Below are 115,343 nucleotides of genomic sequence, written 5' to 3'. Positions count from 1 at the left end.
TGCCGGACCGCCCGGAGGAAGTCGCTCGCGTCGTCGTGCCGCTGGAAGCCGATCACGTCCGCCCCGAGCAGGCCGTCGAGGATCTGTGCGCGCCACGGGAGCTGGGCGTAGATGCCGACGGGCGGGAACGGGATGTGGTTGAAGAAGCCGATCGTCAGGTCCGGGCGGAGCTCGCGGAGGAGCGCGGGGACGAGCTGCAGCTGGTAGTCCTGCACCCAGACGATGCCGTCCTGCTCGACGATCTCGGCGATCTGCTCGGCGAAGCGCTGGTTCACGCGCTTGTACGCGTTCCACCAGTCGCGGTGGTAGCTCGGGTGCTCGATGACGTCGTGGTAGAGCGGCCAGAGGGTGTCGTTGCTGAACCCCTCGTAGTACTCCTCCACGTCATCGTTGCTCAGCGGGACGGGCACGATGTGGATGCCCTCGTTGTCGAACGGGGCGACCTCGACGTCGGGCTGGCCGACCCAGCCGACCCAGGCACCGTCGTTCGCGCGCATCACCGGCTCGAGTGCGGTGACGAGGCCGCCGGGCGAGTGCCGCCAGCCCTCGTTGCCGTCCTCGTCGACGATGCGGTCGACCGGCAGGCGGTTCGAGGCGACGACGAAGGCGTAGCGGGTCTGTTCGGTGCGGGGTGCTGCCATGGGGTGCTGGGGTCTCCGTTCCGCCCGGCACGAACGCCGGGTTCGGTGCCGAAGTTACCAGCGTGCCGACAGCGGATTCACGGCGGATCGACGGCTTCCGGTACGCTGCGTCCATCGTGTCGGGGGGACACGCAGGTGACGCACGGGGTCGTCACCGCCCTCTCGACGAGAGAGGACCCAACCGTCGTGAGCGATCAGTCGCCCGTCCCGCCCGTTCCGCCCGGGCCCCCGTCAGCCGCGCCGGCAGCGTCGGACCCGCTCGGTCGCCTGCTCCGCGCCGTCCCCGGTCGCGACTGGGTCGCCGCCGTCGTCGCGGGTGTCGGCGGGTGGGTCGCCGCGTACGTCGTCGCGGCGATCTCGCTGTTCCTGACGGTCGCCGTGGCCGCCGCCGGTTCCGGTCCGGTGTCCACGGGCTCGTCCTCGGGCCTCGGCACCGGCGGCTCCGACCTCGGGTCGGCCGGGGCACCCGACGTCCAGTCGCTCCTGTCGGGGGTGAGCGTGCTGCTGGGGTCCCCGGCGCAGCTCGTCGCCCTCGCGGACCTCGGGCGGCTGCACGGCTCCGGTTCGATCCTGCTGCTCGGTTCCGGGTCGGGGTCGGTCGGCGTCGTGCCCGTGCTGGTGCTCGCGGCGCAGGTCGTGCTCGCGGTCGTGCTCACTCGCCGCATCCGGAGCCGGGTCCTCGCGCTCCCGCAGCTCGTCGTCACGGCGGTCGTCGCCGGGCTCGTGACCACCGCGGTCACCACACTCGCCGGCCTCGTGCTCGCCATCCGTTTCCCCGCCGTCTCCGGGGTGCAGATCGACCCTGTGCACGCCGTGGGGATCGGCAGTGTGCTCGGGTCGTTCGTGATCGGCACCCTCGCGGTGCTGCTCGCGCGTCCGTCGCTGCTCGTCGGCGGGAACACCTCCGTCGCCCGGGCACTCGGTGCCCTGCGGGTCGCCGCGTGGCAGTTCGGCGGGCTCCTCGTCCTGCTCGCCCTCGTGCTCGTCGTCGTGGCGCTCGTCGCGCAGCCGTCGTGGGGCGCCGCCCTACCGCTGCTGCTCGGCAACGCGGCCGTCGCCCTGACCGCGCTCGGCTTCCTCGGTGGGGTCGGCAGGTCCGGACTCGGTGCCGCCGGGAGCAACGCCTCGGTCTTCGCGGGCGCCGGTGGCTGGACCTGGCTCGTCGTCCTGCTCGTCGTCGTGAGCTCGTTCGCGGCCGGTCTGGCGCTCGCGGTGCGCCGGAACGACCGGGTCCGCACGACGCTCGACTGGGTCGCGACGCCCGTGGTCTGGTTCGTCGCCGGACTCGTGCTGTTCGTGCTCGGCACCGGCGTGGTGTCCTACCAGGTGACGGGTTCGAGTGCGGTCGGCGGGTCCGGCTCGGTCGGTGTGACGCCGTGGACGCCCGTCGTCTTCGCGCTCTGGGGCGGGGCCATCGAGGTCGTCGCCCGGTACGTGGCACCCGTGCTGCTCCCCCGCCTCGGCGGCGGCGTGCTGCTGCGGACGGCGCGCGTGGTCGGGACCGACCCGGTGCCGGCCCGGCCGACCGCTCCGCTCGACGGGTCCGCCGGCGCTAGCGTGCCCGGGGCACCCGTCGCTCCCGCCACGGGGGCGACCGGCTCGACGGCCGACGGTGCGGCTCCGGTGTGGGCGGTGCCCGCGGATGCGGCGGCCCCGGCAGGCCCGACGCAGCCGGACCAGCCCGTCCAGCCCGGTGCCCCGGTCGGCCAGCCGCACCCGAGCCAGCCGTTCGTCGGCCAGGGCGCCCCCGCCCCCGCGCCGATGTCCCCGCGCGCGAAGAAGGTCCTCGTGCGCTCCCTCGTCGCGGGCGGCGCGGTCGTCGTGGTCGTCGTCGCAGGAGCGATCACCACGAGCGTGCTCCGCACCACCGTCTGGGGTCCCGGACCCACGGCCCGGTCGTACGTCGACGCGATCGCCCAGGGCGACGCGGACACCGCGGCGAGCCTGAGCGAGGTGACCGGCGACGCCTCGATGCTCGACTCCGCCGTGCTGCAGAGCGCCAAGGACCGTCCCACCGACGTCCGCGTCGGCCGGGTGTCGACCAGCGGGGACACCGCGTACGCGAACGTCACCTTCCGGCAGGGCGACGCGCAGCGCTCGGGTCAGATCGTCCTCGAGCGGACCGGCACGTCGTTCCTCGTGAAGGACGAGTGGCGCGTCACGGAGCCGCTCACGGACCGTGTGACGGTCTCGGCCGCGCAGGTCCTCGAGGGCGCCGACGTGACCGTCGGCGGCAAGAAGGTGGGCGTCATCGAGAACGGCTCGTTCCAGTCGCTCGCGTACCCGGGCAGCTACCAGGTCGAGGTCGGCGGCACGGAGTACTTCACCGGCGGCACCGAGACGCTCCGCGTGGGGTCGTCGAGCTCGCCGTACGCCGACTTCGAGGCGAAGCCCACGAAGCAGCTCGAGACCGACGCCGAGCAGTACGTGTCGGACCTCATCGACGACTGCGCGGCGAAGACCGACATCAGCTACGCGGACGGCTGCCCCTGGTACGGCCCGTACGACGCGGACGGCGCGGTCCAGTACGACGTCCGGTCGAAGCCGGACCTGGAGGTGCAGTCGTCCGGTGGCGGACTCGTCGAGGTGACGAGCACCGCAGACGGCAGGATCGGGTACTCGTACACGGACTACTTCGGGGACGCGCAGAAGGGCGAGGACACGTTCGACGTGGACGTCTACCTGAAGGTCGAGGACGGGAAGCTCGTCTCGGCGTACTGAGAGCCCGCACCGCGTGCACGGCCGACCCTGGAGTCCCGGGGTCGGCCGTCTCACTAGGCTCGACCCCATGGTCATGACACGGGCGTGGCGGAACGGCACCGCGGCGGAACGGGACTTCCCGGTCGACCGGATCTCCGAGCTCATCGCCGAGGACGGCACCTTCGTGTGGGTCGACTACACGGACCCCGATCCGTCCGACCTCGAACACGTCGAGGCCGAGCTCGGCATCCACGCGCTCGCGGTCGAGGACGCCGTCGAGCGCGGCCAGCGCCCGAAGCTCGATCGGTACCGCGACAGCCTCTTCCTGGTCGTCTACGACGTGGGCGGCCTCGACCACGCCGGGGACCTCACCACGCACGAGGTGAAGGCCTTCGTGACCGAGCACGCCCTCGTCACGATCCACGGCGGCGACGTCGACACCGGGGCGATGGAGCGCCGGCTCGACGCGACCACGGACATCGCCGACCACGGCGTCCCGTGGTTGATGTGGGGCCTGCTCGACGCGGTCACGGACCACGCCACGAACACGGTCGAGGACATCGAGCGCCGGATCGACGCGCTCGAGGAGGACCTCTTCGAACACGGCACCCCGCGTGAGAAGCAGATCCAGCGGCGATCGTTCCGCCTCCGCAAGGCCCTGGGCGTCCTGCGCCGTCAGGTGGTCCCCACACGGGACAGCGTCGCCTCGTTGCTGCACGGGGACGCCGAGACGATCTCGGACGGCATCCGCCCCTACTTCCGCGACGTCGAGGACCACCTCGTGTCGATCACCGACTCCGTCGACCAGCTCCGCGACGCGGTGTCGAGCGTCCTCGACACGAACCTCAACCTGGCGTCGAACCGGCAGAACACGGTCATGAAGAAGGTGACGAGCTGGGCGGCGATCATCGCGATCCCGACGGCGATCACGGGGGCGTTCGGCATGAACGTGACGTTCCCCGGCGAGAGCCACTGGAGCGGGTTGTTCTACGCGCTCGGACTGGTGGTCGTCTCGTCCCTGTCGCTCTACGGGGTGTTCAAGAAGAAGGACTGGCTCTAGAGCCGCAGCGCGAGGACCCCGGCGACGACGGTGAGCGGTGCCACGATGCACCCGAGCGCCATGTACCGCCCCCACGACAGGTGGACGCCCTCGGACGACAGTCGTGCGTGCCACAGCAGCGTCGCGAGCGAGGCCCACGGCGTGATGAGGCAGCCGGCGTTCACCCCGACGAGGAGCGCCGCGTAGCGCAGGGCCTCGTGCCCGGCGGCCGGCTCGAGCACCAGGTAGGCGGGCAGGTTGTCGATCGCGTTCGCCGCCAGCGCGCCGGCACCGCCGAGCACCAGGAGCGACCCCGTCCCGGTGCCACCGGAGAGCGCAGCCACGATCGGGTCGGTGATGCCGGTCGTGTGCAGTGTCTCGACGACCACGAACAACCCGGCCGCGAAGACGAGCGTCGACCACGGCACGCGCGACGGCTTGAGCTCCGACGGCGCCCGGAAGGCCGCGACGACCACGAGCACGACCGCCGCGGCGATCGCGGCGATCCACACCGTGACGCCGGCGGTCAGGGCGATCACCAGCGCGACGAGCACCGCCGACGCCGACCAGAAGAACACCGGGTCGGTCGCCGCCCGGACCGAGACCGGCGTGTACCGACCGAAGAGCTTGCCGCGGAACACCACGAGGAGCACGGCGCACGGGATCACGACACCGGCGAGGGCCGCCCACACCATGAGCCCGGCGAACGGGATCGGCCCGTCGAGCCCGATGCGGTCGACGGCGAGCAGGTTCGTCAGGTTCGACACCGGCAGCAGCAGCGACGCCGTGTTCGCGAGCCACACGGTCGTCAGCGCGAACGGCATCGGCGGCAGTCCGACCCGCCGGGCGAGCGTGATGACGATCGGGGTGAGGAGCACCGCCGTGGTGTCGATCGACAGGAACACGGTGCACAGGACGGCGAGCACGACCACGGCGCCCCAGAGCCCGATCGTCCGCCCGCCCCCGACCCGTGCGGCGACGTCGGCGAGCCGGTCGAAGACCCCGGCGTCCGCCGCGAGCTCGGCGACGACGGTGAGTCCGAGCACGAAGGCCAGCACCGGGACGACCCGGTCGGCGAGCTCGGCGAGGTCGGACAGTGGGAGCAACCCGAGGGCGACGCACACCGCGCCCACCACGAGCAGGACTCCCCCGATGACGGCCTGGCGCACGACGACTCCTCCACGAGTGCGCCGGGCAGGGCGTCCGGCGGCGCTCCAATGTAGCGGCCGGTAGCGTTGACGGGACGACGACAGGAGGAACCCGTGCGGAAGTTCATGTTCAGCGGTGCGGTGTGGAGTTCGATCATCAGCGGCTACAGCGTGCTGCAGACCACGCGGCAGGGCCCGCGTGACTGGCGCCTCGCGCTGACGTGGGTGGCGTGGATCGCGACGACGCTCGTAGCGATCGGCACGGTCGTCGAGGACGACCGCGCCGTCAAGGCCAAGCAGCCGTAGACCGCGACGCGACCCGGTGACGGACGGGAGGGACGGTGCCAGCTGGCACCGTCCCTCCCGTCCGTCTGTTCCGGGGCCGGCCGGTCAGCGCTCCGACCGCGGGATGTCCGAGGTCTGGATCGGTCCCGTGAAGAGCGCCGCACGGTCGTCCTGGTCCGGCGTGAACAGCGCGGACTCCGAGGCGGTCGACGCCGCGCGCCGTCGCGGCGCCGCGACCTCGTCCACCATGAGTACCCGCTGGACCGGCAGCGCGTCGGGGTGGGTCCGTTGGATCCAGTCGACGAGCTCCTCGCGGATGTAGCAGCGCAGGTCGAACAGGGACGGCGCGTCGTGCGAGGTCGCGAGGACCCGGACACGCACGGACCCCTGCACGGCGTCGGTGACCTGCAGGACCTTCACCCGGCGGTCCCAGAGCTCGGTGCGGTCGAGGATCCGGTCGAGCTCGGCCCGCATCTCCCCCGGCCGGACCCGCCAGGCGAGGTCGAGCTCGACGGCCCCGAGCAGCTCGCTGTTGGTCCGGGTCCAGTTCTCGAACGGCGTGCTCGTGAAGTACGTCGACGGCAGCACGAACCGCCGGTCGTCCCACAGGTGCACGACGACGTAGGTGAGGGTGATCTCCTCGATCCGACCCCACTGCTGCTCGACCACGACGACGTCGTCGACACGGATCGCCCCGGAGAACGCGAGCTGCATGCCAGCGAAGACGTTGCCCAGCGTCGACTGCGCCGCGAGGCCCGCGATGACGGAGATGAGCCCCGCCGACGCGAGCACGCTCGCCCCGGCTGCCTCGACCCCCGGGAAGGTCAGCAGGATCGCGCCGATGCCGATGATCACGAGCACCGCGACGGTCAGCCGGCGGATCACGAGGACCTGCGTGCGGATGCGGCGGGCGTGCCGGTTGTCCGGGACGTCGATGCGGAAGCGGTGCAGGCCGAGGTCCTCGAGGAAGATCGCGATCTGGCACGCCAGCCAGGTGCCCGCTGCGATCGTGGCGATGAGGAAGCCGTGCGACACCGGCGCGCGCCACGGGAAGGCGTCCGGCCGGTTCGGGACGCTCGTGACGAAGGCGACCCAGAGGAGCACGACGAGCAGTTCGGTGCGGAACGGGTGCTTCATGCGTCGGGAGAGCACGGCCGCCCAGCGTTCCCGCCGCGCGAGTGCGCGGAAGACGAGGTGCAGGACGAGCGCGGCGGCGGCGGTGACGAGCAGCGCGACGCCGATCGCGACGAGGAGCCGGAGGAGGATGTCCATCCCTCCATCGAAGCGGTGGACGACGGACGTCGTTCAGGAACGCGACCACCCGCATGCCAGGAGGCGCGGCGCCGGACCGGCACCGCGCCTCCTGGCAGGGGCTGCTGCTACTTCGTCGAGGTGAGCGAGTCCACGTAGTCCTGGTGCTCGGACGCCCACTTCGCGGTGATCGCCGGGTACTCGCTCGTCTTCGCACCGCTGTTCACGAGCGCGTTCTCGAGTGAGTAGAGCGTGTCGGAGTCCATCGCGAAGTCCTCCATCCACTTCGACGCCTGCGGGAACTCGTCGGCGAAGTCCTTCTTGGCGATGGTGTGGATCTCCTCGTTCTTGCCGAGGGCGCCCTTCGGGTCCTCCAGGTCCTTGATCGGGAAGGCGTCGTACGCCCAGTGCGGACGCCACAGCGTCACGACGACGTCCTCCTTCTTCGCGATCGCGGCCTTGAGGTCGGCGAGCATCGCCGGCGTCGAGCTCGTGATGAAGTCCATCCCGTCGAGGCCGTACTGCGGGATCACCTGGTCCTGCACGACCTTCGTCTCGCCGGCTGCGGGCTCGATGCCGACGATCTTGTTGCCGAAGTCCGAGGCCTTCGCCGTGAGTTCGTCGATCGAGTCGATGTCCGAGTACTCCGGCACGGCGAGCTCGAGCGACGCCTGCTCGTTCCACGCGCCGAGGTCCGTGAGGTCCTTGCCGTACGTGTCCATGTACTCCTTGTGCGTGTTCGGCAGCCAGGTGTCGAAGACGACGTCGTAGTCGCCGGATGCGAGGCCCGTGTAGGCGGGTGCGACGTCGGAGTTCGTGAGCTGGACGTCGTAGCCCTTCTGCTCGAGGACGTGCTTCCAGAGGTAGCTCGCGGCGGTGTCCTCGTCCCAGCCGTTGAAGACGACGACGTGCATCGACTTCTGGTCGCCGTTGTCGAGCGTGCCGGAGGCGCCGTAGTACCCGGGCGGCATGCACGCGGACAGGCCGAGTGCGGTGGCGGCGGCGAGGGCGGCGGCCGCGAGGGTGCGCTTGGTTCGCTTCATGATCTGTTCCTTCCTCACGCGTCGACGGTCTGGCGGTCGGTGGCCGCTTCGGTGGTGGCGGCGGTCTGGGCGGTCGCCGCGTTCGGCGTCGCGGTCACGGTGGGCTTCCGCTTCGCACGTCCGAAGAGCCTGGAGGCGCGGCCCGAGTCACCGCCGAGCGCTGCGGTCAGGCGGTCCAGCAGGATCGCCAGGACCACCACCGACAGGCCGGCTTCCGCACCGAGACCGACGTCGATGCGGTTCAGCGAGGCGACGATCTGCTCGCCGAGTCCCCCGGCGCCGACCATGCCAGCGATGACGACCATCGACAGCGACAGCATGATGACCTGGTTGACGCCCGCCATGATGCTGGCCTTCGCGAGCGGCAGCTGGATCTGGCGGAGGATGCGCCACGGGCTCGACCCGAACGCGGCGCCGGCCTCGACGACCTCGCTCGGGACCCCACGGATGCCGAGCTCGGTGAGCCGGACGCCCGGAGCCATCGCGAACACGATCGTCGCGACGATGCCGGGGACGACGCCGACGCGGAAGAGCAGCAGCGCCGGGATCAGGTAGACGAAGGCCGGGGTGGTCTGCATGAAGTCGAGCACCGGGCGGATGATCCGGCTGGCGGTGTCCGAGCGGGCGGCCCAGATGCCGAGCGGGATGCTGAACACGACAGCGAGCCCCGCGGCGACGATCACGAGGGCGAGGGTGTCCATCGCGTTCGTCCACTGGCCGACGCTCACGATGAAGAGCAGACCGACGGCGGCGCCGAGTGCGAGCTTCCAGCCCTTCGCGACGAACGCCAGGACCACGAGGATCGCGACGACCACCCAGAACGGCGGCGTGGAGAGGAAGTACTCCATCCACGCGTCCATCCACGTGAACACGTAGCGGACGACGTCGAAGAAGCCGGAGAGGTAGGTGGTGATCCAGTCGACGATCGCTGCGACCCAGGTGCCGAGGGGCAGGTGGAAGTCGCCGAAGGAGTTGGTTCCGGGGGTGATCATGCGTGGTCTCCTTCGGCGAGGGTCGAGTCCATGTCGGAGTCGGAGATGCGGGTGACCGGCTCGAGCACCGGGATGGGCATCGTCGCCGTCGGCACGTTGCCGAGGGCGGCGAGCAGCGTGACGCGCGGGACGACCCCGAGCAGGCGCCCCTCGTCGTCGACGACCGCGATGGGCAGCGGCGACTCCACCGCGAGCTCGAACAGGTCGGTCAGCGCGGTCTCCGGCGCGACCCGGGCGTACTCGGTGTTGACGATGGCGTCGAGGTTCGTGTCGCCGGCCTTGACCTGGCGCATGACGTGCCGGTCGCGGACCCAGCCCTCGAGCTTCCGGCCGCGTCCGGTCACGAAGACCGCGGCCGTCTGCAGGTCACGCATGGTCCGGAGCGCGCCACGCGGGCCGACGGTCAGCGGGACCGCGGCACGTGCGGGCTCCATGACGCTCGACGCGGTGAGCACGCGGGCGCGGTCGACGTCCTGCACGAACTGGGCGACGTAGTCGTTCGCGGGGTCCGTGAGGATGTCCTCCGGCGAACCGATCTGCACGATCCGGCCGTCGCGCATCACGGCGATCCGGTCGCCGAGGAACATGGCCTCGTTGAGGTCGTGCGTGATGAAGACGATCGTCTTGCCGAGGCGCTGCTGCAGGTCGACGAGCTGCTCCTGCATCTCGCGGCGGATGAGCGGGTCGAGGGCGCTGAAGGCCTCGTCCATCAGCAGGACGTCGGTCTCGGCGGCGAGGGCGCGGGCGATGCCGACGCGCTGCTGCATGCCGCCGGAGAGCTCGTCGGGCTTGGCGTCCGCCCAGACGTCGAGTCCGACCAGGCCGATGACCTCGCGGGCCTTGGCGAGCCGGGTGGCCTTGTCGACGCCGTTGACCTCGAGGCCGTACGCGACGTTCTCGAGCACCGTGCGGTGCGGCAGCAGCGCGAAGTGCTGGAAGACCATCGACACGCTGGTTCGGCGGATCTCGCGGATCTCCTTCGGCGTCGCCTTGGTGACCGTCCGGCCGCCGATCTCGACGCTGCCCGCGGTCGGCTCCAGTAGGCCGTTCAGCATGCGGATGAGCGTCGACTTGCCCGAGCCGGACAGGCCCATGACGACGAAGATCTCGCCGGGACGCACGTCGAAGGACGCGTCGATGACGGCTGCCGAGCCGAGGTCACGGACCTCGTCACGGGTGGCGCCGTCGGCCAGGCGGCGGACCGCTTCACCGGGTCGACGGCCGAAGACCTTGTAGGCGCCGTGCACGCGCACGGCCGGGATGTCGGTGGGGTGGTCCGGCGTGACGGCACGCCGGTCCTGGGGTGGTGCGATGGTCAACGGTGCTCCTCGCGGGACCGCGGCGCGGAACGGCGCACGGCGGTACCGGTGGTTGCGGACGGGTCGCCCGGCACCGTGTTCGGCGACATCGCATCGAGCCCGCGCAACGGCGCAGGGCGAGCGATCACGCACGCGGGGGTCGTACTCGGGACGACCCCGGTCCAGCCGACCGTACGGCCCCCGCTGTGCTGCTGCGGCGGACGCGTCCTGATCGTCGGTGTCCCCTGAAGGGACGTTCAAGGCTATCGGCGCTTGTCCCCCGTCGCGAATCCGGGTCCGCCGGAATCCCGGCACCGGTGTACCCCGTTCACGGCGTGTCGCCCATCGGTGCGGGGATCGCGATCGTGACCGGCTCGTTACTTTTCAGGAGACTCGCATGGTTGTGTGCCACCCCTGTTCGACGCACCTGTAGCGTGTCGCGCATGACAGCGCAGAACGACACCGGGGTGGACCGCGCGCCCGCGAACGACTTCTCGCACGAGCAGGAGGGCTACCAGCACGGGCTGAAGCCCCGGCAACTGCAGATGATCGCCATCGGCGGCGCGATCGGCACAGGGCTCTTCCTCGGTGCGGGCGGTCGCCTGCACACCGCGGGGCCGGCCCTGGCGGTCGTGTACCTCATCGCGGGCATCTTCGCGTTCTTCATCCTCCGGGCACTCGGTGAGCTCGTGCTGCACCGTCCGTCGTCCGGGTCGTTCATCTCGTACGCCCGCGAGTTCTTCGGTGAGAAGTTCGCCTACGCCGCCGGGTGGATGTACTTCCTCAACTGGGCGATGACCTCGATCGTGGACACCACCGCGGTCGCGCTCTACCTGCACTACTGGGCCGGACCGCGCGCGATCCCGCAGTGGGCGCTGGCCCTCGCGGCGCTCGTCGTCGTGCTGGCCGCGAACCTCGTCGCCGTGAAGGTCTTCGGCGAGCTGGAGTTCTGGTTCGCGATCATCAAGGTCGCCGCCCTGGTGGCCTTCCTCATCGTCGCGCTCGTGTGGCTCGTGTTCGCGTTCCCCGTCGAGACGGGCGGCGAGACGGTCCGGACCGGGTTCAAGATCTGGGCTGACAACGGCGGCCTCTTCCCGACCGGTCTGCTCCCGGCGGTCCTCGTCGTGCAGGGCGTCGTGTTCGCCTACGCCGCGATCGAGCTCGTCGGCACCGCGTCCGGCGAGACGCAGGACACCGAGAAGGTCATCCCCCGCGCGATCAACTCGGTCGTCTTCCGCATCGCGGTGTTCTACGTCGGGTCGGTCGTCCTGCTCTCGCTGCTCCTGCCGTACACCTCGTACAAGGACGGCGTCAGCCCCTTCGTGACCTTCTTCTCGTCGATCGGCAACCCGCAGGTCGGCCAGGTCGTCGGCTCGATCATGAACTTCGTCGTCCTCACCGCGGCGCTGTCGTCGCTGAACGCCGGGCTCTACTCGACCGGACGCGCACTCCACTCGATGGGCATGAACGGCTCCGCGCCGAAGTGGACCACGAAGATGACGAAGGGCGGCGTGCCGTTCGCCGGCATCCTGCTGACCTCGGCGTTCACGCTGGTCGGCGTCATCCTCAACCTGTTCGTCCCCGGGCAGGCGTTCGAGATCGCCCTGAACATCGCGAGCCTCGGCATCATCACCGCCTGGGGCACGATCATCCTCTGCCAGATGAAGCTGCGGTCGTGGGCGAAGCAGGGACTCGCGAAGGAGCCGTCGTTCAAGCTGCCGGGGGCGCCGTACACGTCCTGGCTGACGCTGGTGTTCCTCGCGACCGTCATCGTGCTCATGGCGATCGACTACCCGATCGGCACGTACACGATCGCGTCGCTCATCATCGTGATCCCGCTGCTCATCCTCGGCTGGTTCCTGCAGCGCGACCGCATCCTCCGGATCGCCTCGCTCCGCTCGGGCATCACGGGTCCGTACCCGGTGACCGGTCGGGACCCGGCGAACCAGGTGCGTCGGAGCGGCGCCGGCACGGACGGGTCCCCGGCTGCGGGCTCGGACGCGTCCTCGGGTCCGGATGCCGGTTCGGACGACCACCGGGCCTGATCACCGGCCGCTCCCCCGTCCGTCGGCTCGACCGGCGACGGGCGGAGTGTCCGGATAGCGAAACAGCGCGCCTTGGGCGTGCAGGAGGGTCCGGCACCCGTCGGTACGATCGGCGGGTGCCGGACCAATCTGTCTCCCCCACGCTCGACCTCCAGCTCACCTGGCGCGGTACCTTCGGCCGCGTCCGGGTGTTCGACGACCGCGTCGCCGCCGAGACCAGCTACGAGCGGGACGCCCTGACGCCGGTGCCGATGGAGTCCGTGCGCGGGTGGCGGATCGAACCGTGCGACTTCGACGCGGTGTGCGTCGAGTTCGTCACGCCCGGGGAGACCTACCGGGTGCTGCTCGACACGACGGACGAGCAGGTCGCCGGGCTGGCGTTGCGTCGAGCCCTCGGCGCGCCGTTGCCGTCCGCGTCCTGAGCCGGGCAGACTCAGCCGTCCTGCGGCGCGAACTGCGTGACGCGGAACGTCGCGCCCTGCGGGTCCTGCAGCTCCGCGGCCCGGGTCCAGAAGCCGTCCCACGAGTCCAGTACCCGACCACCGAGCCGTTCGGCGAGCGCTGCGGCACCGTCGCGGTCCGCCACGCTGAACGACACGTGCCAGTCGTCGGCACCGGCGTCGAGCTTGTCGAGCGCGCCGATGACGTCGGCGAACCCCTCGGGCGCGCCGACCTGGCGTTCGCGGATGTCCGGGTCCGAGGTCGCCGCGAGGTGGTCGCCGTACCCGGGCAGCCGGACCATCGCGCTCGGGCCTTCCTCGATGCCGGAGACCTGCCAGCCGAAGAGCTGCTCGTAGAACCCGATCGCCTGCTCCGGATCGGTCGAGCGGAGGTCGCTGAACACCCACCCACCAGGGGCGTTGATGTGCTGGGCGCCGAGTCGGGCACGCGCCTGCCAGAGCCCGAACGCGGCACCACGGGGATCGACGCAGTCGACACTGCGGCCGGCCGCTCCCCCAGGTCCGGCGTCCTCGGCGGGACCAGCGGTGCCGCCGAGCTCCGTGACGCGACGGGCCACGGCGTCGGCGTCGTCGACCGCGATGTACGTGAGCCACGTGGCCGGCTCGTCACTCGACGCGACGGCACCGACCTCGTGCCCGTCGATCGACACGATGCGGTAGGAGCCCGGCACCCCCGGCGGGAGTCGCTCCTCGAAGTCCCAGCCGAACAGCCCGCCGTAGAAGGCCTGGGCCGCATCCGGGTCCGGCTGTCGGGCGTCGATCCAGCTGGGGACGCCCTGGGGGTACGTGCGCGGGGTCTGGTCGGTCATCGTCGTTCCCGGGTCCGCCGGCGCGTGGCCGGATGCCCCAGGTCTACCGCGGACCACCGACGCCCTCGCGCCCGAGCCCTCCACGGCTCAGTCGTCGGTGTCGACCTCGTCCGTGACGACCTTGCCGGTGCCCGCGTCGAGGCGGACGCTGTGCTTCGTGCCCGAGGCGTCGCGGACGTCGCCCTCCCAGACGACCTTCCCGAGGTGGTCGTCGAGCCCGAGCTCGGTGATCGTGCCGGCGTGCAGGTCCTCGAACCGGCCGACCGCGTCGTCCACGGTCAGGTCGGCCGCGGCCGTGAAGCGCTCGTTCTCGGCCCGGTCGTCGGCGTCCGAGGTCTCGGTCCGCGGCGATCCGGACACCGCCGTGCCGGCCTCGTTCGTGTGCACCTCGTGCTCGGTGCCGTCGTCGGTGACGACCAGCACTTCGTACGCGGTGCCGTTCTGCTCCTGCTCGACCGAGATCACAGTGCCAGACCCCACGGCGTCACGGGCGGTGGCGACGGCGGCACGCAGGGCGTCGTTCGACGTGGCGGACGCAGCGGTCGCGCCGCCGGACGCCGATCCGGACGAGGACGACGACGACGACGTGGACGATCCCCCGTCGGACTGCGCGGTGGAGCACCCGACGAGGGCGAGGGACGCCACGAGCGGCAGGGCGGCGATGCCGGCGACGCGACGGGTGGAGCGGGCTGTGGTGGTGCGGAGTGCGTTCATGCGACCAGGGTTCCGGGCGGGTGCTGAAGCACGGCTGAAGCCCCCTGGTCAGCCGCCGAGTGCGATGCGGACCGCGAACCGGGCACCGCCGAGCGGCGAGTCCGTCACGACGACGTCCCCGCCGTGCGCCCGGACCGCGTCCTGGACGATCGCGAGGCCGAGCCCCGCGCCGCCCACGTCCCGGCTGCGCGCCTCGTCGAGCCGGACGAGGCGTTCGAACACGCGCTCGCGGTCCGCCGGGACGATGCCCGCGCCGTCGTCGTCCACCGTCAGGACCGCGCGTCCGTCCTGCTCGGCGAGCGCGACGACGACCCGACCCTCGGCGTGCCGGACGGCGTTGTCGACGAGGTTGCGGACCACGGCGGCGAGGAGCCGTTCGTCCCCGAGGACACGGGCCGGCCCGATCCCGGACCCCTCGACCCGGATCGACCCGTCGGTGCTCCCGCCGAGCCGTCCACGCGCCCGGGCCACGGCGGCGAGCGCCAGGTCGTCGAGGTCCACCGGACGCCGGACGCCCACGTCGCCCTCGTCGAGCCGTGAGAGCTCGAGGAGGCCCGTCACGAGGTCCTGCAGCCGGAGCGCCTCCGAGCGCACCACCTCGGACAGCTCGACGACGTCGGCGCGGTCGGGGTGCGCCGCGGCGACCTCGGCGTGCTGGCGGATGGTCGCGATCGGCGACCGCAGCTCGTGGGAGGCGTCGGAGACGAACCGCCGCTGCCCCGCGGCGGAACGGTCGAGCCGGTCGAGCATGGTGTTCATGGTCGCGGCGAGCCGGGCGATCTCGTCGCCGGTGTCCGGGACGGCGACCCGGGCGTCCGGTCGTGCCGCGCGGATCGTCTCGACCTCGGTGCGCATGCGTTCGACCGGGCGGAGCGACCGGCCGGTGACCACCCACGTGACGGCCCCCATCACGAGCACGAGCACCGGGACGCCCGCGGCCAGCAGCGCGACCGCGGCACCGACGGCGGCGTCGGTCTGGTCGAGGGAGACCCCGTAGACCAGCGTCGCATCCCCGCCGCCGGGCAGGTCGACGTCATCGGCGACGAGCAGCCACCGCTCGCCGTCGTGGGTCCAGCGGGACTCGTCGGTCGTCGGGAGCGCCGGCGGATCGGCGTCGTCCCCGTGGGCGAGGACCGACCCGTCGTCCCCGACGACCTGTACGAGGACGTCCTCGTACCCGCTCACGACCCCGGCGCCGTCGGCCTCGACCCGCGCCGAGGCCTGCTCGAGCCCCGACTCCGCCGTGGTCCGCACCCCGTCGAGGAGGACGAGGCGGAGCACGACGACGAACGCCGCCGCACCGAGGAGCAGCGCCGCGAGCACGACGACGACCGCCCCGAGGGTGGTCCGCGCCCGGACGGACCGGAAGCGCCGACGGCCGCCGTCAGCCACCGTCCGCCGCCAACCGGTAGCCGGCGCCGCGCACGGTCTCGATCGCGGTGCGACCGAACGGCCGGTCGACCTTCCGACGCAGGTGTCCGACGTACACCTCGACGATGTTCGGGTCGCCGTCGAAGTCGACGTCCCACACGTTCTCGATGACGTCGCGCTTCGAGCAGACCTCGCCCGCGCGGCGCGCCAGGAACTCGAGGACGGCGAACTCGCGACTCGTCAGCTCGACGGGCGTCGACGCCCGGGACACCCTCCGGGCGGCCGGGTCGACGACGAGGTCGCCGAGCGTCAGGACCGCCGGGCGCTCGCGCGCACCTCGGCGCACCAGGGCACGCAGCCTCGCCACGAGGACCGGGTGCGAGAACGGCTTCGTCACGTAGTCGTCGGCCCCGGCGTCGAGCGCCTCGACCTGGTCCCACTCGCCGTCCTTCGCCGTCAGCATGAGGACGGGCGTCCAGTCGCCGTCGGCACGGAGCTGCGCGCACACGGCCCAGCCGCTGAGGCCGGGCATCATCAGGTCGAGCACGATCGCGTCGTAGCCGAACTCGCGGGCGTGCCACAGTCCGTCGACGCCGTCGTGAGCGACGTCGACCGCCCACCCCTCGGCTTCCAGCCCGCGACGGACGCCGTCGGCGAGCCGCACCTCGTCGTCGACCACCAGGACACGCATGTCCCGATCCTGCCGTGCGCCGCTGAAGCAGGCCTGAAGCGTCCTGGACGCGACCGGTCGCGGGCCAGGAGGCGCGGTGCGGGCCCGCACCGCGCCTCCTGGCCGGCACCGGGTCGCGTCCACAGCCCCGTCGTCGCCGGGTCCCGGGACGGATTCGGGTTCTGGCCCGGCCTCCGGCGGCGACGGTACCAGCGCCGATCCTGCTCCCTCGGCGACGGACACGCTCGCAGCCGGCCGGGTCCGGCGAGGCCGGTCGGGACCGGCTCAGACGAGCAGCAGGATCCCCGCGACGACGGCCGCGACGGCGATCGCCAGCGCGATGAGCAGCAGCACGAGGTGCACCGTGTAGAACGTCGTCGGCTTGCCGGCGGCGTCACGCGCCCGGGAGTCCTTCGCGACCCGCTGGAAGAAGCGCGGCCAGGTGACGACGTTGAAGACGGCACCGATGAACAGGACGAGGGCTGCGAAGACGGTCACCCGACGATCCTAGACACCGCGGGCACGGGCCGGTGGTGCTCGGCCGCCCCCAACGCGGCCGAGTCCCACCCCGTGCTGCCACATCGCGTGTAGCACCTGCTACAGACCCTACACGGCGGCCCGGACGACGTCGACCCATCCAGTGGGATCGATGTCCCGTTCTGGTAACGACTGGCGCTACGCCGCGTCGAGGGCCGCTTCGGCGTCGGCCAGGGCCCGCTGCTCCGACTCGCTCAGCGGCTGCCGGGCGCGACGGGCGCCGTCGTTGATCTCGACGATGAGCCGACTGAGCCGCGTCGCCGGATCGCCGGAGTCGGGGTAGGCGTTGTCGGTGCCGATCCGCGCGTGCAACGGCGTGAGGGCGCGCAGGGCGGTCTCCACCCGACGGGAGCGCCGACGACGGGAGACCTGGTGGCCGATGACGAGCAGGAGCATCCCGGACGACACGCAGATCACCGCACCCGGGGTCGTGACGTCGTAGGGCAGCGCGAGGGCCCGGGTGAGGCCGAGGTCGCCCAGGACGTGCGCGAGGTCCATCACCACGACGACGACCATCCGCACGACACCGAGGACCCCACCGAGCACGAGGACCCACAGGCCGACGAGGTCGGTGGTGGTGCGGGCCTCACGCAGGTGCAGGACGCAGATGAGTCCGGTCGCGCCGAGCGCCACCCCGAGGTAGACCGTCTGCGCGATCGAGTAGACCGTCGCCGCCGGGTGCGATCCGGCGTCGAGCATGAAGGTCGTCGTCGTCGCGGGCTTGTCGAGGACGGTGAACGCCACGATGACCACCACGACGACGACCGCGCACGTCACGACGATCGCGTTCCGGAGCCACGGCCGCGCGGCACCGACGGCCTTCGCCACACCCCAGAGCAGGGTGCTCGTCCCCGCGACCATCAGGCAGTCGCTGACGACCGTGACCACGTTGAACCCGCCGAACAGCGGATCGAGCCACCGGTACAGCGGGTCGACGTTCGTGACGATCGTCGCGGCGAACAGCAGGAAGGTGACCGCGAGCGTGCGGTCCTGCCCGCGCTGCAGGACGAACAGCGTGACCGTGCCCGCGATCAGGAGCAGCGCCTGGACGAGGGAGACGATCACCCGAACACCCCGCGGAACGCGCTCGGACGGTCGCGGTGGCCGCGGATGAGCCCGGCGAGCCGGTCGGCGAAGACCTCGGCCTCGTGCTCGTACTCGTTCGAGAACAGCCCGCGGGCGAGTGCCCGCTCGACCTTGTACTCGGGCAGGTCCGGGATGACGTCGCGGATGTAGGCCGCCTGCGGTGCGTGGTCCTGGTGGCGGTGCAGGATGTGGCCGAGTTCGTGGCCGATGACGAACGACCGGAACGTCCGCGAGGCCGTCGGGGAGATCATCACCAGGTGCTGCCGCTCGAGCGTCGCCACGAAGCCGCACACGGGCTCGGCGGCGAGGAACGCCTCTTCACGGACGACGATCGGCTTGCCGACCACCTCGGCCGCGGCGGCGACGGCCTGGTCGACGTCGGACCACCCCTCGGCCGCACCGCGCGCCCAGAACGCCTCGACGAGGTCGGTCGGAGCGCTCATGCGACGCTCCCCCGGGCGGACTCCTCCTCGAGCACCTCGGCGATGCGACGGAGCGCCTCGGGCGAGAGCTCACCGGGGAAGGTCCGGGCGGCGAACCCGCTGACACGTGCCGATCGGAGGGAGCGGACGAGGGCGAGCTGGGCGCCGATGCGCTCGGGGACGTCGCTGTCCTCGAGCAGGAAGCGCTCGTCGACCTCGAAGAAGCCCGCGAGCAGGCGGAGCAGCCCGGTGTCACGGTTGCGACGGCCGTCGCCGGAGAGCATGTACGTCCACTTCGCCCGGGACAGCGAGCCACCCTGGGCCGCCACGTACTCCTCGATCGCCGCGAACGGGACGGGGGCGCCGCGCTGCGCTTCCTCGAAGTCGAGGAGGAGGTTCAGCCGGCGCGCGAGTTCCGCGGCGTCGAGCACGCCACCCCTCGGATCTGCTGTCGCCATGTCGATCGGACTCCTCCCCAGCCGCACGTCGTGCAGGACATGGTAGCGCGAGCCGCCGACGAGGACCTCGCTAGCCTCGACGGTGTGAGCACCCCGTACCCGTCCACGGTCGCCGCCCCGGTCGAGCACGAGATCGTCATCACGAAGTCGCGCTTCATCACGACCGTGGCGCCGGTGTCCGGGGTCGCGGACGCGGACCGGGTGATCGCCGAGGTCCGCCACCGGCGGTGGGACGCCCGGCACAACTGCACCGCGATGGTCACCGGCGTGCTCGGGGACCAGGCGCGGTCGAGCGACGACGGTGAACCCTCCGGGACCGCCGGCGTCCCGATGCTCGAGGTGCTCCGGCGCCGCGGGCTGACCGACGTCGTCGCGGTCGTCACGCGGTACTTCGGGGGCGTGAAGCTCGGTGCCGGCGGCCTCGTCCGCGCCTACTCGACCTCGGTGTCCGAGGCACTCGACCGCGCGACGCTCGTGCACCGGCGCGCACTGACCCGGGTGACGGTGGACGTCCCGCACGCCGACGCCGGCCGGATCGACAACGTGCTGCGCGACTGGGTCCGGCACCACGGAGCCACGCTCGGCGACCCCGCGTACGGCGCCGCCGCGACGTTCGAGCTCTGGGTGCCGGGCGACGGCATCGAACCGCTGCGTGCCGACCTCGCCGCGACCTCGGCGGGAGCGCTCGACCCCGTGATCGGCGAGGAGCGCGTGGTCGACGTCCCCGCCGACTGATCCGCACGCGGAGTCGCGGCCGAATCGCACTCCGGGCGTGTCTCACCGTGCGGCACCGCGCGCCGGGAACGACGAAGGCCCCGACTCGATGAGTCGGGGCCTTGCTGGTGCACCCCCTCGGACTTGAACCGAGAACCCACTGATTAAGAGTCAGTTGCTCTGCCAATTGAGCTAGAGGTGCATGTTGCGCTTCCGTGCTGCAACGGGAAACAACAATAGCATGGGTTTCGCGTGCTCTTGACCACTCGGGGCACGGACCACGAACAGGAGCCCCATGACCGACCGTCTCGCCGCCGGCGACACCGCCCCCGACTTCACCCTGCCGGACCAGGACGGCACCGAGCACTCCCTCTCGGGCCTGCGTGGGAAGAAGGTCATCGTGTACTTCTACCCGGCAGCGTCGACGCCGGGGTGCACCACCGAGGCGTGCGACTTCCGCGACAACATGTCCTCGCTGCAGGCCGCCGGGTACGAGGTGCTCGGCGTCTCGAAGGACGACCTGCCGGCGCTCAAGACCTTCCAGCACGAGCAGGCCCTGACCTTCCCGCTGCTGAGCGACCCGGACCTCGCCGTGCACAAGGCGTACGGCGCCTGGGGCGAGAAGAACAACTACGGGAAGATCGTCACCGGCACGATCCGCTCCACGATCGTGGTCGACGAGGACGGCACCGTGCAGCTGCCGCTCTACAACGTCAAGGCGACGGGGCACGTGGCGAGCCTGCGGAAGAAGCTCGGCCTGGTCTGAGAGCCGACTGATCGACGGACGGGAGGCGCGGTGCCAGCTGGCACTGCGCCTCCCGTCCGTGGATCGGGACCGTCTACTCGACCGGACGGGCGAGCGCGTCCGTCACCGGTCGCGACAGCACCAGCGTGATGCCCAGCAGCGCGGGGATGAGCAGGAACCAGCCGACGGCGGGCACGCGGAACACGCCCTGGAACGCCCCGATCGCGAGCGCACCCTGCAGGACCTGCCAGACGATGATCCCGGACCGCACCCACGGACGACGGTTGCGGAGGCCGATGAACAGGGAGCCGAGCCAGAGCGCCGCGATGGCCGCGAGGACCGTCAGCGCGATCCCGGACGCGATGCTCGTGGCCGGCGCGACGATGAGTTCGACGATGAGGACGATCGTCACGACGACGAGGGCGACGAACTCGAGTCCGACGACGACGAGGAGCGCCAGGAGGGCAGGCGACCGCCGCTCGACGTGGTCGGGCTCGGTCGGGGTGGTGTCGGGCACAGCATTCCTCCAGCGTCGGAACCCTTGATTTGGCCCTACCAGTATGGAACGATATTCGAGGTCGTTTGGACGGCACGATGTGGTGTGCGTCTCCCGTGGTTCGACGCTCCTCCCCCGAGCGTTCTGCGGGCGTCAGACTCGCTTCCAGCGGACTCCTCCCCCACGGGTGTCCCCTCGTGCCTCGCGCATGCTCAGCGTTCCGATCCCCGAACCACGGCCCCGGCCTGCCGTTCGAGCATCGATTTCAAGGAGCACCACACATGGACTGGCGTGACCAGGCAGCCTGCCTCACCGCGGACCCCGAGCTCTTCTTCCCCGTCGGGAACACCGGACCGGCCGTCGATCAGATCGAGAAGGCCAAGTCGGTCTGCGCTCGCTGCACGGTCACCGAGATGTGCCTGCAGTACGCCCTCGAGAACAACCAGGACTCCGGTGTCTGGGGTGGCCTGAGCGAGGACGAGCGCCGCGCGCTGAAGCGTCGCGCCGCCCGCGCTCGCCGCGCTTCCTGACCCGGCGCCTGCTGCGCGCCTGACGCCCGCCGTCCCTCCGGGGCCGGCGGGCGTCGTCGTGCGCGGGGCGCGGCTGCAGGCGGTTGCGCATGCCTGCGCACAACGGAAAGCACGCGACGCCGCACCATCGCGCGGTTCGGACGCACTTCCGTTGTGCGGCCGCCCGCTGCGCCGCGCGGCGAACCACGGAACCGACGTCGAACCAGGGCCGGACGGCGGTTCGACGTCGGGAACGTGGTTCGACGCGGGCCTGGCGGGCGCACGCCGCGCCTCCAGGCCGCTGCACGTGCCTCCGCACCACGGAAAGCACGCGACGCCGCGGCACCGCGCGGTTCGGACGTGCTTTCGTTGTGCGGCCGCGCGACGAACCACGGGACCGACGTCGAACTAGGGCCGGACGGCGGTTCGACGACGGGAACGTGGTTCGACGCGGCCCTGGCGGGCGCGCCCCACGCATCCAGGCAGCGCGCGGCGCGGGCGCGGAGCGCGCTACGCGGCGCCCGGCGTCGCCGTCAGCCAGCGGAACGGGATCGTGATGGTGACCTCGGTGCCGCTGCCGGTCAGGGTGTGCCAGTCGATGGTGCCGCCGAGCTCGCCCTGGATCAGCGTGCGGACGATCTGCGTCCCGAGGCCCGACCCGACCTTGCCCTCGGGCAGGCCCCGCCCGTTGTCGCGGACCTGGATGTCGAGGTGGTCGTCGAAGCGCTCCGCCACGATCTCGACCTCGCCGTCGCGGCCGTCCAGCCCGTGCTCGACGGCGTTCGTGACGAGCTCGGTGAGCCCGAGCGCGAGCGGGGTCGCCGCTTCGGAAGGCAGCACCCCGAACTCCCCGGTCTTCTTCGGGCGGACGGTCGTGTTGTGCGACGCCGCGACCTCGGTCACGAGCTTCAGCACGGAGTCGAAGACCTCGTCGAAGTCGACGTTCTGGCTGAGGCCGGTCGACAGGGTGTCGTGCACGACGGCGATCGCGGCCACGCGGCGCATCGCGTTCTGCAGCGACGTCCGGGCCTCGTCCGAGTGGGTGCGGCGCGCCTGGATGCGCAGGAGCGAGGCCACGGTCTGCAGGTTGTTCTTCACGCGGTGGTGGATCTCGCGGATCGTCGCGTCCTTGGTGATGAGCTCGCGCTCCTGGTGCCGCAGCTCGGTGACGTCGCGGCAGAGGACGATCGCACCGATCCGCTCGCCGTGGTCGCGCAGCGGGATCGACCGCAGCGAGACCGTGACGCCCTTCGACTCGACGTCGGCACGCCACGGGGCACGGCCGGTGACGACCAGGGGCAGCGACTCGTCGACGTCGAGCTGCGCACCGATGAGCTCGGTCGTGACCTCGGCGAGGGACTTCCGCTCGAGCTCGCCCTCGAAGCCCATCCGGTTGAAGGCGCTGAGGCCGTTCGGGCTGGCGAACGTGACGATCCCGTTCGTGTCGAGGCGGAGCAGGCCGTCGCTGGCGCGCGGTGCACCGCGTCGGGGTCCGGCCGGCGCACCGATGTCAGGGAAGTCACCCGTGGCGATCATGCCGAACAGGTCGTTCGCGCTCGCGGTGAAGTTGAGCTCCTGGCGGCTCGGGGTGCGCATCTCGTCCTGGTTCGAGTGCCGCGTCACGACCGCGATCGGGCGCTCGGTCGTCTCAGCGCTGTTCGCGCTCAGCCGCCGGAGCACCGGGATCGCCCGGACGCGCGTCGGGGTGTCCTCGTACCAGTCCGGCTCGGCGGAGTCGACGACCTTCGCGCCGACGAAGCTCTCGGTGACCTGTTCGCGCCACTCCTCGCGGATCTCCTGCCCGACGATGTCGCGGTAGAAGAGCGTCGCCGCGGAACTCGGGCGAGCGTGCGCCACCGCCACGAACGAGCCGTCCTCGGCGGTCGGGACCCAGAGGACCATGTCCGCGAAGGACAGGTCGGCGAGCAGCTGCCAGTCCCCGACGAGCAGGTGGAGCCACTCCACGTCGGCTTCGGAGGAACGGCCTTGCGCGAGGACGAGGTCACTGAGGGTCGACACCCGCCCAGTCTAGGTGCGCACCACTGTGGACAACTCCGCTCTCTCCACAGGCTGGAGGGCAGTCATATTTCTCATGTTGTACTCGCTCTACGCTCAGCCCCGACGAAAGGGGCAGGGGTGGCCGAGGAAGCACGCCGGATCGATGACGCAGAGCCGATGGGGGACGTCCCGCGACTCAGCGCGGTACCGCCACCGACCGACGTCGAGGACACCGCTCGCGCGCTCGGCCTCTGCGTCGCCGAGATCCTGACGGGGTCACGCGAGGTCGACAGCATCGCCCGGTGGATCACCGACGAGGTGCACCGGCACCTGCAACAGCGGGCGGCGGTGGCGGCGCGGGCCCGGCAGCTCGGCAGCCGGTCGCGCGGACGAGCGCTGCTCCGGGTCGGCAGCGTGATCGTGTGCCGCCCCGCCGACGGGGTCGCCGAGGCGACGGTCGTCGTGCACACGCGCAGTCACGCCCGTGCGGTCGCGATGCGCCTGGAGGAACGGCAGGGTCGCTGGCGCGCGACGGCGGTCGGGGTCCTGTGACGCCCGAGACGTGACGGGGAACGGACGGGAGGCGCGGTGCCAGCCGGCACCGCGCCTCCTGTCCGGACGTGGTCGCGTCAGCCCTTCTTGGCGGCCTGACGACGCTCGGCGCGGTTGCCCGCGGCAGCCTGGCCGGACGCGGTCGCGGCATTGCCGAACGCGGAGCCCTGCTCCGGCCCGGCGGCCGCCTCGGCCTCGGCCTGCGCCTTCTGCGCCCGCGCGGTCGCGGCCTGCTCGAGGCGACCGCGCTCGTCGCGGACCTCGACCTCGCCGTCGATCGACGGAGCGGAGTACTCGAGACCGGAGACCTCGTCCTCGCCGAGGCCCTTGGCCTCGATCACGGCGTTCTCGCCGTCGGACTGGACCTGCACCTCGAGGTTGAAGAGGTAGCCGACCGACTCTTCGCGGATCTGGCCCATCATGCTCTGGAAGAGCGCGTAGCCCTCGCGCTGGTACTCGACCAGCGGGTCGCGCTGTGCCATCGCACGGAGGCCGATGCCGTCCTTGAGGTAGTCCATCTCGTAGAGGTGGTCGCGCCAGCGGCGGTCGATCACGGAGAGGACGACACGGCGCTCGAGCTCACGCATGGCTTCGTCACCGAGGAGTTCCTCGCGCTGCTGGTAGGCGAGCTTGGCGTCGGAGAGGATCTCGCGGCCGAGGAACTCGCGCGAGGCCTTGCCCTTCGAGCCGGCCTCGGTGATGACCTCGTCGATGGAGATCGAGATCGGGTACAGGGTCCCGAGCTCGGTCCACATGGCGTCGAGGTCCCAGTCGTCCGCGTTGCCCTCGGCGGTGTGGGAGTCGATCACGTCGTCGACGACGCTCTTGAGGAACGACTGCGCACGGTCGTGGATGTCGTCGCCCTCGAGGATGTGGCGGCGGTCGCTGTAGATCGCTTCGCGCTGGCGGTTGAGGACGTCGTCGTACTTCAGGACGTTCTTGCGGATCTCGGCGTTGCGGCCCTCGACCTGCGCCTGGGCCGACCGGATCGCACGGCCGACGAGCTTGTTCTCGATCGCGAGGTCGTCCGGGACGTTCGAGCGGCCCATCAGGCTCTCTGCGGCACCGGAGTTGAACAAGCGCATGAGGTCGTCGGTGAGCGACAGGTAGAACCGGCTCTCGCCGGGGTCGCCCTGACGGCCGGATCGACCGCGCAGCTGGTTGTCGATGCGACGGGACTCGTGGCGCTCGGTGCCGAGGACGTAGAGGCCGCCGACCTCGCGCACCTTGTCGGCCTCGTCCTTGATCTCGGCCTTGACGCGGTCGAACACGTCGTCCCACGCGGCCTCGTACTCTTCCGGCGTCTCCGTCGGGGACAGCCCCTTGGCGTGCATCTCCTGCACGGCGAGGAACTCCGAGTTGCCGCCGAGCATGATGTCGGTACCGCGACCGGCCATGTTCGTCGCGACCGTCACGGCGCCGAGTCGACCGGCCTGGGCGACGATCGCGGCCTCACGCGCGTGGTTCTTCGCGTTGAGGACCTCGTGCTTGACGCCCTTCTTCGCGAGGAGCTTCGACAGGTACTCGGACTTCTCGACGCTCGTGGTGCCGACGAGGACCGGCTGGCCCTTCTCGTGGCGCTCGGCGATGTCCTCGGCGACCTGCTCGAACTTCGCCTTCTCGTTCTTGTAGACGAGGTCGGTCTGGTCGATGCGCTGCATCGGCTTGTTCGTCGGGATGGGGACCACGCCGAGCTTGTACGTCGACATGAACTCGGCCGCTTCGGTCTCGGCCGTACCGGTCATGCCGGACAGCTTCTGGTAGAGGCGGAAGTAGTTCTGCAGCGTGACCGTGGCGAGGGTCTGGTTCTCGGCCTTGACCTCGACCTTCTCCTTCGCCTCGATCGCCTGGTGGATGCCCTCGTTGTAGCGGCGGCCCATCAGGATGCGGCCGGTGTGCTCGTCGACGATGAGCACCTCGCCGTTCATCACGACGTAGTCCTTGTCACGCTTGAAGAGGGCGACGGCCTTGATCGAGTTGTTCAGGAACGAGATGAGCGGGGTGTTCGCCGACTCGTACAGGTTGTCGATGCCGAGGTAGTCCTCGACCTTCTCGATGCCGGGCTCGAGCACGCCGACGGTGCGCTTCTTCTCGTCGACCTCGTAGTCCTCGCCCGGGGTGAGGCGGGTCGCGATCGACGCGAACTCGGTGAACCAGCGGTTCGCCTCGCCCGAGGAGGGACCGGAGATGATGAGCGGCGTGCGGGCCTCGTCGATGAGGATCGAGTCGACCTCGTCCACGATCGCGAAGAAGTGGCCGCGCTGCACCATGTCGGATGCCTGCCACGCCATGTTGTCGCGGAGGTAGTCGAAGCCGAACTCGTTGTTCGTGCCGTAGGTGATGTCGGCGGCGTACTGCTCGCGACGCTCGGCCGGGGACTGGTTCGCGATGATGCAGCCGGTCGTCATGCCGAGCGCACGGAACACGCGGCCCATGAGCTCGGACTGGTACGACGCGAGGAAGTCGTTGACGGTGATGACGTGCACGCCGCGCGACGGGATGGCGTTGAGGTACGCGGCCGTCGTGGCGACGAGGGTCTTGCCTTCACCGGTCTTCATCTCGGCGATGTTGCCGAGGTGCAGCGCGGCACCGCCCATGAGCTGCACGTCGAAGTGCCGCATGCCGAGGGTGCGCTTCGCTGCTTCCCGCACGGCGGCGAACGCCTCGGGCAGCAGGTCGTCGAGGGTCTCGCCGTTCGCGTAGCGCTCGCGGAGCTCCTTGGTCTCGTCCTGGAGTTCCTCGTCGGTGAGGCTCGCGAAGTCGTCCTCGAGGTCGTTGATGGCCGAGGCGTACGCCTTCAGCCGTCGGAGGGTGCGTCCTTCGCCGATGCGGAGGACCTTCTCCAGCACGTTTGCCACGTGAGCTCCTTACGAGATCGTCACGCGCGACCTGCGCGATGCGAACAGCCAGTCATGCTAGCAACCCGTCGACTCCGGCCGCTGTGAACAGCGCGGGTGTGCGCGGCCCGCGAACGGTCCGCGCACACCCGGGTTCGGTCTGCCGTACTGAGCGATCGTCAGGCGATCGCGACCGCCGGCTCGGACTCCGACGCCGCTGCCGGAGCGTGCTCGGCGGACGGGTCGTCGATGCCGATCACGCCGTAGTCCCAGCCCTTGCGGCGGTAGACCACGCTCGGCCGGTGCGTCTCCGCGTCGACGAACAGGTAGAAGTCGTGCCCGACGAGCTCCATGAAGTACAGGGCGTCGTCGACCGTCATGGGACCGGCTTCGAAGACCTTGTGCCGGATCACGACGGGGCTGTAGACCTCGTTCTCGTCGTCCTCGGCGTTCGCGTCGACCACCGGGACGGCACCCGTCGCGACGTCCTCGATGAGCTTGCCGTCGGCAGGGACGACACCCATGCGCTCGAACGCGGTGCCGGACGCCTCGGACACGGAGGTCGGACGGTGGCGGCCGCGGTGCACCTTGCGGCGGTCGCGTGCTCGGCGGAGTCGTTCCATGATCCGGGCGAAGGCCAGATCGAAGGCGGCGTACTTGTCCGACGCGGCGGACTCCGCCCGCACGAGGGGGCCGGGGCCGATCAATGTCAGCTCGACGCGGTCCTCGCCCTGGGAACCGCCCGATTTCTCGTTGTGGCGGCTGATGCGCACCTCGAAGGCGAGGGCGCGGTCGGCGAGCACGTCGATCTTCTCGGACTTCTGTTCGACGTAGGTGCGGAATCGGTCGGTGACCCCGATGTTCCGGCCCGTGATCGTCACGTCCATGTGGCGGCTCCCATCCAGACTCAGCGCGTCGCCTCCATCCGGCGATCCTGAACGCCTTGCCGCGAGGCTAGACCCGGTGGCGCTCCGGCGTCACGCGATGTCGGTGAGTCGCCAGGACACCCACCGGACACACAGTGGCCACCGAGCGTTCACCGATGCGCGAAGGGCTCCGGGCGGGCGCTCCTCAGTCGTCGACGCTCGCGACGGCGACGCACCGCACGACCCGACCACCGGCGGCACGCACGGCGCGGACGGCCTCGGCCATCGTGACGCCGGTGGTCACGACGTCGTCCACCACGACGACGGCTCGACCGGTGACGCCGGTGACGCCGGTGACCGAGAGGGTGCCGACCGTCGCGGCCACCCGTTCCACCGCGCTGCGTTCCTTCTGCCCGCCGTGCACTGCGCCCTGCCCGCCGTGCACTGCGCCGACGCCGACGCCGGCACCGGCACCTGCACCGACGCCGGCGCCGGCGCGGCGCCGCGCCAGCCCTCCTGTCCGCAACCTCGACATCGCCCGCGACCGCCGCACTCCCCCGCGCGCCGCCAGCAGCACGACGGGGTCGAACCCCCGCCGCCGAGCACCCTGCCGCGAGGGCGGCACCCGCAGCAGCACGGCCCCGGGACCGGCGTCGGCGAGCGCCGCCCGCACGAGCCCACCGAACCGGGCGCCGAGGGGCCGAGCGAGGTCCACGCGCCCGCGCAGCTTGAGCTCGAGGAGCATCGTCCGCACGAGTCCCGTGTACTCGAACGCCGCGTCCAGCCGGACCCCGGCGACGAGACGCACCCGGCGGGGCATCGCATCGAGCGCGTGTCGGCACGCGGCGCAGAGTGCCCGGTCGGGCCGGCCGCACCCGACGCAGTCCACCGGCAGGAAGAGCCCGAGCACCGCGACGGCCGCGTCGAGCCACGGCCGCAGGCTGTCCCGTGTCGTCATGCCGACGATCCTGACCGCCACCCACCACCGGGCGCACGCCGATCCGTGGGGCTGGGGACGCGCCTCCTGGACCGCCGCTCTGTGGAGGAGCGACCTCAGCGCTGAACGCCGAGCACGTCCGCGCTGATCCCGGTCGTGACCCAGCCACCGCCGGTCGACTGCAGGACCGACCCGTCGGACATCCGCAGGAGCATCGAACCGCCGCTCCCGCCGACGATCTCGGTCGCCCGCCCGTCGGGCTTCGGCAGGGTGCTCGACTGCCCACCGATCGTGGAGCGGACGACGTCCGGGCCGGAGGACGTCTGCCCGACCGAGGCGACGTCGGAGTCGCTGATCCACGCGGCGCCGACGGCGTTGCCCGTGGCGGCCTGCACGCGCACCGGGGAGCCGAGTGCGGTCGGTGTGCGGTCGGCGCCGCGGACGATGGCCATCACGTACAGGCTCGGTCCGTCGTTCGTCTGGATGAGCGCGAGCGCCCTGGTCGAGTCGCGCGAGACCTGGAACGACACGAGGTCGCCGGCCGGGAGGGTCGTGTTCACCGCGTGCGGATCGCCGCCGAGGCCGTAGGCCGTGACCCGGCGGGTGTTCTTCTCGGACGCGACCCAGACGAAGCCGAGGTCGTCGATCGACGGCGGGACCAGGCCGTCGGTCGCGTCGATGCGCAGGTGCGAGCGTCCGCGCACGACCGTCACGCCGTCGCCGTTCCCGACCACCGCAGCGGTCCCGGACGCGGACAACGCGAACGAGGACGGCCCGAGGTCGCCGATCTCCGCGCCCATGCCGTTGCCGAGCGGTGCGATCTTCCCGCCGCCGAGGGCCGAGTAGCCCACGGTGCCGTCCTGGTCGACGAGCGGGCGGGCATCGACGTCGGGGTTCTGCTGCGCGTCGGACCCGCTGCCGTCGGGGACGGCGAAGGTCGTGCCCTCGGCCGTGATGTCGACGGAGGACACCGTGGCGACCGAGGCGAGCGACTTGCTCAGCTGCTCGCGCATCCGGATCCGGTCCTGACTGCTGGCGCGCAGGGCGTCGCTGGACAGGTCGACGAGGGCGGTCCCGCTCTGGATCGTGACCGCGTTCAGGGAGAGCTGCGTGCCCTCGGGGAAGGCGGTGACCACGGCCCCCTTGAGCCAGCTCGCGGGTCCGGCGAGCAGCGCGCTCGCGATGCGGGTGCTCGTCGACGACCTGGCGAGGAACCAGCGCTCGTCGGGCACGAGGAACTTGTACGTCGGGTCGTAGAAGTAGAGCGCGTGCTGCTGGAACACCGACTCGAAGTTCACCGGCGACAGGATGATGCCGTCGGGGGCGTAGGCGATGCGCCACTCGCCGTCCTCGCGGGTGAACTGGAACGTCAGCGTGGACGAGGTCGGTCGGACCGCCTGCGTGTACTCGCCGTCGGCGTCCACCGAGGCGCTGGCGGTGAGGGTGTAGGTCAGCTCGCGTTCGCCGACCCGCTCGATCGCCGGGTTGCCGGGCTGGATCGTCACCGAGCGCCGGGGGTTCCACTTCGTCGAGAAGTTCGAGGCGAGGAACTCCCGGGCCACGGCGTAGTCGTCCGCCGCACCGGTGCCGGCCGCGATGAAGCCGCGGAGGATCGTCGTCTGGTCGGCGCCGGGCACGGGCTTGCCGGGCCGGTAGTCGACGCCGGACACCGACTGGTCCTTGATCACGCCGCCGGAGCGCACCGCGCCGTCGGTGGGGATCGCGGCGCAGGCGGACACGGCGACGATCGTCACCGCGGCGAGCGCCGTGGCGACCAGGGTGCGGAAGCGGGTGCGCATCAGTCGTCCTCCCTGACGGCGCGGGGGCCGTCGTACGACTCGTCGAGGTCCGGCAGCGGGATCGCCGAGGTCGTCACGGTGACGCGGTCGTTGCGCGGCAGCGTGAGCACGAAGGTGGAGCCCTCGCCGGGGCGGGACCACACGTCGATGCGGCCGCCGTGCAGGTTCGCGTCGCCGAGCGAGATCGCGAGTCCGAGGCCGGTCCCGCCGATCGTCCGCTTGCGGCTCGGGTCGGCGCGCCAGAACCGGTCGAACACGCGGGCGGCGTCCTCCGGCGGCATGCCGACGCCCTGGTCGCGCACGGCGATCGCGACCGAGCGGGCGTCGCTGTCGACGACGACCTGCACGGGCTTCGCGTCGCCGTGCTCGATCGCGTTGCCGACGAGGTTGCGGAGCACGCGGCGGATGCGCTTCGCGTCGAGCTGCACGGTGGTGTGCCCGCCGGGTGTGGCGAGCTGCAGGTCGATGCCGGCGCGTTCGGCGAGCGGCCGGAACTCGTCGACGATGTCGGTCGCCAGGGCCGCGGGGATGACGGGCTCGGGATCGAGGTGCACCGCCTGCGCGTCGAACCGCGAGATCTCGAGGAGGTCGGCGAGCAGGAGCTCGAACCGCTCCACCTGGGCGTGCAGGAGCTCGGCGGACCGACCGACCGACGGCTCGAAGGCGTGACGGGAGTCGAACAGCATGTCGCCGGCGAGCCGGATGGTCGTGAGCGGGGTCCGGAGCTCGTGGGAGACGTCGGAGACGAACCGCTGCTGCACGCGGGAGAGCTCGGCGAGCTGGGTGATCTGCCGGCTCACCGCGTCGGCCATGCCGTTGAAGCTGCGGGCGAGGGTGGCGATGTCGTCGTTGCCCCGCACGGGGATGCGTTCGTCGAGCCGGCCGGCGGCGATCTTCCGGCTCGTCTCGGCCGCGCCCCGGATCGGCACGACCACGAGACGGACGACGAGCGAGGTCACGAGGGCGATGAGCACCATGAGCGCGACACCGCCGATCGAGAGCGTCTGCGAGACGAAGTCGAGGGTCTGCTGGGCGTCCGACAGGTCGTAGACGAGGTACAGCTCGTACTGACCGGCACTCGGGATCTGCAGGGTCGACCCGACGGCGAGGCCGGGCTGGTGGCGGCCGTCGTCGTCGAGGCGCACGGGCTGCAGGCTGAGCGTGCCGGTGTTCTTACCGACCTGCTTGCGGAGGGCGTCGGTGATCACGGCGTCCGGGAAGCCCTGGCTCGCGACGTTCTGCACCGTCTGCGGCCCGGGCTGGTCGGGACTCCGCTCGATGGCGATGCTCGTGCCGCCGGGGCTCGTGGTGTTCGACAGGATCGCCTGCTGCGCCTCGCTCTGCAGGGTCTCGAGCTCGCTCTGGTTGTTGTCCTCGCCCGCGGTGGCCGCGTCGAAGATGCCCTGCGCGACGATCGTCGCGCGCGCCGACTCGGACTCGATCTGGTCGCGGCGCTGCGAGTAGACGTTGTTCGAGATGCTGATCATGACGGCCGTGCCGATGATCGCGACCGCGAGGCCGGTGGTCATCACCGTGATCGCGACCGACCGGAACATCAGGGAACGACGCCACAGGTACGCCGCGGCGCGCCAGCCGCGCCGGACCCACCGTCGAAGGCGACGGCCGGCGCGGGCGAGCCTGCCCTGCACGGCGACGCCGCCGGTCGACGCTGCGGACGGCACGGTGCTCAGGCTCCTCCGGCCCGGTACCCGACGCCGCGCACCGTGGTGACGATCTTCGGGTTGTCGGGGTCGTGCTCGATCTTCGCGCGGAGGCGCTGCACGTGGACGTTCACCAGGCGGGTGTCCGCCTTGTAGTGGTAGCCCCAGACCTGTTCGAGCAGCATCTCGCGGGTGAACACCTGGTTCGGCTTCTCGGACAGCGCCCGCAGGAGGTCGAACTCGAGCGGGGTCAGCGCGATGACGGCGTCGCCGCGACGGACCTCGTGCCCGGCGACGTCGACGGTGAGGTCGCCGACGTGCAGCACCGTCGCATCGGCGGCCGTCGGGCGGAGCCGGGTGCGGATGCGGGCGACGAGCTCCTTCGGGTTGAAGGGCTTCACGACGTAGTCGTCGGCGCCGTTCTCGAGCCCGGCGACGACGTCGGACGTGTCGCCCTTGGCGGTGAGCATGATGATCGGCGTGCCGCTCTCGGCGCGGATGCGCTTGCAGACCTCGATGCCGTCGATGCCCGGGAGCATCACGTCGAGCAGCACCAGGTCGGGCTTCGTCCCGTGGAACGCGTCGATGGCGTCGTTGCCGTCGGCGCTGAACTCGGGTTCGTAGCCCTCGGAGCGGAGGACGATGCCGATCATCTCGGCGAGGGCCTGGTCGTCGTCGACGACGAGGATGCGCGGTGTCATGTGATGGGGACTCCGTGTGACGTGCAGCGGTACCCGGTCGGCACCTGACCACTCACGATAGCCGAGGCCCCGTGCGACGGCGTTTTCCGACAGGATGGGTGTCGACCGCGCCTTCCGCGTGCTCGGTCGGGACCACGAGGGGGCGGCGATGTCCGATTGGCAGGTACCGGGGGCGCCCGGCGGTCCGCAGGACGGTCGGGGGAACGGCCCAGGAGGCGCGGCTCAGCCCCCGGGGCAGCAGCCGTCCGCCCCGTGGCCGGGCCAGTCCGGTGGTCCGTCCGCCGGTGGACCGTACGGCAGCGGGCCGTCCGCCGGTGGGCCGGGTCGGCCACCGGGGCCGCCGCCGGCCGGGTCGCGGCCGGTCATCCCGCTGCGACCGCTCGGGCTCGGTGACGTCCTGAGCGGCGCCTTCACCGTGTTCCGCCGCAACGCGCGGGTGCTCCTGCTCTGGAGTGTGCTCCTCAGCGGGGTCCTCGGGCTGCTCTCCACCATCGCGAGTGCGTTCGGCCAGCGTGCGATCCAGTCCCGCATGCTCTCGGCGGTCGACGGCGACGTGGACGGCCAGACGTCGATCCTCGCCGGCTCGGTGACGCTCTGGCTGGTGCTGTCGATCGGGCTCCCGTTCCTGGCCTACCTCGGGCGCGGCTTCCTCGTCGCCCCGGTCGCCGCGGACACCGGACAACGCATCCTCGGACGGCGCGCCACCTTCCGCGGGCTCTGGGCGCTCCTCGCCGGACGACGCTGGTCGGTGGTCGCCTGGATCCTCCTGCAGCTCGCAGCCGGTGCCGTCATCGGGATCGTCTTCGTGCTCGTGCTGGTCGGCGCCGCCGCCGGGCTCTCCGGCAACGGGTCGGGCATCGGCGGCTTCCTGCTCACCTTCTTCGTGCTCGGCCTCGGTTTCACCGTCGTGCTCGTCTGGCTCGGGACGAAGTTCGCGTTCACCGTCCCGACCATCGCGCTCGAGGGACGCCCCGTGTTCCAGGCCGCGGCGCAGTCGTGGCGGCTCACCCGCGGAGCCTTCTGGCGCACCTTCGGCATCATCCTGCTCGTGCAGGTCATGTTCGCCTTCGCGGTGTCGATCGCCTCGGTCCCGCTCACGATCGGTGCGACGCTCGTCGGCGGCACGTTCGACCCGCTCGGGCAGACCGATGCGGGGTCGGGAGCCGGGGTCGGCGGGCTCGTGGCGATCGTCGTGGGGAGCCTGCTCGGGATCGCGGTGCAGTGCATCACCGACGTGCTCTCCGCGTCCGTCGTGACCTTCCTGGCGATCGACCGCCGCATCCGGACCGAGGCGCTCGACCAGCGGATCGCGTCGCACCTCGAGACCGGACAGCCGGGAGACCCGTTCGCACCGTCGCCGCGGGTGGACCGGCCGGCGTGGCCGAGGCAGGGGCAGGGGCAGGGGCAGGGGCAGGGGTGGCCGGGTGCCGGTCCGGGGCCGCAGCAGCCGTGGCCGGGGCCGACCTGGCCCGGTGGCGGTCCGGGTCCGCAGCAGCCGTGGCCTGGCCAGCCGTGGCCGGGGCAGCCGTGGTCGGGCCAGCCGGGAGCGGGCGGCCAGCAGCCGGGCGGCCCGACGCCGCCGCAGTGGGGCGGCGAACCCGGACGGTACCCGCCGGACGGCCGCGCATGACGATCGACCCCGACGACGCACGACGGCTCCTCGAACGCGAGCTCGAGCGGTCGGAGTACGACGGTGCCCACGTGACCTGGTGGGACCGTGCCTCGCGCGCGGTCCTCGACTGGCTCGGCTCGCTCCGAGCGGACGGCCTCGGCTCCCCCGCGGTCGCGCACACCCTGCTCTGGACGGCCGTCGTCGTGCTCGTCGCGGTGGTCGTCCTCGTGGTCGTCGCCCGCGGACTCCCCCGGCGTCGCGCTCGGCTCGCGGACGGGCAGGTCGGCGGGGTGTTCGACGACGACGACCTGCGTCCCGCCGGTGCCATCGCCGAGGACGCCCGAGCGGCCCTGCGCGCGGGTGACTGGTCCCGCGCCGTGCTCGACGGGTACCGTGCCCTCGCCCGTGGGCTCGGGGAGCGCGACCTCGTCCCCGACGTCCCCGGTGCCACCGCGCGTGCCATCGCCGGCCGGGCGGCCGCGGTCTTCCCGGCCGAGGCCGCGCGGCTCGAGCGCGCCGCGGCCACCTTCGACGAGGTGCGGTACCTCGGCGCCGACGCGACCGAGCGAAGCGCCCGCGACGTCCTGGACACCGAGCACGCCGTCCGGACGGCGCGGCCCGCGCAGACGACGACCCCGGCGGTCCCCGCGTGACCGCGACCGCCACCCCGTCCGCACCGTCGGGCGAGGCCTCGACCTCGACCGCGCCGCGCCGCGCGGGCCGTGGGCTCCGCGTCGGCTTCTGGGTCGCCATCGTCCTGGTCGGCACGGTGCTCGCCGTGCTCACGGCCGTCGTCGGGCGGACCGGCCCGGGGCAGACACCGCTCGACCCGACCTCCGCGACGGCGAGCGGCGCGAAGGCACTCGTGCGGGTCCTCGAGCAGCAGGGCACCGACGTCCGGATCGTCGACCGTGCCGACCGGATCGGGGACGGCACCGTGTTCGTCGACGACGAGCAGGGCGTCCTCGACCGAGGCGTCGCGCGGCGGATCGCTCGGCAGGCGGACCACGTCGTCCTCGTGTCGACGGCCCCCGCGACGCTGGAGGCGTTCGGGCTCGACGTCGAGCCGGTCACGCAGGTCGGCGGGGACGACACCGTGTCCACCACCTCGTGCGCGATCCCGGCCGCTGCCGGTGCCGAGCGGGTCACCCTCGGCGGCACCGGGTACGCCGTGCCGGACGGCGGCCCGGCCCCCAGCGGCACCGACCTCTGCGCGCCGTCCGGCTCGGGCGGCGACCGGGCCTACGGCCTCGTCCGGACGGCGACCCCGGCCGGTGACGTCACCCTCGTCGGGACCACGGCGGCGTTCCGGAACGACACGATCACCACCGCCGGCAACGCCGCCCTCGCCCTCGGCCTGCTCGGCGACGACGCGACGCTCACCTGGTACAAGCCGACCCCCGGCACGGCGGACGCGGCACCGACCCTCGGGTCGCTCGCACCGCCGTGGGTGCCGAGCGCACTCGTGCTGCTCGGACTCGTCGCCGTCGCCGCCGCGGTCTGGCGCGGCCGCCGGCTCGGCCCGCTCGTGGTCGAGCGGATGCCCGTCGTCGTCCGTGCCGCCGAGACCACCGAGGGCCGTGCCCGGCTCGCCGCACGCACCGGCGACCGGACCCACGCGCTCGACACGCTCCGGATCGCGGCCCTCCGCCGCACGGCACGCCGGCTCGGGCTCCCCCGGTCGGCCCACGTCGACGAGGTCGTCCGGGCCGCGGCACGCGCCACCGGGATCCCCGACCGGCGCGTCGGGGCGGTCCTCGTGGGCGGCCCGGCCACCGACGACCGGGCCCTCACCGCCGGGGCAGCGGCGCTCGACGACCTCGAGCGTGCCGTCCTCGCCGCGACCACCGGCGCCCAGCAGACCGACCGAGACCACCGAGGAGCACGACCGTGACCGATCCGTCCACCACCCAGACCCCGCAGGCGACCCCCGCTGGTGATCCGTTGCGCGACGTGTTCGGACGGCTGCGCGCCGAGGTCGGCAAGGCCGTCGTCGGGCAGGAGGGCGCCGTCTCCGGCATGATCGTCGGCATCCTCGCGCAGGGGCACGTCCTGCTCGAAGGCGTCCCCGGCGTCGCGAAGACCCTGCTGGTCCGGAGCCTCGCCGCCGCGATGTCGCTCGACACGAAGCGGATCCAGTTCACGCCGGACCTGATGCCCGGCGACGTCACCGGCTCGCTCGTGTACGACGCCTCGACGGGCACATTCCCGTTCCGCGAGGGACCGGTGTTCACGCACGTGCTCCTCGCCGACGAGGTGAACCGGACGCCGCCGAAGACGCAGTCCGCACTCCTCGAGGCCATGGAGGAACGCCAGGTCAGCGTCGACGGCGACGCCCGGGTGCTGCCCGCCCCCTTCTTCGTCGCGGCGACGATGAACCCGATCGAGTTCGAGGGCACGTACACGCTCCCGGAGGCCCAGCTCGACCGCTTCCTCATGAAGCTCACGCTCGACGTCCCGCCGCGGGACGTCGAGTGGCAGGTGCTCCGTCGGCACGCGGACGGCTTCGTGCCGCGGGACGTCCGGTCTGCCGGGATCGCGCCGGTCCTCGGCGTCGACGAGGTCCTCGCCGCACAGCGCGCGGTCCGCGGGGTCGGGGCGCGGGACGACGTCCTCGCGTACATCGTCGACCTCGCCCGCGCCACCCGGCAGGCGCCGTCCGTCCGGGTCGGGGTCAGCCCCCGCGGTGCGACCGCCCTGCTCGCCGCCGCGAAGGCCTGGGCCTGGCTCACCGGCTACGACGCGATCACGCCGGACCACGTCCAGGCCATGCTCCTGCCGGTGTGGCGGCACCGGCTGCGGGTGGCCGCCGACGCCGAGCTCGAGGGCGTCGGTGCCGACGGGGTGCTGCAGCAGGTGCTCGAGCAGGTCCGGGTGCCGATCTAGTGGCGATCTCCGGCCGGTTCGTCGCGCTCCTCGCCGTCGCGATCGTGCCCACCGTGCTGCTCGGCACGGGATGGGCGGGTGCGGCCTGGGCGGGCGTGGTCGTGCTGGCCGCCCTGCTCGACGTGCTGCTCGCCGCCGACCTCACCGCCGTGCGGGTCGAGCGGCGGATGCCCCGGCTCGCCCGCCGGGACACCACCGCCGACGGCACGCTCGTGCTCGCCAACGACGGCCGCCGGATGCTCCGCGGTGTGGTGCGCGACATGTGGGAGCCGTCCGCGGGGCAGGCCCCGCGCCGCATCGACCTGCAGGTGCCCGCCGGGGAGCGACGGACCGCGCGCATGCGGTTCGCCCCGTTCCGTCGCGGCCGCCGGGCCTCCGCGGGCGTCGCCGTGCGTGCGTTCGGGCCGCTCGGGCTCGCCGCACGCCAACGCGTCCTCGTGGCGCCCGCCGAGCTGGTCGTCACGCCGCCGTTCCGGTCGCGTCGGCACTTGCCCTCGCGGCTCGCGCGGCTGCGGGAACTCGACGGCGAGACCACCCTCCAACTGCGGGGCCACGGCACCGAGTTCGACTCGCTGCGGGACTACGTGCGCGGCGACGACGTGCGGTCGATCGACTGGCGTGCGACCGCCCGCCGCCAGGACCTCGTGGTGCGCACCTGGCGTCCGGAACGGGACCGTCGGGTGATCGTCGTCGTCGACGCCGGGCGTGCCGGTGCCGGACGGGTCGACGACGAACCGCGGCTCGACACGTTCATCGAGTCCGCGCTGCTCCTCGGCGCACTCGCGGCGGCCGCGGGCGACCGGGTGGACCTCGCCGTGCTGGACGACGCCGTCCGGGGTCGCGTGCACGGTGCCACGCGCACCGACGTCGTGCAGCGGTTCGGGGAGACGCTCGCGCTCGCGGAACCCGGGATCGCGGCCACCGACTGGTCGGCGGTGCCCGGGCTCGTCGACTCGATCACCACCTCCAGGGCCCTCGTGGTGCTCGTGTCGAGCCTCGACTCGGTCGGCGCGTCGGGTGACCTGCTCGCCGTGCTCCCCCGCCTGACGCGGCAGCACGCGGTCGTCGTCACCAGCGTGACGGACCCGGCCGTCGAGCGGATGGCGAGCGGGGCGGTGGACCCGGCGGTCTCGGGACCGGGGCGGCGGGGCGGACGTGCGCCGTCCCTCCAGGGCCGTGCCGAGCGCGACGTGTACCGACGCGCTGCCGCCGAACGCACGCTCCTCGATGCCGACGGCGTGGCCGACGTGGCGCGCCGCGCCGGGGCCGAGGTCGTCCGGGCCGCACCCGAGCAGGTGCCGCCGCTCGTCGCGGACGCGTACATCCGCGCGAAGGCGACCGGACGGCTCTAGTCGTCCGTCAGTCGGCGACGAGCGCGGACGTGCCGCGCTCGAACTCCTCGAGGTCGCCGCGCTGCCCCGCGCGGTACGCCCGACCGCCGAGGATCCACTGGTACCAGAGCACGGCCGCGAGGGCGACGGTGCCGATCCCGATCTTGACGGGCCACGGCCAGTCCTGCCGGGTCACCGTGCCCTCGACGAGACCGGACAGCAGGAGCGTCAGGGCGAGGCCGACCGCGATCGTGATGAGTGCTCGGCCGTCCTCGGCGAGGGCCTGTCCGCGGGTGCGTGCCCCGGGGGCGACCCACGACCAGAAGATCATCAGGCCGGCGGCGGCCGCGAGGAAGATCGAGTACAGCTCGAGCTGACCGTGCGGCGCGATGTAGAGGAAGAAGTCGCCGAGGCGGCCCTGGTCGTGCAGGATGGCCGCCGAGACACCGAGGCTGATCGCGTTCTGGCCGATCGAGAACGGCACGAAGAGGCCGGTGATCCCGAACGCGACCATGGTGGCGGCGATGTACGCGTTGTTCGTCCACACCTGTGCCGTGAAGGCACCGAGACCGTGGTCGGAGTAGTAGGCCTGGAAGTCCCGGGTCGCGTACTGCCGGAGGGCCTCGGCGGTGCCGAACGTGTCGACGGCGCCCGGGGTGGTCGTGATCCAGACCGCCGTGATCGCGGCGATCGCCGCCGTGGCGGCCGCCACCCAGATCGTGACCCAGCGGATCCGGTACAGGGCGGCGGGGAGCTGCAGGACGAAGAAGGACGTCAGCGCCGCGAGCGGGTCGACCGGGGTGCCGGTGAACCGGAGTCGGGCACGGAACAGCGTCAGCGAGAGCCGGTCGCCGACGGCGGTGCGCGGGGCGGCGCCGCGGATGCGGGCGAGGTCGGTCGCTGCCGCCTGGTAGCCGGAGACGAGGCGGTCGACGTCGGCACCGGAGGCGTGGCGGGTGCGGGCGAGCCGGTCGAGTTCCTGCCACCGGCCGCGGTGCACCTCGGTGTAGGCGTCCAGGTCCACAGCGTCTCCCCCGCTCGTTCCGGTGTTCGCGCGTCCGTGCCGTCCGGGCGGCGGGCGTGCGTCTCCGACAGAATGATCCCATGCCGAAGACCAGCGTGCCGCGTGACCTCGCCGACGGTCGGTTCGTCGTCGCGCTCGACGACACCCACGACGAGCTCGTCGTCGGCGAGGCCGTCGCACTCGACGTGCAGCCCGCCGGCATCGCGTTGCGGCTCGCGGCGGCGCTCCTCGACGGTGTCTGCCTGCTCGCGCTCTACGTCATGCTCATGATCGGCCTGTCGCGGGTCTGGCCGAGCGACCTCGACGAGGCCTGGGCTGCGGCGCTCAGCATCGGCGTGCTCGTCATCGTGCTCGTGCTCGTGCCGGCGGCGCTCGAGACCGTCACCCGGGGCAAGAGCGTCGGCCGGTACGCCACCGGCACCCGGGTCGTCCGGCTCGACGGCGGGGCGATCGGGTTCCGGCACGCGTTCACCCGTGCCCTCGTCGGGCTGTTCGAGCTGTGGATGACGTTCGGTTCCGTGGCGCTGCTCGTGGCGCTGTTCGGATCCCGCCCGCGGCGGCTCGGGGACCTGCTCGCCGGGACGTTCGTGCAGCACGAGCGGGCGGCGAAGCAGCGGTCCCCCGAGGTCCTCATGCCCGCGGAGCTCGTGGCCTGGGCCGGGGTCGCGGACGTGTCCGCGCTGCCGCAGCGGCTCGAGAACCGGCTCGGGGCGTTCTTCCGCGGTGCTGCCGACCTCCGTCCCGAGCTCCGGGAGGCGGCGGCACGGTCGCTCGCGGCAGCGGTCGCCGAGTACGCGCACCCGGTGCCGGCGGTCCACCCCGAGGTGTTCCTCGCCGGGGTGGTCGTGCTGCGGCGGGAGCGGGACCTGCGCGCGTTGCGGGGTCGGGCGGCGGTGCTCGACCGGGCGTCGGCGGTGGCGACGGCGCGGCCGCCGGGGTTCCCGCGCTGACGGGCGCCGCCGCGAGCGCGCGGCGCTGGCGTCCGGCTTTCGAACCACGTTTCCGACGTCGAACCGGCGCGGCTACCTGGTTCGTTTTCGGAAACGTGGTTCGTCGCCCGGCCCGCGCTGCGGGCGCCCGCGCCCGGCCGCGGGCCGCGAGCCGCGAGCCGCGCTCGGTCGCGCCGGGTGCCGGCGGCCGGCCGCCGGCGGCCGGCGCACAACCAAAGCACGCGGAGCCGCGCGGATGCGTGGTTCCGGGCGACTTTGGTTGTGCGGTGCGGCAGCGCGGCGGCAGCGCGCGGCGGCAGCGCGCGGCGGCGGCAGCGCGCGGCGGCGGCACGCGGCGGCGCGCCCGCGCCCGCGTCAGTACCGGTAGTGCTCGGGCTTGTAGGGGCCCTCGACCGGCACACCGATGTACGCCGCCTGCTCCGGCCGGAGCTCGGTCAGCGCGACCCCGAGCGCGTCGAGGTGCAGCCGCGCCACCTTCTCGTCGAGGTGCTTCGGCAGCACGTACACCCCCGTCGGGTACTCGGCGCGGCGGGTGTGCAGCTCGATCTGGGCGAGCACCTGGTTCGTGAAGGAGTTGCTCATCACGAAGGACGGGTGCCCCGTGGCGTTGCCGAGGTTCATGAGCCGCCCCTCGGAGAGCACGAGGATCGACCGGCCCGTCGGCAGACGCCACTCGTGCACCTGCGGCTTGATCTCGACCTTCTCGACGCCCGGCAGGGACTCGAGGCCCGCCATGTCGATCTCGTTGTCGAAGTGCCCCACGTTCGCGACGATCGCGAGGTGCTTCAGTGCCAGCATCTCGTCGACACCGACGACGCCCAGGTTGCCCGTGCACGTGACGACCATGTCGACCTGGTCGGCGACGTCCGCGAGGCGCGCCACCTGGTACCCGTCCATCGCGGCCTGGAGCGCGCAGATCGGGTCGACCTCGGACACGATCACGCGGGCGCCCTGCCCGCGGAGCGCCTCGGCCGCACCCTTGCCGACGTCGCCGTAGCCCACGACGAACGCGACCTTACCGCCGATCAGCACGTCGGTCGCCCGGTTGAGCCCGTCGGGCAGCGAGTGCCGGATGCCGTACTTGTTGTCGAACTTCGACTTCGTGACGGAGTCGTTGACGTTGATCGCCGGGAACTTCAGCTCGCCGGTGCGCGACAGCTCGTAGAGGCGGTGCACGCCGGTGGTGGTCTCCTCGGTCACGCCCTCGATGTCGGCCGCGATGCGGGTCCAGCGGTCCGACGACTCCTGCAGTGAGGCGGCGACGGTGTCGAGGACGATCTTCCACTCGGTGGTCGCGTCGGCCCCGGCATCGGGCACACGGCCGGCGGCTTCGGCATCGGCGCCGGTGTGCACGAGCATCGTGGCGTCGCCGCCGTCGTCGAGGATGAGGTTCGGGCCGATCCAGTCGGCGCCGGCGGCTGCGGCCTCGGCCGACCAGTCGAAGATCCGGCTGGTGCACCACCAGTACTCCTCGAGCGTCTCGCCCTTCCACGCGAACACGGGGACGCCGGCCGGCGAATCAGGCGTGCCGGTCGGGCCGACGGCGATGGCCGCGGCGGCTTCGTCCTGCGTGGAGAAGATGTTGCAGCTCGCCCACCGGACCTGCGCCCCGAGCGCGACGAGCGTCTCGATGAGGACGGCCGTCTGCACCGTCATGTGCAGCGAACCCGCGATGCGCGCGCCGGCGAGCGGCTGCGACGCGCCGAACTCCTCGCGCAGGGACATGAGCCCCGGCATCTCGTTCTCGGCGAGGCGGATCTGGTGGCGCCCCGCCTCGGCGAGGGCGAGGTCGGCGACGCGGAACGGTGCTGCGGTACGGGCTTCGGTGGGCATGCCGCCCAGTCTTCCACGCCGGGAGGCGCGGGTCGTCAGCCGATGTCGGTACCGTGAGCCGCGCCTCCGGGGATCCCCCTGTGGAGGACCGGACCCGACCGCGTCAGTCCGCGTCGCGACGGAGCGGCTCGCGCCGCACCACCTGCCACCCGCGCGGGACGCGCAGCTGCGCCGCGTGGCGGGCGCAGAGGTCGTAGCCGTGGGGCTCGACGCGGGTGGAGAGGGGGCCGACGACGACCATGGAGTCCCCGTAGTCGTACGTCAGGGTCGCCGAGGCGCTCGCGCCACAGGCGACCTTGCTGCAGATCCTCACGTCCATACCGCCACCGACCCTATCGGAGCAGGGCGGCACCGCCCGCGCCGCGTACGATGTGGGGATGCGTCGCAGGACTCGTCTCGTCACACCCGTCGACCGGGGCCGCGGTCGGTCCCGGCACGGACGCGGCGGACGGTCCAGCGTGACCGGTCCAGACCTCGCGCCGATCATCACCCGCGCCGAGACGTTCGACCGCATCGTCGGCGACACCGCGCACTACCTGCTCGGGCTCTGGCCGGCCGAGCTCGAGGGCGTCGTGTTCCAGGTCGCGGACATGCCGACGGACTCGACCCTGCCGGACCACATGCCCCGCTGGCGGGTGGACCGCGAGCAGCGCCGCGTGACCGTGTTCCGCGTCCCGGTGGAGCGGGTCACCCGCAGTCCCGAGAAGGACGACACCGACAAGCGCATCATCATCGAGACCGCGGTGTTCCGTGCGGTGGGCGAGCTGATCGACAAGGACCCGTGGGACCTGGCGCCGGACCGCTACCGCCACTGGTGACGCAGCGCGCCACGGCTCAGGGGTAGACCCGGACCGGCGTCGAGACCTCGGTCGCCGCCCGCACCGGGAACCCGGCGATGCCGTCGTCGCCCATGTAGGTCACCCCGGCGACGAGCCCTTCGGTCCCCTGCAGCTCGAGCTGCTTCGCGACCGGGACGACCACGGTGCGCACACCACCGGCGACGACCTGCACGTCCTGCGTCTCGTCGCCGGAGCGGATCGTGACGTCGGCGTCGGAGCGCGTCGGGTTGACGAGCGTGAGGCGCTGGTTCTCACCGGGCGCCACCGCCGTGATGGTGGACTCGCCGAGCGGGTCGGCGGAGGCGAACCACCCGACGTCCGTGCGTCCGTCGTAGGTGGGCGTGGTCGTGCGGGCGCCGGCGACGAGCGGCTCGGTCGACGTGACGGTGAAGGCGTAGCGACCGTCCGGGAAGTCGTCGAGCGTGACGTCGGTGACGACACCGGGCTCGGCGGTGGCGTTCACGGTGGACCCGCCCCCGTCGGCGGTGGTGATGCCGAGGGTCACGCGGGCCGCCTTCGTGCCGGGCACGAACAGCCGGACGATGGGCGCGGCGTCGGCCGTGTCGTCGCCGCGCTGGGCCTCTTGGGCGCCGTCGAGGACCACGCCCGGGATGATCTGCGACGTCGAGGGCGCCGCACCGCCGGAGATGATGTCGAACCCACCGGGGGTGAGGGTGCGGACGATGGACTCCTGCATGTGGGCGACGATCTGGCCGCCGGAGGACTCGACGTGCACGACGGTCGAGCCCTGGTCGGAGACGAACCCGGACAGCGGGACGACCTTCTGGGTGTTCGGCGCGACGACGATGCCGGTCGTGCCAGGGGCGCTGACCGTGCCCGAACCGTCGTAGATCGACAGGTCGACGGTCGCGTTCACGTCGGTCGGGTTCGACAGCGTGACGAGGCTCGTGCGGCCGGTCTCGGTGGACCCGCCGACCAGCCAGGTGGACTGGCTCGGGTCGTCGCACGACGCGGCACCGACGCCGACGACGTCCCCGCTCGCGACGCTCTGGTAGCTGCTGCCGGCGACCTGCGGGGTGGTGTCCCCCGCCGGAGCGGTCAGGAGGCGCGGCTTGCTCCCGCCGGTCGCGGAGTCGTCGAGGCCGGAGCGCTCGACGCTCGACCCGGTGGTCGCGGTGGCGACGGTGGCCGAGCCGACGGTGCTCGCCTTCGTCGCGTCGTTGCCGGCGTCGTCGGAGAGCCGGAGCGCGTTGCCGGCGCAGACGCGCTCGGCGTCGGCCGGGACGGGTGTCACCGTCTTGCCCGCGGGACGACCCGGGTCGGTGTCGGTCCCGAGGGCGTGCGCCGCGGTGACGGCTCCGGCGGCGACCACGACGGCGATCGCGGTCGCCGTGCCGCGGACGACCCAGCGGCGAACGGAGGCGGGTGTACGGCTCATTCGTCGCGCTCCTCGTCGAAGGTGGTGGCGGGTTCCTCGGCCTCGATGACGTTCGAGGTGGCACGGCGTCGACGGGGCGCGGTGGGCACCGCCAGCAGTGCCGCGGCGCCGAACACGACCCCGAGGACAACCAGGTAGAGCACGTGCGTCGCCTGTGCCCCGGCCGACCCGGTGGACGGGCGGTCGACGTCGCCCTCGTAGTGGAACAGCTGCCCGCTCGTCGTCTCGCCGATGCTCGTGAACAGCGCGTTCTGACCGATCGCCCCGGCTGCACGGTCGTGGACCGCCTGCGCGGAGGAACCGTCGAGGGCGTCGTCGAGCAGGACGAAGCTCACGCCGAGCTGCCGCAGTGCGGGCTCGGGGTCGTACCCGCTCCGGCTCGCCAGGTTGCCGGCGAGGGTCGCGAGCTGCGCACCGGAACGGCTGAGCGTGAGCGCCGTCGAGTCGAGGGTGGTCTGGTCGTCGAGCGTCGAACCCTGCCCGCGTTCGAGCGACACCGCGAGCGAGCCGTCGTCCTGTGGGTCGACGACGAGCGTGCCGACGTCGGGGTTGGCCTGCGCCTCGGCGTTCACGTAGGCGCTGAGCACCCGGCCGGAGGTCGGCTGGATCACCGCGTTGCCGAGGTAGAACGCCCCGAACGCCGGTGCCACGGTGACGGCGGCGACCACGGTCGTCACGAGTCCCGCGACCGGGGCGATCCGCGGCAGCACGTCGATCCCGATGCAGGCGGCGGCGACGATGCCGAACCAGTACACGCTCAGCCCGCTGCCCGGCCAGATGATCGTGGTCGTGGACCCGACCCCGGTGACGGTGACGTGGGTGGCGGCGAACGCGGTGGCGAAGCCGGCCAGCGCGATGAGGAGCGTGGCTCCCGCGACGGCCCAGCGGTGGCCGAGCATCGCGCCGATGGCGGCGACGGCAACCGGGAGCGCGAGCACCGCCATGAGGACCGGCAGGATCCAGGCGGCGAGCGCGAGCCCGGACGTGGTGGGCAGCCAGCCGCTCCAGTCCGGCACCGGCTGGCCGATGGCGAGCTGGAAGGCCGAGGGTGCACGGGTGGCCGAGGGCACGCCCGGGTCCGCGAAGACGGCGAGCACGTTGCCGCGGGCGACCTGCGCGAGCACGAGCGGCAGGAAGAGCACGGCTGCCGGCACCGGGATGAACACCCGACGGTGCGCACGGCGCCACCCGACGGCGAGCGACACGAGCCAGCCGAGCAGCAGCACCGGCAGCAGCGACGGCGCCGAGGCCGCGATGACGGCGAAGAGCAGGGACGCGCCCGAGGCCCAGGCCCACGAGCGGTGCGCCTCGAGCACGGCGAGGAACAGCCAGGGCAGGAGGACGTGCGCGATCACGGCGCCGAGGTGCCCGCTCGTGACGGCACCGACGAGCGTCGGGGCGATCGTGTACAGCGCCGCGCCGATCACCGGGACCCAGGTGCGGGTGGTCAGCTTCCGCACCGCGAACCAGGCGCCGAGCGCGGCGAGCGGGAACGCGACGAGCATCACGAGCACGACCGAGGTCGACGGCGACCAGAACGTGATCGAGCCGAGCACGGCGACGACCGCGGCGAACGGGTCGCTCGGCCCGGTGAACCCGGTGCCGATCGAGTGCCAGCCGTAGCCGACGTTCTGCCACAGCCGGGCGACGTCGGTGCTCAGCGGCAGGAGCCCGCCACCGGTCAGCGCCGGCGAGCCGAGCAGCGGGTACAGGGTCACGACGCTCAGGACCGCCGCGGCGAGGACGACCCAGATGCCGCCGTCGCCGAGGAACGACGCCCGGGCGATCGGTGCGTCCTCGACCCGGGCGAGCTCGACGTCGCGCGACGTGGTTCGCCGTTCGTGCACCCGGCGCCAGCTGACGCGGAGTGGCTCGACCGCCGCCCACCCGAGCTTCTTGCCGCGTGCGAGGACCCGGCGCGAGCGTCCGGTCCCGCCGCCGAAGGCGACCGAGAACGCCGCGGCGAGCTCCGCCCCGACCGCGGCCGGGTGCTTGGCGACGAGGTGCCCGATCGCGCGGCCGATCGCGAACGGCACGAGCGTGAGCCAGTGGATCCAGAGGACCCCGGCGGACGCGTAGGTCATCCGGCGGTGCAGCTGCGCCTGCCGGTGCATCCGGACGCGCCGCCCCTCGGAGACCCGCTTGCGCCCGAACTCCTCGATGGGCCCGGCGCTCGTCACGCGGGCCTCAGGGACGACGGCGACACGGTGTCCGGCGAGGCGCACGCGCACGCAGAAGTCGAGTGCGGCGTCCACGTTCGGCAGGGCGGGGTCGAAGCCGCCGAGTTCGTTCCACACCGAGCGTCGGACGAGCATCCCGCCGGCGGCGACCGCCATCACGTCGGTGTTCCGGTCGTGCTGGCCCTGGTCGAGCTCGTCCTGCACGAGGACGATCGACCGGCCGAAGCGGGTCATGCTCTCGCCGAACGCCCGGAGCCGCGACGGGTCGTCGACGTCGACGAGCTTCGGCCCCGCGACGACCACGCTCGGCGCGATCTCGACCGCGGACAGGAGGTCGGCGAGGGCGGTGGGCGCCGGCGCGTTGTCGTGGCCGAGCAGCCAGAGCCACTCGTCGACGGGTTCGTCCGCGACCGCGGGCGGGGCCTCGCGTTCGCCGCGGGCGACCGCCTCGCCGAAGGGCCGGCCGGCCGGCAGGCGCAGGAGTTCGGCGGAGCCGCCGAACGAGAGGTCGGTGGTCGAACCGTCGGTCGACCCGAGGTCGACGACGACGAGGTTCTCGGGGTGACGGGTCTGGGCGGCGAGCGCGTCCAGGGTCCGGTCGAGGTGGTCCGCCCCGTTGGCGGCGACGAGGATCGCGGTGACTCTGGGCTGCATGACGGGCGTCACTCTACGGTCTGGAGGCGCGGCTCGGCCTGCGGACGGCGGCGCGCCGTGAACCTGTGGGAGCCATCAACGACCGGTGCGCGTCGGACGCGCACCGTGCCTCCTGGACCGGCCAGGTGCGCGGCTACGCCCGCTTGCGGAGCTTGCGGCGCTCGCGCTCGGAAAGGCCGCCCCAGATGCCGAAGCGCTCGTCGTTCTCGAGCGCGTACTCGAGGCACTGCGCCCGGACCTCGCACGAGGTGCAGATCTTCTTGGCCTCGCGCGTCGAACCGCCCTTCTCGGGGAAGAACGCCTCGGGGTCGGTCTGCGCGCACAGCGAGTCCACCTGCCAGGCGAGCGGGTTCTCCTCGTCGTCGGTCTCCGGACGCCGGACACCCGGGACGCCGAGCGACACGGGGTCGACGTGCCAGTCCTCCGGTACTCCGGCGTGGAAGTCGGAACCGTTCACCCTGATCACCCCTGACGTCTCGATAACGGGACCACAACGATCGCTGTCGTTGCCTGTAATTACAGCGGTGTCATTCGCGAGAGTCAAGTCGCGGATCATAGAAGGCACTGACGGTTCCGGCGTGTCACGTCCCCCGTACGGGCGTGTCGCGGCCGGTCTGTCGGGGTTTCGGGGGACAACTGACGCCCCCTCAGCACGCCGGGACGGCCCGTCAGCCGATGCGGCGCCGGGCTTCCCAGGCGCTCGTGACCATCTCGTCGAGCGTGTGGCGCATCGCCCAGTCGAGGTCACGCGCAGCCGCTTCGCCCGTCGCGACGATCCGCGCGGGGTCACCGGCGCGTCGCGGCGCGATCTCGGGCTCGAACGCGATGCCGGTGCCCTTCGCCATGGCGTCCATGATCTGCCGGACGCTGACCCCGTCGCCGCTGCCGAGGTTGTACGCGCGCTCGAGGGTCTCGCCCGCCTCGAGCTTCTGCGCGGCGACCGCGTGCGAGTGCGCGAGGTCGGCGACGTGGATGTAGTCCCGCACGCAGGTGCCGTCGGGCGTGGCGTAGTCGTCGCCGTTGATCCGCGGCGTGCGACCGGCGAGCAGGGCGTCGAAGACGAGCGGGAAGAGGTTGTGCGGGCTGGCGTCGTACAGGTCCGGCTCCCCCGACCCGACGACGTTGAAGTAGCGCAGCGACGTCGTGGTGAAGCCCGCGGCGACCTCCATGTCGCGCAGCAGCCACTCACCGATGAGCTTCGACTCGCCGTAGGGCGACTCCGGCGCCTTCGGGGTGTCCTCGACCACGGTGTCGACGTCCGGCGTGCCGTAGACGGCGGCGCTCGACGAGAACACCGCCTTGGTGACGCCGTTCTCCGCCATCGCCCGGAGGAGCGTCGCCATGCCGGTGACGTTCTGCTCGTAGGTGTGCAGCGGTCGCTCGACCGACACCCCCGCGTACTTGAAGCCCGCGACGTGCACCACACCGGTGACGGCGTGCTCGCGCAGCGTCCGGGCCACCAGCGCACCGTCGAGGATCGTGCCCTCGACGAACGGCACGTCCTCGGGCACGAACGCCCGGAAGCCGCTCGAGAGGTCGTCGAACGCGACGGTGTCGATGCCCGCCGCACGCAGTGCTCGGACGACGTGGGACCCGATGTACCCGGCGCCGCCGGTGACCAGCCAACTCATGCTGGCCACGCTAGCGGAACCGGCGCGGCGTCAGACCGCCACGCGCTGCGGGTTCACGCACCCGTCGCGATGAAGACCGTCGACGCCAGACCGCTGCCGTTGTCGGCCTCGACCGTGACGTCGCCCTCGTCGGGCGTGATGTAGCAGGACTCCCCCTGGCGCAGCAGCGTCGCGGACTGCGCCCCGACGAGCGTCACCGCACCCGCCGTGCAGATCGCGATCGAGGGGCCGCGCAGCGGCGCGACCCCGCCGGAGGCCAGGCCGACCGGGCGTCCGTCCCCCGTGACGCGGAGCAGCGCGAACCCGACGCCGTCCGGCGCGAAGCGCTCGACGCCGGCGGCGACCGACTCGGGGGCCAGGACGGGTGCCGGGTACGCGGTGAAGTCGAGGACGTGCAGCAGCTCCGGGACGTCGACGTGCTTCGGCGTGAGGCCGCCGCGCAGGACGTTGTCGGAGGGGGCCATGAGCTCGATGCCGAGCCCGTTGAGGTAGGCGTGGATGTTGCCGGCCGGCAGGTACATCGCCTCACCCGCGGCGAGCGTCACGCGGTGCATGAGCAGGGACACCACGATGCCGGGGTCGCCCGGGTAGCTCGTGCCGAGGTCGCGCACGGTCGCGGTGTTCGGGGTGACGGCGTCGTCGGGCAGCGCGGCGGCGAGGTCGCTCACGGCCTGTACGACGGCCTGCGCCGAGGAGTCGCCGGTCTCGAGCCACCGCACCGTGTCCTCGAGCCCGTGCTGCAGGTGCACGACCAGGGGGCCGAGCCGACCGGACCCGGCGTCGAGCGTCTCGACGTCGGCGAGCGTCTCGGCCACCGGGCGGAAGCCGCTCAGCGCCTCGAAGCGTTCGCTGAGCGCCACGACGAGCTCGGGCTTCGGGAACGGGTCCTTGTAGTTGCGGGCCGGGTCGTCGATCGGGACACCCGCCGCTTCCTCGCGCTCGAACCCCTCGCGCGCCTGCTCGGGTGTCGGGTGCGCCTGCAGCGAGAGCGGGGCGGCGGCCGCGAGGACCTTCAGCAGGAACGGGAGGCCCGTGCGGTCCGGTCCGAGGGCGTCCCGGGGCTCCGCGGTGATCCAGTCGAGCAGCGTGTCCGCGCCGCCGACCATCGCCGGGTTCACGACGACGCTCGGGCTGCCCGGGTGCGCGCCGAGCCAGAGTTCGGCCTGCGGTGCGCCGGTGACGGTCCGGCCGAGGAGCTCGGGGATGGCCGTGACGGATCCCCAGGCGTAGTCGCGGGGCGTGTTCGTGATGCCGAGGAACATGCGCACGAGCCTATCGGCGGTCGACGTGCGCTCCCCGGGTACCCTGGCGTCGTGACGAACACCTGGCCGTTGGCGCGCGGATCCGTGCCCGAGCGCGAGGCGTTCGCATTCGGCGCGACGATCCTGTTCGTGCTCTTCGCCGGTGACGCCGTGCCGAACACGCTCACGTGGGTCGGGGCGGGACTGCTCTGGGCGGCCGCCGGGGTCTGGGCCACGACGATCATCGTCCGGGCCCGCCCGCCGCTCACCCGGACACCGCGTGCGCTCTGGCTCTTCCTCGCCTGGTGCCTGGTGTCCGTCGTGTGGTCGCACTGGCGGTTCGCGACGATCTCGAGCCTCGCGGTCCAGGTCATCTGCGCGGGCGCGGCCTTCGCGATCGCCTCGACCCTGACGTGGCGGCGGATCACCGACGCGCTGAGCCTCGCGCTGCGCTGGGTCCTGATGGGGTCGCTGCTCTTCGAGGCCTTCGTCGCGGTCGTCCTCCGACACCCGATCGCACCGGCGTGGACGGACTACGGCGACCGGAAGATCCCGGACGCCTTCTACTTCTCACGCGCCGAGCTCTTCACCGGCGGGCGCATCCAGGGCCTCCCCGGCAACGCGAACCTGCTCGCGATGGTCGCGCTCCTCGCCGTGATCGCCGTCGCCGTCCAGTACGCCGAGGGGCGACTCCGACGCAACCGCGCGATCGGCTGGACCGTCGTGGCCCTCGTCGTCCTCGCACTCACCCGATCCTCGACCGTGCTGGCCGCCGGGCTCGTCGTCCTCGTCGCGCTCGCCGTCGCGCTCTGGATCCGCCGGGTCCCGACCGAACGACGGACACCGCGCTACCTCGCCGTCGCCGTCGGGGCCGTGGTCGTCGCCGTGCTCGGGTTCCTCGCCCGCGGCCAGGTGTCCGAGCTGCTCGGCAAGGGTTCGGACGCGACCGGCCGCGGCGTGATCTGGGAGCGGGTCATCGGGCTCATCCAGGAGCACACCGTCGTCGGCTGGGGCTGGATCGGCTACTGGTGGCCGGGCATCCCGACCCTCGCGGACCTCGCGCACCGCAAGGGCGTGACCTACCTGCAGGCGCACGACGCCTACCTCGACGTGTGGATGCAGACCGGTGTCATCGGCCTGGCGATCTTCTTGGTCTACGTGGTCACGACCCTCAGCCGATCCTGGGCCTCGGCGACCCGGATCGGCTACGACGCGTCGCTCTCCCCCCGTCCGTTCGACCCGGTGTCGCTCCTGCCGCTGCTCGTCGTCGTGGCGCTGCTCGTGCAGTCGGTCGCCGAGTCCCGACTGCTCTACCAGGGCAACTGGGTCCTGTTCGCCCTCATCGCGATCAAGACCCGGATCGTGCTCGTCGGCGAGGAGCCGGTGTCCGCCGGTGACGGTCCCCGCACGCCCCCGGCCCGCCGCGAGTTCCGGACGCCCGCGCGCCGCTGACCCGAGCCCGCCCCGGCCTCCGGCACCGGTCCCGTCGTCACGGCCACTCGACCAGACGGTCGCACGGCACCGCGGCCCGCCACGGCGCGGTCCGGAGCACGACGGACGGCAGCGTCGGGTCGGCGCGACAGGCCTCGGCGGCCGCGGGGACCTGCGCGGACCAGACCGGGCCGGCGCTCCGCCGGGTCGCCCCCGGAGCGGCGTTCCAGGCGGCGGCGACGACCACCGCGGCGACCACGCACCACGCGAGCACGACCGCCACCAGCCGACCCGCGGCCGCCGACCGGCCGACTGCCGGACCGGACCGACCCGCACCGGCTCGACCCGCGCCTCCTGGCAGCCCCACCGACCCGATGACCACGGACGCCGCCACCACCGCTCCCGACACGAGCAGCAACCCGGACGCTGCCGCGTACCGCTGCGGCCCCGCCGCCAGCGCGGCCGGCCCGAGACCCACCCAGTCCTGCACCGCCGACCCGTTCGCCACCAGCGCTGCCCACCACACCACGACGGAGCCTCCGGCCAGGGCGACCACGACCCACCGCGCACGCCCCCGGCCGAGCACCACGGCCGTCACGAGCACGACCACCAGCAGCACGGTCGGCAGGACGACCACGCCCCACCCGTGCGCGTGCACCGTCTCCGCGACGACACCGACCCGACGGTCCCACGCGCCCCCGAGCGGCTGCAGCAGGTACCCGGCGAGCACGTCGGAGGCGCCCGGGTCGCCCGGCCGGGACGCTCGCGGGTCCGTGAGCGCCGTCGCGACCTGCACCGCGCCGGCCACCACCGCCGCCAGGGTGACCGGCAGCGGGCGGAGGTCCACCCGTCCCGTCGCCGTGCGTCGCAGCGGGAGCCAGGCGACCAGCAGGAGCGGGAGGAACAGCGTCGCCTGGACCTCGCTCAGCACGCCGAGGGCCGTGACCACGGCGAGCGCCACCGCTCCCCACCACGTCCGGGCACGGTTCGTGTACAGCCACGGCACCAGGACGAGCACGTACCAGTGCAGGTTCGCCGCGGTGCCGCTGATCTCGACGGGGGCGAGCGGCAGGACGACGGGGACCGCGGCGAGCAGGACCCGGAGCGGCCACGGCCGGACGACGTCGCCGGACAGCAGGAACACGAGCGCGCAGACGACCCCGACGACCAGGCAGGACATGCCCGACACCGCGACCGCGTACCGCTCGACGGGCAGGAGCCAGGCGAGGTCGACGACGACGCGCGGGACGAGGTGGCGGTACCCGGCGTACGGCTCCAGGACGGCGCCGGGGCCGAGTGCGAGCCGCTCGCGGAGGAACACCCCGCCGTCCTCGGCCCACACCGTCCCGCGGGTCACCGGGCCGAGCCGCCACCAGGCCACGGCCGTGGCGGACCCACCGACGACCGCAGCGACCGTCGGTGCGCCGTACAGCCGCCACCCGCGCGCCATGGTGCCGCGATCGTACCGCCGACATCGCGGATCGTGGATATCCGCGCGGGGGCGCACCCGTCGTGTCGCGGACGTCCGGGGCACGCCGATCGGGGCCGCCGCCGGGCGCGACGCCGGGGCGTCCACCTGCCGACGAGGCCGGATGGGCCAAGATGGTGAGGTGACGGACGGCCGGGTGACCAGACGCGTGCTCGCGCGACGGTACCTGTCGGCGTGGATCGGGTTCTCCGCGGGCGGCCGGTTCAGCCAGGCACTCGCGACCGTGATCGTGCTCTTCGCGTTCGCGCAACCCACGGTGACCGCGCTCGTCGGTCGCGCCGGTGTGTGGGCCGTGCTCGTCACGCTGTTCGTCCTCGCCGGCCTGAGCCTGCTCGGGCAGCGCTACCGGATCGAGTGGCACGGGGTGCTCCCCCTCTCGCTCCTGGCGTTCGTCGGGTACTGCGCGTTGAGCGTCCTCTGGAGCGAGTACTCGTGGGTGGCGCTCCGGGGGCTGGTCGGCACCGTCTGCTTCATCGGGCTCGGGCTCTACCTCGCGCTCGGCCGCGACCTGGTGCAGGTCATCCGGGCCTCCGGCGACGCCTTCCGGATCCTGCTCGTGGTCGCGCTCGGCCTCGAGGTCCTGTCCGGCCTCGTCCTCGACACCCCGATCCCGGCGTTCGGCATCCAGGGCAACATCGCGTACGGCGGCCCGATCCAGGGCATCGGCGGGACCCGCAACTTCATGGGCTTCATCGCCGCGATGGCGCTGGTGACGTTCGTGGTGGAGTTCCTCACCCGCTCGGTGACGATGTGGCGGGCGATCGGCTCGACCGCCCTCGCCGTCATCGCCCTGATGCTCGTGCAGTCCCCCATCACCGGGCTCGCGATGATCGCCCTGGCCGTGACCGCCCTCGCGCTGTGGTCGCTCCGGCACGCCCGACCGACGACGCGACCGGTGGTGAACGGCGTGCTCGGCGGGGCGGTCCTGCTCATGATCGGCCTCGGCATCGTCGCCCGGCACCGGGTCCTCGCCGAGATCGGTGCGGCCGGGGGCACGGCGACGCGGGTGGACCTCTGGGCGCAGATCCGCGTGTTCGTGAGCCAGTTCCCGATCCAGGGCTGGGGCTGGGTCGGCACGTGGCCGCACGAGGCCGTGGTGCCCTACGTGACGTTCATCGACCCGGCCGGGCAGCGATTCACGTCCGGCCTCAACGCGTTCGTCGACGCGTGGCTGCAGATCGGGCTCGCCGGCACGATCATCCTCGCGGTGACGGCGCTGCTCGCGTTCGCGCGGGCCTGGGTCACGGCGACGACGTTCCCGGGGGTCGCCTACGTGTGGCCGGCGGCGGTGCTGGTGCTGCTGGGCGTCACGAGTGCGGCGGAGAGCTACCTGCTGCACGGGGCCGGGCTGATGGTGTTCGTCGCCGTGCTCGTGATCGCCGCGCGGCGGCGGTCGTGGCGGCGGCACCTGCCGCGCGGCTGACGGATCCGGCGCGGCCAGCGGGTCCAGGAGGCGCGACCCGCCCTGACAGCGCCAGCCGCGCCTCCAGGCGGTCGCCTCCCCCGAACACGGGCCGCATCCCTGAGCGGAACCACAGGCTGGAACGCTGCGGGCGCCAATACGATTCCAAGGCGCCCGAGCGGGCGCCGCCCGGCGGTCCCGTCGGCGAGCTCCGAGGGGGAACCGTGCCGTCGCGCCGTCTGATCACCGTCCTGGCCGCCACGGCGGTCTTCCTCGCGGGAGCGGTCGCGGTCCCCGCAGCAGCCTCGGCGACCCCTGCACCGACCGCGTCGGCCACCACCGCGGACCCCGGCGACGTGCAGCCGCACGGGTGGCGGTACTCGCCCGCCGACACCCGCCGGATCTGGTCGGGGACGATCGGCACCACGGCCCGGAACGTCGAGCTCGATCCCGGTCTCCCCGTCGGCACCGGCATCGGTGGCATGGTCCTGAACGTCGAGGTCGCCGACCCGTCGCATGCCGGGTACCTCCGCGTGACGCCGCGGTACAAGAGCGGCACGTCGGTCGTGACCCAGGACTTCGCCGCACACCAGACCATCTCCTCGCTCGTCACCGTCGGCGGCTCCGGCTCGACGATCACGCTGAAGACCTCGGCCGGGTCGGCCCGCGTGTACGTCGACCTCGCGGGCACGTACGACGCGGACGGCACGACGACGTTCACGCCCACACCGCCCACCCGCGCGTTCTCGGCGGCCGTCGGCACCGCACCCGTCCGGGTGCCGCTCGCGGGCACGCACGGGATCCCGGCCGACGCGGCAGCGGTCGTCCTCACGGCCGAGGTGTCCGCCCCGACCGCGACGGGCTACGTCCGCGTGACCCCGTACGGCCGCGACGCCCAGGTCGCCGCCCAGGAGTTCACTCCCGGACGCACCGTGTCGAACCTGCAGGTCGTGAAGCTCCGCTCCGGTTCCGCACAGGTGCGGCTCTCCGCCGGCCGGGCGCACGTCTTCCTCGACGTCTCCGGCTACTACCGCAACGGCGACGACGGCGCGGTCTTCGTCCCCGTCGCACCGACCCGAGTGCTCGCCACCACCGTCGGACAGACCCCCGTGGCCACACCGGTGAGTGGACGCGCCGCCCTCCCGACGGCCGTGCGGGCCGTCACCGGGTCCGTCGAGGTCACCCGACCGTCGGCACCCGGGTACGTCCGTGTCACGCCGGCCGGCACCGATGCCCAGGTCGCCACGCAGGAGTTCGGCGCCGGGCAGTCGATCGCCGGCGCGGTGCTCACGGCCGCCACGATCGGGGACCTGGCGAGCACCGCGCAGGTCTCGGTGTCGCGCGGGACCGCCGTGGTGCACGTCGACGTCACCGGCTACTTCGCCGACCGTCGGACCGGTGTCGGGACGGGCGTCGTCGTCAACGGGGAGGACTGCACCGGCGGGCCGACCTCCGACCCGTCGTCGTACGCGCGCCCGCAGTTCACGATCCTCCGGATGGCCCCGCGGACGAACACGTACACCCTGTGTCCCGCAGCGCTCGCCGTCGCGACGTCCGGCACCGGCACGACGAACCAAGAGGCCGTGCAGTACGCCGTCACCCTCTTCAACTGGGGCGCGTCGACCGCTGCGGCGTCCCCCGCCGGCGCCCGCGCACGCCCGTGGCCGCTGTCCGACCAGACCCCGAACGGCGGTCCGGTCGTCGCCGGCAACCCCTACGGCACGTGCACCGGAGCCCAGGACCCGGCGTGCTCGTACGTCCTCGGGTACTGGCAGGCATGGGACGCCGCCCAGAACCACGGGCTCCCGGACCCCGCCGGCCACCGCTGGTGGTTGTCCGTGGAGAGCGACTTCGCGGACTTCTCGGTCGCCGACGACACGGCCTTCGTCGAGGGAGCCGCCGCGTACCTCGGGTCGCTCGGCGTGCCGGTGGGCGTCCGCACCGCACCGTCGGTCGGACGGCTGCTGTTCGGGACCGTGCCCGCGACCAGTCCCCTGCACGGCATGGAGACGTCGCTGATCAACCCGCACGACCTCACGGGGCTCCACCAGGACTGCCGGAGCACCTCGCTGTTCGGCGGGCCGATCGTCTCGGCGTCCGACGAGGCGCACACGGTCGTCGCCTGCCGCTGACTCCCGATCCGTTGCATCGTGCACCTAGACTGCCGGAGACCGTCAGGGGGCGGTCCACGAACCTGGGGAAGAACCACATGCGCCTGCACCGACGCCTCGCACTCGCCCTGACCACCGCGCTCGTCGCCACCGCCGTCGCCGTCGTCGCACCGGTCTCGACCGCGCAGGCCGCGGCGCCGACGACCGGCCGGTACACGCCGATCGACACGACCCGCGTCTGGTCGGGCGCCTTGACGACGTCGCCGAAGGTGGTGAAGATCGCCGGGAACGCGGGGGTCCCCGCGAACGCCACGGCCGTCGTCGTCAACGTCGAGGTCGCCAAGCCCACCGCGGCCGGCTACGTCCGCGTCACCCCCGCGGGCAAGGACGCCACCGTCGCGACGCAGGACTTCGCCGCCGGCCAGACGATCGCGAACCTCGTCACCGTGCGGCTCGTGAACGGCTCGATCCAGGCGAAGCTCTCGAAGGGCACGGCGAGCGGGTACTTCGACGTCGCCGGGTACTACGCCGACGGCTCCGGTGCCACCTACACCCCGCTCGACGCCGCGCGGGTGTTCGGCGCCACGGTGGGCACCACGCCGACGCAGGTGCCCCTCGCCGGCCGCGCCGGGATCCCCGCCGACGCGACCGCCGTCGCCGTGAACGTGCAGGTCAGCAACCCGACGGTCGCCGGGTACGTCCGCGTCACCACGGCCGGGCAAGACCCCTCGGTCGTGACGCAGCTCTACTCGGCTGGTCAGGCGCTGTCGAACCTCGCGATCGTGAAGCTCTCCGACGAAGGTGCTGCCCAGGTGAAGCTCTCGAAGGGCTCGGGCACGGTCTACATGGACGTCGCCGGCTACTACTCGAACTCGTCCACCGGCTCGGTGTTCGTCCCGATCGACACCACCCGTGCGTTCGCCGGCTCGGTGTCCGCGACCGCGGGGACCATCCGACTGTCCGGCGTCGCCGGCGTCCCCGGGACCGCCACGGCCGTCGTCGCGAACGCCGAGACGACGAAGCCCACCGCGGCCGCGTACCTCCGCGTGACGCCCGCGGGCCAGGACCCCCAGGTCGCGACGCAGGTGTTCGACGCCGGCACCTCGGTCGCGAACCTCGTCGTCGCGAAGGTCACCGGGTCGAGCGTCGACCGCCGGGTGCAGGCGAAGGTGTCGAAGGGGTCCGCGCAGCTGCACCTCGACGTCGCGGGGTACTTCCTCGACGGGTCGAGCGGCTCGGGCTTCGGGGCCGACGTCTCGTGGCCGCAGGGAGGGTCCTCGTCGAACTACCCGTCGAACCAGGCGTTCGGCGTCGTCGGCGTGAACGGCTCGCTGCCGAACCAGACCAACGAGTCCCTCGCCCCACAGCTCGCGTGGGCCGCGGGGTCGGCCGGCGGCACGTCGCAGCCGAAGGCGCAGCTCTACGCCCTCGCCGCGAACCCCGGCAAGGCCGCCTCGGTCTGGCCGTCGTCCAACCGGGACCCGTCGGGCACGACCGTGTCGAACCCGTACGGCACCTGCACGGCGAAGGCGTACACCAGCGCCTGCTCGTACATGTACGGCTACACACGCGCCTACGAGGCCGCGAACACCCGCGGCGTCCCGAACCCCTCGTCGTACCGCTGGTGGATCGACGTCGAGACGGGCCTCTCGTGGCTCGGGGCCTCCGACGCGAAGGACTACCAGACGCAGAACCGCGCCGACATCGAGGGCATGGTCGCCGCGCTCAAGGCCGCGGGCGTGTCGACGATCGGCATCTACTCGACGGGGTACCAGTTCGGGCAGATCGTGGGGACCGTCCCGTCGACCTCGACGCTCCGCGGGCTGCCGAGCTGGATCGCGGTGGGCAACGACGGCGTCGCGGCGGCGCAGAAGGCGTGCTCGGCGGGCGGCCTCACCGCGGGCAGCCAGGTGCGGATGGCCCAGTACGTCGTGGGGAACCAGGACTACAACGTGAGCTGCGTCTGAGACGCATCCCCTTCACGGACGGGAGGCGCGGTGCCAGCTGGCACCGCGCCTCCCGTCCGTCCAGGTGTCGCGTCAGCGACGTGCGCCGCGTCGGCGACCGAAGCGCCGCTGCAGGCCCCACTGGGTGGTGCGGAGCATCGCCTCGAGCACGATGGAACGACTCATCTTCGAGACGCCGTGCACCCGGTCGCGGAACCGGATCGGGACCTCGACGATGCGGCCCCCGAGGTCGTCCACCCGCAGAGTCATGTCGACCTGGAAGCAGTACCCCTTCGAGTCGATCGAGTCGAGGTCCATCCGGGCGATCGCGTCGGCGCGGTAGACCCGGAAGCCGGCGGTGACGTCCCGCACGCCGATGCCGAGCACGAACCGGGCGTAGGTGTTCGCCCCGCGGCTGAGGACCTCGCGGTGGAGCGGCCAGTCGACCACCGATCCCCCGGGGACCCACCGCGACCCGATCGCGAGCAGGACGTCGTCGGCGCCGTCGACCGCGGCCACGAGTGCCGGGAGCCGGTCGGCCGGGTGCGAGCCGTCCGCGTCCATCTCGACGAGCAGCGGGTACCCGCGCTCGAGCCCCCACCGGAAGCCGGCGACGTAGGCCGTCCCGAGGCCGAGCTTGCCGGAGCGCTCGAGCAGGTGCACCCGGTCGTCCGCGGCGGCGAGCTGCCGCACGAGGTCACCCGTGCCGTCGGGGCTCGCGTCGTCGACGACGAGCAGGTGTGCGTCCGGCAGCGCGCCCAGGACGGCTGCGGCGATCGTGCGGACGTTCTCGGCCTCGTTGTAGGTCGGGACGATGACGAGCGCCGTGGCGCCCGCGGTCACCGGTTCTGCAGCCGACGCTTGATCTTGCCCGCGACGCTCCGCGGGCCCTCGGTCCGGAAGTAGTGCACGGCGCGACCGAGGTCGTGGCGGACGCCGTAGAGCTTCTTGCGGTCCGGGACGCGCACGCGCATGGCGTGCGGCTGGATCGTCGACGAGGTGTCGCGGACGCTCTTGTCGGCCGCGCGGATCGGGTTCCGGCAGAACTCGACGAGCGGGGCGAGGACGTTCTCCCACGTGAACTGCTCGCGCACGCGGTCGACGTTGCCGATGAACTCGGCACGGGCCTTCTTGTCGAAGAGCGCCGTCTCGAGCGCTGCGGCCAGGCCGTCGATGTCCTGCTCGTGCACGGCGATGCCGAGCTTCTCCTCGGCGACGAGGTCACCGAAGGAGTCACCGGCGGTCGTGACGATTGGCAGGCGTGCCCACAGGTAGTCGAGGATGCGGGTGCGGAACGAGAACGTGGTCTCGAGGTGCTCGTAGTGCGTCGAGACGCCGGCGTCGGCCTCGAGCAGGTAGGCGCCGCGTTCCTCGTACGGGATCCACGCGTCGTTGAAGAACACGTTCTTGCCGGTAAGCCCGAGCGCGTCGGCCTCGGCGCGCACCTTGGCGACGATGTCCATCTCGGGCACGTCCGGGTTCGGGTGCTGCACGCCCATGAAGAAGAGCTTGACGCTCGGCTTCTTCGCGGCGAGCCGGCCGATGGCGCGGACGAGCGTGATCGGGTCGAACCAGTCGTAGATGCCACCGCCCCAGACGACGAGCTTGTCGTTCTTCCCGATGCCGGGGACGACGCCCTTGACCCGCTGCTGGTCGTGCACCGGCGGCGTCGACGACAGGCCGAACGGCACGACGCCGATGAGCGAGCGGAGGTCGGGGTCGCGCGAGTACGTCCGGGCGTTCACACGACCCGAGCCGGCGAGCTGGCCGAGCCAGAACATGCGCTGCCGCTCGGAGGCGCAGATGAAGTAGTCGCCGAGTTCGAGCTGGTGGTTCAGGGTGTCCGACGCGTCGAGGATCTGCCGGTTCCACTGGTCGACGTCGTCGCTGCGGCCCTGCTCGAGCTGCTCGAGGTGCAGCGGGTCGTAGACGTCGACGACGAGGATCTTGCTCGTCGACTCGAGCACCGGGAACAGGCGGAGGGCGTGGCCCTGCACGATGATGACGTCGGCCCAGGCCTCGTGCTCGACCATCTGGCGCGGGTGGCGGTGCGGCACCGTGACGACCTCGTACGAGGGGTCGATCTGCGACGAGCGCGTGAGGCTGATGACCCGGACGTCGTGCTCGCCGGCGAGCTGCTTCGCCATCTGGGTCGCACGGATCGCCGGACCGGCCATCTTCTCGCCGATGGAGTCGCCCGTGATGATGAGGACGCGACGCCGGGTACCCACCTCGAGCACGGCGAGGGAGTGCACGATCTTGTCGTAGCCGGCCAGGTAGTTCTCGATCGGGTACGCCGGCTCGTCGCGGTTGCCGAAGAGGCGCAGGAGCTCGCGGTCGCTGCGCACGCGGGTCGCCTGGATCTGCCGACGCGACTCGGTCATCGACGGCAGCTGCTCGACGAACTGGTCGACGCCGTAGATGCCCGCCATCGCCGTCTTCGGCACGGGGATCGTCGGGACGCTGTCGTCGCCGGGGTTGCGGAGGTCGAGCTCGGTCGAGTCGAGTTCGCCACGACCGACGGCGCGACGGACGACGAGCGCGAGCGACCCGGGCAGGGCCGCTGCGAGCTGCTCGTCACCGAGGTTCTTGTAGAGCGTGAAGAGGGCGTTCCGCTCGAGGAGGTAGGTCTCGCGGAAGTCGCCGAACTTGTTCATCGACGCGTGGTGCTTGTGGAACGCGACGGACTTCGGCTGGTACCGGAAGCGCCAGCCGAGCAGGTTGAGCCGCCAGCCGAGGTCGACGTCCTCGTAGAACATGAAGTAGCGGTCGTCGAAGCCGTCGAGCTGCTCGAAGAGCTCCGCCCGGATGAACATCGCCGCGCCGGTGCCGAACAGCACGTCGGTCTCGGACTCCCAGCGCCCGGTGTCCGGCGAGCCCGCGAACGGCTTGTAGCCCATGCCGTACCAGGTCATCGCGGCCTCGGTGAAGTCGACGTTGACGCCTTCCCAGTCGAGGACCTTCGACGCCACGGCACCGATGTCCGCGCCGGAGGCGAACGTCGCCATGGCCTCGCGCACCCAGCCGGTGTCGGGTCGGGCGTCGTTGTTGAGGAACGCCACGATCTCGCCGGAGGACTTCTCGACGCCGAGGTTGCAGCCGCCCGTGAAGCCGAGGTTCGCACCGGCGTCGACGAGCGTGAAGTCGAGCTCCGACGCCTTCAGCCGACCGAGGTGCTCGGGGCCGGAACCGTTCTCGACGACGATGACCTCGAGCCGGTCCTGCGGCCAGTCCTGCTTGCGGAGCTCCGCGATGCTCGTCAGGGTGTCGTCCGTGCCCTTGTAGTTCACGAGGATGACGGACACGACTCCCGGCTTGCGCTCTGTCACGCGGTTCCTCCAGCAGCTGCCGCGCACCTGGCGCGGGTCGACGGGTCGGCCGCGGGGTGCCGACGGCCGATGACACCCTACAAGGCGCGCGCCCGCGCTCCCCTGAGATCAGCGCCGATTCGTGCAGAATGGCTCGGTGACCGCGACCAGCATCCCGACCGCTCCCACGTCTTCCCCCCTCGCCGCGGACTACGCCGCGATCGCCGCGGGCGACCACGCCGAGGGGCCGCGCGGGACCGTCCGGTTCGCGGTGTCGACGGACGACCCGGCCGAGGGCAAGGGCGACCTCTACGTCGCGCTCGGGCTGGCACGGGCGCTGCGGGACGCCGGGTGGGGCGTCGCGATGTGGCCGATCACCCGCTGGGCCGACCCGGTCCCGGACGACACGGCCGTCGTGGTCGTGATGATCGAGTCCTTCGTGCCGGGCCGGGTGCCGCCGGCCACCGCCCTCGTGGCGTGGGTGCGCAACTGGACGGCGAAGTGGGCGGCCCTGCCGTACCTCGACGAGTTCGAAGCGATCTGGACGTCGTCGAGCACCGCGCGCGACGCCGTCGCCGCGCACTACGACGGCCCGGTCGAGGTCGTGCCGATCGGCGTCGACCTCGAGCTCTTCACGACCGACCCGAGTACCCCGCGGAGCGACCGTGCGGTGGCGACCGTGAACTTCTGGGGCGTCCGCCGCCACGTGCAGGACGTCCTCGACGACGTCCGTCCGGCCGAGCCGATCGTCTGGTTCGCCGCGAACGCCGAGCACGTCGACCCCTCCCCCGGCGTCGAGCTGCGGCCGATGGTCCCCTACTTCGCGCTCCCCGAGGTCTACCGGTCGGCGGCCTTCGTCGTCGACGACGTCATCGCGCCCGCCGCCGAGTACGGCACGTTGAACTCCCGCCTCTACGAGTCGCTCGCGTCCGGGGCGCTCCCCGTGACGGACTGCGCGCTCGGACTCGACGAGCTCGGCCTCGGCGAGGTCCCTGTGTTCGAGGACGCCGCGTCCCTCGAGCGGGCGCTCGCGATGCCCGCCGACGAGCGGACGGCGCTGGTCGAACGGCTGCGCGCCGTCGTGGTCGAGCGACACTCCTTCGCGGCGCGTGCGGAACAGGTGCGCCCGGTCCTCGAGGCGGCCATCGAGCACGCCCGGTCCCGCACCGGCAGCCGCTCCCCGTTCCTCCGCTGGGCGACGAACGAGCGCGAGGTCCTGCGGGTCGCCGAGCTCGAGCGCGACGTGCACCTGCAGGGCGTCCGCGACATCAACGAGCGGCTCGTCGTGGCCGAGCAGGCGGTGGCCTCGTTCGACGCCGCGCGTCGGCGTGCGGAGGAGGAGCGCGACACGATCGCCCTGCGGTACGACGAGCTCACCCGGTCGGCCGAGTACCGCCTGCTGCACCGTTTCGGCGGTCTGGCGCGCGCCGTGCGTCGCGGTACCGGACGCGGCTGAGCCGACCACGGACGAGACGGGAGGCGCCCCACCGGCCGGTGGGGCGCCTCCCGTCTCGCATCGTGGTCCGTCGGACCGTCAGCGCACTACTTCACCGTGATCGTCCGGCACAGCGTGGTGTTCGCTCCCGCGCCGGCGTTCATCGCGTAGACGCAGACCTGCGTGCTGCCCGCCTTGTAGCCGGACACCGTCGTCGAGAACGAGTGGTTCGCGCCGTACCCGCCGTAGGTGGTGGCGAGCGACGCCTTCGCCTCGTTCGCGGTGATCGACTTCGCGCCGGCGCCGTTCACGTACACGTGCACCTGGATCGCGGACGCGGTGTCCGGGTCGATCGTCCAGCCGCGCACCTTGACCTGGCCGGCCGCGGGCGACGACACCTCGTCGAGCAGCAGGACCGGGTTGCCGGAGGTCATCGCGACCGTGCTGCAGGCGCTGGCGTCCTTCCCGCCCCCGACGTTCGTCCCGACGACGCACACGGTGTGCTTGCCCGGGCCGATGCCGGTGAGGGTGGCCTGGAAGCCGTGCTTCGAGTAGTACCCGGGGTACGCCTTCGCCGCGGTGGCGCTGGCCTGGTCGGCCGTGCCGGTGGTGACCTTCTTGCCGTCGACCGTGTACGTCACGCCGATCGGCTGCACCGTGTCGGGGTCGACCGCGTAGCCGCTGACGTGCAGCGAGCCGAGCGTCGGCGACGAACCGGACTCGATCTTCACCTTGGGCGGGCCGGTCGGCGTCTGGAACGTCGTGCAGACGTTGCTGTTGCCGCCGGGTCCCACGTTGATCGCGATGATGCAGAGCTGGTGCTTCCCGGCCGGGACGCTGCTGCGGGTGAACAGGATCGCGTGGTCGTCACCGTAGCCGGGCAGTGCCTTGTCGAGGCCTGCCTTGGTCTGGTCGGCCGTGAACGAGGTCAGGGCCTTGCCGTCCAGGTACAGGTGCACGCGCAGCGGGGCGATCGTGTCCGGGTCGGCCGTCCAGCCGCGGATCTTGAGCTTGCCGGGAGCGGTCGACGATGCCTCGTCGATGACGATCCACGGCGAACCGCTCGCCTTCGTCACGGTCTTCGCCCCGAGCTGCGTCCACTTGCCCGTGGAGGTGTCCTTCGCCCACGTGCTGATCGTGTGCTTCCCGGCACCGATGCCGCTGATCGTCGCCGAGTAGCCGTGCGCGTCGCCCCAGCCCGGGTAGATCTTCCCGACGTCGGTGCGCGAGGCGCTGGCGGTCCAGGCCTTCTTCGCCACGCCGTCCACGCGGAGCTGCACGGGGATCGAGGACTTCGTGTCCGGGTCGATCGCCCAGCCGCGGACGCTGAGCTTGTCCGCCGCGAGGGTGGCCTGGTCGAGCTTGCCGAACGGGGCCCCGGTCCGGACGGTCACCTGCTGGCAGCCGAGCAGCGCGTTGGCGCCGGCGCCCTGGTTGATGCCGAACACGCAGACGTTGTGGCTGCCGCCGGAGATCCCGGTCAGGGTCGTCGAGAACCCGTGGCTGGTGTTGCCGGCGCCGAGCTGGCTGCCCAGGTCGGAACGCGCCCCGTCGGCCGTGATGGTCTTCTTGCCGACGCCGTCCACGTAGAACGCCACCCGGATCGGGCTCGTCGCGACGTCGGGGTCGTACGCCCAGCCGCCCACCGTGACCTGGCGGAACCCGGCGGTCGCGGAGTCGACGTGCCCGGCGGGCGAGCTGCCACCGGTGGGCGAGCCGAACCAGTCGGTGTACATGCGCCAGAAGTTCCGGTTGCCGTACGCCGAGCAGCTGTCACCCGTGCCGTAGAGGTTCGACATCGCGGCGGCGTTCGGGGTGTACGGCGTGTAGATGTACAGCCCGGCGGTCGCCTGGTTCTTGATGTAGACCGTCTTCCGACCGCACGCGGCGTTCGGGTTGTAGAGGATCGAGTTGTTGCGGCCGGCCTGGTACGCCCAGGACGTCGGCGAGGCCTGGTAGCGCTTGAACTGCAGCGCGGCGGCGTACACCTGCTGGCCGAAGCCGTAGTACTTCGGGTCGCACGGCGCGGTGTCCGGGCACGCGAAGCCGGTGGCGTGCAGGTACATGTAGCTCGTCGGGCTGTTCGTCGTGACGATGCCCTGCTCCTTCTGCAGGAGCACGAGCAGGACCTTCTGGCTGATGCCGCACGCGGCGCCGACCTGCGCGATGACCGTGGCCGCCGACTTCACGCCGCCGTTGATCGCGGAGCACCGACCGGACACGGCGGCGATGCCGCTCATGTTCTGCGAGAAGTTCTTGAGGCACGCCGGGCCGCCCGATGCCTGCTTGCAGTTCGGCGCGACGCTGTTGAGGAACGACTGCACGGACGACGAGCTCATCGCCGACCCGTTGTAGAAGTTCACGTCGCTGATGATGTTGCCCGGGTCGAAGGACGCGGCGGTCGCTGCCGAGGCGGACGCCGTCGTCGTCTGCTCGGACAGCACCGTGCCGAAGGTCAGGCCGCTCACGGCGACCGCGAGGGCGGCCACGAGGGCGAGGGACGACCGCAGCGGGCGTCGTCGCCCGTCGGTTCGGATGGATCGCATCACGGCACCTCCGCCGTCATCGGGTCGGACGTGGTCGACTGTGCGCCGACCCGGTAGTCGAGGGTGATGGACCAGGTGCCGCTGGACACCTGGGCCGCCGGGAAGGACACCTGCGCGCAGTTCACGGAGGACGCGCTCGCCTCCGCCGTGCTGGTCAGGGTCCGGGCGACACCGCTCTTCGTCGCGGTGAACGTGCACGTGCCCGACGTGTTCGTCGTGCCGGACACGAGTCCACCGGCCTGGAGCGTCCGGCTGCCCGTGTCCCACCCGGCGTACGTGACGACGGCGGTGGCCGGGAAGTCCGACGGGTCGTCGTCGGGCTCGGTCGTCTGGCCGGAGCCCGGGAACGCCGAGGGGCTGTCGTCCGCGTCGTCGGAGCTGCTCGGCGACGGGGTCGACGAGGGGCCGGACGTCGCGGTCGCCGACGCGGTCGGAGTCGGTGAGGCGGACCGCGTGGGCGACGCGGTGGGGTCGTCGTCACTCGTGGCGGAACAACCCGCCGCGAGGAGACTGAGAACACCGACCACCGCGAACGCAGCGATCGGCCGTGACGCGAAGTGCATGCTGACGGGCCGTCCTGTGGATGTTGACAAGGGTCCGGGTTGCGTCAACGGTAACCCCAAAGTGAAGGTTGAGGGTTCAATCCGCGCACATTCACCCCCGCACGGGGGCGGACGACAGGTGTCGCCCGGTCCGCAGCGCGCACCGGCGTCCTGGGTGATGCGGTGAGTATGCTGTTCCGGTCCTGCCCCCACGAACGAAGAGACACATGGTCGATCAAGCCCGCATGGCCGCGCTCGCCAAGGAGCCCCTGGTCGTGGTCGGCGCTCCGACGAGTGCCATCCGAGGAACCTGGCGAGAACTGCGCGACGTCTTCCGGCAGCGCGAGATGCTCGGCATGCTCGTGCGCCGCGACCTCAAGGCGCGGTACAAGGACTCGGCGCTCGGGTTCGTGTGGACGCTGGTGCGCCCGCTGACCCAGCTCCTCATCTACTACTTCGTGATGGGGCAGATCCTCGGCGCGGCCAAGGGCATCGACAACTTCGCGATCTACGTCTTCACCGGACTCAGCGCCTACACGCTCTTCAGCGAGATCGTCGCGGGTTCCACCAGCTCGATCGTGGGCAACAGCGGGCTCATCAAGAAGGTCTACGTCCCGCGCGAGGTCTTCCCGCTCGCGAGCGTCGGTGCCGCGCTGGTGAACTACGTCATCCAGTTCGCCATCCTCATCGCCGCGACCCTCGTCATCGGGGTGTTCCCCTGGCACGAGGGACTCGTCTACCTGATCCCCTCGCTGCTCGTCATCCTCGTGTACGGCGCCGCGATCGGGCTCGTGCTCGCGGCCCTCAACGTCTACCTGCGCGACGTGCAGTTCCTCATCGACGTGGGCCTCATGGTCCTGCTCTGGGCGTCCCCCATCGTCTACTCGTACTCGATGGTCGTCCAGCGGCTGAAGGTCGACTGGATCCTCGCGGTGTACACGAACAACCCCCTCACGCTGTCCGTCCTCGGCATGCAGAACGCCATCTGGCTGCACGACCCGGCGAAGGTCGTCTACCCCGACCACCTCATGCTCCGACTCGGCATCGCGTTCGTCATCGGCCTGTTCTGCCTCATCGGCGCGCAGCGCGTGTTCTCGCGCCTGCAGGGCAACTTCGCGCAGGAGCTCTAGACCCATGGCCATCAGCACCCCCGTCGCACCCACCGCCCAGCAGCGCGGTGACGAGCGCCCCGACGTCATCGTCATCGACCACGTCCGGAAGCGCTTCACCGTCCGCAAGGACAACACCATCCGCGAGCGGATCGTCACGCTCGGCCGCGCCGGCCGGAAGCACCGCCAGGACTTCTGGGCGCTCGACGACGTCACCGTGTCGATCCAGGCCGGGACCACCGTCGGCCTCATCGGCCAGAACGGCTCCGGCAAGTCGACGCTGCTCAAGGCCATCGGCGGGATCATCCAGCCGACGTCCGGCACCGTCTCCCGCCGCGGGCGGCTGGCCGCGCTGCTCGAGCTCGGCGCCGGTTTCCACCCGGACCTGTCCGGCCGCGAGAACGTCTACCTCAACGCGGCGCTGCTCGGTCTGAGCCGCAAGGAGACCGAGGCGCGGTTCGACGACATCCTCGCGTTCTCCGGCATCGGCGACTTCATCGACACCCAGGTGAAGTTCTACAGCTCCGGCATGTACGTGCGACTCGCGTTCGCCGTGGCCGTGCACACCGACCCCGACGTGCTGCTCGTCGACGAGGTCCTCGCCGTCGGCGACGAGGCGTTCCAGCGCAAGTGCCTCGACCGCATCCGCTCGTTCCAGGAGCAGGGCAAGACGATCATCATCGTCACGCACTCGCTCAGCCAGGTGCAGGAGATGTGCGACCGGGTCGTGCTGCTCAACAAGGGCAAGGTCCTGCACGACGGGGACGCCGTCCAGGCGGTCAGCAAGTTCCGTGACGTGCTCGAGGAGCGCCGGTCCGGCGAGCTCAGCGCCGACGTCGCCGTGGGCCGCGGCACCGTCCTCGGGGCGACCGTGCACGCCGACGGCAAGGAGCACCGGGCACCCGTCACGCCCGGTGACGACCTCGTCGTGGACATGGAGTTCGAGCACCTCGACGGCGTCGCCGACTGGGAGGCCGCCGTCCAGATCAACAACACCGCCGGTCAGGTCGTCTACGGCACCACCACCGGCATCATGGGCGTCACGCTCCAGCCGCTGCACGGGCGCCGGAAGCTCCGCCTCCGGATCACGGACACGAACTTCGGCACCGGCAAGTACTTCATCAACGTGTCGATGATGGACTCCGCCGGGCGGCACCTGCACGACCTGCCGGAGTGCGACTCGTTCGAGGTCCCGTCGTTCGGCGACGCCGTCGGCAGCGTCTACGCGAAGCCCTCCATCGAGGAGCTCGGCTGACGCCCACCGACGGCGCCTCCCGCACCGCGGTCGTCGTCGTCAACTGGAACCGTGCGGACCTCACGACCCGGGCCGCCCGCGCCGTGCTCGACGACGGCGCGGCCGACCAGGTCATCGTGGTCGACAACGGGTCGTCGGACGACTCCGTCGCCGTGCTCCGCCGCGAGCTGCCCGAGGCGACGGTGCTGGTCCGCGACACCAACGGCGGGTTCGCCGCGGGCGCGAACACGGGCATCCGGCACGCGGACGCCGACGTCGTCGTCCTGCTCAACAACGACGCCGAGCCGGCTCCGGGCTTCGTCGCGGCCCTCCGCGACCACCTCGACGCCGCCCCTGCGGCCGTGGCGGCCGTGACGGGCCGCATCGTGCTCGCCGGGCGCTGGTCGCGCCTCCAGGCCGGTGCCCCGGCCCCCGCCGGACGGGCGTTGCGCGACCACACCGGCCACCTGTGGGTGCCCGATGCCGACGGCGAGGTCCGCCTCAACTCGACCGGCGTGCGGGTCGACCGCGACGGCAACGGCATGGACCGCGACTGGTTCGGCGCGGCCGACCAGGCGGCGGTTCGCGACGTGTTCGGGTTCTCGGGCGGCGCCTCCGCGCTCCGGAAGGCCGCGCTCGACGACGTCGGACTCCTCGACGAGTCGCTGTTCATGTACTACGAGGACACCGAGCTCGCCTGGCGGCTCCGCCGCCGCGGGTGGCGCGTCGAGTACGCGGCCGACGCGGTCGTCGAGCACGACCACTCGGCGTCGTCCGGCGTGCAGAGCGACCTGTTCGTCTTCCGCAACGCCCGCAACCGGCTGGTCGTCGCCCTGTGGCACGCGCCGTGGCCGACGGTCGTGCGGGCTGTGGTCCGGACGACCGCGCGCGGCCTGTTCGGACTGCGTTCCGGTCGCACCCGACGGGAGGCGCGGCTCGTCCTGGCAGCGCTGGCCGACGTGACGGGGCACCTCCCCGCGCACCTCGCGCGGCGGCTCCGTGAGACGCGGGTCGCGTCCGTCCCGCGGAGCGCCGTGGACCCGGACGCATGAGCGGAGCGGGCTATCCTGGGAACTCCCCCGTCGACGGTCCCGGCCGCGGCGTCCCCGGCCGGAAGGAACCTCGCGTGCCGCAGCTCACCGTCCTCATCGACGGGACCGCGGTACCGCGCAACCTCGGCGGTGTCGGACGTTACGTCGAGGGGGTCGCGTCGCACCTCACCGACCCGTCGCTCGACGTGCACCTCGTCGTCCGGCCCACGCACGCCGCGCACTTCCGCGACGTCGCACCGCACGTGACGCTGCACACGGCACCGGCGTGGACCGACTCCGTGCCGCTGCGCTTCCTCTGGGAGCAGACCGGGCTGCCGGCACTCGGTCGGCGGATCGGCGCGGCGGTGCTGCACTCCCCGCACTACACGTTCCCGTTCTCGTGGCGCCGCGGCTCCGTGGTGACGCTGCACGACGCCACGTTCTTCTCGAACCCCGAGTGGCACTCCCGCCTGAAGCGCACGTTCTTCACCTGGTGGAGCCGCCGATCGCTCCGGACCCGTCCGGTCGTCATCGTGCCGAGCGCCGCCACCGCGACCGAGGCTTCACGCGTGGTGTCCGGCATCCGTGCGGACGTCCGGGTCGCGCCGCTCGGGGTCGACCGGAGCGTCTTTCACGAGCCGTCCACCGCCGAGGTCGAGGACGCCCGCATCGCCGCGACGCTCCCCGACGACGCGTCCTGGATCGCGTTCCTCGGCACGATCGAACCGCGCAAGAACGTCACCGCGCTGCTCGACGCCTACGCCGCGGTCCGCGACGCCCGTGCGGACACGGGGTCGGACACACCCTGGCTGGTGCTCTCCGGTGCACGCGGCTGGGACGAGGCCGCGATCGCACGGCTCGACGCGCTCCAGGACGCCGACCACGTCATCGAGGCCGGGTACCTCCCGCTCGAGGACCTCTCCGGCTTCCTCGGCGGCGCGGAGTTCGTCGTGTACCCGTCCCTCGGCGAGGGCTTCGGCCTGCCGGTGGTCGAGGCGATGGCGACCGGCGCATGCGTGCTCACCACCAGGCGCCTGTCGCTGCCCGAGGTGGGGGGCGACGCCGCCGTGTACACCGAGCCCGACACGTCGGCGCTGGGGGCGGCGATGGCCTCGCTGCTCGACGACCCCGCGCGCGTCGCGTCGCACCGGGCGGCCGCACTCCGCCGGGCCTCCTCGTTCACGTGGGAGGCCACGGCCGCCGTGCACGTCGACGCGTACGCGGCCGTCGCTCGTGGCGGCTCCGGGGGTGTCCGATGACCCGGGTCGCGGTGCTCACCGTCACGTACAACACCGGTGAGACGATCCGGCCGTTCCTCGCGAGCATCGCTGCGGCGTCCAGTGAACCCGTGGCCGTGGTGATCGCGGACAACGGCTCGGCCGACCTCGACGCACTGCGGGCGATCGGCGAGTCGTACGGCGCCGTCGTGGTGTCCTCCGGGGGCAACCGTGGCTACGGCGGCGGGATCGACGCGGCCCTCAGCGCGCTCGACGACGTGCTCCCCGACGTCCGGCCGGAGTTCCTGCTCGTCACGAACCCCGACGTGGTCCTCGCCCCCGGTTCCGTCGACGAGCTCGTGGCCGCCGCCGACCGGCTGCCGTCCGGCGGGTCGTTCGGCCCGCGGATCCTCGACGATCAGGGCGACACGTACCCCTCGGCGCGCCAGCTCCCGTCGCTCCGGACCGGCCTCGGCCACGCGGCGTTCTCGCGCCTCTGGCCGGCGAACCCCTGGAGCCAGCGGTACTGGTCCACCACCCACGTCGTCGAGCGCGAGGCCGGCTGGCTGTCCGGCGCCTGCTTCCTCATCCGGACGTCGTTGTTCCGCGAGCTCGGGGGCTTCGACGAGTCGTACTTCATGTACTTCGAGGACGTCGACCTCGGGCAGCGCGTGGGGCTCGCCGGGCGGGCGAACGTGTACGTGCCGACCGCCGTGGTCACGCACACCGGGGCGCACTCGACCTCGTCGAACCGGCGCCGCATGGAGATCGAGCACCACCGGAGCGCCTACCGGTTCCTGTCACGGAAGTACCGGGCGTGGTGGCTGTGGCCGCTGCGGGCGGTGCTGCGCGTCGGGCTCGCCGTCCGGGCGCGCTGGGTGACGCGCAAGTAGCGCGCGCGGCGCGCTGCGGCTGCGGCTGCGGCTGCGGCTGCGGCTGCGCACAACCAAAACCACTTCGCGCCGCGCCTTCCCGCGGTTCGGCGCGGCTTTGGTTGTGCGGCAGCGCGCCCGCCCCCGCGTCGAACCACGATTCCGACGTCGAACCGGGCGCGCAGCCTGGTTCGACGTCGCGAACGTGGTTCGACGCCGCCGCGGCGCACCGCGCCGCGCGCTCGGCGGCGCAGCGTGCGGCGGCGCACAACCGAAACCAATTCGCGCCGCGCCTTCCCGCTGTTCGGCGCGGCTTTGGTTGTGCGGCGGCGCAGGCGCGCCCGCGTCGAACCACGAATCCGACGTCGAACCGGGCGCGCGGGCTGGTTCGACGTCGCGAACGTGGTTCGACGCGGCGCGGCGGCAGCCGCGGCTGCCGCCGCGGCCGCGCAGCCGGCGGCGCGCCGCCGCAGGCGCGCGGCGCGCTCAGCGCCGCAGGCGCCCGCGCTCGGCGCGCGCGGCGTCGAGCAGCACGCGGGCACGGGCATCGAAGGAGTGCTCGGCGGCGATGCGCGCGGCCACCTCGGCACACGAGGCCTCGTCGGGCCACGGGTACGCCGGGTCGAGCAACGCCGCGAGGTCCTCCCGCGACCCCGCCACCGCCAGCGTCGGCACGTCGAGCACCTCGCCGAGCCCGACGACGGGGTCGGTCACCACGACTCCCCCGGCGGCCAGGACGTCGAACACCCGGTTCGACACGAACCCCCCGGCGGCCATGTCCGGCCAGTGGTCGTTCAGCACGACACGGGCGGACGCGTAGGCACGGGCAACCTCGGCCCGGGACAACGACGGCGCCCCGAGGGACGACTCCGGCACGACGTCCTCCCACCCGGGCCCGTGCACGCGCAGGTCGGCACCGAGTGCGACCGCGTCCGCGACGACGGGGCGAGCGGCGCCGCGGGTGGAGCCGACGAAGACGACGCGGCCGGCGTCGGGCCCGGACGACACGCCCGGCCGGAACACCGCCGGATCGGTCGCCTGCAGCAGTGTCCGGACCGGCACGCCCGCCCGCGCACTCGCCGCGGCGGCCCATGCCGGACCCGCCGCGAACGCCCGGTCGAACGACCGCAGTTCGGTGTCCGCGACGTCGTCCGGGTGGCTGATCACCCAGAGCAGGTTCACGGACGCCGGGTTCGGCGGCACCCGGTCGAGCCCCCGCATGACGAGCGTCACGTCGTCCGCGCCGTCGTCGTCCCGCACGTGGGCGTCGCGGCGGTCGACGCGGACCCGCTGTCCGAGCCGCTCGAGCGCGGCGGCGAGCTCGGCGGCGAAGTGGACGTCGCCCCAGCCGTCGCCCTCGGGTCCGGCGGGCGCGGCGATCTTCAGCGACCACGCGAGCTGCTCGGTGGCCGACACCGTCGGGGCCACGGGTGCCACCGGCCGAGCGCCCCACGGCGGCACCGGTGGCCCGGCCACGACCGAGCCGGTCCCGTCGACGGCGCGGTCGCGCCACGCCGAGACGGCGTCGACGGTCGCCGCATCGACGGTGCGCCCCGCCTCGTCCGAGCGCTCGAGCGCCCAGACGAGCGCGACGTCACGATCGGTGCGGTCCGCGACCGCGCGGCTCCAGGCCGACAGCGTGGTGCGTTCGTCCGGGAGGCACGGTGCCGGTACCAGCGCACGTCCGGGCATCGCCAGTGCGGGTTGGTCCGCGGCGAAGACGGTCGCAGCGGCTGCTGTGTCGCGTGCGGTGAGGATCGTCGACCGGAGTCCGTCGTCGCCGGGGACGACCGACGCGGAGTCGTCGCTCCAGGGCAGCGCCCCCGGCCGGAGGAGCCGGGCCCCGTGGCGTGCGGAGCCGTCGGCGAGCCAGACCCGGGCCTGCGCCACACCGTGCGCACCGGCCTCGGCGAGCACCTGGAGGTCCTGGTCGGTGACGCCCACCGTCGAGTCCACCACGACGAGCACGCCCCGCACCCCACCGACGACCCCGGCGTTCACGGCCGATCCGATGCCGTCGACGGCGTCCGGCCGCACCCACGGCACGCCCCGGGGCGACGGCAGGACCGGGGAGGCGTCCGCGACGTAGGCCACGGCACGGACGTCCACCTCGGGACCGAAGGCGGTCCGGGCAGCGATGACCATCGCGGGCAACCGGTCGTGCCGGTCGGACCGGCTGACGAGGAGCACGGTGACGCCGGTCTGCCGGACCTGCGCCGGGCCGTCGAACCCGGCCACCCGCTCGGGCGGCGCCGCCGTCGCGGACGGGTGTCGAGCCTCCTGGACCGCATCGGGGCCGGAGGGCGTCGCGTCGCGACGGCGGCGTCGACCGAACCAACCAGAGCCGGGCGCCACGGGGGTGACTAGGCGGCGAGGAGGCGCTGGAGGTAGACGCCGTAGCCGCCCTTGACGAGCGGGGCGGCGAGGTCGGCGAGCTGTGCGTCGTCGATCCAGCCGTTGCGCCAGGCGATCTCCTCGATGCAGCCGATCTTGAAGCCCTGACGGTCCTCGATCACCTTGACGTACTCGGACGCCTGCATCATCGACTCGAACGTGCCGGTGTCGAGCCAGGCCGTGCCGCGGTCGAGGACCTGCACGCCGAGCTCGCCGGCGTCGAGGTAGCGCTCGTTCACGGTCGAGATCTCGAGCTCCCCGCGGGCGCTCGGCTCGATCGTCTTCGCGATCTCGATGACCTTGTTGTCGTAGAAGTACAGGCCGGGGACGGCGTAGTTCGACTTCGGCTCGGTCGGCTTCTCCTCGATGGAGACCGCGGTGAAGCTGTCGTCGAACTCGACGACGCCGTACGCCTTCGGGTCGGCCACGTGGTAGGCGAAGATCGTCGCGCCCTCGACCTCGGTGTTCTTGCGGAGGTTCGTGCCGAGGCCCGTGCCGTGGAAGATGTTGTCGCCGAGGACCAGCGCGACGCTGTCGTCGCCGATGAAGTCCTCGCCGATGACGAAGGCCTGCGCGAGGCCGTCCGGGCTCGGCTGCACGGCGTACTGGATGTCCATGCCGAGGGCCGAGCCGTCGCCGAGGAGCGCGCGGAACTGGTCGTTGTACTCCGGCGTCGTGATGACCAACACCTCGCGGATGCCGGCCATCATCAGCGTCGACAGCGGGTAGTAGACCATCGGCTTGTCGTAGATCGGCATGAGCTGCTTGCTGATGCCCTTGGTGATCGGCCAGAGACGGGTGCCGGAACCCCCGGCGAGGATGATGCCCTTCACGGGTGCGTCCTTTGCTTCGTTACTTCGTCGTACGGAGGGACTCGGTGTAGGCCAAGCACTCCTCGTAGGTGGGGAGCAGCCCTGCGGCGGCAGCCTGCTCGAGGGTCGGTGCGCTGGTGTCCTTCTCGGAGAGGACCGGCTCGCCGAGCCCGTCCGGCAGGGTGAGCCCCACGGTCGGGTCGAGGATCGTGATCCCCTTCTCGCGCTCGGGGTTGTAGTGCGCGCTGACCAGGTAGTTCACCGTCGACTGGTCCTCGAGCGCGACGATCGCGTGTCCGAGCCCCTCGGACAGGTACACCGCCTTGCGGTCGACGTCGTCGATGCGGACCGAGTCCCACTGCCCGAACGTCGGGGAGCCCACGCGGATGTCGACGATGTAGTCGATGAACGCCCCGCGGACGGCGGTGACGTACTTCGCCTGGCTCGGTGCGACGAGGGCGTAGTGGATGCCCCGTGCGACGCCGGCCGCCGAGATCGACATGTTCACCTGCCGCAGGTCGAGCGGGTGGCCGACCGTCTCCTCGAGGACGTCGGCCCGGTACGCCTCGAGGAATGCTCCTCGTGCGTCGCCGTGCTGGACGGGCGTGAACTCCCACGCGCCGGGGATCTTCAGTTCGCGGATCTGCACCGGGGAAGCCTAGCAAGGCGCGAGTTCGCATAGGCTGTCATGGTTCTGCGCACTGCCGACTCCCGAAACGAGACCAAGCGAGCCCGTGAAGCTATTCGTCCAGATCCCCTGCCTCAACGAGGAGAACACCCTCGCCAGCGTCATCGACTCGATCCCGAAGCAGATCGACGGCATCGACGAGATCGAGATCCTGGTCATCAACGACGGCAGCACCGACCGCACGGTCGAGGTCGCCAAGGAGCACGGTGTCCGGCACTTCGTGCACCACACCACGAACATGGGCCTCGCCCGGTCGTTCCGGGACGGCGTCGACTACGCGCTGCTCCACGGTGCCGACATCGTCGTGAACACCGACGGTGACAACCAGTACCCGCAGGCGCACATCGCCGAGCTGGTCCAGCCGATCCTCCGCAAGGAAGCCGAGATCGTGATCGGCGACCGCCAGACCCGGACGATCGAGCACTTCTCCGGGTTCAAGAAGCTCATGCAGCGCTTCGGCTCGTGGGTCGCCTCGCGCGCGGCGGGTCTCGACCTGCCGGACGCCGCGAGCGGGTTCCGCGCGTACTCGAAGTACTCGCTCATCCGCCTCAACATCGTGACGCGCTTCAGCTACTGCATGGAGACGATCGTGCAGGCCGGGTACAAGCGCCTGGCGATCGCGTCGATCCCGATCACGACGAACCCGAAGACGCGCGAGTCCCGCCTGTTCAAGAACATCTGGCAGCACATGTTCCAGTCCGGGTCGGCGATCGCCCGCGTGTACCTGATGTACCGTCCGATGGCGCTCTTCCTCTGGGTCGCGGCGATCCTCGGCGCGCTCGGGGCGTGGCCGCTCGTCCGGTACCTCGTGCTCCTCGCGATGCACACCGGCGGCAACCACCTGCAGTCGATCATCCTCGGGGTGGTCCTGCTCATCACCGCGGTGCTCAGCATCGTGATCGGCGTCGTCGCCGACCTCACGCGGCTCAACCGCACGCTGGCCGAGGAACAGCTCGACCTGCAGAAACTCCAGCGCTATGGCGACTGAGGTCACCGCCGCTCTGCCGGTGACCCGGGGGGAACGACGCGCCGTCATCGCACTGACGGCTGCGTTCGCGCTGCTGCTCACGCTGTGGGCCTTCCTGACCCCGATGTTCGCGGCCCCGGACGAGGCAGCGCACTTCGACGCCGCCGAACAGCTCGCGCTCGGCAAGGGGTGGCCGGCGCCGGGCGACATGGACCTGCTCAAGACGACGTACGTCGAGCAGGGGCAGTCCACGAACGTCGCCGCGGCGGACCGTGAGACCGTCGCGCAACTCACCGCGGAGAACCCGGGCAACCACGACTTCGTCAACCAGATGTCGCAGCACCCGCCGACGTACTACGGCGTCGGTGCGGTCGTCCTCAAGGCGATCGGGTTCTTCCACCTGCGCTGGGACATCGGCGTCATGGCCCTGCGCCTGATGGACGTCGTGATGCTGCTCCCGCTGCCGTTCCTGACGTGGGCGACCGTCCGGCGGGTCACCCGCTCGCCGCGCACCGCGATCGTGGGCGTCCTCGCCCTGTTCGCCGTGCCGCAGCTGGCGCAGATCGGCTCGTCCGTCACGAACGACGCGCCCGTCATCGTGCTCGGTGCCGTGATCTCGTGGCTCGCCGCCCGGGCCCTCACCGGCGACCACCGGTGGCGCATCGTCGTGTGGCTCGGGGTGGCCGTCGCCGCGGTGTGCTCGGTGAAGGGCACCGGGCTGCCGACGGTGCCGTTCGTCGCGATCGCCCTGCTCGTCGCCGGCCACGGGACCCTGTCGTGGGGTGCCCGCATCGGCCGGACCGCCGTCGCCGGCGCGATCGTCGCCGCGGCCGGCTCGTGGTGGTGGATCCGCAACCTGGTCCTCTTCGGCACGCTCCAGCCCGACGGCGTGAGCGCCGTCCGCCAGGACAAGCCGTGGGGCCGCGAGACGAGCGCCAACTTCGGCGAGTTCATGAACGTCGAGTGGGACCGCCTCACCTCGTCGTTCTGGGGCCAGTTCGGTGCGCTCCGCTACCCGATGACGCAGATCCTCACGGACTCCCTGACCGTGATCGCCCTCGCCGTGATCGTCGGGTGGGCGTTCCGTCGCACCGCGCAGCGCAGCACGGCGATCGTGCTGCTCGTCCTGCCGGCGCTGACGCTCGTGATCCAGCTGCAGAACAACTTCTCCTCCTACGACGACACGCAGCTCATCGCCGGTGCACAGGGCCGCTACCTGTTCATCGGGCTCGTCCCGCTCATCGCCGTCAGCGCGATCGCGTGGCGGAACCTCGTGACGAGCGCACCGGAACGCGGCCGTGTCGCTTCCTTCGCGCTGTGGGGCTTCCCCGTGATCGGGCTCTACGGCCTGACGGTCGCCTACCGCGGCTTCTACGAGAACACCCACCTGCAGGTCACGGTCGCCGGTCTCGGTCGACTCGTGAACCTGACGCCCGCCGGCCGGTACGGCTTCGTCGTGGTGCTGCTCCTCGCCGCCGTCGCGGTGGTCTGGGCGTTCGTCGAGGCCCGCCGGAACCTGGTGCTCCGGGACGCCCCGCTACACTCGTCCATCGATCCAACGTCACCGACTCCGAAAAGGAACCTGACCTCGTGAAGATCCTCGTCACCGGCGGAGCCGGCTTCATCGGCTCGAACTTCGTCCGTCGCACCCTGCAGGACGCGTACCCCGGACTCGAGGGCGCCGAGGTCGTCGTCTACGACGCCCTGACCTACTCGGGAAACCTCGAGAACCTCGCCCCCGTCGCGGACTCGCCGCGCTACACCTTCGTGCAGGGCGACATCCGCGACGCGGCCAAGCTCGACGAGGTCATCCCCGGCATCGACGCCATCGTGCACTTCGCCGCCGAGTCCCACGTCGACCGCTCGGTCCGCGACTCCGGCATCTTCGTCGAGACGAACGTCGTCGGCACCCAGCGGCTGCTCGACGCCGCGCTCCGGCACGGCACCGAGCGCTTCGTGCACGTCTCCACCGACGAGGTCTACGGCTCCATCAGCGAGGGCTCGTGGGACGAGGAGCGTCCGCTCGAGCCGAACTCGCCGTACTCGGCGTCGAAGGCCGGCAGCGACCTGCTCGCCCGCAGCTACCACCGCACGCACGGGCTGAACCTCTCGATCACGCGCTGCTCGAACAACTACGGGCCGTACCACTTCCCCGAGAAGGTCATCCCGCTGTTCGTCACGAACCTCATCGACGACAAGCACGTCCCGCTCTACGGCGAGGGCAACAACATCCGCGACTGGCTGCACGTCGACGACCACACCCGTGGCATCGCGCTGGTGCTCACCAAGGGCCGCGCGGGCGAGATCTACAACATCGGCGGCGGCACCGAGCTCACCAACAAGGAGCTCACCCAGCTGCTGCTCGACGCGACCGGCAAGGACTGGTCGTACGTCGACCGCGTCGCCGACCGCCTCGGCCACGACCTCCGCTACTCGGTCGACATCTCGAAGATCCAGGCGGAGCTCGGCTACGAGCCGCAGGTGCCGTTCGAGCAGGGTCTCGCCGACGTCGTCCAGTGGTACCGCGACAACCGCGCGTGGTGGGAGCCCCTCAAGGAGCGCGCGGCGCTCGCCTGAGCCCGGACGTCACGATGACCCGCACCCTGATCACCGGCGCCGCCGGCATGCTCGGTCGCGACCTGCAGCTCGCGCTGCAGGGTCGTGACGTCACCGCGCTCGGTCGCGCCGACCTCGACATCACGGACCCCGACGCGGTCGACGCCGCCGTCGCCGGCCACGACGTCGTGATCAACTCGGCCGCGTACACCAAGGTCGACGACGCCGAGACGCACGAGTCCGACGCCGCAGCGGTCAACGCGACGGGCCCGAGGCTCCTCGCCGAGGCGGCCGTCCGGTACGGCGCGAAGCTCGTGACGATCTCGACGGACTACGTGTTCGACGGCAACGGCACCGCGCCCTACGCCGAGGACGCCCCGACGGACCCGCTGAACGCCTACGGCCGGACCAAGGCCGAGGGCGAGGCACACGTCCGCCGGATCGCTCCGGACTCGTCGTACATCGTGCGGACCGCGTGGATCTACGGCGCGCACGGGCCGAACTTCGCGGCGACGATGCTCCGGCTCGCGCAGACGCACGACACGGTGTCCGTCGTGACCGACCAGGTCGGGCAGCCGACGTGGACGGGTGACCTCGCGGCGCGCATCGTCGAGCTCGTCGACGCGGATGCCCCGGCTGGCACCTACCACGGCACGAACTCGGGCCAGGGGTCCTGGTACGACTTCACCAAGGCGATCTTCGCCGAGAACGGGCTCGACCCGGACCGCGTCCTCCCGACCGACAGCGCCGCCTTCGTGCGTCCCGCGCCGCGTCCGGCGTACAGCGTGCTCGGGCACGACGGCTGGTCCCGCGCGGGCCTGGCGCCGATGCGCGACTGGCGCGAGGCGCTGCACGCGGCGACGGCCGCCGGGGTCTTCGCAGCGTGACGGCCTCGTCGACCCCGGCGACGCTCGTCGTCGGCTCCGGAGGCTTCCTCGGGCGCGCGGTCCGTCGTGCGGCGGCCGAGGCGGCACCGGGGACCGACGTCCGCGCGGCCTCGGTGCCCTGGGACGACCAGGACGCCGCGGTCGAGGCGCTCGTGACGGCGATCCGGGGCGTCCGCACGCCGGACTCCCCCTGGCGCGTCGTCTGGTGCGCCGGGACGGGGGTCGTCGCGACCGGTGCGGAGGTGTTCGAGGCCGAGCAGCAGCTCATCGGGCGGGTGCTCGAGACCCTCGCGGGCGACGAGGCCGCTCCGGGCACGCTCTTCTTCGCGTCCTCGGCGGGTGCCGTCTACGCGGGTTCCTCGCCGGCCCCGTTCGACGAGGACTCCGAGCCGGCTCCGCTCGCGCCGTACGGCCGCTCGAAGCTCGCGTCGGAAGCGCGGTTCCGCGCCTGGGCCGGGTCGACCGGTGCGCGGCTGCTCGTCGGACGGTTCTCGAACCTGTACGGGCCGGGGGCGAACCTCGGCAAGGCGCAGGGGCTCGTGTCGCAGCTGGCGCTCGCGCACCTCGAGGGCCGGCCGTCGTCGATCTACGTCCCGACGGAGACCACGCGGGACTACCTCTACATCGACGACGCGGCGGCGATGGTGCTGGACGCGCTGGACACGACCGAACGGTCGACCGCCGCCGGCACCGCCGTCACCAAGATCTTCGCCTCCGGCCGCAGCGCCACCATCACCGAGGTCGTCGCCGCGGTCGAGGACGCCTTCGGGGAACCCCTCGACGTCCGTCACGGTGCCGACCCCTCGGCGACCTACCAGGGCCTCGACCTCCGGTTCGCCTCCCGGGTGCTGCCGACCGTCGACGCCCGCGACTTCACCGACTTCGGCCAGGGCGTCCGCAACACCGTCGACGCCCTGCGTGCCGCCCGGATCTGAACGTCCCCGAAGCCGCGTCCGTTTCCGAGGATCGCACGACAACTCGTAGGATTCCGTCAGTGACCACTGCAACCGAGGACCCGCGCGGACCCGCACACCGCGCCCGGGACACCACCCGCTGGGACATCCAGGGGCTCCGGGCGTTCGCAGTCCTCGCCGTCGTCGTCTACCACCTGTGGCCGAACCGGCTGCACGGCGGGTTCGTCGGCGTCGATGTCTTCTTCGTCATCTCGGGCTACCTCATCACCGGCCACCTGCTGCGCGAGCAGCTCTCCACCGGCCGGATCCGACTCGGGCAGTTCTGGTCCCGGCGGGCGAAGCGGCTGCTGCCCGGCGCGTTCCTGACGATCCTCGCGACAGGCGCCGCGGTGCTCCTCGTCGTCCCGAGCGCCCTCTGGTCGCAGTACGGTCGCGAGCTGATCGCCTCGACGGTCTACGCGCAGAACTGGGAGCTGGCGGCCAGTTCGGTCGACTACCTCGACGCCGACAACCAGGCCTCGCCGTTCCAGCACTTCTGGTCGCTCTCGGTCGAGGAGCAGTTCTACATCGCACTGCCCCTCCTGCTGCTCCTGCTCACGCTCGTCGTGCGGAAGCGCGTCTCCCCCGTCACCACGGCACGGATCCTGCTCGGCACGGTCGTCGTGGTCTCGCTCGTCTGGTGCATCGTGCAGACGAACACGAACCCCGGCGTCGCCTACTTCTCGACGGCCACCCGCGCGTGGGAGTTCGCGCTCGGCGGGCTGGCGGCGACCGTCGCGCTCCCCGCACCGCGCACGGTCGTGGCGCGGTCCGTCCGCTCGGGTGCCGCGATCGTCGGCGCGCTCGCGCTCCTCGCCTCGCTCGTCGTGATCACCCCGACGACGCCGTTCCCCGGCATCGCCGCCGCGCTCCCGGTCGTCGGCGCGACCCTGATGGTGACGTTCGGCGCCGGCACGCTGTTCGAGCTCCTCGGCGCGGTCCGCCCCATCGCGTTCGTCGGGCGCATCTCGTACTCGCTGTACCTGTGGCACTGGCCCCTCGTTGTCATCGTGCCGATCTGGCTCGACCACCCGCTCGGCTGGAAGAGCAAGCTCGCGGTCCTGGTGGTCTCGCTCGTCCTCGCGGCGGTCACGACGGTGTGGTTCGAGGAGCCGCTCCGCTTCTCGGGTTGGGTGCGCACCCTGCGCCCGCGTCGCGTCGCCGTCCTCGGCGTCGTCTGCACCGTGGTCGTCGCGGCGCTCGGCGTCTCGACGCTGACCGCCGTGCACGTCCAGGAGGTCCAGGCCGCGACCTTCACGAAGCGACTGCAGGACGGCGAGGTCTCGTGCTTCGGGGCTGCGGCGCAGATCAGCGCAGCGAAGCCGTGCGTGGACCCGAAGCTCGCCGACGTCCGTGTCCCGGCGCCGTCCGCCGCCAAGGAGGACGACCCGAACCCGTCACCCGACGAGCCGGACCCGAACATCAAGAAGTGCTGGAGCGGGCGTTTCGAGACCTGCGTGCTCGGCAAGACCACCGGCTACTCGAAGCACCTGCTCGTCATCGGCGACTCGCACAGCAACACCCTGCTCGGCGTCTACCGCGACCTGGCCGCGAAGAACGACTGGCGGATCGACCTCGCCGGCATCGGCGGGTGCTACCTGACGACCGCGCACCAGCAGTCCCTGAGCCCCGCCTCGGGTCGCGGCTGCGACCGCTGGAAGCAGCAGGCGATCGCGTTCGTCGAGCAGCACCGGGACGCCGACGCCCTGATCGTCGCGCACTCGACGACGCAGATGCCGGTGGACGCCCCCGAGGGCCAGCAGCGCGACGACGCCACCCGCGCCGGTCTCCTCGACGCCTGGCAGCAGGCTGCGGGCGACGACCTCCCCGTGATCGCGGTCCGCGACAACCCGGTCCCCCGACGCGACGTCGTGGCGTGCGTGAGCCGGATGACCGGCCCGACCGACTCGTCCTGCGACAACCCGCGGTCCGTGGCCCTCGCCCAGACCGACTCGTCGGCCGAGGCGATGGCGGAGTTCACCGCCGCCGGAGGCACGGGCAGCGTGCTCGACCTGACGAAGTACTACTGCACGGACACGACCTGCCCGGCCGTGATCGGCGGTGTGCTCGTCTACCGCGACACGAGCCACATCACGGGTACCTGGGCGAAGTCGCTGGAGCCGTACATCGACCAGCAGCTCAAGCAGAAGCTCGCGTCGTTCTCACGGTGACCTGATGCGGTCCAGGAGGCGCAGTTCGGGCCCGCACCGTCCCTCCAGACACGGCCGTCACCCCGCTGGCGCGGTGCGCCGGTACCGGCTGGTGGGGCCCCTCTCCTGACCCGCAGGGACGCGCGTCAGCGGCGCGCGTCAGCGGCGCGCGTCCGCCAGCAGTTCGCGGTATCGGTCGCCGACGGCGTCCACGGTGTGCGCGGCCGCGGTCTCGGCCGCTGCACGGCCGAGCCGCTCGGCGAGCTCGGGGTCGGCGAGCAGGCGGTCCACGGCAGCAGCGAGCGCCGCGGCGTCGCCGGGCTCGACGAGCAGGCCGTTCACGCCGTCCTCGATGACGTCGACGATGCCGGGCACGGCCGACGCGACGATCGCGCACCCGGCGGACATCGCCTCGAGCAGGGCGACGGGCAGGCCGTCGCGGTCGCCGTTGGCGGCGGGGACGGACGGGTAGAGCGCGATGCGGGCCTTGGCGTACTCGGACGCGAGGTCCTCCTTGCCACGGGCGCCGAGGAACGTGACGGCGGACCCGGCCCGGGCCTCGAGCTGCGCGCGGAGCGGACCGTCGCCGACGACGGCGACCTCGGCCGGCTGCTCGGCCATCCGGTCGAGGGCGTCGAGCAGGACGATCGCGCCCTTCTTCTCGACGAGCCGGCCGACGAAGAGCACCCGGCCGGGGACGCGGGTCTCCCGCGCCACCGCGCGGGTGATCGGCTCGAGGTCGACGCCCATCGGCACGACGTGCACCTGGTCGTCGCGGGCGCCGAGCTTGCCGAGTTCGCGCGCCATGTCCGTGCTCATGCAGGTGACCGACGCGGCGCTGCGGATCACGGAGCGCTTGACCCGCTGGAGGACCGGGTTGCGCAGGGCGTACAGGTCGCCGCCCAGCGTGGTCACCACGCGGGGCAGGTCACCGAGCACGAGCTGGCCGACGGCACCCTGCGGGATGATCCAGTGCAGCAGGGCGACGTCGGGCTGCGAGCGCCGGCGTTCCCGGCGGAGCGCGGCGGCCATCGAGCCGAAGAAGAACGGGACCTGGAGCCAGCGGGACTTCTTCGCCTTGAGGTTGTCGACGATCGCGCCGTCCGCCAGGTCGCGCCACCGGGCCGGGAAGTACCCGTACCGACGGACCTCGACGTCACCGATCCGCTGGTGCGCGCGGGCGCCCTTCGTCATCGGGGCGACGACGACGACGCGGTACTCGTCCGAGAGGGCGGTCGCGAGGTCGAGGACGAAGCCGGGCGTGCCGTCGCCGGCCTCGGCCGGGAAGGTCGACGCGGCGACGAGGAGGGTCGGACGGGGATCCGGATCGGGTCGCATCCAGCGCGCTCCCTTAGAGTTGTCGGTCGATGGACGCACAACAGCCTACGGGGTCGGCCGCAGGGTCACCGGACCCGCTCGACACCTCCTCCGACGTCGCCACGGGCGCGGTGCCGACGACCGGTCGGCGCGCTCGCGTGCTGACCGTCGTGAAGTGGGCTGCAGCGGTCGTGGCCGTCGTGTTCCTGGTGTGGAGCATCGCGAAGCAGTGGGACGACATCGCCCGTGACTTCGTGCGGCTCGACGCCCTCACGGTGGTCGTCGGCATCGTCTTCACCATCGTCGCCCTCGTCGCGAACATGCTGTCCTGGCGCGCGATGATGGCCGCCAGCGGGTACCGGGTGCGCCTGGCCGCGGCGTCCTCGATCTTCTTCGTCGGGCAGCTCGGCAAGTACATCCCCGGCGGTGTGTGGTCGATCGCCGCCCAGGCCGAGCTCGGGCGTGCGCACGGACTGCAGCGCACCGGCAGCGCGGTCGCGGCGCTGGCCTCGATGCTCGTCAGCATGGTCACGGCCGCGGTCGTCGGGATCGTCGCCGTCCTGCTCGCCTCGTCGACCGGGTTCGCGACCTTCTGGTGGCTCATCCCGGTGATCGTCGTCGGCCTGGTGTGCCTCACCCCGCCCGTGCTCGGTCGGCTCATCGCGATCGCCTTCCGGGTGCTCCGCCGCCCGCCGCAGGACACCACGCTGACCTGGTCCGGCACGGTCATGTCGCTCGTCTGGTCGCTCGTCATGTGGATCGCGTACGGCGTGCAGGCCACGGTCGTGCTCCGGGTCTTCGGCGCCGACTCCCCGACCCTGTTCCCGGTGGCCGTGGGTGCGTACGCCGTCGCCTGGCTCGTCGGCTTCATCGTGGTCATCGCCCCCGCCGGCATCGGCCCCCGCGAGGGCATCCTCGTGCTCCTGCTCGGCAGCGTCGCCGGGGGTTCCGCCCCGCTCGCGCTCGCCGTCATCAGCCGGGTCTTCATGACGATCGGCGATGTCGTGCTCGCCGGTGTCGGGGCCGCCCTCGCCGCCCGGCACCGCCGCGTGACCGCCGCCGCCACGCCCCGATCCGGCGCCCCGGTCCCTCCCCGCGCGGACTGATATGGTCGGCTTCCGGCCGCGCAGTGCGCACCACAGCACCACGAGGAGGCGCACCGCATGACAACACTCCACGTCGTCGTGGACCAGATCGTCGCCCCCGTCCCCGGCGGCATCGGTCGGTACGCCGAAGAACTGACACGGCACCTCATCGCGGGTGCCCCGGAGGGTGCCGACGTCGCCGGCATCGTCTCGGCGGTCGGCAAGGACGAGCTCGCGCACATCCGCACGCTGCTCCCCGGTCTCGGCGACCTCGACCGCCTGGCGCTCCCCCGCCGAGAGCTCTCGCTCGCGTGGCAGGGCGGCTTCGTCGGCGGCGTCGGACGCGGCATGGTGCACTCGCCGAGCGTGCTCGCGCCCCTCGTCAAGCACGACCGGTTCAGCGATCCGGGCCGGCAGACGGTGGTCACCGTGCACGACACCGTGCCGTGGACCCACCCCGAGACCCTCACACCCCGCGGCGTCCACTTCCACCGGGCGATGGTGAAGCGCGCGTGGAAGCACGCCGACGCCGTCGTCGTGCCGACCCACGCGGTCGCGGCCACGCTGAACGGCATCCACCGCTTCGACGAACGGCTCCGGGTCATCGGCGGCGCGCCGAGCGGGCGGCTGCGGACCCCCGTCGACGCCGACCTCCGCGCCGAGCGGCTCGGCCTGCCGGAGCGCTACGTGCTCGCGGTCGGCACGCTCGAACCCCGGAAGGGCCTGCAGTACCTGATCGAGGCGATGGCACACCCGGACGCCCCCGCCGACGTCCCGCTCGTGATCGCCGGCCCGGACGGCTGGGGCGACGTCGACGTGTACGGCACCGCGGAGCGCGCAGGGTTGTCCCGCGACCGCGTGAAGGTGCTCGGCCGGATCGACGACCAGGACCTCGCCGTGGCGTACGACCGGGCGACGGTGTTCGTGTTCCCGAGCCTCGCCGAGGGGTTCGGGCTCCCCGTGATCGAGGCGATGAGCTTCGGCACGCCGGTCGTGCACTCGGACGACGACGCCGTGCGCGAGGTCGCCTCGGACGCCGGTGTGACGGTCGCCCGCGATCCCCGCGACTCCTACCCCGAACGACTGGCGCAGGCGGTCTACCAGGTCGTCAACGACCCGCTGCTCGCCGGGCAGCTGGCCGTCGCGGGTCCGGACCGGGCGCGCATGTACGACTGGAAGGACTCGGCTGCCGAGACCTGGCAGCTGCACGCCGACCTCTAGCGGTCGGTCCTTGCTGCCGGGGTGCCGCCGGCTAGAGCGAGTCGCGCAGGCGCTGCGCCTTCTCCTCGACGAGCTGCTCGAGCCCCTCGGCATACTCGCCGAGGCGCGCCGCGATCGCGGGGTCGGCCGAGCCGATGATGCGCGCGGCGAGGAGCCCGGCGTTCGCCGCTCCGTTGATCGCCATCGTCGCCACCGGGATGCCGGCGGGCATCTGCACGATGGACAGCAGCGAGTCGAGTCCGTCGAGGCGCGCGAGCTGCACGGGCACGCCGATCACCGGGAGCGTCGTCATCGAGGCCACCATGCCCGGCAGGTGCGCCGCCCCACCGGCGCCGGCGATGACCACGCGGATGCCCCGGGCAGCGGCGCCGCGGGCGAACCGCGTCATCTTGTCGGGCGTGCGGTGGGCGGACACGACGTCGGCCTCGAACGGGATGCCGAGTTCGGTCAGCATGTCCGCCGCGGCGCGCATCGTCGGCCAGTCGGAGTCCGACCCCATGATGATCGAGACGAGCGGCTGGACGGGGGCTGCGGTGTCGGTCACGCGACGAGCCTAGTCGAGCAGGGCGGACCGCCAGGCGTCCCCGTCGTCGCCGATCGTCCGTTCGTCGCGGACCCAGCGGGCGGCCACGGCGTCGGCGGACCCGGAGGCGACGGCGCTCCGGACCGCGTCGCGCCAGGCACCGACGTCGTCCGGCACGGCCACGACGCCGTGCCCGCGCGCATCCCGGTAGGACGGCCGGTCGGAGACGACCGCGGGGAGCCCGAGCGCGGTGTACTCGAGCGCCTTGAGGTCGCTCTTCGCCCGGTTGAACTCCTCGTCCCGCAGCGGAGCGACGCCTGCGCGCCAGCGCTGCCGGTGGTCGACGAGCCAGCGGGCGAACGCCGGGTAGTGGCCGTCCGGCACCTCGACGCGGCGGTACCAGCCGGGATCGTCGGCGTCCTCGGTCACGCCGATCACCTCGAGGCGGATCGGCGTGCCGTCGGGTGCGGTCAGGTCCGTGAAGACGTCCCGGAGCAGCTCGAGGTCGGCGCCGTGCGTGAGCGTCCCCATGTAGAGCACCCGGTGCTCGTCGGCGGGGCGAACGTCGTCGGCGGCCGGCTCGCCCGGGGTCCAGATCGTCGGGTCCAGGGCGTTCCGGACCACCACGACCCGGTGCGCGAGCGGCCGCACGAGCGCTGCGAGCTCCTCGGTGCTGACGACCACGAGGTCGGCGCCGCGCACGAGGGCGTCGATCGAGGCCAGCCGGTCCGGGTCGTACTCGGCCCGGGCCAGACGGTCGCGGCCGGAGTCCGTGAAGAAGTCGTCGTCGACCTCGGCGGCGGTCCGGGTCCCCCGCTCGGCGGCAGCGGCCAGGAAGGGTGCCACGAGGTCCCGCGGCAGGGCGTCCCGCTGCACGAGGACGGCCCGGTAGTCGGTCGTGTCGGTCCCGTCGACGAACGCGGCGGGGTCGACCTGCCGGACCTCGGCCGCACCGGTGCGCGCGACGTGCTCGGTGCGACGGACGACCCGCACGTGGGCCGAGGCGGGGTGCGCCCCACCGCCCCCGGCCACGACGTAGCCGAGGACCGGCAGTCGCACGGGTTCCGTGACCGGGGCCGACCCCGCCCCGGTCAGGGAGCGACGGAGTCGACGGGCGGCACGGCGGACGAGATCACGCGGCATGCGCCCATCCTCCCGCGATCCGGTGGCGTCAGCGGACCGTGACGGTCGTGCACCCCATCGAGGTGTCCCCGCCCCGGCCGATCCCGACCGCCGTCAGGCACACGCTCCGCTTCCCGCTCGACACCGCCACGGTCGCCCGGAACCCGTGGTTCCGCCCGACCCGGTGCACCCGGTCGACGTCCGGCCGCGAGGCGTCCGCCGTGGCGGTCCCCACCACCTTCCCGCCGACCGTGACGCGCACGGTGACCGGCTTCGTGAGGTCGTCGCGGTCGAACGTCCACCCCGACACCGTGACGCGCCGCTTCGCCGTGGACGCGACCGAGTCCCGGTGTGCCGTCGGGGCGACGGACGGGGCCTTCCGGGCGGGAGCGGCCGTGGCGACCGGCGTCCCGAGTCGCGCGTTCGCCACGAGGGACTTCGCGAACGCGGACCACCACTTCCCCGCCGCCGGCCCGCCGTTGCACGTGCCGTCGCTCGCACCGGGGGTCTTCACCCACAGCAGCGCGTCGAGGGCCGAACCGTCCGACACCACCCGCGGCGAGGTGCCGAGCCCGGAGCCCGGACCGTTGCACCAGGTGCCGCGCCAGCCCTGGCCGTTCCGGGAGGTGTCGATCACGTAGTGGGACCCGCCCGTCGCCGCGGAGACCTTCTCGGCGTAGGCCTGCTCCTGCGCGGTCGGGTAGTAGTTCGCGACGTTCGTGAAGAAGCCCCGCGCGCGCTGGACCCCGGCGCTGTTCAGCCGGGACGCCATCACCGCCGGCGGGACCCAGTTCGAGTTCCCCGCGTCGAGGTAGGCCGGCACGCCCGCCGCCGTGAAGGCAGCGACCTCGCGGGCGAGGATGCGGTACCGCTGGGCGTCGAGGGTCTCGCTGCACGCGCTGTTGCTGAGCATCGCGAGGGAGTCCGGCTCGACGATCACGGCCGCCCGGTGCCCGGCGACCCGGGCGACGATCTGGTCGACCCACGCGTCGTAGGTCGCCTCGTCGAAGCCGCCGGCGGAGTACCCGCCGCAGTCACGCTGCGGGATCGCGTACGTCACGAAGACCGCGGTCGTGCCGGTGCGCTCGGCACCCGCGATCGCGGAGTCGATCGTCCGCGTCAGGGTCGCCCCCTGCGTCCAGTCCCCGAGCCAGATCGCGACCGGGTACTGCGCGATCGTCTTCGCCGCGGCCGCGCCGCTCGGGTCGCTCGTCGCGAGGGCGGTCGCCTGCTTCGCCGCCTCGCTCGTGTCGGAACGGTAGGGACCGGAGGCGTAGAGGGACGACGCAGCGGCCGCACGGATCGTGGCGGCGCTCGTCGCCGCGACGGCGGTGGTCGGCGTGAGCGCTCCCGCGGCGAGCGCCACGAAGGCGCTCACCGCTCCCGTGGTGGCGAACACACTGGCGCGGCGCATGACGTACTCCCTGTGGACGGTGGATCCCTGACCCGTCCATGGGAGCACGCGCACGGGCGGGGGTACACACGCCAGATCGGGTGCCACCCGACCGGGTGTCCGCCCTTCTGCGGACCGTCCGAGCGGACCGCGGCCTCAGTCGTCGAAGTGGGCCGCTGCGGACCGGGCGCGGTACGTGACGTCGTCGAGGTCGTCGCCGATGACGGTCACGTGCCCGATCTTGCGACCCGGCCGGGGAGCCTTGCCGTAGAAGTGGTACTTGGCCTCGGGGAAGGCCTCGAGCGCACCCGGGTACCGCGCCGCGAGGTCGCCGTCCGCCGGACCGCCGAGCACGTTGATCATGACCGCGGCCGGGGCGAACGACCCGGTGGCACCGAGCGGCAGGTCGAGTACGGCACGCAGGTGCTGCTCGAACTGGCTCGTCGTGGCGCCGTCGATCGTCCAGTGACCGGTGTTGTGCGGGCGCATGGCGAGCTCGTTGATGAGGATGCGCTCGTCGTCGGTCTGGAACAGCTCCACCGCGAGCACACCTGTGACGCCGAGCTCCGTCGCGATCCGCACGGCGATGTCCTCGGCCATGTCGGCGATGCGTCCGGCGCTGTCGGGGGCGGGGGCGAAGACCTCGGCGCAGACGCCGTCGCGCTGCACGGTCTCGACGAGCGGCCAGGCGACGACCTCGCCGGAGGGGCGTCGGGCGACGGACTGCGCGAGCTCGCGGGTGAACGGCACGAGTTCCTCGACGAGCAGCGCCTGCTCGCCGCCGGCCTCGGCGACGGCGATGAACCAGTCGGCGACGTCGGCCGGGTCGGTGACCACTCGGACGCCCTTGCCGTCGTACCCGCCACGGGCGGTCTTCACGACGGCACGTCCACCGTGGTCGTCGAGGAACGCCTGCAGCTCGTCGGGGTCGTGCACGGCGGCCCAGTCCGGCACCGGCAGCCCGAGCTCGGACAGGCGCGTGCGCATGGTGATCTTGTCCTGCGCGACGGCGAGCGGCTCCGGGCCGGGGTGCACGGCGACGCCGGCGTCGACGAGGGCACGGAGGACGTCCTGCGGCACGTGCTCGTGGTCGAAGGTGACGACGTCGACGTCCCGCGCGAAGGCGAGCACGGTCGCGGCGTCGTGGTAGTCCCCCTCGGCGGTGGCCGCGATGGCCGCCGACATGCCCGGGCCCTCGGCCAGCACCCGGATGTCGAGACCGAGCTCGACCGCGGCCGGCACCATCATCCGTGCCAGCTGTCCCCCACCGATGACCCCGACGCGCAACGCCATGCTGTGTGTTCCTTCCGTCGTTCACACCGTCCGGCGAGAACGCGCTGTCTAGAATCGCTGTTCGGGTCGCCGTCCTGTGCGACCTGCGGGTCGGCCCTCGTGAGCACGACCAGCGACAACTCTACGGACCCGGGAGAGACCGTGCGGCGACTGGTGGCCCAACTGGCACGCTTCGGCGTCGTCGGCGCGGTGGGGTTCGTCGTCGACACCGGCATCTTCAACGTGCTGCGGGCGACGGTGCTCAGTCCGGACGAGGTGCACTCCGGGCCGTTCTGGGCGAAGGTCGTCTCGACGATCGTGGCCATCTTCGTCAACTGGATGGGCAACCGCTACTGGACGTTCCGCGAGCAGCGGCGGGCGGTGGCCACGCGTGAGGGCATCGAGTTCGTCGTCGTGTCGCTCGGCGGCATGGTCATCTCACTCGGCTGCCTGGGCATCTCGCACTACGTGCTCGGGCTGACCTCGGCGTTGGCGGACAACATCTCGGGCAACGTGATCGGACTCGTGCTCGGCACGGTGTTCCGCTTCTGGCTCTACAAGGTGTGGGTGTACCACCCCGAGCGCGGACACGACCGGGCCGTACCCGCCGCCGAGACGACGGGCTCCACCACCGGTTCCGAGGTCGTGGGCCAGTAGGCTCGACGCGCCACCGACACGGGTGGCGTCGCCGACCCCGGGAGTCCGCTCGATGCAGTCCGAACCGCACCCCGTCGTCTCGCGGAGCGAGGTGCTGTGGGTCGCCGTCCTGACGGCGGTGTTCGGGCTCTGGCTGGTGCTCTGGGCGATCGTCGTGCCGGCGTTCCAGGCGCCGGACGAGCCCGCACACCTCGACGCCGCCGTGCACGTCGCCACCGGGTCCGGTTGGCCGGCACCGGGGACGTTGCACGTGTCGAACGCCGTGCAGGCCGCGCAACGCGAACAGGTCGCCGGCGACTCCTCGACGTGGTCGACCGTGAGCGAGCTGCTCGCGGCGCACCCCGGCGACTCCACGACGGTCGACCAGATGACGCAGCACCCGCCGACGGCCTACGTGGTGGACGCCGTCGTGCTCCGCGTGCTGCACTACGGCTCGCTCCGCTGGGACCACGCCCTCGTCGCGCTCCGACTTGTGGACGCGCTGCTCGTGACGCCGCTCGCACTCCTCGCGTGGGCATCGGTCCGGCGGGTCACCCGGTCGCCGAGGGCGGGCCTGATGGGCGCACTCGCGCTGTTCGCGACGCCGCAGCTGGCGTCGATCGGGGCCTCCGTGACGAACGACGCCCTGACGTTCCTGCTCGGCGGCGTCGTGGTGTGGCTCGCGACGCGGCTCCTCACCGGGGACCTGCGGCGCCGGACGCTCGTCGGGCTCGGGGTCGCGCTCGGACTGCTCGTCTGGACGAAGGGCACGGGGCTGCCGGCGGTGCCGTTCGTCGCGGTCGCGACCCTCGTCGCCGGTGCGGGTGTCGTCCCGTTCCGCCGTCGCGTCCTCCGCGCCGCCGTCGCCCTCGGCGTCGCCGCGGTGATCGGCGCCTGGTGGTGGCTGCGCAACCTCTGGCTGTTCCGGACCCTGCAGCCGGACGGCTACGCCGCGATCCGTCCGGACCGCCCGTTCCCCGACGGCCAGGGCCCCTCGGTGTGGCACTTCCTCGACGTCAGCTGGGGCACCCTCGCCCGGACCTTCTGGGGTTCCCCGGGGCAGCGCGCGCAGGTGAGCGTCGGCGACCTCCTCACAGCGGTCCTGACGCTCGTCGCGCTCCTCGTGCTCGTCGGCTGGGCGTTCCGCCGTGGCCGGACCCGGCGCACCGCGTGGACCCTCGCGGTGTTCCCGGCGCTCCTGCTGCTCCTGCAGACCGCGAGCAGCGCGAAGGCCTACCTCGACACGACCGAGGTCGCGGGCACGCAGGGCCGCTACCTGTTCTCGGCGCTGCTCTGCCTCGTCGTGCTGAGCGCCGTGGCGTGGCGGCGACTGCCCCTGCCCGGACGCGGGACGGCCGTGCTGCCCCGGGTGCTGGCCGTGGTGCTCCCGGCCATCGGGCTCTGGGGCCTCGCGGTCGCCGCCGGGTGGTTCTGGAACGCCGCGACCGGACCGCTCTCGGCCGCGAGCATCGCCCGCTACGAGTCGTGGGGCCCGGTGCCGTTCGCCGTGGTCGCGGTCGTCGCGCTGCTCGTCGCGGTCGGCGTGACGGGCGGCGTGCTGCGGGTGTGGTTCACCCCGACCCGCAGCACGCCGACCGAGGTCAGTTCCCCGACACCTTGACGACGTCGACCCGGCAGGCCTGGACCGGCGCGGACCGGATGTCCTGGCACGTCTGCTGGACGGTGAAGCTGTCCTCGAGCGTGCCGATCGCCGAGTAGTCCCGGTCCTTCGGGATGAGGGCGTTCGTGTAGTTCAGGAAGTACTGCACGCCCGACTTCTTGAGCAGCGCGACGAACGACGGGTCCTGGTAGTCGTACTCCTGGCCCGGTTCGCCGTACATCTGCGTGCCGGTGCGGAACGCGACGAGCGTGGCGTCCCGGGTGTTCGTCCCGAGGATCGTGCTGCCGGCGGGCAGCGTGTGGTTGGCCAGCAGCAGGTCCGGGAGCGGTTCGTCCGGCGTGATGACCCCGCCGAACACCTGCCCGACGGGGATGCCCGACGGGCGCGTGCCCATCGTCGAGAAGGGCGCCTTCACACCGTTGACGTTCTGGCTGTACGCGGCGACGATCAGGACGGCGCACGCGGCCACGGCGACGACCTGCCGCACACGACGTCCCCGACGAGCCGCCCGCCAGAACGCGGGCAGGAGCGCACCGGCGATCAGGACCGACCCGATGAAGAGCGGGAGGTAGTAGCGGGCGTTGCCGCCCTGCGTGTCCACCGTCGCGATGCCCGCGTACCCGAGCAGGTACACCCCGGAGAAGATGCCGACGATGCTCGCGAAGACGAACCGGCGGTAGTGCACGACGCCCGCCACGACCGCGCCGACGAAGACGACGCCGATCGCGAGCGCGAACGGCGCGAACGACCCGATGCGGTTGAAATAGTACGGCAATGCCTCGAGTCGCTGCTCGACGTAGTACCGCACCTTGCCGACGAGGGTCGTGGTGTGGCTCTCGGTCGGAGCGGCCTCGGCGCCCGGCTGCGGCACCGCGGGAAGCGTGCGCTCGGCCTCGAGGATCCCGGCGTCGTAGATCGACGGCGTGCGGTCCTCGTTCGGCGACACCGCACGGGCGTTCGGCGGCGTCGCGATGCGGTACTCGTCGCCGTCGGTGCTCGACGTGTCGCTGAACTTGCCGGAGACGTTCACGGTCAGCGACGAGCCGACCTCGATGCCGCCGAACTTCACCGACAGGGCGATGACCCACGGCGCGGAGACGAGGACCACGGCGACGAGGGCCACGACGGGCAGCAGGACGGACCGGCGCTCGCGGGCCTCGGGACGGTCCTGGAACCAGCGGACGACCGCCCACACCGGCACCACCACGAGGAACACCGGGACGAGGAACGCCTTCGTGAAGTACCCGAACGCGCACACGGCGCCGAGCAGCACCGCGGTGAGCACGATCCGTCGCACCGAGCCGTGCCAGGCGCGGTCGGCAGCGAGCAGGGCCCAGAGGAACCCGAGGCACCACACGAGCACGAGGGTGTCCGGGGTCTGCAGGCTGACGTTCGCCATCAGGAGCGGGGCCGTCGCGGCGATCGACCACGCAGCGGTCCAGCCGTTGCCGGTCGTCCGGAGCAGCAGCCACGCCCCCATCGCCATCACGGCGACGCAGGACAGCGTGTTCACGATCGCGAAGGCCGTGGTCTGCCCGACACCGACGGCGATGAAGGGCGCCATCAGCCAGGACACCATCGGCGACCAGTAGCCGTTCACGGCGTCCGCCCAGTGCCACTCGGCGTACTGCTTCGCGATCGACATGTACGAGATGCCGTCGATGTTCGTCATCTCGAGCCGCGTGCGGAACGCGATCACGGCGACGAGCAGCGAGGCGACGAGGAGCAGCGCACCGTTCGCGAGCAGGGACACCCGCGACGGGCGCCGTCCTTCGTGGAAGGCCCCGAAGCGGCGTCGGTGCTCCACGGGAGCGTCGACGACCGGCTCCTCGGTCGTCACGGCGTCGTCGATCGTCATGCTGCTCCCCTGCGCGGTGTTCAGCGGCCCATGCCGCGGTAGGTGAAGCCGGCAGCCGTCCAGGCGTCGCGGTCGAGGCAGTTGCGCCCGTCGATCACGACGGGCGTCGCCACGAGCGAGGCGGCCACGGCCGGGTCGAGCTCGCGGAACTCGGTCCACTCGGTGAGGACCAGCACGAGGTCGGCGTCACGCAGGGCATCGGTCGCGCTCTCGGTGTAGTCGAGCTCGGGGTGCACGCGGCGCGCCGTGACGACGGCTTCCGGGTCGTACGCGGCGACCGAGGCGCCGAGACCCAGCAGCCGGGCGGCGATGTCGAGCGCCGGCGAGTCACGGACGTCGTCGGAGTTCGGCTTGAAGGCCAGGCCGAGCACGGCGACGCGCTTGCCCGCGACGGCCCCGCCGAGGAGCTCCTGCGCGAGCTCGACGACGTGCGCGCGGCGACGGAGGTTCGTGGCGTCGACGTCGGCCAGGAACGCCAGGGACTCCCCGACGCCGAGCTCGTCCGCCCGCGCCTGGAACGCCCGGATGTCCTTCGGCAGGCAGCCGCCGCCGAAGCCGAGGCCGGCGTTGAGGAACTTTCGGCCGATGCGGGCGTCGTGGCCGATCGCGTCGGCGAGCGCCGTGACGTCGGCACCGACGACCTCGGCGATCTCGGCCATCGAGTTGATGAACGAGATCTTCGTCGCGAGGAACGCGTTCGCGCTGATCTTCACGAGCTCGGCCGTGGGCAGGTTGACCACGAGCCGGGGCGTACCGCTCGCCAGGGCCTCGGCGTAGACCTCGTCGAGGGCCTCGACGGCGGCCTGTCCGGCGTCGCCGTCGGGCACGCCGTAGACGAACCGGTCCGGGCTGATCGTGTCCTGCACCGCGAAGCCCTCGCGGAGGAACTCGGGGTTCCAGACGAGCGTCGCACCGGGGACCGCCTCGGACACCTCGGCGGCGAGGCGCGCGGCCGTGCCGACGGGGACCGTCGACTTGCCGACGACGAACTCGCCGGCGGCGAGGTGCGGGGTGAGCGCGGCGACGGCGGCGTCGACGTAGGTGAGGTCCGCGGCGCCGGTCGGCCCCTGCGGCGTGCCGACGGCGAGGAAGTGCACGCGCGCACCGGCGACCTCGGCCATGTCGGTGGTGAAGCGGATGCGGCCGGAGGCCAGCGCATCGCTCAGGATCTCGGGGAGACCGGGCTCGAAGAAGGGAGCCTCACCCGCGGCGAGCCGCTCGATCTTGACCGGGTCGACGTCGACTGCGACGACTTCGTGCCCGAGCTTGGCCATGGAGGCGGCGTGCACGGCACCGAGGTAACCGCAGCCGATGACAGAGATACGCACGGGAAGACGGTACCGGAACCTCGGCGCAGTTCTCGTCCGCACCGCCCGCTGTCGAGACATCGTCAGGGTCTGACGTCGCCCCATCGCGGGCGATCCGCCCCGCCGACGATCTCGTCCCAGTCGGGTTCGCGGTGCCGTCGCCGGGCCTCGTGCGCCTCGACGAGGTCGTGCAGGACCGCCACGACGAGGTCCGCGTGCGGCACGTCGCCGAGCACCAGGGCCGGCTCGTCGCCGGGGAACACGAGGACGTCGCCGGACCGGAAGACCCCCTGCAGGCCGCGGCGACGCACCGTCACGTCGTAGCCCCGCGAGTGCAGCAGCTCCCGCCGGGTGCGCGTGCCGAGTCCGTGCACGACGACGAGGCGCCTGGTGGTCACCACGTAGCGCTCCGACATCCAGCGGAACAGCGGCATCGCGCCGCCGAGGAACACGAGGAGCACCACGAGACCGGCGACGACCGCGTTCAGCCAGGCGAGCTGCGCCCGGAACACTCCGAAGCCGAACCCGCCGGCGAGCATGACGAGCACCACGAACACCGCGGGGCGCACGAGCCGACGAGCGTGCGGACGCAGCCGCGCGACCACGCGTTCGGGCGGCGGCTCGTCGGTCATGCCGTCATGCATACCGCAGGTGGGTGACGTCCCCCACGGCGACGCCCCTGGAGACGCCCGCTCGATCCCGGATCGTGATCCCGCCGTCGTCGTCGATGCCGGTCGCGTCCCCCTCCGAGGTGGTGCCGTCCGGCAGCTCGAGGCGCACCCGCTGCCCGATCGTGCCGCAGGCCGACCGGACGTGGGTCCGGACCCCGTCCGCGGCCGCACCGCCGGCGACCAGGGCGACCACGGCCTCCTGGACCGCGCGGAGGAACGCGGACAGCACACGGTCGGCGAGGTCCGGTGCCGAGCCCGTCGCGCCCGCGACCGCGAGCGAGGTCGCCGTCGGCGTCGGGAGCCGGTCGGCGGGGATGGTCAGGTTCACGCCGGCGCCGACGACGACACTGCCGTCGGCGGCGACCTGGCAGAGGATGCCGCAGACCTTGCGGCCGTCGATCTGGACGTCGTTGGGCCACTTCACCGCGACACGCTCCGGACCGTGGAGCACGGCGACGATCGCGTCGCGCATCGCGGCGCCGGCGACGAGCGGCAGCCACCCGCGGTCGCGGTCGTCGAGGTCCGCGCGGACGAGCACGCTCGCCGCGAGCGTCTGGCCGGCGGGCGCCGACCAGGTCCGGTCGAGGCGGCCGCGACCCGCGGTCTGGTCGAGCGTCGCCACGACGCTGCCGTGCGGCTGCGTCGTCGCGAGGGCGAGCAGGTCGGCGTTCGTCGACCCGGTCGTCACCGGCTCGGTGAGCACCGCGCCCGCGGCCTCGACGACGGTTCGGCTCAGCGGGAACGTCGACGACGCAGGTGTGGACATGCAGCAAATCTACGGGCAGGAACCGTGGGGGTCCTCCAACCGACCCCGCCGTCGCCGCCGGTAGGGTGAGCGGGTGACCCCAGGAGACACCCCCGATCTCTCGACGACGGCCGGCCGGCTCGCCGACCTCCGCGAGCGGTACCACGAAGCAGTGACCGCCGCGGGCGAGGCCGCCATCGCGAAGCAGCACGCCAAGGGCAAGACCACGGCGCGCGAACGCATCGAGCAGCTGCTCGACGAGAACTCCTTCGTGGAGCTCGACGAGTTCGTCCGCCACCGCACCCACGCCTTCGGCATGGAGTCGAAGCGGCCCTACGGCGACGCGGTCGTCACCGGCTTCGGCACCATCCACGGCCGCAACGTCGCCGTGTACGCGCAGGACTTCACCGTCTTCGGCGGCTCCCTCGGCGAAGTCGCCGGCGAGAAGATCATCAAGGTGATGGAGCACGCGCTGAAGACCGGCGTGCCGATCATCGGCATCCTCGACTCCGGTGGCGCCCGCATCCAGGAAGGCGTCGTCGCCCTCGGCAAGTACGGCGAGATCTTCCGCCTGAACACCCAGGCCTCCGGCGTCATCCCGCAGATCTCGATCGTGATGGGCCCGGCAGCGGGCGGTGCGGTGTACTCCCCCGCCCTCACGGACTTCGTGATCATGGTCGACAAGACCAGCCACATGTTCGTCACCGGCCCCGACGTCATCAAGACCGTCACCGGCGAGGACGTCGGCTTCGAGGAGCTCGGCGGCGCGCAGACGCACAACGCGATCTCCGGCGTCGCGCACTACCTCGCCGAGGACGAGTCCGACGCGCTCGACTACGCCCGCTCGCTCATCGGCTTCCTGCCGGACAACAACCTGTCCGACGCGCCGGCCTACGACGTCGCGCCCGAGCTCGAGACGACCGACGCCGACCGCGAGCTCGACGTGGTCATCCCGGACTCCACGAACCAGCCGTACGACGTGACGACGATCATCGAGCACATCGTCGACGACGGCGAGTTCCTCGAGGTCCAGCCGCTCTTCGCCCCGAACATCCTCATCGGCTTCGGTCGGGTCGAGGGCCGCACGGTCGGCATCATCGCGAACCAGCCGCAGGCGATGGCCGGCACGCTGAACATCGACGCCGGCGAGAAGGCCGCGCGCTTCGTCCGCTTCTGCGACGCGTTCGGCATCCCGATCCTCACCCTCGTCGACGTCCCCGGCTACCTGCCCGGCACCGACCAGGAGTGGACCGGTGTCATCCGCCGCGGCGCCAAGCTCCTCTACGCCTACGCCGAGGCCACCGTGCCGCTCGTCACCGTCATCACCCGCAAGGCGTACGGCGGCGCGTACATCGTCATGGGCTCGAAGCAGCTCGGTGCCGACATCAACCTGGCGTGGCCGACCGCCGAGATCGCCGTGATGGGTGGCCAAGGCGCCGTCAACATTCTGTACCGCGCCGAGATCAAGCGCGCCGAGGAGTCCGGCGAGGACGTCGCGGCCGTGCGTGCGAAGCTCGCGAACGAGTACACGTACAACGTCGCGTCCCCGTACCTCGCCGCCGAGCGCGGCGAGCTCGACGGGATCATCCAGCCGCACGCGACGCGCGTCTCGGTCGTCAAGGCGCTGCGGGCCCTCCGTGGCAAGCGCGCGACGCTGCCGCCCAAGAAGCACGGGAACATCCCGCTGTGACGGGCGCACGCTGATGGGCCGCCACGCAGCCGTGGTCCCCGCGGTCCCCGTCGAGCAGGCGGTCGCGGCGGCCGCCGACGTCCGTGTCGTCTCCGGCGAGCCCACGCCGGAGGAGCTCGCCGCCGTCATCGCCGTCCTGCAGCGTCAGGCGGACGAGGCGGCGTCGCTCGGCCGTCCCGAGGTCACCGTGTCGCCGCGCTCGGGGTGGGACGTGTCCGCCCGGGGCCTCCGTCGACCGCTTGAGCACGGTGCCGGCGCCTGGGGCCGATCGCTCCGCTGAGCCGCTCCGGGGGCTTGCGCGTGCCGCACGGTGCGGGCGACCATGTACCCCTGGGTACCGGGCGGTCTCGGTGCCCCGACCGCGGGATTCCCGGTCGGTCTCCCCGCAGACGGGGGACAGCAGGGGCCGAGGGCGGCGGAAATGGCCGATTTTGTCCCCCATAATGACGACTGACAGAGCGTTCGGCTGCGGGCATAGTAGTTCGTGTTCGGTGTCCTTCAACGAAGAACATCGCAGGTCGGTGGCCGACTAGGGTACGAAGCCACCTACCAGCTACGAGTCAGGGCGATATTCGGGTTGTCGCTCAGACTCGGGTCGTGAACGGGCCGGTCGGTATCCGACCGGCCCGTTCCCCGTTTCCGGGCGCTGTCGTCGTTTCCGGGCGCTGTCGTCCGCGCGGGCGCCGACGACGTTCGGTGTCGGGCCGCCTCAGACGGTCTCGTGCCGCGGGATCTCGAGCCACACGACGACCGACTCGTCCTCGTCGCCGTCCTCGTCGTCCATCCCGGCCCCGAGCGCCGCCGACTCGCTCGCCGCGAGGTCGAGCCGCAGCCCCACGACGGTCACGGCGGACTCGGACCCCTCGGGGACGGTCCGGATGATCACGTTGTCGGCCTCCCGTGCCTGGCGCAGGGCCTCTGCGATTCGGGCGTGCACCCGGCGCAGGTCGTCGATCTCGAGGTCGTCGAGACCGCCGTCGTCGTGCAGCTGCACCGTGGCGCCACGACGACGGAGGCGCATGACCTCGTCGCGGACGTCCTCCGACAGCAGCGACCGGCCCCGGATCTCGTCGCGGATGGCCTGTTCGAGGTGCAGGCACTCGGCGCGCTCGGCGTCGTCCAGGTCACCGCCGGTCTCGATGATCCGCTGGAGCATCGGCAGCGCCATGCGCGTCGTCTGGCTGAGCCGGAACTGCCGCTCGAAGACGTGGGCGTCCTGCGCCGCCTGCCAGTCGGCGGTCTCCTGCTCGGCGCGGACGAAGTCGCGGGTGACACGTGTGGCACGACTCATCGCAGCCGTGAGGCCGGTGGCGATCACGACCCACACCACGCTGCCGAGCACGCCGAGCGAGCCGAGCGCCCCGAGTCCGGCCCAGGCGACGGCGTGCACGGTGAGGAACCCGACACCGACCCAGGCGAACGCGACGCGCGCACGCACGACGAGGACGACCATCAGCGTGCCGACCGCGGCGATCCACCACGTGCCGTTCCCCGGGCCGGCGGTCAGGTCGACCGTGGGCGAGGCGACGACGGGCAGCACCACGGCCGTCGCGAGCGCGAAGCACGCCGCCCAGACCGGCAGCGGCCGACCGGGCACGAACACCGCCACACCGGTCGCCGCAGCGTAGAGGACCATGCACGCGACGACCGGCCCGATCTGGGCGGCTCCGGGGAGCGTCGTCGCCGCGAGGACGAGGTGGTACACGGAGAAGAGCGTCGCGAGCCCGATCGCGACCCCGGCCGGGAGTGAGGCCTTCACCGCTGCTCCCCCGCCGCCGGCGCCCAGTCGAGGAGCACACGGGTGCCCGCTCCCGGCGCGGTGACGATCTCGGCGGTGCCCCCGGCAGCGACCACCCGCTCCACGATCGAACGACGGACGCCGAGTCGCTCGGCGGGGATCCCCGCGATGTCGAAGCCGGCACCGTCGTCCCCGACCTCGACGTGGACGCCGGCGCCGCGCTGCTCGACGACGATCCACCGGTCGACCTCGGCCGGACCGGCGTGCTGCACGCTGTTCACCGCGGCCTGGACGGCCGCCGAGGCGACGGCGTCCGCGACGATCGCGGGCACCCGGATCGACCCGACGTGCCCACGGTCGACCCGCACCGGCGCCGCGAGCGCACCGACGGCGTCGGAGATGCGGGTCCGCAGGTCGACGAGGGAGACCGGGGGTGCGTCCCCTGGGCCGTCCGCCGCCGCGGCCTCGAGGTGGTCGATGGCGTTCCGGGCCATCCGCGCGGCGAGCATCTCGGCGTCGCGGGTGTCGGCCCGGGCAGCGGAGAGGAGCGTCGTGAGCACGCTGTCGTGGACGATCGCGTCGACCTGGACCCGCTCGACCTCGGTGGCGTGCTCGCGGATCGCGTGCGAGTACCGCCGGACGGCCGTGGCCTGGGCGGCGTCGACGGCTGCCGCTGCACGGCGGAGCACGATCACGATGATGAGGGCGGCCCCGCTGAGGATCGCCGTGTAGAAGCCGTTGAGCAACGCCCCGACACCCGCGTCGCCGCCCAGCGGGGTGAACCGGATGGCCACGTACACGGCCGGCACGAGCGCGGTGTAGACGGACGCCCGCCACGGGGCGAAGCCCATCGCGGCCGCGGTCGACCCCACGGTGCAGAGCCACCAGGGCCACGGTGCCTGGTCGGACGGGATCGGCTCCTGCACGGTCAACGGCCAGGTGACGAGGGCGACGAGGAACACCAGGGCACACACGATCTGCGCGATCTGCGCCAGGCGCCTCGCGAAGACGGACGCCCCGACGAAGAGGAACGACGCGGCGAGCGCCAACGCGACGACGGGACCCCACACCGGGTCGAGGTACGGCAGCTGCGACAGCACCGCGGGCACGGTCGTCGCGCCGAAGCCGAGTGCAGCCACGGCGAGGAGGATCGCGAACGCGCGCTCGACGGACGCCTGGGTGATGGACGCGCGGACGCTCCGCGCGGGATCCGCCCCGAACGGCGCGGGTTCGATCCGCCCGGCCGCGGTCCGGGCGGCCGCGGCCCCGGCCCCGGCCCCGGGTGCAGCGTCAGCCGCCGTCATGCTGCTCAGCGGCCGTCGCCGTCGGGGTCGATGCCCGAGTCGAGCCCCGGCAGGATGCCGTCCTCGACCGCACGGCGGAGGAGGTCGACCTTCGTCGGTGCCGGTCGACCGACCTCGACGTACTTCACACGGATGCGGTCGAGGTACTCGCGGGCGGTGGAGTAGCCGATGCCGAGCTGCTGCGCGGCGAGCTTGAGCGGCAGGCCCGAGGCGTAGAGGTGCAGGATCTCGCGCTCGCGGCGGCCGAGCTGCGCCTTCGCGAAGTCCCGGTCGGCGTCGATCGCGCTGGCCCACTCGAGGTTGTTGAGCACGTCCCCGCGAGCGACGGTGGCGACGGCGGCCATCACGGTCTTCGTCGCCGAGGACTTCGGGATGACGCCGGCCGCCCCTGCGGCCAGTGCCTCGCGGACGTTCGCGACGCGGTCGGCGATCGAGTGCACGAGCACGGCGGAACCGGTGCCCTGCACACCCTTCACGTTCGCGGTCACGGTCGAGCCGTCGCCGAGGGACAGGTCGAGGACGACGACGTCGACCTCACGCCCACCGAGGTTCTCGATGTACTCGGGCACGCTCGCGGCGGTCAGCACCACCTCGAACCCCTCGTTCTGGCAGGCTGCCTGGATCCCGAGCCGCACGGACTCGTGGTCGTCGACGATCGCGACACGGACGGGCTTGGTCGCCAGTCCGGTCGTTCCGGTTGTGGTCGTGTCTGTTGCCACGGTGGCCTCTCTGGTCGATGCGCTCCCCGGCCCCTGAAACCGGTTCGCCATCAACGACCAAGGATACCCAGGTCGGACTCAGGCAGCGGCGCGACGCGGTCGAGACACGGCCGGTCGTCGTGCGCTCGGACATGCGTCGCGCAAATCGGCCAGGTCGGCGTGGCACCCGCGCGACCGCCGTCGAGCACGCGCCCGCCGCCCTGGAGGCGACCCGCGATCGACGTCAGGCGACGGGCACCAGGCGCGCCACGGCCTCGAGGTGGTGGGTGTGCGGGAAGAGGTCGAAGGCGCGCAGTGCCTCCAGGCGGTACCCGAGGTCCGCGAACGTCGCGACGTCGCGCGCCAACGCGACCGGGTCGCAGGCGACGTAGACGACCTGCGCCGGCTGGAGGGCCGCGATCTGCACGACGACCTCGCGCCCGGCACCCGAGCGCGGCGGGTCGAGCACGATCGTCCCGGCGCGGTGCCGCTGCCGCTCGCCGGCGGACAGGGTCGAGACGGTGCGCTGCAGCCAGCGGTCGACGCGGCCGGTCTCGGCGCGGGCGCCGATCCACTCGGAGAGGTTCTCCTGCGCGTGCTCGGTGGCGCGCTCCGAGCTCTCGACGCTGGTGAGCTTGGCGCGCGGCCCGACGAGGTCGCCGAGCGCGGCGCCGAGCAGGCCGACACCGCCGTAGAGGTCGAGGTGCTGCCCCTCGGGGTCGAGCCGGTCGCGGTCGACGAGGTCCTGCACGGCCGCGGTCAGCACGGCCGGAGACGCACGGTGGACCTGCCAGAAGCCGTTGTCGTCGACCGAGAACGAACGCTCCCCCACGACCTCGGTCACGACGGTCGGCTTCTGCTCGTCGATCACGAGTCGCGCACCCTCGGAGCCGCTCGGCGCGAGGACGTCGACCACGGACGCGCCGGGCATCGCGCCGCGGCCGAGCGGGGCGCTCTCCTGCACGACCCGGCTCGCGAGCGGGAGGGACGCGACGGGCACGACGGTGTGCGACCGGGCCGCGAAGGGGCCGGCGGTGCCGTCCTCGTCGACGTGCAGGCGGACGCGGGTGCGCCAGCCGGTGCCGTTCGACTCGTCGTCGCCGGGGGCTGCCTCGACCACGACGTCGTGGCCGAGCACGGCAGCGAGGTCCGTGCGGGCGAAGCGCGCGAAGGAGTCGACGAGGACGTCGTGCTTCAGCGTGCGCTGGTGGCCGAGGGCGATGTGCCCGAACTCGGCACCGCCGGCGCGGACGGCCGGGTCGCGGTCGAGGGCGGCCTCGGGCCAGACGTGGTCGACGCGGTGTTCGCTCGGCGTCTCGACCGACACGGTGTCGGCACGCCAGAACGACTTCTTCCGGTCCTCGGTCACGCGGGCGGTCACCCGTTCGCCGGGGATCGCGTCCGACACGAACACCACCCGCCCCTCGTGCCGTGCCACCGAGATGCCGCCGTGGGCGATCCCGGTGACGTCGAGGTCGAGCAGCGTTCCGACGGATTCACCCATGGTTCGATGTTCCCATGCGTCTGTACCTCGCGAGTACCTCCCCCGCCCGCCGCGCCCTGCTCGCCCAGACCGGGATCGAGCCGGTGCTCGTCGCGCCGGGGGTCGACGAGGACGCGGCTGTCGCCGCGGCCGCCGCGTCGCTCGGACGCGACCTGACCGGGCCGGAGCTGGTGGCGATGCTCGCGGTCGCCAAGGCCTCGGCCGTCGCGGACGCCCCGGTCGACGGCTCCCCGGCCGACGGCTTCGTGTTCGGCGGGGACTCCGCGTTCGAGGTCGACGGCGTGCTGTACGGCAAGCCCCACGACCCGGAGGTCGCGCGGGAGCGGTGGCGGCAGATGCTCGCCGCCGGCGGCGGCACGCTCTGGAGCGGGCACTGCGTCGTGGACCGGCGCCGCGTCGCCGACGCACCCGACGCCCTGGACGCACTCGACGTTCTGGACGCACCCGATCCGGGGCCTGGAGGCGCGGGTCGGGCCGGCACCGTGCCTCCCGTCCGTACCGTGGACGCGTCGGGCGGCGGGCCGCTCGGCGCTGCTGCCTTCGTCGCGGGCGTCGCGCCCGGCGGGTCGGCGATGGTCGCCGACGGCGACCAGGTGGTGGCGGTCGACAGCGCCGTGCTCACCTTCGCCGACGACATGTCGCCCGCGGAGATCGACGCGTACGTCGCCACCGGCGAACCGCTCGAGGTCGCCGGTGCGTTCACCATCGACGGTCGGGCCGCCGCGTACATCACCCGGATCGACGGCGCACCGTCCGCCGTGGTCGGTCTCTCGCTCCCGGTGCTGCGCGCGATGCTGCTGCGGGGGTTCGGCATCGCGTGGCACGACCTCTGGGCACTGTAGACATCCACACTTCTTCGCGCCGGTTCTTTGTGGGTGCCAGTCAATTCGCGCCCCTGCCGCACGAATACGCTGACTTACCATGCCCCGTATCAGCAAGGTCCTCATCGCGAACCGCGGCGAGATCGCCGTCCGCATCATCCGCGCGGCCCGCGACGCAGGCAAGGCATCGGTCGCGGTCTACGCCGACCAGGACCGTGACGCCCTCCACGCACGCCTCGCCGACGAGGCCTACGCGCTGAACGGCACCACGAGCGCCGACACCTACCTCGTCATCGACAAGATCATCTCGGTCGCCCGACGCTCCGGCGCCGACGCCGTGCACCCGGGCTACGGGTTCCTCGCCGAGAACGCCGACTTCGCCCGGGCCGTCATCGACGCCGGGCTGACCTGGATCGGCCCCTCGCCGGAGTCGATCGAGCGCCTGGGCGACAAGGTCTCCGCGCGGCACGTGGCCGAGAAGGTCGGTGCGCCGCTCGCGCCGGGCACGATCGAGCCCGTGCAGGACGTGTCCGAGGTCTTCGACTTCGTCGACCAGGTCGGACTGCCCGTCGCGATCAAGGCGGCGTTCGGCGGTGGCGGCCGTGGTCTCAAGGTGGTCCGCTCGCGCGACCAGGTGGAAGAGCTCTTCGAGTCGGCGACGCGCGAGGCCATCGCGGCGTTCGGCCGCGGCGAGTGCTTCGTCGAGAAGTACCTCGACAAGCCGCGCCACGTCGAGACGCAGTGCCTCGCCGACGAGCACGGCAACGTCGTCATCGTCTCGACGCGCGACTGCTCGCTGCAGCGTCGGCACCAGAAGCTCGTCGAGGAGGCGCCCGCGCCGTACCTGACGGCTTCGCAGGAGGAACGGCTGTACGAGTCGTCGAAGGCGATCCTGCGCGAGGTCGGCTACGTCGGTGCCGGCACCTGCGAGTTCCTCATCGGCGCCGACGGCACCGTCTCGTTCCTCGAGGTGAACACCCGCCTGCAGGTCGAACACTGCGTCTCCGAAGAGGTCACCGGCATCGACCTCGTCCGCGAGCAGTTCCGCATCGCCGAGGGCGGCGTGCTCGACTACTCCGACCCGGTGGCGCGGGGGCACTCGTTCGAGTTCCGCATCAACGGCGAGGACCCGGGTCGCAACTTCTTCCCGGCGCCGGGCCCCGTGCACGCGTTCCACGCGCCGTCCGGCCCCGGTGTCCGCGTCGACTCCGGCGTCGTCTCGGGCGACGTCGTCTCCGGCTCGTTCGACTCGATGCTCGCGAAGCTCATCGTCACCGGTGCCACGCGCGCCGAGGCGCTGGAGCGGTCGCGTCGTGCCCTCGCCGAGTTCGAGGTCACCGGCCTGCCGACCGTGCTGCCGTTCCACCGTGCGGTCGTGTCGGACCCGGCGTTCGCGACGCCCGACGAGACCCCGTTCAGTGTCTACACGCAGTGGATCGAGACCGACTTCGTCAACGAGATCCCGGCGTGGAGCGGCTCCCCCGAGGAGCTCCCCGCACCGGCAGCCCGCGAGAGCGTGGTCGTCGAGGTGCAGGGCAAGCGCATCGAGGTCACCATGCCGTCGATCGTCGCCGGTGGCGCCGCCGGTGCTGCCGGTCGTCGTCCGGCCGGGCCGTCCGCTCCGCCGAAGCGCCGGTCGTCCGGGGTCCGTGGCGGCCTGGCGTCGTCCGGCTCCGTGACGTCCCCGATGCAGGCCACCGTGGTGAAGCTCGCGGTCGCCGAGGGTGACACCGTGGTGAAGGGCGACCTGCTCGTCGTGCTCGAGGCGATGAAGATGGAGCAGCCCGTCGCTGCCCCGCGTGACGGTGTCGTCACGGGGCTGAACGCCCCCGTCGGCCAGACGATCTCGTCCGGCCACGTGCTGCTCGAGCTCGCGTAGGCGGCTGCGCCGCGCTGCGCGCGGCGCGCCGCTGCGCTTCGCACAACCAAAGTCCCTTCGAACCGCGCATCGGCGCAGTTCGAAGGGACTTTGGTTGTGCGCAGGCATCCCGAGCCGCCAGCGTCGTCACCGCAGCAGCGTGAACGAGCGCGGCGTCGTCGGGACTCCCACCCCCTGGAGCAGCGCTCGGAGCGCCTCAGCATCGTGCGCCTCCGACCAGCCGAACCGTCCGACGGCCCGCACGTCCCGATGCCGGCGGAGTCGATCCTCCCGTCGCTTCTCCGACACGACCACGTCGGCCGCGGTCGTACCGGCTGCTCGGAGAGCGGGGTCCACGTACTTCGCCTTGCCGTCGAACTCCAGGATCACGCCCTGGTCGGGGAACCAGAAGTCCACGCGCCCGATGAAGCCGTCTGCATCGCGGAACTCCTGTTGCAGCACGGGGCGAGGAGCGCCCACCTCGTCGAGCGCCACGCGCCCGACGGACTCCCCCGGTGAGCCACTCGCCGCATCGGCCAGCTCGATCGCGGTGATCGCGCGATGCCGCCCGTGCACGGCGTTCCGGACGTCGATCTCTGCCCGGATGTCCGCTCGGGCTGCGCCCCGCCGCAGGGCAGAGTCCAGTGCCGGCACGGAGATGCGGAGTTCGTAGGAGATCGTGAGGTCGGCCGCCATGCTCACGAGGTCGGTGAGCAGACGGTCCTTCGCCACCATCGTCTGGGTCCGGAACGTCCGGCCGGCACCAGGTCGCTTCCGGACGTGTGCGAGACCCTGCGACGTCGTCCGTCGGGGATCGAGCACGTCGACGGTCTCGGGGAATTCTCCGGCCCACGGAAGGCCGTGCAACGCGGCCGCCGACGCGTGAGAGACGACGAGTCGCGGAGCGAGCCGATCGTGCACCGCCTTGATCCGCGCGATGTGCCGTTCACCAGGCGTCGCGCGCCGCCACTCCCCGGCGTCGACGAACCGGCCGGGGACGAGCCGTACGCGGTCCCCTGCGTCGGCAGCGCGCTGGAGTGCTCGTCCCCTGCGGCCGGAGGGGTCGGCGGTGCCACCGTGGATGATCGTGAGTCGTGCCATCGAACGAGGATCGCGCTCGATCGCTGCGAACCGACGTCTGCGCCCGCTTCTGTGGACCGCACGGCGATCCCGGGGTCCTGTGGAGGACGGCGTCGTTTGCCGCTGCACAACGAAAGTCGCTTCGAACCGCGGGGAACCCCGGTTCGAAGCGACTTTCGTCGTGCGGCGGGCATGTTCGGCCGCCGGCGCGGCCGCGCCTACGACACCAGAGGGCGGATGTCGGCGGCGAGGGCGTCGACGAGCGACTGCGCCTCGGCCGGGGTCGCCGCGACGGTGTCGATGTAGACCTTCACCTTCGGCTCGGTCCCGCTCGGGCGGACGATCACGCGGGCGTCACCCGTCAGGTCGTAGCGGAGGATGTCCGACGGCGGGAAGCCCTCGACACCACCGGCGTAGTCCGTCACCGACAGCACCGACAGCCCGCCGAGCGTCGTCGGCGGCGTCGACCGCAGGGACGCCATGATCGACCCGATGCGGGAGAGGTCGTCCACCCGGGTCGCCACCTGCCCGGACGCGAACGCCCCGAACTCGGCCGCGAAGGCGTCGAGCTGCCCGGCGATCGACGACCCCGAGGCAGCCAGGTCCGCGGCGAGGGACAGCAGGGACAGCGCCGCCGAGATGCCGTCCTTGTCGCGGACGACCTCCGGGTCGACCAGGTAGCCGAGCGCTTCCTCGTACCCGAACAGCAGCCCGGGGACGCGGGAGACCCACTTGAAGCCGGTGAGGGTGTCGCGGTACTCCAGCCCGTGCCGCGCCGCGACCCGTGCGAGCGCCGGCGAGGACACGATCGACGCCGCGAGCGTTCCCTCCACACCGTCGTCGGACGCCCGGGCGGCAGCGCGCCACCCGAGGAGCCAGCCGACCTCGTTGCCCGAGAGCCTGCGGAAGGAACCGTCGCCGTCCGGGATCGCCAGCGCCAGCCGATCGGCGTCCGGGTCGTTCGCGATGACGAGGTCCGCACCGACCGCGACCCCGCGGGCGATCGACAGGTCCATCGCCCCCGGTTCCTCGGGATTCGGGAACGACACCGTCGGGAACGCCCCGTCCGGCTCGATCTGCTCGGGCACGGTCACCGGCACGGCGAACCCGGCCGCCTCGAACACGGCGCGGGCGGTCTCCCACCCGACGCCGTGCATGGCCGTGTAGACGACCTTCGGCTGCGCGTCCGGAGCGAGCCCGGGCGCTGCCACCGTCGCCGCGGTGGCGGACACGTAGGCGTCGAGCAGCTCGGACGTGGCGACGGTGTAGTCGGTGGCACGGGGCAGGTCCGCGATCGAGCCCGCGGCGACGGCGTCGATCGCGGCGGCGATGTCGGCGTCGACGGGCGGGACGATCTGCGATCCCTCGTCGTCCTCGCCGAGGTAGACCTTGTAGCCGTTGTCCCGCGGCGGGTTGTGGCTCGCGGTCACCATCACCCCGGCACCGACGTCGAGGTGCCGCACGGTGAACGCCAGCACGGGCGTGGGGAGCGCCGACGGCAGCAGGGTGACCTCGAGCCCGAGGCCGCGCATGACCTCGGCGGAGTCGCGGGCGAAGACGTCCGAGTTCACCCGGCCGTCGTACCCGATGACGACGCTGCGTCGACGACCGGTGTCGATGAGGAAGCGCGCGAGTCCCGCGGCGGCCTGCGTCACGACGACCCGGTTCATCCGGAGCGGGCCGTACCCGAGCTCGGCACGGAGGCCGGCGGTGCCGAACGCCAGCCGCCCGGCGAACCGCGCGGCGAGGTCCTGCACGGCGGGACCGTCGCCCGTCGCCGCCGCGTCGATCGCCGCATCGAGCGAGGAACGGGTCACGGGGTCCGGGTCCTGCGCGCTCCAGGCACGAGCAGCAGCGAGCACGCCGTCGACGTCGAGCTTCACGACGCGGAGCCCAGCGCGGTCACCACGCGGGCGAGCAGGTCGGCGATCACCGGCTCGGCCTCGCGCCCGGCCTCGAGCACCTCGGCGTGTGACAGCGGCGTCTTCTGGATGCCGGCGGCGAGGTTCGTGATGAGCGAGAAGCCGAGGACCTCCATGCCGGCCTGCCGCGCCGCGATGGCCTCGAGCGCGGTGGACATGCCGACGATGTGCCCGCCGATGGTCTTCGCCATCTGGACCTCGGCCGGCGTCTCGTAGTGCGGACCGCGGAACTGGGTGTAGACGCCCTCGTCGAGCGAGGGGTCCACGCCCCGAGCGACCGACCGGAGCCGCGCCGAGTACAGGTCGGTGAGGTCGACGAACGTCGCGCCCTCGAGCGGGCTGTCCGCGGTGAGGTTGATGTGGTCACTGATGAGGACGGGCGTGCCGGGCGTCCAGTGCTCCTTGATGCCCCCGGCACCGTTCGTCAGGACCATGATCGAGGCGCCGGTCGCCGCCGCGGTCCGGACGCTGTGCACGACCCGACGGACCCCGTGGCCCTCGTAGTAGTGCGTGCGCGCCCCGATGACCAGCGCGTGCCGGCCGTCGGCGAGACGGATCGAGCGGACCGTACCGGAGTGTCCGGGGACGGCCGAGGCGCTGAAGCCGGGGACCTCGGACGCGGGGATCTCGGACACGGTCTCGCCGATGAGGTCTGCGGCCTTCCCCCACCCGGACCCGAGGGTCAGGGCGATGTCGTGGCGCTCGATGCCGGACTTCGAGGCGATGACCTCGGCGGCGTCACGCGCGACCTCGAACGGGTCGGCGGCGGGGTCGTTCAGCGGGTTCTCCGTGCTCATGCCCCAACTCTAGAGGCCACGGAACCGGCGTCAGTGTTCGCCGAGCGCCCGGTCCACCGCGGCCGTGATCTCGGCCTGGTCGAAGTGGTTCCGGATCACGATGACCTCGGCGTAGGTGGACCCGATCGCCTCGACGAACTCCTGGCTGGTGAGGATCACGTTCGCGTCGTCGGACACCTTCTGCACGGACGCGACGTCGGCCGCCACGACCGATGCGGTCAGCCCGAGCGCCGCGAGGGCCTTCTCGGCGTTCACCTTGAGGATCGCGCTGGAACCGATGCCCGCGCCGCAGATGGTGACGATCTTCATGCCGTGACCCCCATGATCGCGCGGACCTCGTCCGCGGTGGCGGCATCGGCGATCCGACCGGTCACCGAAGCGTCGTTGAACAGGTTCGCGATCTCCCCGATCGACTCGAGGTGGGTGCCGACCCCGGCGACCGCGAGCCCGAGCACCACGCGGACCGGATCGTTGTGCGGGTGTCCGAACGACACCGGCGCGTCGAGCGTCACGACGGACAGCCCGTCACGCAGCACCGCGGGCCCCGGCCGGGCGTGCGCGAACGCCAGCCCGGGCGAGATGACGATGTACGGCCCGTGTTCCTCGACCAGGCCGATCATGGCGTCGGTGTACGGCTCGGTCGCCGCTCCCGACGACACGAGGGCACCGCCGGCCAGCCGGAGCGCGTCGCGCCACGAGGACGCGGTCGCCCCGAGCACGACGGCGGAGTCCGGCAGCGGCGGCAGTGGCATGCGTCAGGCCTCCTGGTGGCCGGCCGTGATGGTGGCGATGATCTCTTCGCGGTCCTCGAGCGGCAGGAACGAGCCGAGGGCCGCGTTGATCTGGAACGCCGCGAGGTCGTCGAGGTCGTAGCCGAACGTGCCCGCCAGCAGCGCGAGCTCCTTCGAGAGCGAGGTGTCGCTCATCAGGCGGTTGTCGGTGTTCACCGTGACCCGGAAGCCGAGCTGGTAGAGCACGTCGAAGGGGTGGTCGGCGAGGTCGTCGCCCCACGCCGCGACGGCCCCGGTCTGCAGGTTCGACGACGGCGAGACCTCGAGCGGGATCTCACGGTCGCGCACCCACGAGGCGACCTCGCCGAGGGAGGCGAGCGTCGAGCCGTCACCGGCGTCGGACAGGACGACGTCCTCGAAGATGCGGACGCCGTGGCCGAGGCGCAGTGCCCGCCCGTCGACGAGCGCGGAGCGGATCGAGGCGAGCCCGTCGGCCTCGCCCGCGTGCACCGTCACGGGGAAGAGCTCGGACGCGAGGTAGTCGAACGCCGCACGGTGGTTCGAGGGCGGGAACCCGGCCTCGGCCCCGGCGATGTCGAAGCCGACCACGCCGGCGTCGCGGTGCCGGACGGCGAGCTCGGCGATCTCGAGTGCGCGGTCCGCGTGGCGCATCGCCGTGACGAGCTGGCCGACGCGGATGCTGCCGCCGGCGGCGTCGACCGCTTCCTCGATACCGGCCTGCACGGCCTCGACCGCCTGGTCGAGCGTGAGCCCGCCCTGCAGGTGCTGCTCGGGCGCCCAGCGGACCTCGCCGTAGACGACGCCGTCGGCGACCAGGTCCTCGACGAACTCCTTCGCGATGCGGTGCAGCTGCGGCGCCGTCTGCATCACCGAGGTCGTGACGTCGAAGGTCTTCAGGTACTCGACGAGTGAGCCGGAGTTCGACTGGTCCGCGAACCACGCACCGAGCGCCACGGCGTCGGTGGTCGGCAGCGCCACGCCGGCCTCGGCAGCCAGCTCGACGATCGTCGCCGGACGCAGACCACCGTCGAGGTGGTCGTGCAGCGAGACCTTGGGCAGGTCGTTGATGACCGCTCCGGCGTCGGGCAGGCGGTAGGTCGTGGCGTCGGAGCTCATGGCCCCAGGCTATCGGTGGTCACCGACCCCGCGCAGGCACCTGTGCACAACAGACGACGGGACCCACTGGAGGCTCTCCACAGCCGGGCAGGCAGCCGCAGCCCGGCCGGTGGCCGGTTCCACGGCCCGGGTTCAGCCCGCGATGCGCTCGCGAACGATCGGCCCACGCCGAGGCGCCTCGGTGCCGATCGACCACGCACCCTCGAGCGACTCGAGCGCCCGCGGGATCCGCGACGCGTCGTCGGTGTGCAGCGTCCAGAGCGGCTGCCCCGCGGCGACGGTGTCACCGGGCTTGACGTGCAGCTCGATGCCCGCCCCGGCCTGCACCGGGTCCTGCGCGCGCGCACGGCCGGCACCCAGGCGCCAGGCCGAGACGCCGAACGGCAGGGCGTCCTGCTGCGCGAGCACGCCCGACGACGGCGCGGTGACGACGTGCTGCTCGCGGGCGACCGGCAACGCGGCTGCGGGGTCCCCGCCCTGCGCCTGGATCATCCGCCGCCAGGTGTCCATCGCGCGGCCGTCGGCCAGTGCGGCGGCCGGGTCGGCGTCCGGCAGCCCGGCCAGCGTGAGCATCTCGGTCGCCAGCGCCACGGTCAGCGCGACGACGTCGGCTGGACCCCCGCCCGCCAACACGTCGACCGACTCCCGCACCTCGAGCGCGTTGCCGATCGTCAGCCCGAGCGGGACCTCCATGTCGGTCAGCAGCGCCGAGGTCTTCACCCCGGCGTCGTTCCCGAGGTCGACCATCGTCTGCGCGAGCTCGCGCGACGACTCGTACGAGGGCATGAACGCCCCCGACCCGAACTTCACGTCGAGCACGAGCGCACCTGTGCCCTCGGCGATCTTCTTCGACATGATGCTCGACGCGATGAGTGGGATGCTCTCGACGGTGCCGGTGATGTCCCGCAGGGCGTAGAGCTTCTTGTCGGCCGGAGCCAGGCCGGTACCGGCGGCGCAGATGACCGCACCCACGTCGGTCAGCACCTCGAGGAGACGGTCGTTCGACAGCGCCGCCTGCCACCCGGGGATGGACTCGAGCTTGTCGAGCGTGCCGCCGGTGTGCCCGAGCCCGCGGCCCGACAGCTGGGGTACCGCGACCCCGAACGACGCCACGAGGGGCGCCAACGGCAGCGTGATCTTGTCGCCGACGCCACCGGTCGAGTGCTTGTCGACCGTCGTCTTGCCGAGCGACGAGAACGACATCCGCTCCCCCGACGCGATCATCGCGAGGGTGAGGTCCTTGATCTCGCGGCGCTCCATCCCGTTCAGGAAGATCGCCATCGCCATCGCCGCCATCTGCGGGTCCTCGACGTAGCCGCGCGTGTAGGCGTCGACGAGCCAGTCGACCTCGGCGGTGCTCAGGGCGCCCCCGGAGCGCTTCGTGCGGATGAGGTCGACGGTGTCGAACGGCTCGACGGCCATGTGGATCAGTGCTCCTGCTGGTAGGTGGCGAGGGTCCGCGGCCCGAAGGCGTCCGGCAGGACCTCGTCGATGGTGCGGATGCCGGAGACGGTCTCGAGCAGCATGCCCTCGGTGGAGTGCTCGAAGAGCAGCTGACGGCACCGGCCGCACGGCATCAGGGTCGCCCCGTCGCCGTCGACGCACGTGAACGCGACGAGCTTGCCGCCGCCGGTCATGTGCAGCTGCGAGACGAGAGAGCACTCCGCGCAGAGCGTCACCCCGTAGGACGCGTTCTCGACGTTGCAGCCGGAGACGATACGGCCGTCGTCGGTGAGCGCCGCGGCGCCCACCGGGAACGACGAGTACGGCGCGTAGGCGTGGCCCATCGCGGCCGTCGCGGCGGTCCGCAGGGCGGTCCAGTCCACGTCGGACGGGAGGCGCGGCTC

Annotated in this window: 99 protein-coding genes and 1 tRNA gene (1 of these 100 running past the window's edge); 40 read left to right on the top strand and 60 right to left on the bottom strand. The window is 72.3% G+C overall.

What is annotated here, in order from left to right; translation table 11 throughout:
* Positions 1-641, bottom strand: the beginning of a protein-coding gene (gene otsA / locus ACEN8D_RS18240) for an alpha,alpha-trehalose-phosphate synthase (UDP-forming) (RefSeq protein WP_070418525.1). 952 nt of this gene lie to the left of the window's left edge; only the first 641 of its 1,593 coding nucleotides appear in the window; its start codon is at positions 639-641; its stop codon lies off the left edge, out of view.
* A 186-nt stretch (positions 642-827) separates the two neighbouring features.
* Between otsA and ACEN8D_RS18235 the strand changes: the two genes are divergently transcribed.
* Both ACEN8D_RS18235 and ACEN8D_RS18230 read left to right on the top strand, forming a co-directional pair.
* A complete protein-coding gene (locus ACEN8D_RS18235) occupies positions 828-3,362 on the top strand; it encodes a hypothetical protein (RefSeq protein ID WP_413461333.1) in 2,535 nt (844 codons plus the stop codon).
* Between the two features lie 67 nt (positions 3,363-3,429).
* Complete coding sequence (locus tag ACEN8D_RS18230; RefSeq protein WP_309779886.1) at positions 3,430-4,401, top strand: magnesium transporter CorA family protein; 972 nt, start codon at positions 3,430-3,432, stop codon at positions 4,399-4,401.
* Here ACEN8D_RS18230 and ACEN8D_RS18225 read toward each other — a convergent pair.
* Entirely contained in the window at positions 4,398-5,549 is a 1,152-nt protein-coding gene (locus tag ACEN8D_RS18225) for an SLC13 family permease (RefSeq protein ID WP_070418522.1), read from the bottom strand. The genes ACEN8D_RS18230 and ACEN8D_RS18225 overlap by 4 nt on opposite strands.
* Positions 5,550-5,642: 93 nt before the next feature.
* Here ACEN8D_RS18225 and ACEN8D_RS18220 point away from each other — a divergent pair, with 93 nt between their 5' ends.
* The gene (locus ACEN8D_RS18220; protein WP_071294931.1) at positions 5,643-5,834 is read left to right on the top strand and encodes a hypothetical protein; all 192 of its coding nucleotides are present in this window, start codon (positions 5,643-5,645) and stop codon (positions 5,832-5,834) included.
* Between the two features lie 84 nt (positions 5,835-5,918).
* Here the strand turns inward: ACEN8D_RS18220 and ACEN8D_RS18215 are convergent, their stop codons facing one another.
* The 4 genes from ACEN8D_RS18215 to ACEN8D_RS18200 all read right to left on the bottom strand — a co-directional run bounded on the left by ACEN8D_RS18215 (position 5,919) and on the right by ACEN8D_RS18200 (position 10,412).
* Positions 5,919-7,085, bottom strand: coding sequence for a mechanosensitive ion channel family protein (locus ACEN8D_RS18215; protein ID WP_413398502.1), 1,167 nt, complete (start codon positions 7,083-7,085; stop codon positions 5,919-5,921).
* 107 nt (positions 7,086-7,192) lie between these two features.
* Positions 7,193-8,107 (bottom strand): glycine betaine ABC transporter substrate-binding protein, encoded by a 915-nt coding sequence (locus tag ACEN8D_RS18210; protein WP_413398501.1) that lies wholly within the window; start codon positions 8,105-8,107, stop codon positions 7,193-7,195.
* A 14-nt stretch (positions 8,108-8,121) separates the two neighbouring features.
* Positions 8,122-9,099, bottom strand: coding sequence for an ABC transporter permease (locus ACEN8D_RS18205; RefSeq protein ID WP_413398500.1), 978 nt, complete (start codon positions 9,097-9,099; stop codon positions 8,122-8,124).
* The gene (locus ACEN8D_RS18200) at positions 9,096-10,412 is read right to left on the bottom strand and encodes a quaternary amine ABC transporter ATP-binding protein (protein ID WP_396127816.1); all 1,317 of its coding nucleotides are present in this window, start codon (positions 10,410-10,412) and stop codon (positions 9,096-9,098) included. Before ACEN8D_RS18200 ends, ACEN8D_RS18205 begins: the two co-directional genes overlap by 4 nt.
* A 428-nt stretch (positions 10,413-10,840) precedes the next feature.
* Between ACEN8D_RS18200 and ACEN8D_RS18195 the strand changes: the two genes are divergently transcribed.
* Positions 10,841-12,442: an amino acid permease gene (locus ACEN8D_RS18195; RefSeq protein ID WP_413398499.1), complete on the top strand. Its 1,602-nt coding sequence runs from the start codon at positions 10,841-10,843 to the stop codon at positions 12,440-12,442.
* 116 nt (positions 12,443-12,558) lie between these two features.
* Positions 12,559-12,864, top strand: coding sequence for a hypothetical protein (locus ACEN8D_RS18190; protein WP_261646670.1), 306 nt, complete (start codon positions 12,559-12,561; stop codon positions 12,862-12,864).
* An 11-nt stretch (positions 12,865-12,875) separates the two neighbouring features.
* Here ACEN8D_RS18190 and ACEN8D_RS18185 read toward each other — a convergent pair whose 3' ends face one another.
* The 8 genes from ACEN8D_RS18185 to ACEN8D_RS18150 form a co-directional block, all read right to left on the bottom strand.
* Positions 12,876-13,712 carry a VOC family protein gene (locus ACEN8D_RS18185; RefSeq protein WP_413398498.1) on the bottom strand — a complete coding sequence of 279 codons (837 nt, stop codon included), beginning with the start codon at positions 13,710-13,712 and terminating at the stop codon, positions 12,876-12,878.
* Between the two features lie 87 nt (positions 13,713-13,799).
* Positions 13,800-14,426, bottom strand: coding sequence for a PepSY domain-containing protein (locus tag ACEN8D_RS18180; RefSeq protein WP_413398497.1), 627 nt, complete (start codon positions 14,424-14,426; stop codon positions 13,800-13,802).
* A gap of 48 nt (positions 14,427-14,474) precedes the next feature.
* Positions 14,475-15,818 (bottom strand): sensor histidine kinase, encoded by a 1,344-nt coding sequence (locus ACEN8D_RS18175; RefSeq protein ID WP_413398496.1) that lies wholly within the window; start codon positions 15,816-15,818, stop codon positions 14,475-14,477.
* The gene (locus tag ACEN8D_RS18170; protein WP_309889521.1) at positions 15,811-16,488 is read right to left on the bottom strand and encodes a response regulator transcription factor; all 678 of its coding nucleotides are present in this window, start codon (positions 16,486-16,488) and stop codon (positions 15,811-15,813) included. The genes ACEN8D_RS18175 and ACEN8D_RS18170 overlap by 8 nt, the downstream gene beginning before the upstream one ends.
* Before the next feature lie 264 nt (positions 16,489-16,752).
* Positions 16,753-16,965, bottom strand: a complete 213-nt coding sequence (locus ACEN8D_RS18165; protein ID WP_070418512.1) for an SCO4848 family membrane protein — start codon at positions 16,963-16,965, stop codon at positions 16,753-16,755.
* 177 nt (positions 16,966-17,142) lie between these two features.
* Positions 17,143-18,069 (bottom strand): hypothetical protein, encoded by a 927-nt coding sequence (locus ACEN8D_RS18160; protein WP_309889517.1) that lies wholly within the window; start codon positions 18,067-18,069, stop codon positions 17,143-17,145.
* Positions 18,066-18,533 (bottom strand): M48 family metalloprotease, encoded by a 468-nt coding sequence (locus ACEN8D_RS18155; RefSeq protein ID WP_022905932.1) that lies wholly within the window; start codon positions 18,531-18,533, stop codon positions 18,066-18,068. Before ACEN8D_RS18155 ends, ACEN8D_RS18160 begins: the two co-directional genes overlap by 4 nt.
* Complete coding sequence (locus ACEN8D_RS18150) at positions 18,530-18,970, bottom strand: hypothetical protein (RefSeq protein ID WP_070419521.1); 441 nt, start codon at positions 18,968-18,970, stop codon at positions 18,530-18,532. The genes ACEN8D_RS18155 and ACEN8D_RS18150 overlap by 4 nt, the downstream gene beginning before the upstream one ends.
* An 84-nt stretch (positions 18,971-19,054) precedes the next feature.
* Here ACEN8D_RS18150 and ACEN8D_RS18145 point away from each other — a divergent pair, with 84 nt between their 5' ends.
* On the top strand, positions 19,055-19,705 hold the full coding sequence (locus ACEN8D_RS18145; protein ID WP_413399562.1) for an IMPACT family protein: 651 nt from the start codon (positions 19,055-19,057) through the stop codon (positions 19,703-19,705).
* Between the two features lie 105 nt (positions 19,706-19,810).
* Here ACEN8D_RS18145 and ACEN8D_RS18140 read toward each other — a convergent pair.
* Positions 19,811-19,886: transfer RNA gene (locus ACEN8D_RS18140), tRNA-Lys, on the bottom strand.
* Positions 19,887-19,979: 93 nt separating this feature from the next.
* Between ACEN8D_RS18140 and bcp the strand changes: the two genes are divergently transcribed.
* Positions 19,980-20,450, top strand: a complete 471-nt coding sequence (gene bcp, locus ACEN8D_RS18135) for a thioredoxin-dependent thiol peroxidase (protein WP_413399563.1) — start codon at positions 19,980-19,982, stop codon at positions 20,448-20,450.
* Between the two features lie 73 nt (positions 20,451-20,523).
* Here the strand turns inward: bcp and ACEN8D_RS18130 are convergent, their stop codons facing one another.
* Complete coding sequence (locus ACEN8D_RS18130) at positions 20,524-20,946, bottom strand: hypothetical protein (RefSeq protein ID WP_495601099.1); 423 nt, start codon at positions 20,944-20,946, stop codon at positions 20,524-20,526.
* A gap of 260 nt (positions 20,947-21,206) precedes the next feature.
* Here ACEN8D_RS18130 and ACEN8D_RS18125 point away from each other — a divergent pair, with 260 nt between their 5' ends.
* A complete protein-coding gene (locus tag ACEN8D_RS18125; protein WP_022904217.1) occupies positions 21,207-21,455 on the top strand; it encodes a WhiB family transcriptional regulator in 249 nt (82 codons plus the stop codon).
* Between the two features lie 489 nt (positions 21,456-21,944).
* Here the strand turns inward: ACEN8D_RS18125 and ACEN8D_RS18120 are convergent, their stop codons facing one another.
* Positions 21,945-23,453, bottom strand: a complete 1,509-nt coding sequence (locus ACEN8D_RS18120; RefSeq protein ID WP_070418508.1) for a sensor histidine kinase — start codon at positions 23,451-23,453, stop codon at positions 21,945-21,947.
* Positions 23,454-23,570: 117 nt separating this feature from the next.
* On the opposite strand from ACEN8D_RS18120, the gene ACEN8D_RS18115 reads away from it, so the two are divergent.
* Positions 23,571-23,984, top strand: coding sequence for an Rv3235 family protein (locus ACEN8D_RS18115; RefSeq protein WP_083403212.1), 414 nt, complete (start codon positions 23,571-23,573; stop codon positions 23,982-23,984).
* Between the two features lie 77 nt (positions 23,985-24,061).
* Here ACEN8D_RS18115 and secA read toward each other — a convergent pair whose 3' ends face one another.
* From secA to mtrA, 6 genes are all read right to left on the bottom strand, one after another.
* The gene (gene secA, locus ACEN8D_RS18110; RefSeq protein WP_071294918.1) at positions 24,062-26,842 is read right to left on the bottom strand and encodes a preprotein translocase subunit SecA; all 2,781 of its coding nucleotides are present in this window, start codon (positions 26,840-26,842) and stop codon (positions 24,062-24,064) included.
* A 158-nt stretch (positions 26,843-27,000) separates the two neighbouring features.
* Positions 27,001-27,708 carry a ribosome hibernation-promoting factor, HPF/YfiA family gene (gene hpf, locus ACEN8D_RS18105; RefSeq protein WP_092386538.1) on the bottom strand — a complete coding sequence of 236 codons (708 nt, stop codon included), beginning with the start codon at positions 27,706-27,708 and terminating at the stop codon, positions 27,001-27,003.
* 184 nt (positions 27,709-27,892) lie between these two features.
* Positions 27,893-28,645, bottom strand: a complete 753-nt coding sequence (locus ACEN8D_RS18100; RefSeq protein WP_495601098.1) for a ComF family protein — start codon at positions 28,643-28,645, stop codon at positions 27,893-27,895.
* Positions 28,646-28,740: 95 nt separating this feature from the next.
* A complete protein-coding gene (locus tag ACEN8D_RS18095) occupies positions 28,741-30,423 on the bottom strand; it encodes an LpqB family beta-propeller domain-containing protein (RefSeq protein WP_071294916.1) in 1,683 nt (560 codons plus the stop codon).
* On the bottom strand, positions 30,423-32,105 hold the full coding sequence (gene mtrB / locus ACEN8D_RS18090) for an MtrAB system histidine kinase MtrB (RefSeq protein WP_309779902.1): 1,683 nt from the start codon (positions 32,103-32,105) through the stop codon (positions 30,423-30,425). Before mtrB ends, ACEN8D_RS18095 begins: the two co-directional genes overlap by 1 nt.
* Before the next feature lie 5 nt (positions 32,106-32,110).
* Positions 32,111-32,785: an MtrAB system response regulator MtrA gene (gene mtrA, locus ACEN8D_RS18085; RefSeq protein ID WP_070418502.1), complete on the bottom strand. Its 675-nt coding sequence runs from the start codon at positions 32,783-32,785 to the stop codon at positions 32,111-32,113.
* 148 nt (positions 32,786-32,933) lie between these two features.
* Here mtrA and ACEN8D_RS18080 point away from each other — a divergent pair, with 148 nt between their 5' ends.
* From ACEN8D_RS18080 to ACEN8D_RS18060, 5 genes are read left to right on the top strand one after another with little or no spacing between them, the layout of a single operon-like run.
* Complete coding sequence (locus tag ACEN8D_RS18080; RefSeq protein WP_495601097.1) at positions 32,934-34,415, top strand: glycerophosphoryl diester phosphodiesterase membrane domain-containing protein; 1,482 nt, start codon at positions 32,934-32,936, stop codon at positions 34,413-34,415.
* Positions 34,412-35,050, top strand: coding sequence for a DUF4129 domain-containing protein (locus ACEN8D_RS18075; protein ID WP_495601096.1), 639 nt, complete (start codon positions 34,412-34,414; stop codon positions 35,048-35,050). Before ACEN8D_RS18080 ends, ACEN8D_RS18075 begins: the two co-directional genes overlap by 4 nt.
* The gene (locus ACEN8D_RS18070; RefSeq protein WP_495601095.1) at positions 35,047-36,291 is read left to right on the top strand and encodes a DUF4350 domain-containing protein; all 1,245 of its coding nucleotides are present in this window, start codon (positions 35,047-35,049) and stop codon (positions 36,289-36,291) included. Before ACEN8D_RS18075 ends, ACEN8D_RS18070 begins: the two co-directional genes overlap by 4 nt.
* The gene (locus ACEN8D_RS18065; protein ID WP_413461932.1) at positions 36,288-37,283 is read left to right on the top strand and encodes an AAA family ATPase; all 996 of its coding nucleotides are present in this window, start codon (positions 36,288-36,290) and stop codon (positions 37,281-37,283) included. Before ACEN8D_RS18070 ends, ACEN8D_RS18065 begins: the two co-directional genes overlap by 4 nt.
* Positions 37,283-38,635, top strand: a complete 1,353-nt coding sequence (locus ACEN8D_RS18060; protein ID WP_309779907.1) for a DUF58 domain-containing protein — start codon at positions 37,283-37,285, stop codon at positions 38,633-38,635. The genes ACEN8D_RS18065 and ACEN8D_RS18060 overlap by 1 nt, the downstream gene beginning before the upstream one ends.
* 7 nt (positions 38,636-38,642) lie before the next feature.
* Here the strand turns inward: ACEN8D_RS18060 and ACEN8D_RS18055 are convergent, their stop codons facing one another.
* The gene (locus ACEN8D_RS18055) at positions 38,643-39,638 is read right to left on the bottom strand and encodes a stage II sporulation protein M (RefSeq protein WP_413399994.1); all 996 of its coding nucleotides are present in this window, start codon (positions 39,636-39,638) and stop codon (positions 38,643-38,645) included.
* Between the two features lie 80 nt (positions 39,639-39,718).
* Between ACEN8D_RS18055 and ACEN8D_RS18050 the strand changes: the two genes are divergently transcribed.
* On the top strand, positions 39,719-40,588 hold the full coding sequence (locus ACEN8D_RS18050) for an RDD family protein (RefSeq protein WP_495601094.1): 870 nt from the start codon (positions 39,719-39,721) through the stop codon (positions 40,586-40,588).
* A gap of 354 nt (positions 40,589-40,942) precedes the next feature.
* Here ACEN8D_RS18050 and ahcY read toward each other — a convergent pair whose 3' ends face one another.
* Together ahcY and ACEN8D_RS18040 are read right to left on the bottom strand one after the other, a co-directional pair.
* The gene (ahcY, locus tag ACEN8D_RS18045) at positions 40,943-42,421 is read right to left on the bottom strand and encodes an adenosylhomocysteinase (RefSeq protein WP_413399403.1); all 1,479 of its coding nucleotides are present in this window, start codon (positions 42,419-42,421) and stop codon (positions 40,943-40,945) included.
* A 103-nt stretch (positions 42,422-42,524) separates the two neighbouring features.
* Positions 42,525-42,740: a DUF3499 family protein gene (locus ACEN8D_RS18040; protein ID WP_070418494.1), complete on the bottom strand. Its 216-nt coding sequence runs from the start codon at positions 42,738-42,740 to the stop codon at positions 42,525-42,527.
* A 139-nt stretch (positions 42,741-42,879) separates the two neighbouring features.
* Here ACEN8D_RS18040 and ACEN8D_RS18035 point away from each other — a divergent pair, with 139 nt between their 5' ends.
* Positions 42,880-43,239 (top strand): metallopeptidase family protein, encoded by a 360-nt coding sequence (locus tag ACEN8D_RS18035; protein ID WP_254789530.1) that lies wholly within the window; start codon positions 42,880-42,882, stop codon positions 43,237-43,239.
* Between the two features lie 16 nt (positions 43,240-43,255).
* Here ACEN8D_RS18035 and ACEN8D_RS18030 read toward each other — a convergent pair whose 3' ends face one another.
* The 5 genes from ACEN8D_RS18030 to manA form a co-directional block, all read right to left on the bottom strand.
* Entirely contained in the window at positions 43,256-44,659 is a 1,404-nt protein-coding gene (locus ACEN8D_RS18030) for a DUF5719 family protein (RefSeq protein ID WP_070418492.1), read from the bottom strand.
* Positions 44,656-47,493 carry a glycosyltransferase gene (locus tag ACEN8D_RS18025; RefSeq protein WP_413461501.1) on the bottom strand — a complete coding sequence of 946 codons (2,838 nt, stop codon included), beginning with the start codon at positions 47,491-47,493 and terminating at the stop codon, positions 44,656-44,658. Before ACEN8D_RS18025 ends, ACEN8D_RS18030 begins: the two co-directional genes overlap by 4 nt.
* 133 nt (positions 47,494-47,626) lie before the next feature.
* The gene (locus ACEN8D_RS18020) at positions 47,627-47,959 is read right to left on the bottom strand and encodes a WhiB family transcriptional regulator (protein WP_083295294.1); all 333 of its coding nucleotides are present in this window, start codon (positions 47,957-47,959) and stop codon (positions 47,627-47,629) included.
* 202 nt (positions 47,960-48,161) lie between these two features.
* Positions 48,162-49,124, bottom strand: coding sequence for a UDP-glucose 4-epimerase GalE (gene galE / locus ACEN8D_RS18015; RefSeq protein WP_413399970.1), 963 nt, complete (start codon positions 49,122-49,124; stop codon positions 48,162-48,164).
* 53 nt (positions 49,125-49,177) lie between these two features.
* Complete coding sequence (gene manA / locus ACEN8D_RS18010; RefSeq protein ID WP_413461502.1) at positions 49,178-50,386, bottom strand: mannose-6-phosphate isomerase, class I; 1,209 nt, start codon at positions 50,384-50,386, stop codon at positions 49,178-49,180.
* 51 nt (positions 50,387-50,437) lie between these two features.
* Between manA and ACEN8D_RS18005 the strand changes: the two genes are divergently transcribed.
* Positions 50,438-51,817, top strand: coding sequence for an O-antigen ligase family protein (locus ACEN8D_RS18005; RefSeq protein WP_309886456.1), 1,380 nt, complete (start codon positions 50,438-50,440; stop codon positions 51,815-51,817).
* A 37-nt stretch (positions 51,818-51,854) separates the two neighbouring features.
* Here the strand turns inward: ACEN8D_RS18005 and ACEN8D_RS18000 are convergent, their stop codons facing one another.
* Positions 51,855-53,246: a hypothetical protein gene (locus tag ACEN8D_RS18000; RefSeq protein WP_309886455.1), complete on the bottom strand. Its 1,392-nt coding sequence runs from the start codon at positions 53,244-53,246 to the stop codon at positions 51,855-51,857.
* A gap of 175 nt (positions 53,247-53,421) precedes the next feature.
* Here ACEN8D_RS18000 and ACEN8D_RS17995 point away from each other — a divergent pair, with 175 nt between their 5' ends.
* The 3 genes from ACEN8D_RS17995 to ACEN8D_RS17985 all read left to right on the top strand — a co-directional run bounded on the left by ACEN8D_RS17995 (position 53,422) and on the right by ACEN8D_RS17985 (position 58,765).
* Positions 53,422-54,708, top strand: a complete 1,287-nt coding sequence (locus ACEN8D_RS17995; RefSeq protein WP_309779917.1) for an exopolysaccharide production protein — start codon at positions 53,422-53,424, stop codon at positions 54,706-54,708.
* Between the two features lie 203 nt (positions 54,709-54,911).
* On the top strand, positions 54,912-56,819 hold the full coding sequence (locus tag ACEN8D_RS17990) for a hypothetical protein (RefSeq protein WP_413399223.1): 1,908 nt from the start codon (positions 54,912-54,914) through the stop codon (positions 56,817-56,819).
* 77 nt (positions 56,820-56,896) lie between these two features.
* Entirely contained in the window at positions 56,897-58,765 is a 1,869-nt protein-coding gene (locus tag ACEN8D_RS17985; RefSeq protein ID WP_309886454.1) for a glycoside hydrolase family 25 domain-containing protein, read from the top strand.
* Between the two features lie 72 nt (positions 58,766-58,837).
* Here the strand turns inward: ACEN8D_RS17985 and ACEN8D_RS17980 are convergent, their stop codons facing one another.
* Together ACEN8D_RS17980 and ACEN8D_RS17975 are read right to left on the bottom strand one after the other, a co-directional pair.
* Positions 58,838-59,587 (bottom strand): polyprenol monophosphomannose synthase, encoded by a 750-nt coding sequence (locus ACEN8D_RS17980; protein ID WP_413399570.1) that lies wholly within the window; start codon positions 59,585-59,587, stop codon positions 58,838-58,840.
* Positions 59,584-62,073 (bottom strand): glycosyltransferase, encoded by a 2,490-nt coding sequence (locus ACEN8D_RS17975; RefSeq protein ID WP_413399571.1) that lies wholly within the window; start codon positions 62,071-62,073, stop codon positions 59,584-59,586. Before ACEN8D_RS17975 ends, ACEN8D_RS17980 begins: the two co-directional genes overlap by 4 nt.
* Before the next feature lie 136 nt (positions 62,074-62,209).
* On the opposite strand from ACEN8D_RS17975, the gene ACEN8D_RS17970 reads away from it, so the two are divergent.
* On the top strand, positions 62,210-63,508 hold the full coding sequence (locus tag ACEN8D_RS17970) for a glycosyltransferase family protein (RefSeq protein WP_413399572.1): 1,299 nt from the start codon (positions 62,210-62,212) through the stop codon (positions 63,506-63,508).
* Positions 63,509-63,594: 86 nt separating this feature from the next.
* On the opposite strand, the gene ACEN8D_RS17965 is transcribed toward ACEN8D_RS17970, so the two are convergent.
* Together ACEN8D_RS17965 and ACEN8D_RS17960 are read right to left on the bottom strand one after the other, a co-directional pair.
* A complete protein-coding gene (locus ACEN8D_RS17965) occupies positions 63,595-66,033 on the bottom strand; it encodes a hypothetical protein (RefSeq protein ID WP_413399419.1) in 2,439 nt (812 codons plus the stop codon).
* Positions 66,033-66,596, bottom strand: coding sequence for a hypothetical protein (locus ACEN8D_RS17960; RefSeq protein ID WP_413399420.1), 564 nt, complete (start codon positions 66,594-66,596; stop codon positions 66,033-66,035). The genes ACEN8D_RS17965 and ACEN8D_RS17960 overlap by 1 nt, the downstream gene beginning before the upstream one ends.
* Before the next feature lie 206 nt (positions 66,597-66,802).
* Here ACEN8D_RS17960 and ACEN8D_RS17955 point away from each other — a divergent pair, with 206 nt between their 5' ends.
* The 5 genes from ACEN8D_RS17955 to ACEN8D_RS17935 all read left to right on the top strand — a co-directional run bounded on the left by ACEN8D_RS17955 (position 66,803) and on the right by ACEN8D_RS17935 (position 72,059).
* Positions 66,803-67,705 carry an ABC transporter permease gene (locus tag ACEN8D_RS17955; protein ID WP_070418482.1) on the top strand — a complete coding sequence of 301 codons (903 nt, stop codon included), beginning with the start codon at positions 66,803-66,805 and terminating at the stop codon, positions 67,703-67,705.
* A 4-nt stretch (positions 67,706-67,709) separates the two neighbouring features.
* A complete protein-coding gene (locus ACEN8D_RS17950) occupies positions 67,710-68,939 on the top strand; it encodes an ABC transporter ATP-binding protein (RefSeq protein WP_071295760.1) in 1,230 nt (409 codons plus the stop codon).
* Positions 68,858-69,970, top strand: a complete 1,113-nt coding sequence (locus ACEN8D_RS17945) for a glycosyltransferase family 2 protein (RefSeq protein ID WP_495601093.1) — start codon at positions 68,858-68,860, stop codon at positions 69,968-69,970. Before ACEN8D_RS17950 ends, ACEN8D_RS17945 begins: the two co-directional genes overlap by 82 nt.
* A 74-nt stretch (positions 69,971-70,044) precedes the next feature.
* Positions 70,045-71,208, top strand: coding sequence for a glycosyltransferase family 4 protein (locus ACEN8D_RS17940; RefSeq protein ID WP_413399928.1), 1,164 nt, complete (start codon positions 70,045-70,047; stop codon positions 71,206-71,208).
* Positions 71,205-72,059 (top strand): glycosyltransferase family 2 protein, encoded by an 855-nt coding sequence (locus ACEN8D_RS17935; RefSeq protein WP_413399927.1) that lies wholly within the window; start codon positions 71,205-71,207, stop codon positions 72,057-72,059. Before ACEN8D_RS17940 ends, ACEN8D_RS17935 begins: the two co-directional genes overlap by 4 nt.
* A gap of 465 nt (positions 72,060-72,524) precedes the next feature.
* On the opposite strand, the gene ACEN8D_RS17930 is transcribed toward ACEN8D_RS17935, so the two are convergent.
* The 3 genes from ACEN8D_RS17930 to ACEN8D_RS17920 all read right to left on the bottom strand — a co-directional run bounded on the left by ACEN8D_RS17930 (position 72,525) and on the right by ACEN8D_RS17920 (position 75,893).
* Positions 72,525-74,276 (bottom strand): glycosyltransferase family protein, encoded by a 1,752-nt coding sequence (locus ACEN8D_RS17930; RefSeq protein WP_495601092.1) that lies wholly within the window; start codon positions 74,274-74,276, stop codon positions 72,525-72,527.
* Between the two features lie 125 nt (positions 74,277-74,401).
* Positions 74,402-75,265, bottom strand: coding sequence for a glucose-1-phosphate thymidylyltransferase RfbA (gene rfbA, locus ACEN8D_RS17925; RefSeq protein ID WP_309779932.1), 864 nt, complete (start codon positions 75,263-75,265; stop codon positions 74,402-74,404).
* Between the two features lie 19 nt (positions 75,266-75,284).
* Positions 75,285-75,893, bottom strand: coding sequence for a dTDP-4-dehydrorhamnose 3,5-epimerase family protein (locus ACEN8D_RS17920; RefSeq protein ID WP_070418475.1), 609 nt, complete (start codon positions 75,891-75,893; stop codon positions 75,285-75,287).
* Between the two features lie 85 nt (positions 75,894-75,978).
* Here ACEN8D_RS17920 and ACEN8D_RS17915 point away from each other — a divergent pair, with 85 nt between their 5' ends.
* From ACEN8D_RS17915 to ACEN8D_RS17890, 6 genes are read left to right on the top strand one after another with little or no spacing between them, the layout of a single operon-like run.
* A complete protein-coding gene (locus tag ACEN8D_RS17915; RefSeq protein WP_070418474.1) occupies positions 75,979-76,920 on the top strand; it encodes a glycosyltransferase family 2 protein in 942 nt (313 codons plus the stop codon).
* Positions 76,910-78,493 (top strand): DUF2142 domain-containing protein, encoded by a 1,584-nt coding sequence (locus ACEN8D_RS17910; RefSeq protein ID WP_309886446.1) that lies wholly within the window; start codon positions 76,910-76,912, stop codon positions 78,491-78,493. The genes ACEN8D_RS17915 and ACEN8D_RS17910 overlap by 11 nt, the downstream gene beginning before the upstream one ends.
* Complete coding sequence (gene rfbB / locus ACEN8D_RS17905) at positions 78,490-79,476, top strand: dTDP-glucose 4,6-dehydratase (protein ID WP_070418472.1); 987 nt, start codon at positions 78,490-78,492, stop codon at positions 79,474-79,476. Before ACEN8D_RS17910 ends, rfbB begins: the two co-directional genes overlap by 4 nt.
* 14 nt (positions 79,477-79,490) lie before the next feature.
* On the top strand, positions 79,491-80,342 hold the full coding sequence (gene rfbD / locus ACEN8D_RS17900) for a dTDP-4-dehydrorhamnose reductase (RefSeq protein ID WP_413399197.1): 852 nt from the start codon (positions 79,491-79,493) through the stop codon (positions 80,340-80,342).
* Positions 80,339-81,277 carry an NAD-dependent epimerase/dehydratase family protein gene (locus ACEN8D_RS17895; protein WP_413461311.1) on the top strand — a complete coding sequence of 313 codons (939 nt, stop codon included), beginning with the start codon at positions 80,339-80,341 and terminating at the stop codon, positions 81,275-81,277. Before rfbD ends, ACEN8D_RS17895 begins: the two co-directional genes overlap by 4 nt.
* Positions 81,278-81,336: 59 nt before the next feature.
* The gene (locus tag ACEN8D_RS17890) at positions 81,337-83,466 is read left to right on the top strand and encodes an acyltransferase family protein (RefSeq protein ID WP_413399437.1); all 2,130 of its coding nucleotides are present in this window, start codon (positions 81,337-81,339) and stop codon (positions 83,464-83,466) included.
* 138 nt (positions 83,467-83,604) lie between these two features.
* On the opposite strand, the gene ACEN8D_RS17885 is transcribed toward ACEN8D_RS17890, so the two are convergent.
* Positions 83,605-84,783 carry a glycosyltransferase gene (locus tag ACEN8D_RS17885; RefSeq protein WP_413399438.1) on the bottom strand — a complete coding sequence of 393 codons (1,179 nt, stop codon included), beginning with the start codon at positions 84,781-84,783 and terminating at the stop codon, positions 83,605-83,607.
* A gap of 29 nt (positions 84,784-84,812) precedes the next feature.
* Between ACEN8D_RS17885 and ACEN8D_RS17880 the strand changes: the two genes are divergently transcribed.
* Together ACEN8D_RS17880 and ACEN8D_RS17875 are read left to right on the top strand one after the other, a co-directional pair.
* A complete protein-coding gene (locus tag ACEN8D_RS17880; RefSeq protein ID WP_083295289.1) occupies positions 84,813-85,868 on the top strand; it encodes a lysylphosphatidylglycerol synthase transmembrane domain-containing protein in 1,056 nt (351 codons plus the stop codon).
* A gap of 57 nt (positions 85,869-85,925) precedes the next feature.
* A complete protein-coding gene (locus ACEN8D_RS17875) occupies positions 85,926-87,068 on the top strand; it encodes a glycosyltransferase family 4 protein (RefSeq protein WP_071303777.1) in 1,143 nt (380 codons plus the stop codon).
* A 31-nt stretch (positions 87,069-87,099) separates the two neighbouring features.
* On the opposite strand, the gene purE is transcribed toward ACEN8D_RS17875, so the two are convergent.
* From purE to ACEN8D_RS17855, 4 genes are all read right to left on the bottom strand, one after another.
* Positions 87,100-87,612 (bottom strand): 5-(carboxyamino)imidazole ribonucleotide mutase, encoded by a 513-nt coding sequence (purE, locus tag ACEN8D_RS17870; RefSeq protein ID WP_071295772.1) that lies wholly within the window; start codon positions 87,610-87,612, stop codon positions 87,100-87,102.
* Positions 87,613-87,621: 9 nt separating this feature from the next.
* On the bottom strand, positions 87,622-88,734 hold the full coding sequence (locus ACEN8D_RS17865) for a glycosyltransferase family protein (RefSeq protein WP_309779941.1): 1,113 nt from the start codon (positions 88,732-88,734) through the stop codon (positions 87,622-87,624).
* A 28-nt stretch (positions 88,735-88,762) separates the two neighbouring features.
* Positions 88,763-90,127, bottom strand: a complete 1,365-nt coding sequence (locus ACEN8D_RS17860) for a glycoside hydrolase family 6 protein (protein WP_413461312.1) — start codon at positions 90,125-90,127, stop codon at positions 88,763-88,765.
* Positions 90,128-90,262: 135 nt separating this feature from the next.
* Positions 90,263-91,399: a 5-(carboxyamino)imidazole ribonucleotide synthase gene (locus tag ACEN8D_RS17855; protein WP_070418462.1), complete on the bottom strand. Its 1,137-nt coding sequence runs from the start codon at positions 91,397-91,399 to the stop codon at positions 90,263-90,265.
* A gap of 153 nt (positions 91,400-91,552) precedes the next feature.
* On the opposite strand from ACEN8D_RS17855, the gene ACEN8D_RS17850 reads away from it, so the two are divergent.
* Positions 91,553-92,035, top strand: a complete 483-nt coding sequence (locus tag ACEN8D_RS17850; protein ID WP_309779943.1) for a GtrA family protein — start codon at positions 91,553-91,555, stop codon at positions 92,033-92,035.
* Positions 92,036-92,087: 52 nt separating this feature from the next.
* A complete protein-coding gene (locus ACEN8D_RS17845) occupies positions 92,088-93,635 on the top strand; it encodes a DUF2142 domain-containing protein (protein WP_413399033.1) in 1,548 nt (515 codons plus the stop codon).
* Here the strand turns inward: ACEN8D_RS17845 and ACEN8D_RS17840 are convergent.
* The 4 genes from ACEN8D_RS17840 to ACEN8D_RS17825 form a co-directional block, all read right to left on the bottom strand.
* The gene (locus ACEN8D_RS17840) at positions 93,616-95,493 is read right to left on the bottom strand and encodes a glycosyltransferase family protein (protein WP_413399032.1); all 1,878 of its coding nucleotides are present in this window, start codon (positions 95,491-95,493) and stop codon (positions 93,616-93,618) included. The two genes, ACEN8D_RS17845 and ACEN8D_RS17840, sit on opposite strands and share 20 nt — an antisense overlap.
* Positions 95,494-95,513: 20 nt before the next feature.
* Positions 95,514-96,821: a UDP-glucose dehydrogenase family protein gene (locus ACEN8D_RS17835; RefSeq protein ID WP_413399031.1), complete on the bottom strand. Its 1,308-nt coding sequence runs from the start codon at positions 96,819-96,821 to the stop codon at positions 95,514-95,516.
* A gap of 62 nt (positions 96,822-96,883) precedes the next feature.
* On the bottom strand, positions 96,884-97,432 hold the full coding sequence (locus ACEN8D_RS17830) for a PH domain-containing protein (protein ID WP_070418457.1): 549 nt from the start codon (positions 97,430-97,432) through the stop codon (positions 96,884-96,886).
* A gap of 4 nt (positions 97,433-97,436) precedes the next feature.
* Positions 97,437-98,237 (bottom strand): biotin--[acetyl-CoA-carboxylase] ligase, encoded by an 801-nt coding sequence (locus ACEN8D_RS17825; protein ID WP_495601091.1) that lies wholly within the window; start codon positions 98,235-98,237, stop codon positions 97,437-97,439.
* 73 nt (positions 98,238-98,310) lie between these two features.
* Between ACEN8D_RS17825 and ACEN8D_RS17820 the strand changes: the two genes are divergently transcribed.
* Positions 98,311-99,906 carry an acyl-CoA carboxylase subunit beta gene (locus ACEN8D_RS17820; RefSeq protein ID WP_070418456.1) on the top strand — a complete coding sequence of 532 codons (1,596 nt, stop codon included), beginning with the start codon at positions 98,311-98,313 and terminating at the stop codon, positions 99,904-99,906.
* Between the two features lie 13 nt (positions 99,907-99,919).
* Positions 99,920-100,186, top strand: a complete 267-nt coding sequence (locus ACEN8D_RS17815; protein WP_083295286.1) for an acyl-CoA carboxylase subunit epsilon — start codon at positions 99,920-99,922, stop codon at positions 100,184-100,186.
* Between the two features lie 429 nt (positions 100,187-100,615).
* On the opposite strand, the gene ACEN8D_RS17810 is transcribed toward ACEN8D_RS17815, so the two are convergent.
* From ACEN8D_RS17810 to ACEN8D_RS17795, 4 genes are all read right to left on the bottom strand, one after another.
* Entirely contained in the window at positions 100,616-101,665 is a 1,050-nt protein-coding gene (locus ACEN8D_RS17810) for a DUF8320 family protein (protein ID WP_413400055.1), read from the bottom strand.
* Complete coding sequence (locus tag ACEN8D_RS17805; protein WP_495601090.1) at positions 101,662-102,948, bottom strand: sensor histidine kinase; 1,287 nt, start codon at positions 102,946-102,948, stop codon at positions 101,662-101,664. Before ACEN8D_RS17805 ends, ACEN8D_RS17810 begins: the two co-directional genes overlap by 4 nt.
* Positions 102,949-102,953: 5 nt before the next feature.
* The gene (locus tag ACEN8D_RS17800) at positions 102,954-103,718 is read right to left on the bottom strand and encodes a response regulator transcription factor (RefSeq protein WP_374115184.1); all 765 of its coding nucleotides are present in this window, start codon (positions 103,716-103,718) and stop codon (positions 102,954-102,956) included.
* 172 nt (positions 103,719-103,890) lie between these two features.
* The gene (locus ACEN8D_RS17795) at positions 103,891-105,150 is read right to left on the bottom strand and encodes a class I SAM-dependent RNA methyltransferase (RefSeq protein WP_413461782.1); all 1,260 of its coding nucleotides are present in this window, start codon (positions 105,148-105,150) and stop codon (positions 103,891-103,893) included.
* A gap of 14 nt (positions 105,151-105,164) precedes the next feature.
* Between ACEN8D_RS17795 and ACEN8D_RS17790 the strand changes: the two genes are divergently transcribed.
* Positions 105,165-105,992, top strand: a complete 828-nt coding sequence (locus ACEN8D_RS17790; RefSeq protein WP_495601089.1) for a Maf family protein — start codon at positions 105,165-105,167, stop codon at positions 105,990-105,992.
* Positions 105,993-106,071: 79 nt separating this feature from the next.
* Complete coding sequence (locus ACEN8D_RS17785) at positions 106,072-107,850, top strand: acetyl/propionyl/methylcrotonyl-CoA carboxylase subunit alpha (protein ID WP_413400109.1); 1,779 nt, start codon at positions 106,072-106,074, stop codon at positions 107,848-107,850.
* Between the two features lie 126 nt (positions 107,851-107,976).
* Here ACEN8D_RS17785 and ACEN8D_RS17780 read toward each other — a convergent pair whose 3' ends face one another.
* The 8 genes from ACEN8D_RS17780 to ACEN8D_RS17745 form a co-directional block, all read right to left on the bottom strand.
* Entirely contained in the window at positions 107,977-108,930 is a 954-nt protein-coding gene (locus ACEN8D_RS17780; RefSeq protein WP_413398470.1) for a hypothetical protein, read from the bottom strand.
* Positions 108,931-109,127: 197 nt separating this feature from the next.
* Positions 109,128-110,792 carry a phospho-sugar mutase gene (locus ACEN8D_RS17775; protein ID WP_413398471.1) on the bottom strand — a complete coding sequence of 555 codons (1,665 nt, stop codon included), beginning with the start codon at positions 110,790-110,792 and terminating at the stop codon, positions 109,128-109,130.
* Positions 110,789-111,628, bottom strand: a complete 840-nt coding sequence (locus ACEN8D_RS17770; protein WP_070418448.1) for a purine-nucleoside phosphorylase — start codon at positions 111,626-111,628, stop codon at positions 110,789-110,791. The genes ACEN8D_RS17775 and ACEN8D_RS17770 overlap by 4 nt, the downstream gene beginning before the upstream one ends.
* A gap of 30 nt (positions 111,629-111,658) precedes the next feature.
* Positions 111,659-111,937 carry a PTS sugar transporter subunit IIB gene (locus ACEN8D_RS17765; RefSeq protein ID WP_070418447.1) on the bottom strand — a complete coding sequence of 93 codons (279 nt, stop codon included), beginning with the start codon at positions 111,935-111,937 and terminating at the stop codon, positions 111,659-111,661.
* Positions 111,934-112,380 (bottom strand): PTS sugar transporter subunit IIA, encoded by a 447-nt coding sequence (locus ACEN8D_RS17760; RefSeq protein WP_070418446.1) that lies wholly within the window; start codon positions 112,378-112,380, stop codon positions 111,934-111,936. The genes ACEN8D_RS17765 and ACEN8D_RS17760 overlap by 4 nt, the downstream gene beginning before the upstream one ends.
* Positions 112,381-112,383: 3 nt before the next feature.
* Positions 112,384-113,496: an adenosine deaminase gene (locus tag ACEN8D_RS17755; RefSeq protein WP_413398472.1), complete on the bottom strand. Its 1,113-nt coding sequence runs from the start codon at positions 113,494-113,496 to the stop codon at positions 112,384-112,386.
* 132 nt (positions 113,497-113,628) lie between these two features.
* The gene (locus ACEN8D_RS17750; RefSeq protein ID WP_413398473.1) at positions 113,629-114,918 is read right to left on the bottom strand and encodes a thymidine phosphorylase; all 1,290 of its coding nucleotides are present in this window, start codon (positions 114,916-114,918) and stop codon (positions 113,629-113,631) included.
* 5 nt (positions 114,919-114,923) lie between these two features.
* Complete coding sequence (locus tag ACEN8D_RS17745; protein WP_070419511.1) at positions 114,924-115,322, bottom strand: cytidine deaminase; 399 nt, start codon at positions 115,320-115,322, stop codon at positions 114,924-114,926.
* Positions 115,323-115,343 lie beyond the last annotated feature (21 nt).

The organism is Curtobacterium sp. Curtsp22 (assembly GCF_059492135.1).
Note: the sequence above shows the minus strand (reverse complement) of the source record. Positions and strands in the feature narration are given on the sequence as shown.

Coding starts and splice junctions, on each gene's coding strand:
- ACEN8D_RS18025 (WP_413461501.1), bottom strand. CDS start 47,493: ATGCAGCCCAGAGTCACCGCGATCCTCGTCGCCGCCAACGGGGCGGAC.
- ACEN8D_RS18150 (WP_070419521.1), bottom strand. CDS start 18,970: ATGGCGACAGCAGATCCGAGGGGTGGCGTGCTCGACGCCGCGGAACTC.
- manA (WP_413461502.1), bottom strand. CDS start 50,386: ATGTTCCTCGGCATCACGAACACGCCCCGCGACTACGCCTGGGGATCC.
- ACEN8D_RS18000 (WP_309886455.1), bottom strand. CDS start 53,246: ATGGCGCGCGGGTGGCGGCTGTACGGCGCACCGACGGTCGCTGCGGTC.
- ACEN8D_RS18170 (WP_309889521.1), bottom strand. CDS start 16,488: ATGCGTGTCCTGGTGGTCGACGACGAGGTGCGGCTCGCCGACGGCGTC.
- ACEN8D_RS18125 (WP_022904217.1), top strand. CDS start 21,207: ATGGACTGGCGTGACCAGGCAGCCTGCCTCACCGCGGACCCCGAGCTC.
- ACEN8D_RS18095 (WP_071294916.1), bottom strand. CDS start 30,423: ATGCGCACCCGCTTCCGCACCCTGGTCGCCACGGCGCTCGCCGCGGTG.
- ACEN8D_RS17750 (WP_413398473.1), bottom strand. CDS start 114,918: ATGGCCGTCGAGCCGTTCGACACCGTCGACCTCATCCGCACGAAGCGC.
- hpf (WP_092386538.1), bottom strand. CDS start 27,708: ATGGACGTGACGATCACGGGCCGGAACATCGGGGTCACCGACCGATTC.
- ACEN8D_RS18215 (WP_413398502.1), bottom strand. CDS start 7,085: ATGGACATCCTCCTCCGGCTCCTCGTCGCGATCGGCGTCGCGCTGCTC.
- ACEN8D_RS17875 (WP_071303777.1), top strand. CDS start 85,926: ATGACAACACTCCACGTCGTCGTGGACCAGATCGTCGCCCCCGTCCCC.
- ACEN8D_RS18185 (WP_413398498.1), bottom strand. CDS start 13,712: ATGACCGACCAGACCCCGCGCACGTACCCCCAGGGCGTCCCCAGCTGG.
- ACEN8D_RS17840 (WP_413399032.1), bottom strand. CDS start 95,493: ATGACGATCGACGACGCCGTGACGACCGAGGAGCCGGTCGTCGACGCT.
- ACEN8D_RS17770 (WP_070418448.1), bottom strand. CDS start 111,628: ATGAGCACGGAGAACCCGCTGAACGACCCCGCCGCCGACCCGTTCGAG.
- ACEN8D_RS18195 (WP_413398499.1), top strand. CDS start 10,841: ATGACAGCGCAGAACGACACCGGGGTGGACCGCGCGCCCGCGAACGAC.
- ahcY (WP_413399403.1), bottom strand. CDS start 42,421: ATGCCCACCGAAGCCCGTACCGCAGCACCGTTCCGCGTCGCCGACCTC.
- ACEN8D_RS18180 (WP_413398497.1), bottom strand. CDS start 14,426: ATGAACGCACTCCGCACCACCACAGCCCGCTCCACCCGTCGCGTCGCC.
- ACEN8D_RS17785 (WP_413400109.1), top strand. CDS start 106,072: ATGCCCCGTATCAGCAAGGTCCTCATCGCGAACCGCGGCGAGATCGCC.
- ACEN8D_RS17985 (WP_309886454.1), top strand. CDS start 56,897: ATGCGCCTGCACCGACGCCTCGCACTCGCCCTGACCACCGCGCTCGTC.
- ACEN8D_RS18075 (WP_495601096.1), top strand. CDS start 34,412: ATGACGATCGACCCCGACGACGCACGACGGCTCCTCGAACGCGAGCTC.
- ACEN8D_RS17815 (WP_083295286.1), top strand. CDS start 99,920: ATGGGCCGCCACGCAGCCGTGGTCCCCGCGGTCCCCGTCGAGCAGGCG.
- ACEN8D_RS17960 (WP_413399420.1), bottom strand. CDS start 66,596: ATGCACTTCGCGTCACGGCCGATCGCTGCGTTCGCGGTGGTCGGTGTT.
- ACEN8D_RS18230 (WP_309779886.1), top strand. CDS start 3,430: ATGGTCATGACACGGGCGTGGCGGAACGGCACCGCGGCGGAACGGGAC.
- ACEN8D_RS17955 (WP_070418482.1), top strand. CDS start 66,803: ATGGTCGATCAAGCCCGCATGGCCGCGCTCGCCAAGGAGCCCCTGGTC.
- ACEN8D_RS17795 (WP_413461782.1), bottom strand. CDS start 105,150: ATGGGTGAATCCGTCGGAACGCTGCTCGACCTCGACGTCACCGGGATC.
- ACEN8D_RS17845 (WP_413399033.1), top strand. CDS start 92,088: ATGCAGTCCGAACCGCACCCCGTCGTCTCGCGGAGCGAGGTGCTGTGG.
- ACEN8D_RS17935 (WP_413399927.1), top strand. CDS start 71,205: ATGACCCGGGTCGCGGTGCTCACCGTCACGTACAACACCGGTGAGACG.
- ACEN8D_RS17825 (WP_495601091.1), bottom strand. CDS start 98,237: ATGTCCACACCTGCGTCGTCGACGTTCCCGCTGAGCCGAACCGTCGTC.
- ACEN8D_RS17885 (WP_413399438.1), bottom strand. CDS start 84,783: ATGCGACCCGATCCGGATCCCCGTCCGACCCTCCTCGTCGCCGCGTCG.
- ACEN8D_RS18080 (WP_495601097.1), top strand. CDS start 32,934: ATGTCCGATTGGCAGGTACCGGGGGCGCCCGGCGGTCCGCAGGACGGT.
- ACEN8D_RS18050 (WP_495601094.1), top strand. CDS start 39,719: ATGCCGAAGACCAGCGTGCCGCGTGACCTCGCCGACGGTCGGTTCGTC.
- ACEN8D_RS17755 (WP_413398472.1), bottom strand. CDS start 113,496: ATGAGCTCCGACGCCACGACCTACCGCCTGCCCGACGCCGGAGCGGTC.
- ACEN8D_RS17910 (WP_309886446.1), top strand. CDS start 76,910: ATGGCGACTGAGGTCACCGCCGCTCTGCCGGTGACCCGGGGGGAACGA.
- ACEN8D_RS17800 (WP_374115184.1), bottom strand. CDS start 103,718: ATGGCGAACCGGTTTCAGGGGCCGGGGAGCGCATCGACCAGAGAGGCC.
- ACEN8D_RS18040 (WP_070418494.1), bottom strand. CDS start 42,740: ATGGACGTGAGGATCTGCAGCAAGGTCGCCTGTGGCGCGAGCGCCTCG.
- ACEN8D_RS17950 (WP_071295760.1), top strand. CDS start 67,710: ATGGCCATCAGCACCCCCGTCGCACCCACCGCCCAGCAGCGCGGTGAC.
- mtrA (WP_070418502.1), bottom strand. CDS start 32,785: ATGACACCGCGCATCCTCGTCGTCGACGACGACCAGGCCCTCGCCGAG.
- ACEN8D_RS18155 (WP_022905932.1), bottom strand. CDS start 18,533: ATGAGCGCTCCGACCGACCTCGTCGAGGCGTTCTGGGCGCGCGGTGCG.
- ACEN8D_RS17790 (WP_495601089.1), top strand. CDS start 105,165: ATGCGTCTGTACCTCGCGAGTACCTCCCCCGCCCGCCGCGCCCTGCTC.
- ACEN8D_RS17765 (WP_070418447.1), bottom strand. CDS start 111,937: ATGAAGATCGTCACCATCTGCGGCGCGGGCATCGGTTCCAGCGCGATC.
- ACEN8D_RS18210 (WP_413398501.1), bottom strand. CDS start 8,107: ATGAAGCGAACCAAGCGCACCCTCGCGGCCGCCGCCCTCGCCGCCGCC.
- rfbD (WP_413399197.1), top strand. CDS start 79,491: ATGACCCGCACCCTGATCACCGGCGCCGCCGGCATGCTCGGTCGCGAC.
- ACEN8D_RS17860 (WP_413461312.1), bottom strand. CDS start 90,127: ATGCGCCGCGCCAGTGTGTTCGCCACCACGGGAGCGGTGAGCGCCTTC.
- ACEN8D_RS18100 (WP_495601098.1), bottom strand. CDS start 28,645: ATGACGACACGGGACAGCCTGCGGCCGTGGCTCGACGCGGCCGTCGCG.
- ACEN8D_RS17865 (WP_309779941.1), bottom strand. CDS start 88,734: ATGCCGCGTGATCTCGTCCGCCGTGCCGCCCGTCGACTCCGTCGCTCC.
- ACEN8D_RS17830 (WP_070418457.1), bottom strand. CDS start 97,432: ATGACCGACGAGCCGCCGCCCGAACGCGTGGTCGCGCGGCTGCGTCCG.
- ACEN8D_RS17760 (WP_070418446.1), bottom strand. CDS start 112,380: ATGCCACTGCCGCCGCTGCCGGACTCCGCCGTCGTGCTCGGGGCGACC.
- ACEN8D_RS18030 (WP_070418492.1), bottom strand. CDS start 44,659: ATGAGCCGTACACCCGCCTCCGTTCGCCGCTGGGTCGTCCGCGGCACG.
- ACEN8D_RS17880 (WP_083295289.1), top strand. CDS start 84,813: ATGGACGCACAACAGCCTACGGGGTCGGCCGCAGGGTCACCGGACCCG.
- ACEN8D_RS17780 (WP_413398470.1), bottom strand. CDS start 108,930: ATGGCACGACTCACGATCATCCACGGTGGCACCGCCGACCCCTCCGGC.
- ACEN8D_RS18205 (WP_413398500.1), bottom strand. CDS start 9,099: ATGATCACCCCCGGAACCAACTCCTTCGGCGACTTCCACCTGCCCCTC.
- galE (WP_413399970.1), bottom strand. CDS start 49,124: ATGAGTTGGCTGGTCACCGGCGGCGCCGGGTACATCGGGTCCCACGTC.
- bcp (WP_413399563.1), top strand. CDS start 19,980: ATGACCGACCGTCTCGCCGCCGGCGACACCGCCCCCGACTTCACCCTG.
- ACEN8D_RS17965 (WP_413399419.1), bottom strand. CDS start 66,033: ATGCGATCCATCCGAACCGACGGGCGACGACGCCCGCTGCGGTCGTCC.
- ACEN8D_RS17805 (WP_495601090.1), bottom strand. CDS start 102,948: ATGACGGCGGCTGACGCTGCACCCGGGGCCGGGGCCGGGGCCGCGGCC.
- ACEN8D_RS17855 (WP_070418462.1), bottom strand. CDS start 91,399: ATGGCGTTGCGCGTCGGGGTCATCGGTGGGGGACAGCTGGCACGGATG.